Annotated in this window: 82 protein-coding genes; 34 read left to right on the top strand and 48 right to left on the bottom strand. The window is 66.6% G+C overall.

Going from position 1 to position 94,508, the window contains the following annotated elements; all coding sequences use genetic code 11:
• Positions 1 to 73: 73 nt before the first annotated feature.
• Positions 74 to 1,141: a glycoside hydrolase family 5 protein gene (locus tag WFP78_RS19185; RefSeq protein WP_336965880.1), complete on the bottom strand. Its 1,068-nt coding sequence runs from the start codon at positions 1,139 to 1,141 to the stop codon at positions 74 to 76.
• A 165-nt stretch (positions 1,142 to 1,306) separates the two neighbouring features.
• On the bottom strand, positions 1,307 to 2,098 hold the full coding sequence (locus tag WFP78_RS19180) for a transglutaminase-like cysteine peptidase (protein WP_336965878.1): 792 nt from the start codon (positions 2,096 to 2,098) through the stop codon (positions 1,307 to 1,309).
• A gap of 318 nt (positions 2,099 to 2,416) precedes the next feature.
• Between WFP78_RS19180 and WFP78_RS19175 the strand changes: the two genes are divergently transcribed.
• The 10 genes from WFP78_RS19175 (at position 2,417) to WFP78_RS19130 (ending at position 14,094) form a co-directional block, all read left to right on the top strand.
• The gene (locus WFP78_RS19175; protein WP_336965876.1) at positions 2,417 to 3,040 is read left to right on the top strand and encodes an SIS domain-containing protein; all 624 of its coding nucleotides are present in this window, start codon (positions 2,417 to 2,419) and stop codon (positions 3,038 to 3,040) included.
• Positions 3,037 to 4,008, top strand: a complete 972-nt coding sequence (locus WFP78_RS19170; protein WP_336965874.1) for an SDR family NAD(P)-dependent oxidoreductase — start codon at positions 3,037 to 3,039, stop codon at positions 4,006 to 4,008. The genes WFP78_RS19175 and WFP78_RS19170 overlap by 4 nt, the downstream gene beginning before the upstream one ends.
• On the top strand, positions 4,005 to 5,309 hold the full coding sequence (locus WFP78_RS19165) for an HAD-IIIA family hydrolase (RefSeq protein WP_336965873.1): 1,305 nt from the start codon (positions 4,005 to 4,007) through the stop codon (positions 5,307 to 5,309). Before WFP78_RS19170 ends, WFP78_RS19165 begins: the two co-directional genes overlap by 4 nt.
• Positions 5,306 to 6,280 (top strand): GHMP family kinase ATP-binding protein, encoded by a 975-nt coding sequence (locus tag WFP78_RS19160; protein WP_336965871.1) that lies wholly within the window; start codon positions 5,306 to 5,308, stop codon positions 6,278 to 6,280. Before WFP78_RS19165 ends, WFP78_RS19160 begins: the two co-directional genes overlap by 4 nt.
• A gap of 154 nt (positions 6,281 to 6,434) precedes the next feature.
• Positions 6,435 to 7,487, top strand: coding sequence for a glycosyltransferase family 4 protein (locus WFP78_RS19155; RefSeq protein ID WP_336965869.1), 1,053 nt, complete (start codon positions 6,435 to 6,437; stop codon positions 7,485 to 7,487).
• A gap of 6 nt (positions 7,488 to 7,493) precedes the next feature.
• Positions 7,494 to 8,765 carry a hypothetical protein gene (locus WFP78_RS19150; RefSeq protein WP_336965868.1) on the top strand — a complete coding sequence of 424 codons (1,272 nt, stop codon included), beginning with the start codon at positions 7,494 to 7,496 and terminating at the stop codon, positions 8,763 to 8,765.
• Entirely contained in the window at positions 8,762 to 9,775 is a 1,014-nt protein-coding gene (locus WFP78_RS19145) for a glycosyltransferase family 2 protein (protein WP_336965866.1), read from the top strand. Before WFP78_RS19150 ends, WFP78_RS19145 begins: the two co-directional genes overlap by 4 nt.
• The gene (locus WFP78_RS19140; protein WP_336965864.1) at positions 9,762 to 10,805 is read left to right on the top strand and encodes a class I SAM-dependent methyltransferase; all 1,044 of its coding nucleotides are present in this window, start codon (positions 9,762 to 9,764) and stop codon (positions 10,803 to 10,805) included. Before WFP78_RS19145 ends, WFP78_RS19140 begins: the two co-directional genes overlap by 14 nt.
• Positions 10,806 to 10,969: 164 nt before the next feature.
• On the top strand, positions 10,970 to 12,748 hold the full coding sequence (locus WFP78_RS19135; RefSeq protein ID WP_336965862.1) for a type I secretion system permease/ATPase: 1,779 nt from the start codon (positions 10,970 to 10,972) through the stop codon (positions 12,746 to 12,748).
• Positions 12,748 to 14,094: an HlyD family type I secretion periplasmic adaptor subunit gene (locus WFP78_RS19130; protein ID WP_336965861.1), complete on the top strand. Its 1,347-nt coding sequence runs from the start codon at positions 12,748 to 12,750 to the stop codon at positions 14,092 to 14,094. Before WFP78_RS19135 ends, WFP78_RS19130 begins: the two co-directional genes overlap by 1 nt.
• Positions 14,095 to 14,162: 68 nt before the next feature.
• On the opposite strand, the gene WFP78_RS19125 is transcribed toward WFP78_RS19130, so the two are convergent.
• The 9 genes from WFP78_RS19125 to WFP78_RS19085 all read right to left on the bottom strand — a co-directional run bounded on the left by WFP78_RS19125 (position 14,163) and on the right by WFP78_RS19085 (position 22,152).
• Positions 14,163 to 16,190, bottom strand: coding sequence for a TonB-dependent receptor family protein (locus tag WFP78_RS19125; protein ID WP_336965860.1), 2,028 nt, complete (start codon positions 16,188 to 16,190; stop codon positions 14,163 to 14,165).
• 88 nt (positions 16,191 to 16,278) lie between these two features.
• On the bottom strand, positions 16,279 to 16,683 hold the full coding sequence (locus WFP78_RS19120; protein ID WP_336965858.1) for a hypothetical protein: 405 nt from the start codon (positions 16,681 to 16,683) through the stop codon (positions 16,279 to 16,281).
• Between the two features lie 48 nt (positions 16,684 to 16,731).
• The gene (dgcA, locus tag WFP78_RS19115; protein ID WP_336965856.1) at positions 16,732 to 17,715 is read right to left on the bottom strand and encodes an N-acetyl-D-Glu racemase DgcA; all 984 of its coding nucleotides are present in this window, start codon (positions 17,713 to 17,715) and stop codon (positions 16,732 to 16,734) included.
• A 10-nt stretch (positions 17,716 to 17,725) separates the two neighbouring features.
• Positions 17,726 to 19,048 carry an MFS transporter gene (locus tag WFP78_RS19110; protein WP_336965854.1) on the bottom strand — a complete coding sequence of 441 codons (1,323 nt, stop codon included), beginning with the start codon at positions 19,046 to 19,048 and terminating at the stop codon, positions 17,726 to 17,728.
• A 4-nt stretch (positions 19,049 to 19,052) separates the two neighbouring features.
• Positions 19,053 to 19,853, bottom strand: coding sequence for a TrmH family RNA methyltransferase (locus tag WFP78_RS19105; protein ID WP_336965852.1), 801 nt, complete (start codon positions 19,851 to 19,853; stop codon positions 19,053 to 19,055).
• A gap of 224 nt (positions 19,854 to 20,077) precedes the next feature.
• Positions 20,078 to 20,350 (bottom strand): HPr family phosphocarrier protein, encoded by a 273-nt coding sequence (locus tag WFP78_RS19100; protein ID WP_336965851.1) that lies wholly within the window; start codon positions 20,348 to 20,350, stop codon positions 20,078 to 20,080.
• Complete coding sequence (locus tag WFP78_RS19095; protein ID WP_336965850.1) at positions 20,347 to 20,751, bottom strand: PTS sugar transporter subunit IIA; 405 nt, start codon at positions 20,749 to 20,751, stop codon at positions 20,347 to 20,349. The genes WFP78_RS19100 and WFP78_RS19095 overlap by 4 nt, the downstream gene beginning before the upstream one ends.
• A gap of 22 nt (positions 20,752 to 20,773) precedes the next feature.
• Positions 20,774 to 21,718, bottom strand: a complete 945-nt coding sequence (gene rapZ / locus WFP78_RS19090) for an RNase adapter RapZ (RefSeq protein ID WP_336965849.1) — start codon at positions 21,716 to 21,718, stop codon at positions 20,774 to 20,776.
• A complete protein-coding gene (locus WFP78_RS19085; protein WP_336965848.1) occupies positions 21,715 to 22,152 on the bottom strand; it encodes an HPr kinase/phosphorylase in 438 nt (145 codons plus the stop codon). Before WFP78_RS19085 ends, rapZ begins: the two co-directional genes overlap by 4 nt.
• Positions 22,153 to 22,221: 69 nt before the next feature.
• Between WFP78_RS19085 and WFP78_RS19080 the strand changes: the two genes are divergently transcribed.
• Positions 22,222 to 22,701, top strand: coding sequence for an acetyltransferase (locus WFP78_RS19080; RefSeq protein ID WP_336965847.1), 480 nt, complete (start codon positions 22,222 to 22,224; stop codon positions 22,699 to 22,701).
• Positions 22,702 to 22,746: 45 nt separating this feature from the next.
• Here WFP78_RS19080 and WFP78_RS19075 read toward each other — a convergent pair whose 3' ends face one another.
• Both WFP78_RS19075 and WFP78_RS19070 read right to left on the bottom strand, forming a co-directional pair.
• The gene (locus WFP78_RS19075) at positions 22,747 to 24,342 is read right to left on the bottom strand and encodes a sensor histidine kinase (RefSeq protein WP_336965846.1); all 1,596 of its coding nucleotides are present in this window, start codon (positions 24,340 to 24,342) and stop codon (positions 22,747 to 22,749) included.
• Positions 24,311 to 25,015: a response regulator transcription factor gene (locus WFP78_RS19070; RefSeq protein WP_336965845.1), complete on the bottom strand. Its 705-nt coding sequence runs from the start codon at positions 25,013 to 25,015 to the stop codon at positions 24,311 to 24,313. The genes WFP78_RS19075 and WFP78_RS19070 overlap by 32 nt, the downstream gene beginning before the upstream one ends.
• Positions 25,016 to 25,389: 374 nt before the next feature.
• On the opposite strand from WFP78_RS19070, the gene WFP78_RS19065 reads away from it, so the two are divergent.
• From WFP78_RS19065 to WFP78_RS19055, 3 genes are all read left to right on the top strand, one after another.
• A complete protein-coding gene (locus WFP78_RS19065) occupies positions 25,390 to 26,985 on the top strand; it encodes a phosphoenolpyruvate carboxykinase (RefSeq protein WP_336965844.1) in 1,596 nt (531 codons plus the stop codon).
• A 127-nt stretch (positions 26,986 to 27,112) separates the two neighbouring features.
• The gene (locus WFP78_RS19060; RefSeq protein WP_336965843.1) at positions 27,113 to 27,430 is read left to right on the top strand and encodes a hypothetical protein; all 318 of its coding nucleotides are present in this window, start codon (positions 27,113 to 27,115) and stop codon (positions 27,428 to 27,430) included.
• Positions 27,431 to 27,896: 466 nt separating this feature from the next.
• Positions 27,897 to 28,712 carry a ferredoxin--NADP reductase gene (locus WFP78_RS19055; protein WP_336965842.1) on the top strand — a complete coding sequence of 272 codons (816 nt, stop codon included), beginning with the start codon at positions 27,897 to 27,899 and terminating at the stop codon, positions 28,710 to 28,712.
• 303 nt (positions 28,713 to 29,015) lie between these two features.
• On the opposite strand, the gene WFP78_RS19050 is transcribed toward WFP78_RS19055, so the two are convergent.
• Together WFP78_RS19050 and WFP78_RS19045 are read right to left on the bottom strand one after the other, a co-directional pair.
• Positions 29,016 to 29,471: an NfeD family protein gene (locus tag WFP78_RS19050; RefSeq protein ID WP_336965841.1), complete on the bottom strand. Its 456-nt coding sequence runs from the start codon at positions 29,469 to 29,471 to the stop codon at positions 29,016 to 29,018.
• Positions 29,471 to 30,445 (bottom strand): SPFH domain-containing protein, encoded by a 975-nt coding sequence (locus WFP78_RS19045; protein WP_336965839.1) that lies wholly within the window; start codon positions 30,443 to 30,445, stop codon positions 29,471 to 29,473. The genes WFP78_RS19050 and WFP78_RS19045 overlap by 1 nt, the downstream gene beginning before the upstream one ends.
• An 89-nt stretch (positions 30,446 to 30,534) precedes the next feature.
• Between WFP78_RS19045 and WFP78_RS19040 the strand changes: the two genes are divergently transcribed.
• From WFP78_RS19040 to WFP78_RS19025, 4 genes are all read left to right on the top strand, one after another.
• Positions 30,535 to 31,353 (top strand): HpcH/HpaI aldolase/citrate lyase family protein, encoded by an 819-nt coding sequence (locus WFP78_RS19040; protein WP_336965837.1) that lies wholly within the window; start codon positions 30,535 to 30,537, stop codon positions 31,351 to 31,353.
• A gap of 198 nt (positions 31,354 to 31,551) precedes the next feature.
• On the top strand, positions 31,552 to 33,009 hold the full coding sequence (gene guaB, locus WFP78_RS19035) for an IMP dehydrogenase (protein ID WP_336965835.1): 1,458 nt from the start codon (positions 31,552 to 31,554) through the stop codon (positions 33,007 to 33,009).
• A gap of 39 nt (positions 33,010 to 33,048) precedes the next feature.
• Complete coding sequence (locus WFP78_RS19030; protein ID WP_336965834.1) at positions 33,049 to 34,251, top strand: RsmB/NOP family class I SAM-dependent RNA methyltransferase; 1,203 nt, start codon at positions 33,049 to 33,051, stop codon at positions 34,249 to 34,251.
• A gap of 60 nt (positions 34,252 to 34,311) precedes the next feature.
• A complete protein-coding gene (locus tag WFP78_RS19025; protein WP_336965832.1) occupies positions 34,312 to 34,830 on the top strand; it encodes a hypothetical protein in 519 nt (172 codons plus the stop codon).
• Positions 34,831 to 35,046: 216 nt separating this feature from the next.
• Here WFP78_RS19025 and WFP78_RS19020 read toward each other — a convergent pair whose 3' ends face one another.
• From WFP78_RS19020 to WFP78_RS18980, 9 genes are all read right to left on the bottom strand, one after another.
• On the bottom strand, positions 35,047 to 35,487 hold the full coding sequence (locus WFP78_RS19020) for a SufE family protein (RefSeq protein WP_336965830.1): 441 nt from the start codon (positions 35,485 to 35,487) through the stop codon (positions 35,047 to 35,049).
• Between the two features lie 60 nt (positions 35,488 to 35,547).
• A complete protein-coding gene (locus tag WFP78_RS19015; protein ID WP_336965828.1) occupies positions 35,548 to 35,790 on the bottom strand; it encodes a hypothetical protein in 243 nt (80 codons plus the stop codon).
• 38 nt (positions 35,791 to 35,828) lie between these two features.
• Positions 35,829 to 36,080: a hypothetical protein gene (locus WFP78_RS19010; RefSeq protein WP_336965826.1), complete on the bottom strand. Its 252-nt coding sequence runs from the start codon at positions 36,078 to 36,080 to the stop codon at positions 35,829 to 35,831.
• 74 nt (positions 36,081 to 36,154) lie between these two features.
• The gene (locus WFP78_RS19005) at positions 36,155 to 36,412 is read right to left on the bottom strand and encodes a hypothetical protein (RefSeq protein WP_336965824.1); all 258 of its coding nucleotides are present in this window, start codon (positions 36,410 to 36,412) and stop codon (positions 36,155 to 36,157) included.
• A gap of 23 nt (positions 36,413 to 36,435) precedes the next feature.
• The gene (locus WFP78_RS19000) at positions 36,436 to 36,723 is read right to left on the bottom strand and encodes a hypothetical protein (protein ID WP_336965823.1); all 288 of its coding nucleotides are present in this window, start codon (positions 36,721 to 36,723) and stop codon (positions 36,436 to 36,438) included.
• A gap of 29 nt (positions 36,724 to 36,752) precedes the next feature.
• Positions 36,753 to 37,133: an envelope stress response membrane protein PspC gene (gene pspC, locus WFP78_RS18995; protein WP_336965822.1), complete on the bottom strand. Its 381-nt coding sequence runs from the start codon at positions 37,131 to 37,133 to the stop codon at positions 36,753 to 36,755.
• Position 37,134: 1 nt separating this feature from the next.
• Positions 37,135 to 37,404 carry an envelope stress response membrane protein PspB gene (pspB, locus tag WFP78_RS18990; protein WP_336965821.1) on the bottom strand — a complete coding sequence of 90 codons (270 nt, stop codon included), beginning with the start codon at positions 37,402 to 37,404 and terminating at the stop codon, positions 37,135 to 37,137.
• Between the two features lie 4 nt (positions 37,405 to 37,408).
• Entirely contained in the window at positions 37,409 to 38,077 is a 669-nt protein-coding gene (pspA, locus tag WFP78_RS18985; protein ID WP_336965820.1) for a phage shock protein PspA, read from the bottom strand.
• Positions 38,078 to 38,160: 83 nt separating this feature from the next.
• Positions 38,161 to 38,328, bottom strand: a complete 168-nt coding sequence (locus WFP78_RS18980) for a hypothetical protein (RefSeq protein WP_336965818.1) — start codon at positions 38,326 to 38,328, stop codon at positions 38,161 to 38,163.
• Between the two features lie 182 nt (positions 38,329 to 38,510).
• On the opposite strand from WFP78_RS18980, the gene pspF reads away from it, so the two are divergent.
• The 3 genes from pspF to WFP78_RS18965 all read left to right on the top strand — a co-directional run bounded on the left by pspF (position 38,511) and on the right by WFP78_RS18965 (position 43,489).
• Positions 38,511 to 39,566: a phage shock protein operon transcriptional activator gene (gene pspF, locus WFP78_RS18975; protein WP_336965816.1), complete on the top strand. Its 1,056-nt coding sequence runs from the start codon at positions 38,511 to 38,513 to the stop codon at positions 39,564 to 39,566.
• Positions 39,567 to 39,696: 130 nt separating this feature from the next.
• The gene (locus tag WFP78_RS18970) at positions 39,697 to 40,308 is read left to right on the top strand and encodes a superoxide dismutase (protein WP_336965814.1); all 612 of its coding nucleotides are present in this window, start codon (positions 39,697 to 39,699) and stop codon (positions 40,306 to 40,308) included.
• Positions 40,309 to 40,594: 286 nt separating this feature from the next.
• Positions 40,595 to 43,489 carry a TonB-dependent receptor plug domain-containing protein gene (locus WFP78_RS18965; protein ID WP_336965813.1) on the top strand — a complete coding sequence of 965 codons (2,895 nt, stop codon included), beginning with the start codon at positions 40,595 to 40,597 and terminating at the stop codon, positions 43,487 to 43,489.
• Between the two features lie 116 nt (positions 43,490 to 43,605).
• On the opposite strand, the gene WFP78_RS18960 is transcribed toward WFP78_RS18965, so the two are convergent.
• The 8 genes from WFP78_RS18960 to WFP78_RS18925 form a co-directional block, all read right to left on the bottom strand.
• A complete protein-coding gene (locus WFP78_RS18960; RefSeq protein ID WP_336965811.1) occupies positions 43,606 to 44,850 on the bottom strand; it encodes a TolC family protein in 1,245 nt (414 codons plus the stop codon).
• Positions 44,847 to 45,146, bottom strand: a complete 300-nt coding sequence (locus WFP78_RS18955; protein ID WP_336965809.1) for a DUF3240 family protein — start codon at positions 45,144 to 45,146, stop codon at positions 44,847 to 44,849. The genes WFP78_RS18960 and WFP78_RS18955 overlap by 4 nt, the downstream gene beginning before the upstream one ends.
• On the bottom strand, positions 45,139 to 48,234 hold the full coding sequence (locus WFP78_RS18950) for an efflux RND transporter permease subunit (protein WP_336965808.1): 3,096 nt from the start codon (positions 48,232 to 48,234) through the stop codon (positions 45,139 to 45,141). The genes WFP78_RS18955 and WFP78_RS18950 overlap by 8 nt, the downstream gene beginning before the upstream one ends.
• Positions 48,235 to 48,238: 4 nt before the next feature.
• Positions 48,239 to 49,366 carry an efflux RND transporter periplasmic adaptor subunit gene (locus WFP78_RS18945; RefSeq protein ID WP_336965806.1) on the bottom strand — a complete coding sequence of 376 codons (1,128 nt, stop codon included), beginning with the start codon at positions 49,364 to 49,366 and terminating at the stop codon, positions 48,239 to 48,241.
• An 83-nt stretch (positions 49,367 to 49,449) separates the two neighbouring features.
• Positions 49,450 to 50,463 carry a sensor histidine kinase gene (locus WFP78_RS18940; protein WP_336965804.1) on the bottom strand — a complete coding sequence of 338 codons (1,014 nt, stop codon included), beginning with the start codon at positions 50,461 to 50,463 and terminating at the stop codon, positions 49,450 to 49,452.
• The gene (locus WFP78_RS18935) at positions 50,460 to 51,137 is read right to left on the bottom strand and encodes a response regulator transcription factor (RefSeq protein WP_336965803.1); all 678 of its coding nucleotides are present in this window, start codon (positions 51,135 to 51,137) and stop codon (positions 50,460 to 50,462) included. Before WFP78_RS18935 ends, WFP78_RS18940 begins: the two co-directional genes overlap by 4 nt.
• A 254-nt stretch (positions 51,138 to 51,391) precedes the next feature.
• Positions 51,392 to 53,317: a gamma-glutamyltransferase family protein gene (locus WFP78_RS18930; protein WP_336965801.1), complete on the bottom strand. Its 1,926-nt coding sequence runs from the start codon at positions 53,315 to 53,317 to the stop codon at positions 51,392 to 51,394.
• A complete protein-coding gene (locus WFP78_RS18925) occupies positions 53,317 to 56,337 on the bottom strand; it encodes a TonB-dependent receptor domain-containing protein (protein ID WP_336965884.1) in 3,021 nt (1,006 codons plus the stop codon). The genes WFP78_RS18930 and WFP78_RS18925 overlap by 1 nt, the downstream gene beginning before the upstream one ends.
• A gap of 706 nt (positions 56,338 to 57,043) precedes the next feature.
• Here WFP78_RS18925 and WFP78_RS18920 point away from each other — a divergent pair.
• From WFP78_RS18920 to WFP78_RS18905, 4 genes are read left to right on the top strand one after another with little or no spacing between them, the layout of a single operon-like run.
• Positions 57,044 to 57,772: an RNA polymerase sigma factor gene (locus tag WFP78_RS18920; RefSeq protein ID WP_336965799.1), complete on the top strand. Its 729-nt coding sequence runs from the start codon at positions 57,044 to 57,046 to the stop codon at positions 57,770 to 57,772.
• Positions 57,705 to 58,712 carry a FecR family protein gene (locus tag WFP78_RS18915; RefSeq protein ID WP_336965798.1) on the top strand — a complete coding sequence of 336 codons (1,008 nt, stop codon included), beginning with the start codon at positions 57,705 to 57,707 and terminating at the stop codon, positions 58,710 to 58,712. Before WFP78_RS18920 ends, WFP78_RS18915 begins: the two co-directional genes overlap by 68 nt.
• A gap of 44 nt (positions 58,713 to 58,756) precedes the next feature.
• Positions 58,757 to 60,652 (top strand): gamma-glutamyltransferase family protein, encoded by a 1,896-nt coding sequence (locus WFP78_RS18910; protein WP_336965796.1) that lies wholly within the window; start codon positions 58,757 to 58,759, stop codon positions 60,650 to 60,652.
• A 54-nt stretch (positions 60,653 to 60,706) separates the two neighbouring features.
• A complete protein-coding gene (locus WFP78_RS18905; RefSeq protein ID WP_336965794.1) occupies positions 60,707 to 63,706 on the top strand; it encodes an LpqB family beta-propeller domain-containing protein in 3,000 nt (999 codons plus the stop codon).
• Positions 63,707 to 63,754: 48 nt separating this feature from the next.
• On the opposite strand, the gene WFP78_RS18900 is transcribed toward WFP78_RS18905, so the two are convergent.
• Genes WFP78_RS18900 through WFP78_RS18870 form a run of 7 tightly spaced genes read right to left on the bottom strand, consistent with a single transcriptional unit; the run spans position 63,755 to position 69,311 of the window.
• Positions 63,755 to 63,988: a hypothetical protein gene (locus WFP78_RS18900; protein ID WP_336965792.1), complete on the bottom strand. Its 234-nt coding sequence runs from the start codon at positions 63,986 to 63,988 to the stop codon at positions 63,755 to 63,757.
• Positions 63,978 to 65,150, bottom strand: coding sequence for a glycosyltransferase (locus tag WFP78_RS18895; RefSeq protein ID WP_336965790.1), 1,173 nt, complete (start codon positions 65,148 to 65,150; stop codon positions 63,978 to 63,980). Before WFP78_RS18895 ends, WFP78_RS18900 begins: the two co-directional genes overlap by 11 nt.
• A gap of 3 nt (positions 65,151 to 65,153) precedes the next feature.
• Positions 65,154 to 65,672, bottom strand: a complete 519-nt coding sequence (locus tag WFP78_RS18890) for a DUF2141 domain-containing protein (RefSeq protein ID WP_336965788.1) — start codon at positions 65,670 to 65,672, stop codon at positions 65,154 to 65,156.
• A complete protein-coding gene (locus WFP78_RS18885; RefSeq protein ID WP_336965786.1) occupies positions 65,669 to 66,616 on the bottom strand; it encodes a hypothetical protein in 948 nt (315 codons plus the stop codon). The genes WFP78_RS18890 and WFP78_RS18885 overlap by 4 nt, the downstream gene beginning before the upstream one ends.
• 55 nt (positions 66,617 to 66,671) lie before the next feature.
• On the bottom strand, positions 66,672 to 67,829 hold the full coding sequence (locus WFP78_RS18880; RefSeq protein WP_336965784.1) for a glycosyltransferase: 1,158 nt from the start codon (positions 67,827 to 67,829) through the stop codon (positions 66,672 to 66,674).
• 7 nt (positions 67,830 to 67,836) lie between these two features.
• Entirely contained in the window at positions 67,837 to 68,598 is a 762-nt protein-coding gene (locus WFP78_RS18875; RefSeq protein ID WP_336965783.1) for a DUF2334 domain-containing protein, read from the bottom strand.
• A complete protein-coding gene (locus WFP78_RS18870) occupies positions 68,580 to 69,311 on the bottom strand; it encodes a hypothetical protein (RefSeq protein ID WP_336965782.1) in 732 nt (243 codons plus the stop codon). The genes WFP78_RS18875 and WFP78_RS18870 overlap by 19 nt, the downstream gene beginning before the upstream one ends.
• 324 nt (positions 69,312 to 69,635) lie before the next feature.
• On the opposite strand from WFP78_RS18870, the gene WFP78_RS18865 reads away from it, so the two are divergent.
• Positions 69,636 to 70,577 (top strand): endonuclease/exonuclease/phosphatase family protein, encoded by a 942-nt coding sequence (locus WFP78_RS18865; protein WP_336965780.1) that lies wholly within the window; start codon positions 69,636 to 69,638, stop codon positions 70,575 to 70,577.
• Here the strand turns inward: WFP78_RS18865 and WFP78_RS18860 are convergent.
• From WFP78_RS18860 to WFP78_RS18835, 6 genes are all read right to left on the bottom strand, one after another.
• Positions 70,549 to 72,993 (bottom strand): TonB-dependent receptor, encoded by a 2,445-nt coding sequence (locus WFP78_RS18860; protein WP_336965778.1) that lies wholly within the window; start codon positions 72,991 to 72,993, stop codon positions 70,549 to 70,551. The two genes, WFP78_RS18865 and WFP78_RS18860, sit on opposite strands and share 29 nt — an antisense overlap.
• A complete protein-coding gene (locus tag WFP78_RS18855) occupies positions 72,890 to 73,876 on the bottom strand; it encodes a FecR family protein (RefSeq protein WP_336965776.1) in 987 nt (328 codons plus the stop codon). Before WFP78_RS18855 ends, WFP78_RS18860 begins: the two co-directional genes overlap by 104 nt.
• Before the next feature lie 56 nt (positions 73,877 to 73,932).
• Entirely contained in the window at positions 73,933 to 74,466 is a 534-nt protein-coding gene (locus WFP78_RS18850; protein WP_336965774.1) for an RNA polymerase sigma factor, read from the bottom strand.
• Positions 74,467 to 74,575: 109 nt separating this feature from the next.
• Complete coding sequence (locus WFP78_RS18845) at positions 74,576 to 75,763, bottom strand: acetate/propionate family kinase (RefSeq protein ID WP_336965772.1); 1,188 nt, start codon at positions 75,761 to 75,763, stop codon at positions 74,576 to 74,578.
• Entirely contained in the window at positions 75,760 to 77,181 is a 1,422-nt protein-coding gene (locus tag WFP78_RS18840) for a bifunctional enoyl-CoA hydratase/phosphate acetyltransferase (protein ID WP_336965770.1), read from the bottom strand. The genes WFP78_RS18845 and WFP78_RS18840 overlap by 4 nt, the downstream gene beginning before the upstream one ends.
• A 3-nt stretch (positions 77,182 to 77,184) precedes the next feature.
• A complete protein-coding gene (locus WFP78_RS18835; protein ID WP_336965768.1) occupies positions 77,185 to 78,945 on the bottom strand; it encodes a PHA/PHB synthase family protein in 1,761 nt (586 codons plus the stop codon).
• Between the two features lie 294 nt (positions 78,946 to 79,239).
• On the opposite strand from WFP78_RS18835, the gene phbB reads away from it, so the two are divergent.
• The 7 genes from phbB (at position 79,240) to WFP78_RS18800 (ending at position 87,260) form a co-directional block, all read left to right on the top strand.
• The gene (gene phbB / locus WFP78_RS18830; RefSeq protein WP_336965766.1) at positions 79,240 to 79,962 is read left to right on the top strand and encodes an acetoacetyl-CoA reductase; all 723 of its coding nucleotides are present in this window, start codon (positions 79,240 to 79,242) and stop codon (positions 79,960 to 79,962) included.
• Positions 79,963 to 80,119: 157 nt separating this feature from the next.
• Positions 80,120 to 80,530, top strand: coding sequence for a hypothetical protein (locus WFP78_RS18825; RefSeq protein ID WP_336965764.1), 411 nt, complete (start codon positions 80,120 to 80,122; stop codon positions 80,528 to 80,530).
• A 95-nt stretch (positions 80,531 to 80,625) separates the two neighbouring features.
• A complete protein-coding gene (locus WFP78_RS18820) occupies positions 80,626 to 82,092 on the top strand; it encodes an efflux transporter outer membrane subunit (protein ID WP_336965762.1) in 1,467 nt (488 codons plus the stop codon).
• Positions 82,089 to 83,162: an HlyD family secretion protein gene (locus WFP78_RS18815; RefSeq protein ID WP_336965760.1), complete on the top strand. Its 1,074-nt coding sequence runs from the start codon at positions 82,089 to 82,091 to the stop codon at positions 83,160 to 83,162. The genes WFP78_RS18820 and WFP78_RS18815 overlap by 4 nt, the downstream gene beginning before the upstream one ends.
• On the top strand, positions 83,159 to 85,927 hold the full coding sequence (rbbA, locus tag WFP78_RS18810) for a ribosome-associated ATPase/putative transporter RbbA (protein ID WP_336965882.1): 2,769 nt from the start codon (positions 83,159 to 83,161) through the stop codon (positions 85,925 to 85,927). Before WFP78_RS18815 ends, rbbA begins: the two co-directional genes overlap by 4 nt.
• A 3-nt stretch (positions 85,928 to 85,930) precedes the next feature.
• Entirely contained in the window at positions 85,931 to 87,055 is a 1,125-nt protein-coding gene (locus WFP78_RS18805; RefSeq protein ID WP_336965758.1) for an ABC transporter permease, read from the top strand.
• An 82-nt stretch (positions 87,056 to 87,137) separates the two neighbouring features.
• The gene (locus WFP78_RS18800) at positions 87,138 to 87,260 is read left to right on the top strand and encodes a hypothetical protein (protein ID WP_336965756.1); all 123 of its coding nucleotides are present in this window, start codon (positions 87,138 to 87,140) and stop codon (positions 87,258 to 87,260) included.
• A gap of 120 nt (positions 87,261 to 87,380) precedes the next feature.
• On the opposite strand, the gene WFP78_RS18795 is transcribed toward WFP78_RS18800, so the two are convergent.
• The 3 genes from WFP78_RS18795 to WFP78_RS18785 form a co-directional block, all read right to left on the bottom strand.
• Positions 87,381 to 88,421, bottom strand: coding sequence for an alpha/beta fold hydrolase (locus WFP78_RS18795; RefSeq protein WP_419722999.1), 1,041 nt, complete (start codon positions 88,419 to 88,421; stop codon positions 87,381 to 87,383).
• A 250-nt stretch (positions 88,422 to 88,671) separates the two neighbouring features.
• Positions 88,672 to 89,295, bottom strand: coding sequence for a YybH family protein (locus WFP78_RS18790; protein WP_336965752.1), 624 nt, complete (start codon positions 89,293 to 89,295; stop codon positions 88,672 to 88,674).
• Between the two features lie 69 nt (positions 89,296 to 89,364).
• Positions 89,365 to 92,028 (bottom strand): TonB-dependent receptor plug domain-containing protein, encoded by a 2,664-nt coding sequence (locus WFP78_RS18785; RefSeq protein ID WP_336965750.1) that lies wholly within the window; start codon positions 92,026 to 92,028, stop codon positions 89,365 to 89,367.
• Positions 92,029 to 92,420: 392 nt separating this feature from the next.
• Between WFP78_RS18785 and WFP78_RS18780 the strand changes: the two genes are divergently transcribed.
• Positions 92,421 to 94,001, top strand: a complete 1,581-nt coding sequence (locus WFP78_RS18780) for an aldehyde dehydrogenase (NADP(+)) (RefSeq protein ID WP_336965749.1) — start codon at positions 92,421 to 92,423, stop codon at positions 93,999 to 94,001.
• The last annotated feature ends 507 nt before the right edge of the window (positions 94,002 to 94,508 follow it).

Here is a 94,508-nt window from a genome sequence, read left to right as displayed (position 1 = left end):
ACCATGCTCTATTTATCTTTTGTTTTCCGCATTTTCCGAGTCGTCAGATGATCCCATCTGACTAGAAAATGCTCTAGCGCGGCTTCTTCACGTCGTTGCCGCCGCGTGCGGCGATGTAGTCGGTCAGCAGCTTCATCTGTGGCCGGTCTTCCCATTTGCCGTCCGTCCTGGGCTGGACGGTGATGTTCCAGCTGTCGGTCCAGTCGCCGCCCGCCCAATAGGCATAGCCGACCAGCACGTCGCCGCTCGCCGCGACCTCCTTCAGGAACAGGTCCAGCGTCTTGAGCCAGCCGGGATGGTCGCCGGGGACGCCCGATTCGCCGATATGCCCCTTATACCCGTGCAGGCGCAGCCAGTTGACGAAGGGGCGCAGCCGTTCCGGTGCGATCTCCGGATAGGTGCCGTCCTTTTCATAGGGGAGTTTGTAGAGGCCGCTCGTATCCTTGTCGAAATAGACATGGGCCGAATAGACCAGCCGCCTTGCCGGGTCCTTGATGTCGAGCGACCCGTTGGACTGCATCCAGCGCCCCGCGCTCGCCCAGTCGTCGCCCTCGACATAGATGGTGGTTTTCCGGTCGATTTTGCGGATGGCGTCGACGGTCTTCTGCGCGGCTTCGGGCCATGCCTGCGGGCTGGGCATGTCATGCGGCTCGTTCATGATGTCATAGCCGGCGAAGCGGCCCGGATAGGCCCTGATGAAGCGCGTCCAGAAATCGGCGAGCGCATCGGTCGGCAGTTCCTTCGATCCCAGCTTGTGGCCGCCATGCTCGCCAAAGGCATGGACATCGGGAATGATGCGGAAGCCGACCTTCTTCGCGCGATCCAGAAAATCGGTGAGTTCGGTGAGCTTCGCCTTGTTCAGCGGGCCGAAGGGCCTGGGCTGCAGCCGTTCCCAGTTGATCGGCAGGCGGATGGTGCGGAAGCCCTTGCCCCAGAAATAGGACAGCGTGTCGTTGCTCGACAGGATGTAGACGACTCCCGGAGTATCGGGCTTTCCGGGCGGCGTGGGATTGCTGTAGCTGCCAAGGTTGATCTGCAGTTCCGGGCGCGGCCCCCTGCTGATGGCTGGCTCGCCCGCGCAGGCGCAGAGCGCGAGGCTGGCGGGCAGGATACAGGCAAGCGGCCGGAACATCGACGTCATGCGGCTACCTCAATCGTCAGGAACAATGACGATGCGATACACGGGTCGTTACGAAACCGATAGCATGGGAAGACGGATGCGGGCATCGGCGGGACGGCGCGTTTTGGCGCCACCGTCCACCGCATATGCCGACCGGCCGGACCCTTATCGGGATGTTGGCCCCGATCAGGACGAAAGCGGCGGCGTGGCCGGGGCCGCGCTGTTCGCCATGCGGCGGCCGGGGGTGGTTTCCACCCGCATCCAGGTCAGCGGATCGTCCGCCGATTGCTGGCGCAGCCACACATAGCCGGTCTCGTTCCAGCGCACGACATGCGGCGTCATGCTGTCCAGCACATAATCGCCATCGTCCAGCCGGGCGATGAGGATGGTGTGCAGGCCGATGCTCGCGCGGAAGGTGACGGCGTAGAACAGGCGCGAAGGCGGAAAGCCGCGCTCGATGAGGCGCATGCGCTTTTCGATCGCCAGATCCTCGCAATCGCCCACCGGATGGCGGTAATCGGTCGGCCGGCGCCAATATTCGCCGATGCCCATCTGGTCGATGTCGGACCGCTGGATGGCGGTGTGATTGACTTCCTTGTTGATGTTTTTCAGCGTCCTGAGCGTGAGCGGCAGCAGCGCTGCCGGGGCGGCCGCGCCGATAGCGGCGATGCCATCGTTCTGGCGGCTGAAGACGGCAATGGGCGACATAGTGGGCGACAGCGCGATGCCGCCCGTGGCCAGCACGGGCATGCCCGGCGTGGCGTGCAGCGCCATGATCGCGGCTGGATCGACGGACATGCCCGCCGCGCAGAGCGCGCTGTTCCGGGCGCACATGTCGACGAAGCCCGATGGCGCATCGGCCACCGCGCCCCCCGGCATGAACGGCTCCCGGCTTGTCCGGCCCTGGGCCGGAACGGCGGCGGCAAGCATGCCGAGGAATATCATTCGGGCGAAATACGAGACTCCAGGCGCTGTCATGCTGCACTCCCTGTCCCCGGGATGCACAATCGCAGCAAAGCGCTCTCATTCGCCTAATGGCTTTGATTAACAGGAAATTCATGCTGTTATGGCACGGCCGCACCCGCCGTTGGGGGCGGTGTCGCTCCACCCGTGACGGCCGTCACAGCGGCGGTTCGGGCGATATTCTATCGATATCGACATTGCGATTTTGCGCTGCGGCGGTTAGCCCTGACAAGAATGACGCGAGGATGAAACCATTTCTGTTCGCCCGACTGCTCCGTGGAACCCGTCAGCCCGCTTGATCGTTACCGTCGCGAAATCTTACAGGGGGCTGCATTGAGTTCGACCGATCCCCGCCACCGCAACGATTATGGCGGCGCGCAATCCCTTGCCGATTTCGTCCTGTCCTATGCCGACCGGCTGCACGCGGCCCTGCAGGGCGTGGACCAGGCCGCGTTGCAGGCCGCGCTCGCCCTGGTCGAGGATGCGGCGGGCGGCGGGAAGCATGTGTTCTCCATCGGCAATGGCGGGTCGGCGGCGATCGCCGAGCATCTGTGCTGCGACTGGACCAAGGGCACGCATCATCACGACCATCCGGTGATCGACGCCCGATCGCTCTCCAGCAATGTCGCGCTCTATACCGCGGTCGCCAATGATTTCGGCTTCGAAAAGGTGTTCGAAAACCAGATCGCGATGCTGGGCAAGCCGGGAGACCTGCTGATCGCGGTGTCCTCCTCCGGCAACAGCCCCAATATCATCGCGGGTGTCGAGGCGGCACGGGCGAAGGACATGAAGACCATCGGCATGAGCGGCTTTTCCGGCGGCAGGCTGCGCGACGTGGCCGATGTCAGCCTGCACATCGACATCAACAATTACGGGATCGTGGAGGATGCGCATCAGGCGATTGCGCATATCCTGGCGCAATATATCGCCCGCAAGCGGGACGGGGTGCAGGCATGAAGGCGTTTGTCGCCGGGGGCGCGGGCTTCATCGGTTGTCATCTGTGCGAGCGGCTGGTGGCGCGGGGCTGGCATGTCACCGTGGCCGACAATCTCTCGCTGGGCCATCGCGAGTTCATCGCGCCGCTGGAGGCACAGGGCGCGCTCGACTTCATCGCGATGGACGTGACGGACGTGGACGCGCTGTCCGCGTTGTTTGCCGCGCGCGGCTTCGATGTGGTGTTCCACATGGCCGCCAATTCGGACATCGCGCGCAGCTTTGCCGACCCGATGACCGATTTCGGCAGTACCTTGCAGACGACCTATGCGGTGCTGGACGCGATGCGACGCAACGCGGTGAAGCAGATCGTCTTCGCCTCCACATCCGCCATCTATGGCGAGGCGAAGGGCAAGCTGAGCGAAGATCATGGCCCGCTGCTGCCGATCTCCCATTATGGCGCGGCCAAGCTCGCGTCGGAGGCGTTCATTTCCTCCTATGCCGAAAATTACGGCATGCAGGCGTGGATCGCGCGCTTCCCCAATGTGGTCGGCGACCGGCTGACCCATGGCGCGATCTACGATTTCGTGAACAAGCTGCGGCGTGATCCGACCCGCCTTGAAGTGCTGGGCGACGGCAGCCAGACCAAGCCCTATCTCCATGCCGACGATCTGGTCGAGGCGATCCTGCTGGGGTGGGAGAAGCTGGACGGCAAGGTCAATGTCTTCAACATCGGCGGCGAGACCCGCGCCAGCGTGGCGCAGATCGCGCAGATCGTGGTGGAGGAGTTCGGCGGCGGCGCGCGGATCGACTATACCGGCGGCGATCGCGGCTGGGTGGGCGACGTGCCCAGCGTCGATTATGACGTGTCCCGGGTCAGCGCGCTGGGCTGGCGCCCGAAACTCGATTCGCAAGGGGCGATCCGGGCAGCCGCGCGCTGGATGGTGGCCAGTTCGGCAGCAGACAGTTCGGCGGCGGATAACGCCGCGTGAAGATCGTGGTGCTGGCAGGTGGCAAGGGAACGCGCCTTGGCCTGCCCGACTTGCCCAAGCCGATGGCGCCCGTGGCCGGGCGGCCGCTGCTGGAGCGCATTGTCGATGTCGGCAAGGCCAGCGGTTTTGACGATTTCCTGTTCCTCAACGGCCATCTGGGCGAGAAGATCGAGGCGCATTTCGGCGACGGATCGGATTTCGGCGTCCGCATCGCCCATTTCCGCGAGCCCGCGCCGCTGGGCACCGCCGGCGCCGTGCGTGCGGCACGGGCGGCGCTGACCGACCCGTTCATCCTCATCTATGGCGATATCCTGCTGGACGTCGACCTTGCCCATTTCGCCGACTTCCACCGCGAGCACGGCGGCATCGCCAGCCTGTTCGTCCATCCCAACGACCATCCCCATGACAGCGACCTGGTGGAGACGGGCGCGGGCGCGCGCATCACTCGCTTCCTGCCCAAGCCGCATGAGCCCGGCACCTGGCTGCCCAATCTGGTGAGCGCGGCGCTATATGTGATGGAGCCCGGGGCGATCGACCATGTGCCCGATGGCGCATGGGACTGGGGGCGGGACATCTTCCCCGCCATGGTCGATGCCGGGCTGCCGCTCCATGCCTATCGCAGCGTCGAATATGCCAAGGACATGGGCACGCCCGAGCGGCTGGCGAAGGGGACGCGCGACATCCAGTCGGGCAAGGTCGGGCGCCTGAGCCGCCGCACCGCCAAGCCGACGGTGTTCCTCGATCGCGACGGGGTGCTCAATGTCGAGCGCAACGGCGTGCATCGGCCGGAGGACATGCAACTGCTGTCCGGCGTGGCGGACGCCGTGGCGGCGCTCAACAGGGCGGGGGTTCCCGCGATCTGCGTCACCAACCAGCCGGATATCGCCAAGGGCTTTTTCACCGAAGAGGATCTGCGCCGGGTGTTCTGCGCGCTCGACATGGCCTTGGCCGAGGCGGGCGGCGCCTATCTGGACGATGTCTTCTACTGCCCCCATCATCCGGACAAGGGGTGGGAAGGGGAAGTGGCGGCCCTGAAGATCGCCTGCGATTGCCGAAAGCCCGAACCGGGCATGCTCAAGGCCGCTGCCGCGCTGCACAATATCGACCTTGCGCGCAGCTGGATGATCGGGGACCGGGCGACCGATATCGCCGCGGCGCGCGCGGTCGGGGCGGGTGCGGTTCTGCTGTCACATCCCGACAGCCCGATTGATGCAACTGCGAAAGCCGATTGCAATCCCGATCTGACCACTGATAGTCTGGCCCTGGCTATCGCTCATGTTCTGGGAGCCCTGCGGCAGTGATTATTTCCCGCACGCCTTTGCGTGTCAGTTTCTGCGGCGGCGGCAGCGACCTGCCTCAATTCTATCGGCAGCATGGTGGCGCCGTGCTCAGCATGTCGATCAAGCGCTATGTCTATCTGTCGATGCACGATTATTTCGAGAGCGACGGATATATTCTCAAATATTCGAAGCTGGAGACGGCGGGTTCCGCCGACGCGATCCAGCATCGTATCCTCAAGCAGGTGTTCCAGGACTACGGCATCAAGGGCATTGATTTCAATTCCAGCGCGGATGTGCCGGCGGGCACCGGGCTGGGATCGTCCAGCGCCTTCACCGTGGGCCTGCTCAACCTGTGCAACGCCTATCTGGGGCGCTATGAGGGGCGCACGACCCTGGCCGAGCGCGCCTGCGACATCGAGATCGAGAAGCTGGGCGAGCCGATCGGCAAGCAGGACCAATATGGCTGCGCGCTGGGCGGCATGAATTTCCTGACCTTCAACCCGGACGAGAGCGTCGAGGTGGAGGCGGTGCCGATCACCACGGAGATGCGGCAGCGGCTGGAACAGTGCCTGGTGATGTTCTACCTGGGCGGCACCCGCTCCGCGAGCGAGCTGTTGAGGGAACAAGGCAGCAGGCTCCGGAACAATGCCGGCGTCGTCGACGACATGAAGGCAATGGTCCGCAGCGCCTACAGCCTGCGCGCGGAAATCCAGGAGGATGTCGATGTGATCGGCCCCTATCTGCATGAGGCGTGGGAGCGCAAGCGCCGGCAGGCGGCGGGGATCAGCAGCCCGCTGGTGGACGACGCCTATGCCCGCGTGCTGGCCGCCGGCGCCACTGGCGGCAAGCTGCTGGGCGCGGGCGGATCGGGCTTTCTGCTCGCCTATGTGCCGGGCGGGCTGGGCCCCGAGGTGCGGGCGGCGTTAAGCGAATATCCGGCCTATGATGTGCGGCTGGACACGATTGGAACCACGATCATCTATTCGGATTGAGCCTCTGTTCTGTCCCGATGATGCGGAAAGGTTTTGGTTTTCTTCGGCTGATACCTTACCAGTACGGCTGCTGCGTTAAGGATCATCCCATTATGGCGTTCACGGATTTGCCTCGGGTTGGAGCGAAAAGCAGTGACTTGGTGTTAGGGGGGCTATGCATCTTCTCATAATCGGCGGCTCTCCCGATCATCAGGGTGGGGTTGAGGCGTTCTGCGAGCGCTCCGCAATCGCCCTCAACCGCCGGGGCAGCCACGAAATCGAATATTTCGCGACCGGCAATGCATTCATGAAGCTGCGCGGCATCCCCAAGCTGTTGCGCGGGCTGCGGCATATGCTGAGCTATCGCGGCAAGCAGCTGGATTGCGTGTGGGTGCAATATGCCAGCCTGCCCGACCTGATCTATGCCTTCGTGGCGAAGCGCGCCGGCTTCAAGGTGATGATTACGCCGCATCTGGGCTCCAACTGGCGATCGCAGAAGGTGGCGGCGCTGCGGGCGCTGAGCAAATGGCTGCTGCGCTCGGCCGACCGGCTGGCGCTGATCTCCCCGACACAGGAGCTGGAGATCGCGCTGCCCGCAGGCGTTCCCCGCTCGCCGATCCGCAATTTCCTGCCTGCCGGCATCCTGGAAGGCAGCATGGCGGACCTGAGCCAGCGGCCGCCCGACACGCTGCAGATCATCCATTCCGGCCGCCTGTCCGAAGGCAAGGGCACGTTCATGGTGGTAGAGCTGTGCGCCCGGCTGAAACAGGCGGGCAAGCCCTTCGCCACGACCATCACCGGCACCGCCGACGAGGCGACGATGGCGCGGCTGCACGCGATGATCGCGCAGCATGGCCTGCAGGACGACATCACCGTGACCGGCCGGGTGAGCGAGGAGGCGCTGTTCGGCTATCTGCGCGGGTCCGACGTGCTGGTGCATCTGTCCAGCATCGATTCCTATCCGCTGATCGTGCTGGAAGCGACCGCATGCAGCGTGTTCCCGGTGTGCATGGAACTGGCGGGCGCCCGCGACATGGTAGAAACCTATGACGGTGTGATCGTGTCGGTGGACCATGCCGTGGACGAGACGGTGGCCGCGCTGATCGACGCCGATGTCACCGAATTGCGCGCCCGCGCAGCGCAGGTCGCGACCCGCGTCCGCGCCGATTACGCCTGGGACAATTGCGCGCGCGCCCTGGAGCAGGCGCTCAAAGCCTGCGTGGGCTGACCTGTCATGCACAGGCTGACGCGATATGCGCTGGCCTTTATCGGTCCGGCGGGCGGGGCGGTGGCCCAGTTCGCGCTGTCGCTGCTGCTGCTGCGATCCTTGTCGCCCGATGCCTTTGGCGGCTTTTCGGTGCTGCTGGTCGCATCGCAATTCAGTTGGGGCATCTGGAGCGCGCTGTTCGGGGCGCTGTTGCCGGTATTGATGGCGCAGGCGGACGCGAAGCTGCGGGCGGCGCAGGTGGACTGCGTGTTCGCGACCAATCTGCTGGCGGCCGTGCCGGTGTCGCTGCTGTTCTTCGCATTGTCGCTGCGGCTGCACTTCACCATGCTGGAGGCGGGGCTGTTCGCGCTTTATGTCGGCCTTGCGCTGCTGCGCTGGTTCGCGCGCGCCTATGCCTACGCCTGCGGCCGGCAGATCGCGGTGCTGATGTCCGACATGGCCTATAGCCTTGCGATGCTGGGGGCGTGCGCGGCGCTGCTGGTGGCGCCGGTGCAGCCGCTGCCGCTCGCCTGCGCGGCACTGGCGCTGGGATCGGGCATCGGCCTGCTCGCCTTCGGGCCGGCGCATCTGCTGCGCCAGTTCGTCCGCCTGCGCCCAGCTTCGGTCGGCCGATATGGGGCGCTGTGGCGGGAACATACCGGCTGGTCGCTGCTGGGCGTGCTGACCACCGAGATGACGACCAACGCGCACAGCTATATCGTCACGCTGGTCGCCGGGCCGGGCCAGTTCGCGCTGATCGCGGCGAGCGCGCTGGTGACGCGCCCGGCGACCGTCGTGCTCAATGCGCTCAACGAATATGAGCGGGCGCAGATGGCGCGGGAGATCGCGGCGGGCGATGGCGGGGCGCTGCGGCGCGCGATGCGGTTCTTCCGCGCGATGCTGGGTGTCGCCTGGGCCGGGACCGGGATATTGATCGCCGGGCTGCTCGGTTTCGCGCCGCGCCTCGTCTATCCCGCCCATTATGATGTGGGCCTGCTGGCCTGGGGCGCGGCGATGTGGATGGCGGTGATCGCCGTGCGCGTGCTGCGGGCGCCCGAAAGCGCGATGATGCAGGGCGGCGGCGCGTTCCGCACGCTGGCCAATGCCAGTGTGTGGTCGGCGATCATGTCGGTGATCGCGGTGCTGGCCATGCTGGCGCTGGCGGCGCCGATCTGGTCAATCCTGGGCATATTGGCGGGCGAACTGGTGTTCGGGTGGCGGCTGTGGCCGGCGGCGCGGCGGTGGCGGCTGGCGAACATGCCGGAGCGGGGCGCGATGATGGCGGGCGCGGCATCATGACCGTAACCATCGGCATCAAGGCATTGAACGAGGAAGCGCATATCGCCGATGCGCTCGCCAGCGCCGTGGCGGCGGCTGCGCCTTTCGGTGGCGAGGTGGTGTTGGCCGACAGCGGATCGCGCGACCGCACGGTGGCGATCGCCAGGGGCTTTCCCGTCCATATCGTGCAACTCGCCAATCCCGAGGAGCGCTGCTGCGGCGCGGGCGCGCAGTTGGCGTTCCAGCAGGCGCGGGGCAATTATTTCTACCTGCTCGATGGCGACATGACGCTGGACCCGGATTTCCTGCGCGCCGGCATCGCCTTTCTGGAGGCGAACCCCAGGGTCGGCGGCGTGGGCGGCCATGTGGTGGAGCGTAATGCGGCGGGCGAGGATTTCCAGGTCCGCGCCCAGAAGTTCCGCGCCTTTGCCGGGCCGGTCGACCGGCTCGACTGCGGCGGCCTGTATCGCATGGCGGCGCTGCGGGAGGTCGGCTATTTCGCCGACCGCAACCTGCATGCCTTCGAGGAATTCGATCTGGGCGCGCGTCTGGCCGCCGCCGGCTGGACGCTGGCGCGCATCGACCATCCGGCGGTCGCGCATTATGGCCATGTCACCGGCGGCTATCGCCTGCTCTGGCGGCGGCTGGCGACGGGCTATGCCGGCGGGCCGGGCGAGGTGCTGAAGGCGGCGCTGGGCCGGCGGCATCTGCCCGTGGTGCTGCGCCGGCTGCGGCATGTGCATATGACGGCGGCGCTGATGCTGTGGTGGGCGGCGCTGGCCGCCACGGCGATCGGCGGGCATTGGTGGCTGTTGCTGGGGCTGATCCTGCTGCCCATCCTGTTCTTCACCTGGCGGCGGCGCTCGCTGCGGCTGGGGCTTTATATTCTTGCGGCCTGGAATGTGGCGGCGCTGGGGTCCATCGGCGCGCTGTTCCGGCGGCGCGTGCCGCCCGACCGGCCGCTGGCCGCCGTCACCCTGGCACAACCGGGCAAGGCCGCCGATCGGGGAGAGGTGCATGCTGGTGGATGACCATATGCTTGGCGGGATGATGCAATGCCCGGCCTGCGGCGCGGCGCTGACGCTGGGCGCCGGGGGCGCGGGCGAGAGCGGGGGCGGCGACTGGGCTTGCGCGGCGCCGGGCTGTGCCACGGGCGGGGCGCCGTTTCCCAAGGCCAATGGCCGCAGCATCCTGGTCGATTTCAACGCCAGCGTGCTGGATCGCGAGGGGATGATCGCATCGGGCGCGGACAGCGTCGTCCATCGCCGGCGCGGCTTCATGCGCCATGTCTTCCAGATGATCGACGGTCCCAATCCCATCACGCCCCATTTCGCCGGCGAGATGCTGGATCGGTGCCGGGCGCTGGCGGCCGGAGATGCAGCGGCGGGGCAGGGGCGGCGGCCCCGCATCCTGATCGTGGGCGGCGGCACCATCGGCAGCGGTGCGGATGCGCTGTACCGGGCCGACGATATCGACCTCATCAGCTTCGACATCTACTGGTCGGAGCATGTGAGCTTCCTGGCCGACGCCCATGCCATGCCGATCGCGGCGCAGAGCGTGGACGGCGTGTGGATTCAGGCCGTGCTGGAGCATGTGATCGACCCGGTGCAGGTGGTGGCCGAGATCGCGCGGGTGCTGCGCCCCGGCGGGCTGGTGTTCGCCGACACGCCCTTCCTGTGGCCGGTGCATGAAAAGGCCTATGACTTCACCCGCTGGACGCCCAATGGCCATCGCTGGCTGTTCCGCGACTTCGGCGTGATCGCGGCGGGCACATCCTCCGGACCCGGCACGCTCAGCCTGCTCGCCCTGCGGCATCTGGCGGCATCGCTGTTCCGCAGCCCGAAAATGGGGCAGATCCTGACCTTCCCCTTCGTCTGGCTGCGGCTGCTCGATCGCTTCTGCGATGCGCGTAAGGGGCTGGATTCGGCCGCCGGGATTTTCTTTTTCGGAGAGAAGGCGGAAAAACCCATCGGCATGGCCGAATTGATCCGCTTCTACGATGAACAGATCGGCTTCCAGCAGGCCGTGCATCGTTTCGGACGAGTAAAGGCCAAGCTGTAAAGCCGCACCGGGATGGACCGTTTCGTCCCTGTTCCAGTTACCGCAAATGGGTTAGCATTTCTGCAATATTAATCATTCTTGCCTAGTTACGTGCTTGGGTTGGTGCGGGTCGCTACGCCACCTCTCAAAAAAAATAAATCCAAGGTCGGTCAGCAAGGAAGCACATGGTGGCTATTCGAAACGGCATGCCGCAGCCGGCGGAGCTGCGCGGCTTCATCCGGCGCTATCGCAGCGCCTTCATCACCGTCGCGGTGCTCAGCGCCATATTGAACGTGCTGGTGCTTGGCGGCTCCATCTACATGATGATGGTCTATGACTCGGTGCTGCCGAGCCACAGCATCCCGACGCTTGCCGGCCTCTTCCTCATGCTCGTCATGGTCTATGGTTTCCAGGGCGTGTTCGACAATATGCGCACCCGCATCCTGGGCGATGTCGCGGTCGCCTTCGACCGGGCGTTGTCGCGCCGCGTGCAGCGGGCGATCGGCGACGGTTCGCTCCACGGCGCGCGCGGTGCCGGCGACGGGCTGGCGCCGATGCGCGACCTGGAAAGCGTGCGCAGCTTCCTCTCCGGTTCCGGCCCGTCAACCCTGATCGACCTGCCGTGGATGCTCTTCTTCATCGGCGTGCTGTCGCTGCTGCACATCTGGCTGGGGGTAACGGCGCTGGCCGGCGCGGTGGTGCTGGTCGGGCTGACGATCGCGACGGACCGCGCGACCAAGGCACCGATGGGCCGGGTCGCCGCACTCTCCGCCTATCGCAATGCCCAGGCCGAATCGAACCTGCGCCATGTCGAGATGCTGACCGCGCTCGGCATGCGCGGCCGGATGGACGACCGGCTGGAAGAGATGAACGCCTATCACCTCGCATCCCATTCGCGGCTGGCGCAGGTGGCGGGCATGTTCGGCGGCTTTTCCAGGATCGGCCGGATGCTGCTGCAATCCGCGATCCTGACGGTCGGCGCGCTGCTGGTGATCGACGGCAAGGCGTCCGGCGGCGTCATCTTCGCCTCCTCCATCCTCTCGGCACGGGCGCTGGCACCGGTGGATCAGGCCATCGCCAACTGGCGCGCCTTTGCCGCCGCGCGCATCGGCTGGAACCGGCTCTCCATCCTGCTGGCGAATGTGCCCGCTTATGCGCAGCCCAAGGTGCGGTTGCCCAAGCCCGAGACCGAACTGGCGGTGCAGCAGATGATCCTGGCGGCCCCGGGATCGCAGACGATCATATTGCAAGGCGTGGATTTCCGGCTGGAGGCTGGCGACGGCGTTGCCATCATCGGCCCCAGCGGCTGCGGCAAATCCTCCCTGGCGCGGGCGATGGTGGGCGTGTGGCGCCCGCTGCGCGGCGGCGTGCGGCTGGACGGCGCTTCGCTGACCCAGTGGGATAGCGACGCGCTGGGGCAGGCCATCGGCTATCAGCCGCAATTGCCCAGCCTGCTGGATGGCAGCGTGGCCCAGAATATCGCCCGCTTCGAGCCCGATGCCCCTTCGGAGGTGGTGATCGCGGCGGCGAAGGCGGCGGGCGTGCATGACCTGATCGTCGCGATGCCGCAGGGCTATGAAACGCCCGTCGGGCTGGACGGCGCGAACCTGTCGGTCGGGCAGCAGCAGCGGATCGCGCTGGCCCGTGCGCTGTATCGCGATCCCTTCCTGGTGGTGCTGGACGAACCCAATGCCAATCTGGATGCGGAAGGCGACACGGCGCTGGAGGCCGCGATTGCGGGCGTGCGGGCGCGCGGGGGCATCGCGGCGGTCATTTCCCACCGGCCGTCGGCGCTGGCGCATGTGAACAAGGTGCTGTTCCTGCGGGGCGGTGTCATGGAGGCGTTCGGCCTGCGTGACGAAGTGCTGCAGCAGATCACCGGCCGCACCCGCCCGGCGAGCTTTCCGCAACCGCGCCCGACATGGCAGCCACAGCCCGCCAGCAATCCGCCGGAGACACGATAATGGGCACCACCACCCTGCCAATGGCGCTGCAGCCGCATATCGAAGCGGGCGCCTTCCTCGATCCCGACGGTGCCATTTCGGCCAAGCGCCGGCTGACGCTGACGCTTTCGCTCGCGATGTTTGCCGGGCTTACCCTGGCGGCAGCCGTGGTGCCGATCGGCAGCGCGGTCGTGGGCTCCGGCCAGCTGGGCGTCGAATCGCGGGTGAAGCGCGTGGCGCATCCCCTGGGCGGCACCATCGCGCAAATCTTCGTCACCAACGGCCAGCATGTCCGCAAGGGACAGCTGCTGGTCCGGCTGGACGACAAGGTGAGCGGCGCGGATGCGTCGCTGTCGTCGCTGTCGGTCGATCAGTTGCTGGCGCGCAAGGCGCGGCTGGAAGCCGAGCAGATGGGCGCGGCCAGCATCGGCTTCCCGGCGATGCTCACCAGCCGCAAGGATGCCGCCGCGATCAAGGTGATGGCCGGCGAACAGCGCATGTTCGCCATGCGCCGGCAGGAATATGGCGGCATGGTCGCGCAGCTCAACGCCCGGATCACCCAATATGGCCAGCAGATCGCCGGCTATGGCGCGCAGGTGGAATCGCTGCGGCAGCAGAGCCGGCTGATCGCCCCGGAGCGGGAGGGCGTGCGCCAGCTGTATGACAAGCATCTGGTGACGATCAACCGCCTCAATCAGCTGGAGCGGACGGCCGCCGACCTTACCGGCAATATCGGGTCGCTCCACGCCCAGCAGGCGCAGGCGCAGGCGCGCATTTCCGAAACGCGCGAGCAGATCATCCAGCTTGGCCAGACCCGCCGCACGGAAGCGGGCACGGAACTCGCCACGGTGAACGAGCAGTTGAACCAGCAGCAGGTGCGCAGCGTCTCCGCCATGGACGCGCAGCACCGCACGATGATCCGCGCGCCCTATGACGGCGTGGTGGAAAAGATGATGTTCGTTTCCGTCGGCGACGTGATCCGCCCGGCCGAAGCGATCATGGAGATCGTGCCGGACAAGGATCGGCTGATCGTCGAGGGGGCGATCGGCCCGGCCGATGTCGATCAGGTGCATGGCGACCAGCCCGCCCGCGTGCGCCTGTCGGCGCTCAACGTCACGGCCACGCCGGAAATCAGTGGCAAGGTCATCTATATCGCCGCCGAGCGCGTGACCGAGCCCGATACCCAGCGCAGCTATTTCCCGGTGCGGGTCGCCATCGACGCCTCCCAGCTCTCGCGCAAGGATGCGGCGGCATTGAAATCCGGCATGCCGGCGGAGATCTTCATCGAAACGGGATCGCGGACGATGCTGTCCTACATTACCAAGCCGCTGCGCGACCAGTTCGCCCGGGCCTTCCGGGATAATTGACGGCGGTCTGGCGAGGTCCGTCATCCCCACATGGCGGGGATGACGGATCAGATTAAACGCGCGATGCTCTAAAAGCGCGCGCGCAGGCCGCCATAGACCGCGCGGCGCTCGACCGGATAATAGGCGACGGTCGAGCCGTCGGCCGCCGCCTGGATGACCGCCGAGATGTCGCCCACGGCCTTCTTCGCCGTCAGGTTGCGGGCATCCACGAAGAGCGTGATGCCCTCATGTACCTGCGCCTCTGCGCCGATGCCCAGCAGGGTATAGCCCGGCGCGCGCGCGCTGTTGACATAGTCCGTCCATGCGCCCCTGGGCAGCCATTCGATATTCGGTGTCACGCTGATCGCCTCCGTGCCGAGCCGCAGTTCGGCGCGATATTGATGCTTCGGGATCACCGGCAGGTGATTGTCGCCATAGGTCGCGTCGTTCCGGAAGCGGAAGTCGTTGAACATATAGACCTGCCGCAGCCGCGCCCAGGGCGTGAGGGTGAGGGCAAGCCCGGCCTCGATCCCCTGATGCCGGGTCTTGTCGGCGTTGAAGGTGGACGCCGGATAGTCGGCGCTGACCGCGAACTGGAGCATCTCGCCCCTGATGTCGGCGCGGTACAGGCTGATGTCCCAGCTGGCGATGCCGCGTGTCCCGCGGGTGCCGACCTCGAACGTCCATGCCTTTTGCGGGTCGACCGGGGTGAAGCCCGGCACGCCGCCCAGCGGGGTCTGGCTGAGTTCGTTGAACCCCGGCAATTCCACCGACCGGCTGTAATTGGCATAGAACTGGATGCCCTGGGCAGGCTCGTAGAGCAGGCCGAATTTGGGCGCGAAGGCGTCGAAATCCGCTTCGCCGCTGCGTTCGGGGACGAAGCGGTTGGCGATCTTGCGCTCGCCCGCCGTGTAGATGCCGCCGGCGATCAGGGTGAAGCCGCGCGCCGGTTTCAGCCGCAATTCGCCATAGCTGTTGATCGTATGCGCCGTCTGCCGCGCATCTGCCACCTGCGCGCCGCGCTTCCCCGCGACATTCAGATATTGCCGGGCGTTGACGCGGCCGAAGCGCGCCTGGCTGCCCAGCGTCAGCTCCCAGGGCAAGCTGCCCCATGCGCCCGACAGGTCAAGGCTGGCAAAGACGCCCTGGTCCACCGACTTCTGGTCGATCAGCTGATAGATCGGGTGATAGAGCGACTTGCTGTTGAGGAAGGCGCCGAAAGCGATCTGGCCATTGTCCAGTGCGATGGTGGTGCGGTTCTGCAGGCGCAGGGAATCGATATCGCGCTGCTGGTCGCCGCTGATATTGGCGGGCAGCGACTGCGACGGATCGGTCAGCGCCTGCCTTAGCGTCAGGGAGCCGGGCAGCCGCTGGTCGATATGGCTGAGCGTCGCGTAGAAGCGGGTTTCCACGCGATCGGACAGGCGGATGCCGACATTGCCGTTGAAGCGCAGTGCGTGGCGCCGGGCATGGTCGCGGTCGCCATCGCCATTGTCGGTGGTGATGGCGGCATAGGCGTCGGCCCGCTCGTCGGCATAGGCGGCCGCCACTTTGGCGCGGATGGTGTCGAAGCTGCCGCCATCGACGCGCAACTCCACGCGCGGCGCGGTGCGGCCTGTCGGCGTCACGGCATTGATCGCGCCGCCCAGCGTCGATCCGCCCAGGCGCAGGGCGTTGGCGCCGCGATACACCTCGATCCGTTCGAAGACCTGCGGGTCAAGCTCCTGAAAATCGCCATTATCGTCGGCAAGGTTGATGGGAATGCCATCCTGCAACAGGGTGAGCCCGCGCATGTGGAACCCCCGGCTGATGCCGGAACCCCGGATGGACAGGCGCACTTCCTGACCGAAGCGCGGCTGGGTGTAGACGCCGGGGGAGAAAGCGAGCGCATCGCGCAGGGAGACGGCGAGCTTGCCGCGGAAATCCTCCGCATCGACCAGGTCGACGCCGCCGGGGCGTTCGGCGATTTCGGCGCGGGCCTGCGCCATCACGCTTTGCGCGGTAACGATGATCGGCTGGTCGGCGCCTGCTTCCTCGGCATGAGCGGGGAGGGCGGCGGCGGCAGAGAGCAGGGCCAGCGCCGACGCGCTGCCCCGGAGAGCGAAATGAAAAGTCATGAGCATGAACCTCTTGCGGGCGCGCGCATGGCGCAGACCCGTGAACCAGTGATGCCCGCGCGGACAGGTCCGGCGGGGTTGTGCAGGATCAGAGGCTGGCGGGTGGTCCGGTGGGCGGCGGCGGCGGCGCGGCGAGCCCGCGTCCGACGCCGATGGCGGTCGCGCGCAGGGCGGGGAGGATCGCGGCAGGCAGCGGTGCGAGTGCCATGGCCGGTAGCGCGGACGGCAGGTCCGCCGCGATCCCGATGCCCGCAAAGGCGCAGGGATGGTCGGCGGGCGTGCCGGACAGCGGCTTGCCCTTGTGGACGATGCCGCCCTCATCCACCCAGGCGCTGACCGCACCCATGCCGGTGCACAGGGTGATGGCAACGCCCTTGCCGCTGGCGGGCATCCAGCCGGCGGGCACCAGCGCGCGCATCATCAGCGCGAGCGCGACAAGCATCAGGGCTATGTTGCCCCGCATCGTCGCGCGATTATGGAATGCCCCCCGCATGAGCGCGTTCCTAGCGCGGCGGTCGTTCCCGGTCCAGTGGACCTTTTGTCAGCCCCAGAAGCCGGGCGTGGGCGGTGTCAATATGCCGTCGATGCCGCGCACCCCACCCTCGCGGTCCGCCGAGAGCCAGAGCGGCCCGTCCAGATCGACAAAGGCGCAACGCTGCGCGACGATCAGCGCCGGCGCGATGGAGAGGGACGAGCAGATCATGCAGCCGGTCATCAGGGTCAGGCCATGGGCCTGCGCAGCATCGGCCAGCGCCAGCGCGGCGGTGAGGCCGCCGGTCTTGTCCAGCTTGATGTTGATCACCTGATAGCGGTCGGCGAGCGCGGCGACATCGCCCGCGACATGCGCCGATTCGTCCGCCGCGATCGGCACCAGCGGGGTGAAGCCGCGCAGGCCGTCGTCCTCATCGGCGGGCAAGGGCTGTTCCAGCAGGTCGATGTTCAACTCGGCCAGCAGCGATTGCAGGCCGCCGACCTCCGCCATGGTCCAGCTTTCATTGGGGTCCACGATCATCCGGGGCGCGGGCGCGGCGGCGCGCACGGCCCTGATCTGCGCGGCGGGATCGCTGCGGTCGACCTTCACCTTGATGAGCGGCACATGGGCGAGCGCAGCGGCGGCGCGGCCCATGGCATCCGGCGTGTCGAGGCCCACGGTCATCGCGGTGGCGGTGGGCACGAGCGATGGCCGGCCGAGCAGTTCGGTCACGGATCGGCCGGCCAGCTTCGCCTCCAGATCCCAGAGCGCGCAATCGACGGCGTTGCGCGCCGCGCCCGGTTCCATGAGGGTCAGTAGGTCCGTGCGGGAGGCGCCCGCCTCCAGCGCCGCCCGCGCGGCCTCGACCTCATCGATCGCGCCTGTCACCGACTCGCCATAGCGGGGGTAGGGGACGCCTTCGCCCCGCCCGACATACCCGCCTTGCGCGATGCTGACGGTCACGACCTCCGCCACCGTCTTCACCCCGCGCGAGATGCGGAAGGGCGTGGCAAGCGGGAAATCCTCGCCCGTGATCGAGAGGCTGCGGGTCATGCGGCGATCATCACCGGCTCTCGGGGACGAGCGCCGGGGCGGGGGCATGGTCGCGCCGCCACAGGCCGATCAGGCTGATCGCCGCCGCGATGCTCATATAGAGGCCGACCAGCCCGATGCCTCGCCGCTCGACCAGCTGCTGCGCGACGATGGGCGCCATCGCGCCGCCCAATATACCGCCCAGGTTGAAGGCGAAGGACGCGCCCGTATAACGCAGCTGCGTGGGGAACAGCGCGGGCAGGAAGGCGCCGAGCGGACCATAGACGAAGCCCATGATGAGCAGGGCGAGGGCGAGGATGGCGAAGATCGCGGCCAGCGACCCGCTGCCCATCGCCAGCCCGAAGACGGCGCCCATAGGGATGGTGAAGAGGCAGCCGGCGATCAGCACGAAACGCGGGCTCGCCTTGTCCGCCCACCAGCCCGCCAGGACGATGCCTAGCGCCATGAACAGGATCGCGCCCAGCTGGATGCCCAGAAAGCTCTCACGCGGGATCTTGAGCGTCGCAGTGCCATAGCCGAGCGCAAAGGCCGTGGTGATGTAGAAGATCGCAAAGCAGGCGACGACCGCGAAGGTGCCACCGATGGCGGCCGACAGATGATTGCGCAGCAGGTCCGCCAGCGGCAGCCTGGGCGGTGGCGCTTCTTCCATGGCCGCGGCGAATTCCGGCGTTTCGGTGAGCTTCAGCCGTACCCACAGGCCCAGGAACACCAGGATGGAACTGGCGACGAAGGGCAGGCGCCATCCCCATGCCATGAACTGTTCCTCGGTCATCACCGCGCCCAGCAACAGGAACATGCCATTGGCCGCGATGAAGCCCACAGGCGCGCCAAGCTGGGGGAACATGCCGAAGCGTGCGCGCCAGCCCGGCGGGGCATTTTCCACCGCCAGCAACGCCGCGCCACCCCATTCGCCGCCAAGGCCGAAGCCCTGGCCGAAACGCAGCACGCACAGGATCGCGGGCGCCCACCAGCCGATGGTCGCATAAGCGGGCAGGAAGCCGATGGCGACGGTCGATCCGCCCATCATCATCAGCGAGACGACCAGCGTGGATTTGCGGCCGATCCGGTCGCCATAATGGCCGAAGATCATCGCCCCCAGCGGCCGCCCCAGAAAGGCGAGCGCCAGGCTGGCATAGGAAGCGAGAAGCTGGCCCGATGGCGGGATCGGCGCGAAGAAGAGCGGGCCGAAGATCAGGCTGGCGGCGGTGGCGTAGATATAGAAATCGTAGAATTCCACCGCCGTGCCGATCAGGCTGGCGGCCAGCACGCGCTTGTGCCGGCGCATTTCGCCCAATCCCGAGGCATCCGGCCCCGTCACATTCCCCCCGCTCATGTCCTCAGGTCCTCATTCTTTTCTGGTTCAGCAGTTCATAGGCCATGACGGCGGTCGCCACCGCCGCGTTCAGGCTGTCCGCGCGACCCATCATCGGCATCTTCACCAGCAGGTCGCACTGTTTTTCATAGTCGCGCGGCAGGCCCTGCGCCTCGTTGCCGACCAGCAGGAAAGCGGGGCTTTCATAGCGCGGCGCCTGGTAATCGGTGTCGGTATGCAGGCTGGTGCCGATCAGTTGCCCCGACCCCGCGCGCAGCCAGGCGAGAAACTCGTCCCAGCGGGCGGTAGTGATGCTCTGGGTGAACAGCGCGCCCATGCTGGCGCGGACGGATTCGACCGAAAAGGGATCGACGCAATCGTCGACCAATATGAGCCCGCCCGCGCCCACGGCGTCGCCGGTGCGCAGGATGGTGCCCAGATTGCCGGGATCGCGCAGCGATTGCGCGACGATCCAGATGTCGGCCTTGTTGCGATCAAGCGCGTCGAGCGGGGTCAGCCGGTCGCGATAGACGCCGACCACGGCCTGCGGATTATCCTTGCCGGAGATTTTCGAGAGAATGTCCGGGGTGGTGACGATCACCTCGCCGCCCGCTGCCTCCATCTCCGCGATCAGGTCCAGCGCCAGCGGATGGGTGGTGCCGGCATGGAAGAGCATTTCGGGCAGCACGCCCTCGTCGCGCGCCTCGGTGAGGATACGCAGCCCCTCGGCCAGGAACAGCCCCTCCTGCTTGCGATGCTTCTTTTCGCGGAGCGAGCGGACGCGCTTGACCAGCGGATTGGAAAAACCGGTGATTTCGCGTTGCAAGATGGTGGTCCCCGGGGCGTTGTGAAGGGGAATCGCTTACGCGGCGCGGGCTGGCGGGGCAAGCGGCGCTGTGACGCCGAATTACCCACAATTGGTCATCCTGAACGCGTTTCAGGATCTATCCGCCTTCGGCACGGTCGCGGGTGGGGAAGGATGGATGCTGAAACAAGTTCAGCATGACGGTTGGAGAAAGATGGCAGGAGAATGAGCCCTCCGGCCAAACCTCATTCCTCTCCGAACTTGTCTTCGACCAATGTCACCAGCTTGCCCAGCGCGTCCGCGGCATCCGGGCCGGTGGCAGCGATCACGATGCTGTCGCCCATGGCCGCGCCCAGCATCATCAGGCCCATGATGGAGGTGCCGGTGACTTCCGATCCGTCCTTGGCGACGGTGATCTGGGCGGGGAGGCCGCTGGCGAGCGTTACGAATTTTGCACTTGCCCGGGCATGGAGGCCACGGCGGTTGGTAATCAACACTTCCTTGCGCAGTTCCGTCATGAAGCACTACCCAGGAGTTCGGACGCGACACTGATATATTTCTGCCCGGCCTCGCGCGCGGCGGCAACCGCCTTGCGCACGTCCATCGACTTACGCGCGCTTTCCAGGCGGATCAGCATGGGCAGGTTGATGCCCGCGATCACCTCGATCTCGCCCGCCTTCAGCAGGGAAATGGCAAGATTGGAAGGGGTGCCGCCGAACAGGTCGGTCAACAGGATCACGCCCTGGCCGCTGTTCACGCGCTCCACCGCCGCGGCGATATCCGCGCGGCGCAGCTCCATATCGTCATCCGGACCGATACAGATGGTTTCGATGGCCTGTTGAGGGCCAACCACATGTTCCATGGCCGTTACAAACTCCACGGCCAGACGCCCGTGCGTCACCAGTACAAGCCCGATCATCGCAATATATCGCCCATTTCTATCATTGCGTTGCTTTCGGGCCCCCTGAATTCTGTCTTTCCAGCGCTTCGTGCGGCGCCGATTCCATGTTGCGGTGCGAGACCGTGGGCGAAAATCCTTCGCGACGCAAGGTCGCCGCGATGCGCTCTGCCACATGGACGGACCTGTGGCGCCCGCCGGTGCAGCCAAAAGCCACGGTAACATAGGCTTTTCCCTCGCCATGATAACGGGGTAGCAACGTCGTCAGCAATTGTTCGATCTGGCCGACGGCAACCTCATAGGCGGGGTCTGCGGCGATATAGGCGGCAACATCCGGGTCCAGGCCCGTATGCGGTCGCAGCGCCGTTTCCCAATGCGGATTGCGCAGGAAGCGCATGTCGAACACCAGATCGGCATTGCGCGGCAGCCCGCGCGAAAAGCCGAAGGAGAGGATGGTGAGCACCGGCGCCGAAATCCCCTCCAGGCTGAAGCGGGTGCGGATCTCCTGCTGCAGGGCGTTGCTGGTGAAGCTGGTGGTGTCTACGACATGGGTGGACCAGCGGCGCAGCGGCTCGGTCAGCTCGCGCTCGCGGGCGATGCCGTCGCTTGCCGGGCGGTCGGCGGCGAGCGGATGGCGGCGGCGGGTTTCGGAATAGCGGCGCTCCAGTTCCGAGCCGGAGCATTCCAGGAACAGCGTCTCCACGTCATGGCCATGGCGTTCGCGCAGCAGCTTCATCCGCTGCACGATGGCGGCGGCGTCGAACCCGCGCGTACGCGTGTCGATGCCCAACGCGAGCGGCCGGTCCTCCGCATCCTGACCGGCGGGCAGGGGGGTGTCCAGCAGACGGTCGAGCAGCAGCAGCGGCAGGTTGTCGACCACTTCCCAGCCCATGTCCTCCAGCGTCTTGAGCGCGGTCGTCTTGCCCGCGCCCGACAGGCCGGAAACGAGCAGGATTCGCTTGGACGGACGCGGCGACATGGCGGTCATGCCCCTCCGTTCGCCCATTGCCGCAGGGCGATCTCGACTTTTACCGGCGCGGAGGGCTCCTTCGCGAACAGGCGGATGACGGGCACCTTCACGCCGGCAACGTCCCGCGTCACCGCCTCCATGGGGATGCGGTCGACGATGTCGGACAGGTCGACGATCAACGCCACGGGCACGTCCGTCACATGGTCCATGGGCACGATGCCGATGCCGCGTATCTCGATCTTGCCCGCGATGGTGGCCGGCGGCGCGGCAAGCAGCGTGCCTTCCACCCGGCGGGCGACGGTATAATCGTCGCTCACCAGCCTTGCGCCGCGATCGACCAAGCGCAGGGCGAGGTCGGACTTGCCGGCGCCGCTGGGGCCACAGAGCATCACCGCCCGGCCGCCGATGGAGACGGTGGAGGCGTGCAGCGTTTCGGATGAAAGGGCGACCATTGCCCTTGGTGTAGAGGAAGGGGCGAGGTCTTTGAAGGGGAATCGATGCGCTGTTTCGGGCGGGCGGCGATGCCCCGCGTTGACACGGGCATGGCAGCGCGTGAGAAGCCGCCCATGATCCGCATCCGTCCCTCCCGCCCCGATGATTTTCCGCGCACGCTGGACATCTGGCGCGAGGCGGTGCGGGCCACGCATGATTTCCTGGCGCCCGAGGATTTCCACGAGATCGAGGGGATCGTGATCGGATTCCTGCCCGAGGTGCCCGCGCTGATCGCCGTGGACGAGGACGACCGGCCGCTGGGCTTCCTCGTCATGGACGAAAGCCATGTCGATGCGCTGTTCATCGATCCGGCGGTGCGGGGGCGGGGGATCGGCAAGGCGCTGATCGCGCATGTCGCGGCCCTGCACGATTATCTGACCGTGGACGTCAACGAACAGAATGTGCAGGCCGTCGGCTTCTATGAGCGGCTGGGTTTCGTGGGGAATGACTGGTCGGCGACCGACGATTCCGGCCGTCCCTATCCGGTGATCTACATGCGTCGGGATTAAGGCGCTCTCGATTCTCTTCTTTGATGGGCCAGCCGGCCCGGCGCCCTAATCCCCGGCCATGCCCGGATCGCTGGTGACGGCGAGCGGCAGATGGACGATGAACTTGGCGCCGCTCTGCTTGTCGTCGCGGTCGCCGATGGAGACGCGGCCCTGATGCCCTTCCACGATGCTGCGCGCGATGGCGAGGCCAAGGCCGCTATGCTTGCCGAACTGCTCGCCTTCCGGGCGCACGCTGTGGAAGCGGCGGAACACCGTCTCGCGCTCATTTTCGGGAACGCCCGGCCCTTCATCCTCGACGCTGACCAGCACCTCGCCATCCGCCACGGTCGCGTCGATGCGGACAAGGCCGTTGTCGGGGGAGAAGGAGATCGCGTTGTTCAGCAGGTTTTCGATGACGCGCAGCAGGCGCTGTTCCTCGCCCATCACCACGGCCACGTCGCGGCGGGGGCGGGCGAAGGCCAGCCGCACGCCGCGCTCCACCCCGCGCGCTTCCCGCGCGGTGATCAGGCCGTCGATCAGCAGGCCCAGGTCGAGCGGCACGAAGCGGGTGCGGGACAGCTGGGCGTCGATGCGCGAGGCTTCGGCGATATCGGTGACGAGGCGATCCAGCCGCCGCACATCATCCTTGGCGATGGCGAGAAGCTGCGCCTGCAATTCCGGCTGGGTGACGGTGCCCAGGCCATCGAGCGCGGAACGCAGCGAGGCGATGGGGTTCTTCAGCTCGTGGCTGACATCGGCGGCAAAGGCATCGGTCGCGTCGATCCGCTGGCGCAGCGCATGGCTCATGTCGGAGAGCGCGCGGGCGAGCAGGCCGATCTCGTCGCGCCGCTCCGGCAGGCGCGGCACCGTCACCTCACGCGCGCGGCCAAGGCGCACGCGCACCGCCGCCCGCGCCAACCGGCGCAAGGGCTGGACGATGGTGCGCGCCAGGAACAGGGAGAGCAGCACGGATGCCATGATCGCCGCGCCCAGCACGAAGCCCAGGCGCAGCCGCTCCGCGCGGACGATGCGGGTGATGTCGCGGGCATTTTCGGTCGAGAACAGCACGGTGCCGTCCCGCATGGCCGCCGCCGCCGAGATGACCGGCGTGCGATCCGGCGCGAAGCGGTACACGGCCTGATCGCGCCCGGTCTTGTCGGCGGCGACGATTTCCGGCCAGGCTGATGCCAGATCCCTTGGCGGCTCGATGAAATCGGGCGGCCGATCCGCAAAGACGATATGGTCCACGACCTTGTCGAGGAAACGGGCGACATGGCGTTGCCAGGGTTCGTCGGCGGGGTCGCGCAGGTCGTAGCGCGGGCCGCCCAGGGCGAAGCTGTCCACCATCAGCCGTCCATGGGCGTCGTAGCGGCGGATACGACTGTCGGTCTGGCGCGCGAAGCGGAGCAGCAGGGCGTTTTGCTGCTGCGGCCCGGCGCCGTCCAGCGCCACGGCCAGCAGGCGCAGCTCGCTCGTGGCCTGTTCCAGCCGGGAATCGACGATCCGCGTGCGATAGCTGTCCAGATAGAAGAAGCCGCCGGCTAGGAGCGCGAGCGCAAAGATGTTCACCGCGAGGATGCGCGGTGTCAGCGACAGCCTGCCCGACCAGCGGAGCGGCAAGGCGCTGGGATCATTCCTCAGAGAAACGGTATCCGGCGCCATAGAGGGTGTCGATCGCGTTGAAATCTCCATCCACGTCGCGGAACTTGCGGCGCAGGCGCTTGATATGGCTGTCTATCGTGCGGTCATCGACATAGACGTCGTCCTGATAGGCGGCATCCATCAGCTGGTTGCGGTTCTTCACCACGCCGGGGCGCTGCGCCAGGGTTTCCAGGATCAGGAATTCGGTGACGGTCAAGGTCACGTCCTTGCCCTTCCACGTCACCTTGTGGCGCGCCGGGTCCATTTCCAGCCGGCCGCGGACGATGGGCTCGGCGGCCGGCTCGCTGGGCGTGCTGGTGGCGCGGGCGAATTCGGCGCGGCGCAGGATGGCGCGGATGCGCGCGATCAGCAGCCGCTGGGAAAAGGGCTTGGCGATATAATCGTCCGCCCCCATGGCGAGGCCCAGCGCCTCATCCAGCTCATCGTCCTTCGACGTGAGGAAGATGACGGGCATCTGGCTTTTTTCCCGCACGCGTCGCAGCAATTCTATGCCGTCCATCTTCGGCATCTTGATGTCGAGCACGGCCAGATCGGCAGGATTTTCCAGCAGCGCCTTCAGCGCCGCTTCGGGGTCCGAATAGATGCGCGTGACGAAACCCTCCGCCTGCAGCGCGATCGATACGGAGGTCAGGATATTCCTGTCATCGTCCACCAGGGCGATGGTTGCGGTCATGGGATTTCGTTCCGGCTCCTCAAGGATGCGCCTTCGCGCTTCGCTTCCCTGCTGTCCCCCGACTAGACCATGGCGGGGATGGCCGCAAGCCGCATGGGGCAGCGCCCGTTCCGTCTGGCCGATGCGGCGGGCCGGGCGGGCGCGTCCGCGCGCATTGCCGGGCATCATGGCGCGCCGTGGGGGCGCGCAAGGCGTAACGCGTTGTCCCGCCATGGGAAGTCCGCGCCGTATCGGACCGGCTCATTTGACGGCATCCCGCCAACAGGATATGCGAATTTTCGTCAGTAGCGAAAGCGGCGACCCAGAAGCGCGCATCAAAAGCTGCGACATGGGCCGCGCCGGACACTGTTGGTTTTCAACTCAGGGAGATGCGCGTGCAGGCGAAATCCTCTATAACCCTTGCCGATCAGGGTATCAAGACGACGGCGACCCAGCTCTGGAATCTGGGCACCGCGCCCCTGGTCGAGGCGGCGCTCGCCAATGGCGAGGGCATATTGGCCAAGGACGGCCCGCTGGTGGTTGCCACCGGCAAGCACACCGGCCGCTCCGCCAAGGACAAGTTCATCGTCAGGGATGCCGAGACGGAGAATACCGTCTGGTGGGGCACGACCAACGTGCCGATGACGCCCGAGCATTTCGCCGTGCTGAAGGAGGATTTCTTCAAGGCGCTGGGCGAGAAGGATACGCTGTACGTCGCCGATCTTTACGGCGGCTCGCAGGCCGAGCATCGCGTCAATGTGCGCGTGATCAACGAGCTGGCCTGGCACAATCTGTTCGTCCGCACGCTGCTGGTCCGCCCGGAAGAAACGGCGCTGGCCGATTTTGCGCCGGAATATACGATCATCGACCTGCCGACCTTCCAGGCCGATCCGGCCCGCCACGGTTGCCGCACGGAGACCGTCATCGCCGTCAACTTCACCGAGAAGCTGATCCTGATCGGCGGCACCCGCTATGCCGGCGAGATGAAGAAGTCCGTCTTCGGCATCCTCAACTATCTGCTGCCGGTGAAGGGCGTGATGCCCATGCACTGTTCGGCCAATATCGGCCCCAATGGCGATACGGCGGTGTTCTTCGGCCTGTCCGGCACGGGCAAGACGACGCTGTCGGCCGATGCCAGCCGCACGCTGATCGGCGACGACGAGCATGGCTGGTCGGACACCGCCGTCTTCAACTTCGAGGGCGGCTGCTACGCCAAGATGATCAACCTCTCGCCCGAGGCCGAGCCGGAGATCTTCGCGACCTCCAAGCGCTTCGGCACGGTGCTGGAAAATGTGGTCATCGACCCCGAGACGCGCGAACTGGATTTCAACGACAGCAGCCTGGCGGAGAACAGCCGCGGCTCCTATCCGATCGACTTCATCCCCAATGCGTCGAAGGACAATCTCGGGCCGGTGCCGCAGAACATCATCTTCCTCACCGCCGACGCCTATGGCGTGCTGCCGCCGATTTCGCGGCTGACGCCCGAGCAGGCGATGTATCACTTCCTGTCCGGCTATACCGCGCGCGTCGCGGGCACCGAGATCGGCGTGACGGAGCCGACGGCGACCTTCTCCACCTGCTTCGGCGCGCCGTTCATGCCGCGTCACCCTTCGGTCTACGGCAATCTGCTCAAGGAGCGGATCGCCAAGGGCGGCGTCACCTGCTGGCTGGTCAACACCGGCTGGACCGGCGGCAAATACGGCATCGGCAGCCGCATGCCGATCAAGGTCACGCGTGCATTGCTGAACGCGGCGCTCGACGGCAGCCTGAACAGCGCCGAATTCCGCACCGATCCCAATTTCGGGTTCGAAGTGCCGGTGGCGGTGCCGGGCGTCGACTCGAAGATCCTCGATCCGCGCCAGACCTGGGCCAGCGGCGAGGATTATGACGAAACGGCGATCAGGCTGGTCAAGCAGTTCGTCGAGAATTTCGCCCAGTTCGAGGATCATGTGGACGCATCGGTTCGCGAGGCGGCGCTGACGGCTGCCTGATCCGGGCGGCCGATCCGGCCTTCGATGACATGAAAAAAGGGCCGGGCAGGGGACTGTCCGGCCCCTTTTCATTTCATCTGCGGCGCGATGGATGATATCTGGGGTTCGATTGGCGGGAGAAGACGCGATGAGCATGTTTGATGGAATATTGGGTAATCTTGGCGGTCTTCAGGCCGTGGCCGACAAGGTCGGCCTGCAGCCCGAGCAGATGCAGGCGCTGATGGCCGAGATCGGCGCGAAGATTTCCGGCGGCAATACCGATATTTCCGCGCTGGCATCCACCGCGGCCGAACATGGCGTGTCGGCGGACAAGCTGCAGGAACTGATGGGCCAGTTCGGCGGGCTGGATACGATCATGGCGTCGCTCGGCGGCTTCATGGACAAGGATGGCGACGGCAATCCGCTCAATGAACTGGGCAGCATCGCCAAGGGCCTGTTCGGCTGACCCCGAACGGCTGATGGCGATCGGCCCCCAGGGGCCTTGCGAAGGGCGATGTCCTGTGTTCCGGCGCAGGAATCGCCCTTTTGTCATGAGCGGACGGCGCGCGTCTCCGGCCCCGGCCCGGACGGATTGGCGGTCGGCCCCGGCGGGCGCATTGCCTTCCAAACATCCGCTGAAATCTCTTGTTGCGATGGGTTCGCAACATGGCTATCGGGGCCCGGTCAAGTTTTCCTTGGCCCTGGGCAAGGCTTCTTGTCCTGTGGGCAGGGCGCCCGGCATTGAAATCCGGGCAGCTTGGCGATATGCGGCAAACCGCCGACGATGGTGCTGCGCCCTATGGCGGGTCTGTCGGGTGAAGGCGTTTTGGACAATCGGGTCGGGCATCGCACATCGTCGCTCCGGCCATGGACTGCACAAGATCGGCATGATGCCGAAATGTGCGGTTCGTAATTCCGGTGGATGACAGTGAATGAGTGACCGTATACAGGAAGCCGGCATGCTTGCCCCCTCTGCCTCGCTAACCGTTGAGACGGTCAATTCGGTCCATCATTGGAGCGAACATCTGTTCAGCTTCAAGATCACGCGCCCGGCCAGCTTCCGCTTCCGCTCCGGCGAGTTCGTGATGATCGGCCTGCCGGGCGATGGCCGCCCGCTGCTGCGCGCCTATTCCATCGCCAGCCCATCCTATGAGGAGGAGCTGGAATTCCTGTCGATCAAGGTGCCCGACGGCCCGCTGACCTCGCGCCTGCAGAAGATCCAGCCGGGCGACCAGCTGTTCCTGGGCCGCAAGCCCACCGGCACGCTGGTGTCCGACGCGCTGCTGCCCGGCAGCCGGCTGTTCCTGCTGTCGACCGGCACCGGCCTTGCGCCCTTCCTCAGCATCGTGCGCGATCCCGACACCTATGAGCGCTTCAAGCAGATCGTACTCGTGCATTCGGTGCGCACCGTGAGCGAGCTGGCCTTCCGTGAACTGCTGGAAAGCCAGCTGGCCGGCGATCCGCTGGTGCAGGACGAAGCGCTGCTGCAGTTCGACTATCTGCCGACCGTGACGCGCGAACCCTTCCGCACCACCGGCCGCATCGACAAGCTGATCGAGACCGGCGAGCTGTTCGGCGGCCGCCTGATCGGCCCCAAGCATTTCGACCCCGAGACCGACCGCATCATGATGTGCGGCAGCATGGCGATGATCAAGGACCTGAGCGAGCGCTTCGACGGCCTGGGCTTCACCGAAGGCTCCAACGCGGCGCCGGGCGACTATGTGATCGAGCGCGCCTTCGTCGGTTGATTGGCGTCGGCTGATTGGAGGGGGGCGTTTCGAAGAGGCGCCTTCGTTATCTTCCTCCCATATCGTCATGCCGGACTTGATCCGGCATCCATGGGCACGAACGCAGCATGAGTGCACGACTGATGCGACAAATGGATGCCGGATCAAGTCCGGCATGACGGATGGGGAGATGGCCGTTTTACCGGAGCGGGCCCTCTGTCCTGGAGTGTTTTTTAAGCGGATGGAATCATCTGCTGCCTTAGGAAAACGCGGAAAAATAAAAGCCTGAAGCAGCCGAGCCGATGCAATCGGCTCTGGTGCGCCTCAGCCCTGCACATGCTCCACATTCAGCACCGCGCCCTGTACGCCGATGATCCGCACGCGCTTGCCGGCCTTGGTGTCCGGCCCGCGCGCGGTCCATACGCTGTCGCCCACCTTCACCCGGCCTTCGCCGCCCTCTATGGCTTCGACGACCAGCACCGTGTCGCCGATGAGGCGGGCGGCGCGGTCATTGAGCAGGGGATCGGCGGAGGCGACCGGATTGGCGGTGTACCAGCGCCGGCCCGCCCATGCCGCGACAAGGCACAGCGCTGCGAACAGGATGAACTGCGCGAAGAGCGGCAGGCCGGTCAGCAGGGTGGCGACACCGGTGATCGCGGCGGCGATGGCGATCCAGATGAGGAACACGCCCGGTATCACGATCTCGCCAATGCCCAGCAGCACCGCGAAGATCAGCCACCACCAATGATCCTCCAGATGGAGCGCGTCGATCCAGTCCATCACACCGCCCTTGGGCCGAAGGGGCCGGCGCGCGGCGGCGCGGGAGGCGTGGCCGGCGGCGTGCCGCCATCGCCCAGCGCTTCCTTCGCCAGCGCGCCGATGCCGCCCAGCGTGCCGATCAGCTGCGTTGCCTCGACCGGGAACAGGATGGTCTTGGCATTGGGCGAGGTCGCGAACTGGCCCACCGCCTCCACATATTTCTGTGCGATGAAATAATTGAGCGCCTGCGGGTTGCCGGCGGAGATCGCGTCGGAGACCATCTGGGTGGCCTTGGCTTCGGCCTCCGCTTCGCGCTCACGCGCTTCGGCGTCGCGGAAGGCGGCCTCGCGGCGGCCCTCGGCCTGCAGGATCTGCGCGGCCTTTTCGCCTTCCGCCCGCAGGATTTCCGATGCGCGCAGCCCTTCGGATTCAAGGATGTTGGCGCGCTTCTCCCGCTCGGCCTTCATCTGCCGGCCCATGGCGTTGACGATGTCGGCGGGCGGGCGGATGTCCTTCAGCTCGACGCGGGTGATCTTGATGCCCCAGGCGTTCGTGGCGTGATCGACCACGGAGAGCAGCCGGGCGTTGATCTCGTCGCGCTTGGAAAGCGTCTCGTCCAGGTCCATCGATCCCATGACGGTGCGCAGATTGGTGGTCGCCAGCTGCATGATCGCCACATAGAGTTCCGACACCTCATAGGCGGCCTTGGCGGCGTCCAGCACCTGGAAGAAGACGACGCCGTCCACGGAGACCATGGCGTTGTCCTTGGTGATGATTTCCTGCCCCGGAATATCAACGACCTGTTCCATCATGTTGATCTTGCGGCCGACGGCGTAGAAGAAGGCGGGGTAGAAATTGAGGCCCGGTCGCGCCACCTCGGTGAACCGGCCGAAGCGCTCGATCGTATATTGATAGCCCTGGCGGACGACCTTGATGCTGGCGGCCAGATAGATGAACACCAGCAATGCGATAAGAAATGCGGCTGTAACGCCCATGATGATCGTCCCTCCCCGATAGGTGCTTGACTATGACGGCAAATAGGGGAGGGGGGAAGTCTGTTCGCATTAGCCATGAAGGATGCCCGATGCTGCTGCGCCATGCCCGTTCGCTGCTGTTCCTGCCCGCCTCCAATGCCCGCGCGATCGAGAAGGTGCGGGGGTTGCCCTGCGACATGGTGATCCTGGACCTTGAGGATGCCGTGCCGGACGAGCGCAAGGAAGAGGCGCGGGCGGCTGCCGTGGCGGCGAGCGCGCAGGGTTTCGGCGATCGGCTGGTCGGCATCCGCATCAATGTGGCGGGCACGCCCTGGCATGGGGCGGAGATGGTGGCGGTAAAGCACAGCGCGGCCGATTTCGTCGTGCTGCCGAAGGTGGAGACGGTGCGGCAGGTGCATGATGTCTACAGCGTCTGCCAGAAGCCGGTGATCGCGATGATCGAAAGCGCCATGGGCGTCTTCGCGGCGCAGGCCATTGCGGCGGAGACCGCGACGGCGGCGCTGTTCATGGGCAATAACGACCTGCGGCGCGATCTGCGCATTCCATCGAGCGCCGACCGCAGCGGGCTGACGGTCGCGCTCCAGTCCGTGGTGCTGGCGGCCCGCGCATCGGGCAAGGCGGTGTTCGACGGCGTCTATAACCGGCTGGAGGATGCCGGGGGGCTGGAGGCGGAGTGCCGTGCGGGCCATGCGCTGGGCTTTGACGGCAAGACGCTGATCCACCCCAATCAGGTGGAGATTGCCAACGGCATTTTCGGCCCGGACACGCAGGCGATAGAGGATGCGCGGCGGCTGGTCGCGGCGGCGACCAGCGGGGCGGAGCGCTTCGGCGGCACGATGATCGAGGCGATGCACGTGGCCGAGGCACGCGAACTGCTCGCGCGGGCCGAGGCGAATGTCGCGGGGTGAGATGGTTTGGAATATAATTTATCTATTTCAATATGATGATGTGATATCTTTAGGCCGAGTGTCAGCGTATGAATGGCGCGGACATGGGGCGATCGTCCCGGAAGTGCTGCAATCGCACAACCCGGCCTAGCCCTTTGGCCGTATAATGGTTACATGGGCCGCCACGATTCGACTGCACACCAGAAAGTGGCTTATTCCATGGACATCCGCCTCGGGCTCACATTTGACGACGTTCTGCTCCAGCCGGCAGAGTCCGATGTGTTGCCAAGTCAGGCCGATACCTCCACATTCCTGACCCGCAGCATCAAGCTCAACATCCCCGTCCTCTCCTCCGCCATGGATACGGTGACGGAGGCCGACATGGCCATCGTGATGGCGCAGCTGGGCGGCATCGGCGTGCTGCATCGGAACCTGTCGATCAAGGAACAGGCCGCCGCCGTCCGTGCCGTCAAGCGCTTCGAAAGCGGCATGGTGGTGAACCCCATCACCATCAGCCCGCGCGCCAGCCTGGCCGACGCGCAGACGCTGATGGCACGCCACCGGATCAGCGGCATTCCCGTGGTGGAGGAGAGCGGCAAGCTGGTCGGCATCCTCACCAATCGCGACACGCGCTTTGCCGAAAACCCGGCCCAGCCGGTCAGCGAGCTGATGACGAAGGACAATCTCGCCACGGTGAAGGCCGGTGTCGGCCAGGAAGAGGCGATGCGCCTGCTCCACCAGCGCCGGATCGAGAAGCTGCTGGTGGTGGATGACGGCTATCGCTGCGTCGGCCTGATCACCGTGAAGGACATGGAAAAGGCCGTCACCTATCCGCGCGCGACCAAGGACGAGACCGGCCGCCTGCGCGTCGCCGCCGCGACTACCGTGGGCGAGAAGGGGCTGGAGCGCACCCAGGCGCTGATCGACGCCGAATGCGACCTGATCGTCATCGACACCGCGCATGGCCATTCGAAGATGGTCTCCGCAGCCGTGGAAGCGGTGAAGAAGCTGTCGAACAAGGTTCAGGTGGTCGCCGGCAATGTCGCGACCGCCGAGGCGACCCGCGCGCTGATCGACGCGGGCGCGGATTGCGTGAAGGTGGGCATCGGCCCTGGCTCCATCTGCACCACGCGCGTCGTCGCGGGCGTGGGCGTGCCGCAGCTGACCGCGGTGATGGATGCGGCGGAGGAAGCGTTCAAGTCCGGCGTGCCGGTGATCGCCGATGGCGGCCTGCGCACCAGCGGCGACGTGGCGAAGGCGCTGGCTGCCGGCGCGAGCTGCGTCATGGTGGGATCGCTGCTGGCGGGCACCGAAGAGGCGCCGGGCGAGACCTTCCTGTATCAGGGCCGCGCCTATAAGAGCTATCGCGGCATGGGCAGCGTGGGCGCCATGGCGCGCGGCTCTGCCGACCGCTATTTCCAGCAGGACATCAAGGACCAGATGAAGCTGGTGCCCGAGGGCATCGAAGGCCAGGTGCCGTTCAAGGGCCCGGCCAAGGATGTGATCCACCAGCTGGTCGGCGGTGTGAAGGCGGCGATGGGCTATACCGGCAGCAGCACGCTGGAGGAACTGCGCAAGCGCGCCCGCTTCGTCCAGATCACCAATGCGGGCCTGTCGGAAAGCCATGTGCATGACGTCACGATCACGCGGGAAGCCCCCAATTATCCGACGCGGTGATGTCTCCATCCTCTCTCCGTTGAGCGAGGGCCCCGGCCGATGACGCCCGCTGCGCGCGTGCAGGCGGCGATCGACCTGCTGGACGCGATCGTCATCGCCGCGCGTGACGGCGGTGCCGCCGCCGATGTGCAGATCGCCCGCTATTTCAAGGCGCGCCGCTATGCCGGGTCGAAGGACCGGCGGGCGGTGCGCGACCTTGTCTATGATGCGATCCGGCGGGCGGGCGAGCGCCCCGAAAGCGGCCGCGCGGCGATGCTTGGCCTTGCGCGCGAACGGGTGGAGATCGCCGAGCTGTTCGATGGATCGGCGCATGGGCCGGTGCCGATGGCCTCAACCGAGGTTGGCGCGGGCGCGTCCGCAGTGCCCGGCTGGATCGCGCCGCTGCTGGCCGCGCTGGTGGAGCAGGATGCGCTGCTGGGCCGCGCGCCGCTCGACCTGCGGGTCAACCGCTTGCGCGCTGGCATGGCGGCGGTGCGCGCATCCCTGCCCGAGGCGGAACCCATTGCCGGCCTGCCCGATGCGCTGCGCCTGCCCGAAGGCACGCCCATCGAACAATCGGCGGCATGGACCGACGGGCTGGTGGAGGTGCAGGACGCCGGCAGCCAGATCATTTCCAACGCCTGCGCGGTCGCGCCGGGGATGACGGTGATCGACATGTGCGCGGGCGCCGGCGGCAAGACGCTGGCGCTGGCGGCGGCCATGGGCGGGCAGGGGCGGCTGATCGCGGCCGATGCCGTGCGGGACCGGATCGCGCGGCTCGCGCCACGGGCCGAGCGCTCCGGCGCGAAGGGCATCGAAACGCTGCTGTTGGATCAGGGGCGCGAGGCGACGGCGCTGGCGCCGCTGCATGGCGTGGCCGATGTGGCGCTGGTCGATGCGCCCTGTTCGGGCACCGGCACATGGCGGCGCAACCCGGAGGGGCGCTGGCGCCTCACCCCCGCGCGGCTGGACCGGCTGGTCGCGGAACAGGCGCGAATCCTGGATTTCGCCGCGCCGCTGGTGGCGCCGGGCGGCCGGCTCGTCTATGCCGTATGTGCGTTGACCGACCGCGAAGGGCGCGATCAGGTCGCGGCATTTCTGGCTCGGCATCGGGGGTGGAGCGCGATGGCATCAGGCGGCGGAGAGGGCGGACATGCTGCTTTCGGCAGGCCATGGGGCCATGGCACGCTGTTGACCCCGTCCCATGACGGAACGGACGGCTTCTTCTTCGCTGTGCTTTCAGCGCCGGTTCAGGCAAACTGACCGATGGACAAAGCGCCGATAAACAGCGAAAATCCTCGATATTCGGTTCTGGAGACGATCATGCGTTTTACCCCTGCGTCCATCGCCCTGGCTGTCGCGCTGGCCATCTCGTCAAGCGCGGGCGTGACGCAAAAGCCGGATTCGCAGATCGATCCGCGCTCGATGGAATGGGTCGCCCATGGCGAAGAGGCGCAGCGCGCCGGCAACCTGACCGCGGCGACCGACGCCTTCGAAACCGCGCTCGCCATCGATCCGCGCAATCGCACCGCCTATATCGCCGCCGCGCAGGTGGCGCGGGCGGAGGGACTGCAGGGCAAGGCCATCGGCCTCTACCGCGAGGCGCTGCTGCTCGATCCGCAGGATCTGGCCGCCATCACCGGCCAGGGGCAGGCGATGGTGGAAAAGGGCGCGATCGCCAAGGCCAAGGAAAATCTGGCCCGCGCCAGGGATGTGTGCAAGGGCGAATGCCCGCAGGTCGCCAAGCTGGACGCCGCCATCGCCAAAGGCGCTCCGCCGACCGTGCTCTCCGCCAAGGAAGTGACGCCGACGCCCAATGTGGCGCCGACCGAGAAGCCCTGATCGCAGGACGCCCGGCCGGAAGGCGGGGGCGAACGCCAATCGGCGCGCGCAGGCCCGTGACGCGCGATTTCCGGCGCCTGGATGTCGCTCAGCTGCTCACCTGATGCGTGCTTTCCCCTGCACTGTGGGGCGATCCGCACCCATGGTTCGGGCGCGGCTTTGGCCCGGACCGGATCATCGCCGGGGCGTTGTGATGGGCGGTCGGCCGCGCCTCGCTCACCCGTAACGCGCGGCGGTGTCCCGGATCAAGGCGATCATGTTGGGGATGCCCTGGGTGCGGTTGGAACTGAGCTGGTTCCTGAGGTCGAAGGGGGCCAGCGCCGCGGCGATGTCGGTCGCGGCGATCTGTGCCGGTGCCTTGTCCTGCACCGTCAGCAGCACCAGCGCGATGATGCCCTTGGTGATGGCGGCGTTGCTGTCCGCCAGGAAATGCAGGCGGCCGTCGGGCAGGGTGGTGGGGTAGACCCAGACGGCGGCCGAACAGCCCCGTACCAGCGTCGCGTCCGTCTTCAGCGGATCGGGCATGGGCTCCAGCGCCCGGCCGAGATCGATGAGGAGGCGGTAGCGGTCGTCGGCATCCAGAAATTCATATTCCTCGCCGATGTCGGCAAGGCTGGGTCCGGCGGGGGTGGCGGGCTGATCGGTCATGCCCGCCATATAGGGCCTGTTGCGCGGCGGAAAAGGCGCTTTATCGCACCTCGCCCGCCGCGCCGGATATCAGAGGTCCACGCCCGCGGCGATGGCTTCCAGCTTGCGGATGCGTTCCTTGAGGTCGGCCACCTCGATCCGGGCGGCGGCCGACGGCGTGCCGCCCTGGTCGCTGTGGTTGCCATAACGCAGCATCTCCGCGTGCTTCAGGTCCAGCCAGCCGTTCCAGCCGCGCAATGTGGCAAAGGCCAATATGGCGATGCCCGCCAGCGCGGTGGCCGCCATGGTGATGTAGAGTGTCGGGTCCTGCATATGCCTGTCCCTTCCTTGTCCAATTTCGGGAGCGCCTGTCAGTCGGCGCTCTTGAGTTTCTCGAATTCGCGCTCCAGCGCGGTCGAACTGTCGGTCGCCAGGCGTTCCAGCACCGCCACGCGGTCTTTCAGCGCCCTCACGTCCTCGCGCAGGCGGACCGCCTCCGGATCGGGCGCGCGATTGACCAGCGTCTCGCCCTTGCCGTGGCGCACGACGCCATATTTGGCGCGGATGACGCTGGCGATGGCGGTGATGGCGACGATCGCAACGACCATTTCAAACGGGTTCATCGGCATTCACTCCCTGTCTCTTTGCCTTCGGCGTGTTTCCGCGTTCGGCGTATCTCTTCTTCGGCGCGGGCGGCTCAGTTGAGCGGCGTGTCGCGCAGCTTCTCGATCTCGTCGGACAGGTCCATGCCCTTGTCCGTCACGATCCGTTCCAGCACCCGCATCCGCTGTTCCAGCCGCTCGGTATGGGCCGCATATTGGGCGGTCTTCTCGGCGGTCTCGCGCGATTGCATTTCAAGCTGGCGTTCCTTCAGGCTGAGCCAGCTTCTGAAACCCTTCACGCCGATGGCGGCGAGGGGGATGAGTATCCAGATCCAGCTTGCGATATGGCCCATGACGTTATCTCCCTTGCGTCGGTTCAGCGCAGCGCGTCGATGGCGCGGGCGGTGCTGGTGGCGGGATCGGTGGCGATCCGTTCCAGCACGGCGATGCGTTCTTCCAGCCTGCCGATCCGACCCGTCAGCTTCTCGTTTTCATTGGTCAGCAGAGCGATTTTTCGATCAGCGTCGGGATCGCTTCGACCAACGGTGCCTTTCCATTCATTTTCCACGGGATAGCCGTGGCGCGCACGGACCCAGGTGGTGAACATCCAGCCCGCGGTCGAGATCGCGATGATGGCGATGACGAAGCCTGGTCCCTGAAACATGCTGCTGTTTCCCTGTTGCTCGGCCGCGCTCAGCGCAGGCTGTCGATCTCGTCGGCCAGGCGCGTGTTGCGGCTGGTGTAGAAGGTCTCGATATCGGCGAGGCGACGGTCGATGTCGCGGAACTTGGAGCGGACATCGCGGGTGGAGCGCGCCGGGTTGGAGCGCACGCCCTGCCAGAATTTCTGGTCGTCCCGGTCGGCGTAGAGTCCATAAGGCTTGTTGTCGGCCATCCAGGCGGCGATGAAATAGGCGATCAGCGTCCAGGGGAAGGCCCCCATCAGCGTGACCAGCACGGCGCCGACGCGAACCCAGATCACGTCGATCCCGGTATAGTCGGCGATGCCGGAGCACACGCCCAACCACTTGGCATTCTGCTTGTCGAGGTAGAATTTGGTGCGGCGGGCGCTCATCTCAGTTCCTCCGGTCGAAGTTGTAGTCGTCGTCGCTGGGCGTGGGCCGCGACGGACGGAAATCGGGGTTGTCGGCGGCGACGATCCGCTCGACGGTCATCAGCCTTTCCTCAAGGCGGCGGGCGAGCAGGTGGAGTTCGTCCAGCAACCGCTCATCCTCGTCCGTGATCTTGGGGGACTGCTTCCATTTGGTGATATAGTGGAAGATCAGCCAGGGCATGCCGATGAAGAGCATGCCGACCACGGCAATGGGGACGAAGATGTCTTCCATGGCATCAGGCTCCCTTGTTCTGCGCGGCCTTCAGTGCGGCAAGCTCCGCCTCGACCTTGTCGTTGGACTTCAACTCGGCAATCTCTTCCTCAAGCGTCTTGGGCTGTCCGCCCAGGTTCATCGCATCGGCGCGGCCCTCGGCCATGTCCACGCGGCGCTCCAGCATGTCGAAGCGGGCGAAGGCGTCGTTCACCTTCTCGCCGGCATAGGCTTCGCGCACCCGCAGGCGATTCTGCGCGCTTTCCATGCGCGTGACCAGAGAGTTCTGGCGGGCACGGGCTTCGCGCAGCTTGGCCTGCAGCTTGGCGATATCCTCCTCGGAGGCGTGCAGCGCATCGTCCAGCACGGCGATCTCGTGATTGAGCTGTTCGGCCATGTCGGTGGCCTTCTGCTTTTCGACCAGCGCGGCCTTGGCCAGGTCCTCGCGGTCCTTGCTCAGCGCCAGCTGCGCCTTTTCGGTCCAGCTGACCTGCAGCGATTCCAGCTTGGCGATATGGCGGCGCATTTCCTTCTGGTCGGCGATGGTGCGGGCGGCGGACGCGCGGACCTCCACCAGCGTCTCTTCCATTTCGTTGATGATCATGCGGATCATCTTGGCGGGGTCTTCGGCCCGGTCGAGCAGGTCGGTGACGTTGGCGGCGATGATGTCGCGCGTGCGGGAGAAAATGCCCATGTGAAACTCACTCCTGGTCTTGTCTTGGGGTGCCGGGGCGGGCGAGAGGGGGGCTTGTGCCCGCCCCGGCGGGTATCGACCGTTTACGCCAGATAGCGGACGGTCGCGGGGGCGTGTTGCAGGCAGGCGGCCGCTGCGATCGTCTCGCTGGCCCGGGCGGGGCCGACGGCGGCAAGGATCATCGTCGATCCGAACAGCGCCGCGATGATGGCGATCGAGAGGCTTTTGCCGATCTCTTTGGTGTCGAACATTTTCCTGAACTCCCTGAACCTTGGCCTTCATGTCGTCCGCCCTTTCGGCGGTTGCCCAGAGAATTGCATGGGCCGTGCCAATTTTGAAAAATGGCGGATTTCAGGGATTTTTGCCGGCTTTGGTACGCGGGTTGGCATATTTTACTTGCCAAGTATTGGGGAAATTTCCCATGATTTGGCGTATGGAGAAAAATACGCAGTTCGTCGGCCAGTCCTTCGCCTTTCTCGACGCGGTCGAGCAGGCCGGGCGTGCGGCTGAACTTAACCGCCCCATCCTGGTCATCGGCGAGCGTGGGACGGGCAAGGAACTGATTGCCGAGCGCCTGCATCACCTGAGCCCGCGCTGGAGCGAGCCGCTGATCGTGATGAACTGCGCCGCGCTCCCCGAAACGCTGATCGAGGCGGAACTGTTCGGGCATGAGGCGGGCGCGTTCACCGGCGCCACCCGGGCGCGCGCCGGCCGGTTCGAGGATGCCGATGGCGGCACGCTGTTTCTGGACGAGCTGGGCACGCTCTCCATGGCGGCGCAGGAGCGGTTGCTGCGCGTGATCGAATATGGCGAGGTGACGCGCATCGGCGCCTCCCGCCCGGTGACGGTGGACGTGCGCATCGTCGCGGCGACCAATGACGATCTGCCCGCCGCGGCGGACGCCGGGCGTTTCCGCCCCGACCTGCTCGACCGGCTGAGTTTCGAGGTCATCACCCTGCCGCCCTTGCGCGCGCGGGAAGGGGATGTGCGGGTGCTGGCCGACCATTTCGGGCGGCGGATGGCGGCGGAGCTGCACTGGGTGCAATGGCCGGGCTTTGCCGCGCCCGCCATGGCGGAGATGGAGGGCTATCGCTGGCCGGGCAATGTGCGCGAATTGCGCAATGTCGTGGAGCGCGCCGTCTATCGCTGGGATGAGCCGACGCGGCCGATCGACCGGGTGGCCTTCGACCCCTTCGATTCGCCCTGGCGGCCGCAGCCGCTCATGGGCCGCGCGCCTGCCGCGCCACCGCCTGCGGGGTCAAGGGATGCGGCCCCTGTGCCCACGCCTGCGCCCGCCTTCGCCTATCATGATGTCGCCGATCTGCGCGCCGCGATGGACCTGCATGAAAGCAGCATCCTGAAGGCGGCGCTCGCCCGCTATCGCCATAATCAGCGGGCGACGGCGAAGGGGCTGGGGCTCAGCTACGACCAGCTTCGCCATTGCCTCAAGAAACATGGCCTGCTCGCGCCCGCGCAAATAGATGGATGAGCTTTTCTGCCTGCAACCAGAATTGGCTTGAAAAAGTCAGCGGGCGTAACGATTACCCGTCGCGGTGAACCATGTCCGTCCCGCTGCGTTGGCGGGGTGGACATTCGTTTCCAGTCCCGAGGAGATTCCCATGGCTTTTGTTCTTCCCCCCTTGCCCTATCCCAAGGACGCGTTCGGCGAGATCCTGTCTGCCGAAACCTTCGACTTCCATCATGGCAAGCATCACAATGCCTATGTCGTGAAGGCCAATGAGCTGGTCGCCGCCGACCCCGCCCTGCAGGGCAAGTCGCTGGTCGAGCTGATCAAGACCGCGAAGGGCGGCCTGTTCAACCAGGTCGGCCAGATCTGGAACCACAGCTTCTACTGGCTGGGCCTCTCGCCGGAGAAAAAAGAACCGACCGGCACGCTGCTTGAGCTGATCAACGAGGGTTTCGGTTCGGTCGACGGCCTGATCGAGAAGCTGAAGGCGGAGGCCGTCGGCCATTTCGCCAGCGGCTGGGCCGCGCTGAACCTGAAGGACGGCAAGCTGGAAGTGACGTCCTATCATGACGCCGACACCCCCGTCGCCCATGGCGCGACGCCGCTGCTGATCCTCGATGTGTGGGAGCATGCCTATTATATCGACTATCGCAACCTGCGCCCCAGCTATGCCGACGCGGTTCTGAAGAACGCCATCGACTGGGACTTCGTCGCGAAGAACCTGGACGGCGAAGGCGTGAGCCGCGCCGACCAGCCGGCCTGATCTGAGCTGACCTTACCGACCGCCGAAACCGGTCGGCGAATGATGGAAGGGCCGTCCCGTTGGGGCGGCCCTTTTCCTTTGGGTGGCCTGTTTCCGGGCAATCGATCGCGCGGCAATGATTGGCATCACGGACCCGCCCGACACCGATATGCGCCGCCATGCTGTTGCGTTGCAGCAACATGGCTCGGCAATTGCGACCGGCAGGCCGGGCCGTCACCGGAATGACGATTGTCAGGATTGAAACAGAAGTGCAACATTTTGCCACAATATTACATAGGGGTTCATCATGACTGTAAAGTCGTTGCTGCGCTGCGGCGCGGTTCTTCCCACATTGCTCATTACATCCATGGGTATCGCCCATGCGCAGCAGGATGCCGCCGGCACTCCCCAGGTGGCGGACACGGAAGGCAGTGAAGCGATTATCGTCACGGGATCGCGCATCCGGCAGGACCCGCTGAACCAGAGTTCGCCCGTCGTGACGGTGGATCAGACAGCGCTTGCACGCACCGGCCTTTCATCGGTCGCCGACGTGCTGCAGCGGCTGCCCAGCGCCAGCGGCGGCCTCAACAGCAAGGTCAACAACAGCGGCAACATCGGCAATCCCCCCGATGGCGGCGGCGTTGGCGCGGGTTCGGCTGAAATCGACCTGCGCTATCTCGGCGCCAAGCGGACGCTCGTGCTCGTCGATGGCGTGCGTTATGTGAATGGCACGTCGGGCAGCGGCATTCCCTCGACCGTCGACATCAACACGATCCCCGCGAACATGATCGAGCGGATCGAAGTGCTGCAGTCCGGGCAATCGCCGCTTTATGGTTCGGACGCGCTGGCAGGCGTCGTCAACATCATCACCAAGGAGACGCAGAAGGGCCTGCAGGCATCGGCGCAGTTCGGCACCTTCCGGGCGGGCGACGGCCATACGCAGGACTATAGTCTGAGCTATGGCTTCAAGGGACCGACCACAAGCGTCGTCATCGGCGGCAGCTATGTGAAGCAGAACGCCGTGCGGACGAGCGATCGCGCCATTTCGCAGTTCCCGAATCCCGGCCAGACGAGCTGCACCGATCCTGTGGGCGGTTGCAGCAGCGCCACGCTGAATGGTTTTATCGATCTTGGCACCGGCCCGGTGCTGACCGTGAAATCGCCGGTCCTGACGGGCCGTCCCCGCTATGATCCGCTGAATCCGACCGGCCCCAACAGCGACTTCAAGGAGTTGACGACGGCGGACCGCTTCAACTTCTCGCCGTACAACTATTTCCTGACGCCGTCCGAGCGTTACGGTGCCTTCATCAGCGCGAAGCAGGAATTGTCGGACAACGTCAACCTGCGCGTCAAGGCCGTGTACAACCGCCGCAATTCGCAGAATCAGGCCGCGTTTCTGCCGCTGTTCGTTGGCCCGGATGCCGGCAACGGCAACCTGCTCGACACGATTTCGATCGATGCGACCAACCCCTATAACCCCTTTGGCTATACGTTGTCGGCAGGAGGCGCGGGCAACCTGCCCGCCAATTATTCGACCGTCCGTCGCCGTTTGATCGAGGCCGGCCAGCGCACCTATACCCAGCATGTCGACACCATGTCGTTCACGGCCGGGCTTGACGGTTCGTTCGATGTCGGCAGCCACAAATGGTATTGGGATGCAACGGCTGTACTGGGCTTCAACGACGCGCATCAGACGTTCACCGGCAATATCAACGCCGCCAAGCTCGCCCAGGCGCTGGGCCCGATTTCGGGCTGCACCGGCGATTGCGTACCCTTCAACATCTTTGGTGGCGTGGGTTCCGTCACTCCGGCGATGCTGGCCTTTGTCGGCTTTGACGAGAAGGACAAGAGTTCCCAGCAACTGCAGGATTATACCGCGAACCTGAGCGGCGACCTGTTTGACCTGCCGGCCGGCCCTGTCGGCCTCGCCATCGGTTACGAGCATCGCTACCAGCGCGGCACCTTCGATCCCGATCCGATCATCGTCGCGGGCCTGGGCGCCGACATTCCGGCCCAGCCGGCGCGTGGTTCGTACAATTCCGATGAGGTCTATGCCGAAGTCCGCGTGCCGCTGCTCAAGGACACGATGTTCTTCCACTCGCTCGATCTGGATGGCGCGGTGCGTCATTCCAACTATTCGACCTCGGGCAGCAATACGTCCCTCACCGGCAGCATATTGTGGAAGCCGTTTGCGGATCTGCTGCTGCGCGGTTCCTATGCGGAGGGCTTCCGTGCGCCCAGCATCGGCGAGCTGTTCGGTGCCGCCTCGCGCAGCGACGCGCCGATCAACGATCCATGCACCAGCGCTGCGGGCGGCCAGTTCCAGACCAATGCGACGGTTCGGACCAACTGTATCGCCAACGGCGTTCCCGCAAATGGAAGCTATGACGAGCCGACGGGTGGACAGCTTGGCGTCCTGACGGGTGGCAACTCCGCGCTCAAGCCGGAAACGTCGCGCACATGGTTGTTCGGCGGCGTCTATAGCCCGCGCTGGGCACGTGAGAGCGGCTTTGCCAGCCAGTTCAGCGTCGAGGCGAACTTCTACGATATCGTCGTGAGCAACGCGATCGCCAACATCTCCCCGCAGACCACGCTCTCGCGTTGCGCGCTGAGCGGCGATGCCTTGAGCTGTTCGTCGGTCATCCGCGTTGCGAGCGGCAATATCTCGCGCATCAACGGCGTGCTGCAGAATATCGGCAGCATCAAGACGCGCGGCATCGACATGGCGATCAACTATCGCACGCCTGAAACCTCGGTCGGCATTTTCGGCCTGTCGGTCAACGGCAACTTCCTGCTGAAATATACGGAGACCTTCCCCAGTGCGACGGGCTTCGACACGACCAGCTATCGTGGCACGACGCGCGGCTTCCCCGACCAGTCCTATCCCAAGTTCAAGGGCAATGCGGTGGTCGACTGGTCGCTGGGCGACATCACTGCATCGTTCACCGGCCGTTACATCCAGGGCGTGGTGGAGACGGGTGACTTTGCCGGTTTCGAGCTGAAGAACCGCTTCTATGGCGATGTGCAGCTGATCCTGAACCCGGCCTGGCTGGACCACAAGACGACGCTGACGGTTGGCGTGAACAACGTCTTCAATCAGGACCCGCCGGCATGTTTCTCCTGCACCGGCCCGAATTTCGATCCGACCACATATGATGTGCCGGGCCAGTTCGGTTATGTCCGCCTGTCCTACAAGATGTAGGACGGCGGCCATCGAGCACCATGAAAAGGGCGCTGCGACGAGTGTCGCGGCGCCCTTTGTGTTTGAGGCGGAGGACAGGGCGGAGATCGGCCCCCTGTGCTCTTGCCTGCTCGGCTTTAGTGATCGTCCGCTGCCTTCCAGATGCTGTGGGAATCGATCTGTAGCTTGGTGAAGGCGCGAATGGCTTCGGCGCGGGCCTCGATCTCGGCGCGACGGGCGTCGTGCGACTGGCGGCGGGCATAGAGCGCGTCCGACAGGTCGATGGCGCCCAGGACATGGCCGCGCTCGGTGCGGGTGGCGGCGGCGTCGGCGCTGGCGGCGGCGGCCTCCATGCTGCGCCATACGTCCACGCGGGTCTTCGCGTTGGAAAGGTCGGCGTCGGCCATCGCTTCCACCGACCGCTGGACATTGGCAAGCTCGTAGCGCGCCGCACTGGCCTCCGCGCTCGCCTGATCGGCGGCGGCGCGGCGATAGCCGCCGCCGATGGGGATGGAGGCGACGACCCCGGCGCCGCGCTCCATGCCGCTGCGCTCGCTGAACAGGCGGACGCCCACGGTCGGGTCGGCGATGCGATCGGCGCGCACCCGGCGCGAGACGATGGCGAGCCGCTGCGCCTCCCGGTCGGCGGCGGCGATCTCATGGCTCCGTTCGATCACGAGCGCGCGCATCGCATCGCGCTGCTGCGGGGGCAGGTCCGGCGTTCCGAACGCGGGCGGCTCGACCGGCATCGGCAGGTCGGGGAAATTCGCCGCGAACGTGGCGCGGGCCTGCTCGCGGGCCGCGAGCGATCCGGCGGCCTGCGCGCGGGCCTGCGACAGGGCGGCCTGCGCCTGGTCCATGTCGAGGTCGGACGCATCGCGCAGGTCCCGGCGGCGGCGCACGGCCTGCGTCGCCGTTTCCAGCAGTGCCACCGTCTCCTGATCGTTGCGGTGGAGCGCGCCGGCCGTCAGCCAGTCGAACCAGAGCGCCGAGAGGGTGAGCGCGGTCTGGTGGCGCACATCCTCCATGCGGTTTTCGGCCACTTCGACGCCAAGGCTGCCGGCCTCGCGATCCAGCGAGGCTTTGCCGGGCAGGCGAACGGCGCGGTTGATGGTGCTGTCGAACTCGTCATAGCCGCCCTCGCGATCGACGCTGCGGCGGATGTAGCTGCCCGATACCGTCACTTCATGCGTGCCGCGGCGGAGCATGTCGCCTTGCGCCCTGGCGGACGCCACCCGCTGGACCGCCGCGACGACGGCGGGGTGATTGTCCAGCGCCGCGATCACGCGCGGCTCGGGCGGCAGGTCGGCGCGCTGGGCGATCGCTGGGGCGGCGACGCCACAGAGCAGCAGCGCCGCCAGAGAGAGGGAGCGGAATGTCATGCAAGTCTTCCTCGCCCCGATATCGGGGTCAGATGCCAGCGGACGGCGGAGCGGCGCCTGGTGGCGGCGATCGCCTCCAGGATCGCGTCCACCGCCGCTTCGTCCTCGATCAGCTCGATGGCCGATCGCTTGAGCGTGCCCATCACCTTTTCCGCCGTGCGCGCGTCGCCGAAGTCATGGCCGCGCACATCCTCGGCCCGCAGATGCACGGGCGCGCGGGAGAGGGCGCGGATCGCGTCGATGATCGGCTCGGCGTCCACCGTCGCGCAATGGAGGGTCAGCAGGACTTCAGCCATTGAGGGCCTCCTCTGTGCCTACCTCTGGGCCTTCCTCTGGGCCTTCGCCGAAGCGCTCGAACAGGATGGGCAGCAGGATCAGGGTGAGTAGGGTCGACGTCACCAGCCCGCCGATCACCACGATGGCCAACGGCTTCTGGATCTCCGATCCCGGCCCGCTGGCGAATAGCAGGGGGACAAGGCCGAAGGCGGTGATGCTGGCTGTCATCAGCACGGGGCGCAGGCGGCGTTCCGCGCCCTGCCGCACGGCGTCCGCCATGCTGTATCCCTCGCTGCGCAGCTGCCGGAAATAGGCGACCAGCACCAGCCCGTTCAGCACCGCGATGCCCAGCAGCGCGATGAAGCCGACCGAGGCGGGGACGGAGAGATATTGCCCCGACACCCAGAGCGAGATCACGCCGCCGACCATCGCGAAGGGGATGTTGAGCAGGATGACGACGGAGGCGCGCAGCGACCGCAGCGTGCCCAGCAGCACGAAGAAGATGAGCAGCAGGGCGACCGGGATCACCAGCATCAGCCGGGCCGATGCGCGCTGCTGGTTTTCGAACTGGCCGCCCCAGACGATGCGATAGCCGGCGGGCAGCTTCACCTTGGACGCCACCGCCGCCTTGGCCTCATCGACATAGCCCACCAGGTCGCGGCCGGAAACGAACGCCTGCACCAGCGCGAAGCGGGAGCCGTTTTCATGGTCGAGCTTCACCGGCCCCTGCGTCTGTTCCACTTGCGCCAGGTCGCTGACGCGGGCGAGCATGCCCGCGGGCGTGCGCAGCTGCAGGTCGGCGAAACGGGCGGGATCGTTGCGCAGGCTGTCGTCGCCGCGAATGACGATGGGCACGCGCTTCTGCCCTTCGGCGACGATGCCGGCATGCATGCCCTCCACCTGGGCGCGCAGTGCGTCCTGCATCTGGTCGATGGGCATGCCGGCGCGGCCGGCGGCGGCGCGGTCGATCTTCAGCTGCAGATAATCGACGCTGTCATTGGCGACGGTCAGCACTTCCGACGCGCCGTCAATGCCCGACAGGGTGTGCTGGATCTGGCCCGCCAGATCGGACAGCGTGGCAAGGTCGGGGCCGAAGATCTTGACGGCCAGGTCGCCGCGCGCGCCGGTGAGCATTTCGGATACGCGCATCTCGATCGGCTGGGTGAAGCTGGGCTGGATGCCGGGCAGGCCGGCGATCGCCTTGCGCAGTTCCCCGACCACGAAATCCTTGTCGCCGCGCCATTGCTTCTGGGGTTTGAGGATCACGAAGCTGTCGGTCTCGTTCGGACCCATCGGATCGAGGCCGAGTTCGTCAGAGCCGACGCGGGCGATCACGTCCTGCACTTCCGGCACGCTTAGCAATGCGCGCTGCGCTGCCTTGTCGCCCTCCACGGACTGGTCGAGGCTGATCGAGGGCAGCTTGGTCAGCTGCACGATCACGGAGCCTTCGTCCATCGTCGGCATGAAGGTCTTGCCCACCGCGCCATAGGCGATGCCGGCGATGACGAGACCAGCCGCCGACAGCCCGTAGACCAGCCGCTTGCGGGCGAAGGCGCCCTCCAGCAGCGCATGGTAGCGCGGCGAGAGCTTGCGCATGACCCATGGCTCGCCATGATGCCCGCTCCTGAGGCCGAAGGAGGAGAGCACCGGCACCAGGGTGAGCGCCAGCAGCAGCGACCCGGCCAGCGCGAAGACGATGGTGAGCGCGACGGGCGCGAACAGCTTGCCTTCCAGCCCCTGCAGCGAGAGCAGCGGCAGGAAGACGAGCATGATGATGATGATGCCCGCCGACACCGGCACGATGACTTCGCTGGTGGCGCGGAAGATGAGGTTGAGGCGCGGATGCCCTTCCTCCTGCGCGCGGCCCAGCCGCTCGACGATATTCTCTACCACCACGACGGCGCCGTCCACCAGCATGCCGATGGCGATGGCAAGGCCGCCCAGGCTCATCAGGTTCGCCGAAAGCCCCATGCCCTGCATGAAGAGGAAGGTGATGAGCGCCGCCATCGGCAGGGTGGCGGCGACGATGGCCGCCGCGCGCCAGTCCCCCAGGAACAGGATCAGCAGCACGATGACGAGGACGGTCGCCTCCATCAGCGCCTTTTCCACCGTGCCCACGGCATGGCCGATCAGGTCGGACCGGTCGTAGAAGACGTCGATGCTCGTGCCGGCGGGCAGGTCGCGCTCGACCTCTTTCAGCCGCTCGCGCACGCCGTCGACCACCTTGCGCGCATCGGCGCCGCGCAGGCCGATGACGAGGCCCTCGACCGTCTCCTCGCGGCCATTCTTGCTGACCGCGCCATAGCGGGTCAGGCTGCCGGTGCCGACGGTGGCGACATCGCCCAGCCGGACGATCCGTCCGTCGCGGCTGGCGATGACCAGCGCCTGCAGGTCCTCCACCGTCTGGATCGCGCCGACGGCGCGGACGATGAGCGATTCCTCGCCGCGTGTCAGCCGGCCAGCGCCGTCATTGCGGTTGCCGCTTTCGATCGCGGTGCTCAGGTCGGCGATGGAAAGATTGGCGCTGGCGAGCGCAATCGGATCGGGCCGCACCTCGAACGTCCGCACGAAGCCGCCGAGCGCGTTGACGTCCGCCACGCCGGGCACGGTGCGCAGGGCCGGGCGGATGGTCCAGTCGAGCAGCTCGCGCTTCTGCTGCAGGCTGAGCGGGCCTTCGATGGTGAACATATAGACTTCCGACAGCGGCGTCGAAATCGGCGCGAGGCCGCCGCTGACGGAGGCGGGCATGTCGCCCAGCACGCCCGAAAGCCGCTCGGCCACCTGCTGGCGCGCCCAATAGATGTCGGTGCCGTCGGTGAAGTCGATGGTGATGTCGGCAATCGCATATTTGGCGGTGGATCGCAGCACGGCCTGCCGGGGGATGCCCAGCATCTCCATCTCGATCGGCGAGATGACGCGGCTTTCCACTTCCTCCGGCGTCATGCCCGGCGCCTTCAGGATGACCTTCACCTGCGTCTGGGCGATGTCGGGATAGGCGTCGACCGGCAGGTTGACGAAGGTCCAGGCGCCAAGGCCGGCGACGACGAGGGTGAGCGCCAGCACCAGCAGGCGATAGGACAGCGCCTGCGCGACAAGGGAACGCAGCATCGGCTTACCGTGAGAGCGAGAGCGCTTTCAGCGCGCTCGTGCCGGAAGTGACGACCTGTTCGCCGGGGCGGATGCCCGAGAGCAGCAGGGTCATGCCGCCGCTGGACCCGCCAGTCGTGACCTTGCGGATCGCAAAGCCGCCCTTTGCGACGACGAACACCGCGTCGCCGCCATCCAGGCTGGTGACGGCGGAGGCGGGAACGCTGGCGGCGCCGGCGGGTGCGGGGCCGAAGATGGCGACGCTGGTGGCGCGGCCCGCGACGATGCCGGGGCCGGCGGGCAGGGTCGCCTTGAGCGTGGCGGAGCGGGTGGCCGGGTCGATGGTCGATCCCACCGCGCGCACCGTGCCGCGCAGGGCGCCGAGCCGCACGGACATGCCGGGGCGGATGATGCCGATCAGCCGCTCGGGCAACTGCGCCTCCACCTCATAGCGGTCGACGGCGTCGATCACATAGGGGGCGGTGGTGCCGTCCAGCGGGCTGCCGGTCTGGATGCCGGCATGGGTGACGCGCCCGGCGATCGGCGCGGTCAGCGTATAGGTGCCGCTGCCGCCATGGCCGTTCACCAGCCGCAGGATGCGCGATTTTTCGGAAACGTCGGCGCTGGCCTCCGCCGCCAGGGCGCCGGCTTCGTCGGCGCGGGCGCCCGCGATGATGCCTTCGCGGCTGAGCTGCCTCAGCCTGCCGGCGCTGGACCGGGCAACGCCCAGCCGGGCGCTGGCGCGGGCGAGATCGCCGCTGAGGATCAATATGTCGCGGCTGGCGACCGTGGCGAGCGGCTGCCCCTGGCGCACGCTGTCGCCCTCCACGACCATGGTGCGCATCACGACGCCGGGCAGGGCGGCGGCGACCGCGATGCGGGCATTGGGGGGCGGGGCGATGGTCGCCGGCAGGTCGGCGAGCGGGGCTTCGTCCGCCTGTACGGCGGCGCTGAGGCGCAGGCCGAGCTGGCGGGCCTGCGCGGGCGAGACGGCGAGGATGCCGCCGCTCATGGTGCCCGCACCCGGCGATGCGCCCGCTGCCTGCGTTTCGGGCGGAGCCGGGGTGTCGCCACCCAGGGTCCACCATGCCGCCGCCCCGGCGACGAGGATCGCGGCTGCCCCCGCGAACATATAGTGTTGACGCATATCCATGCCGCGCCGCTATCGGCCGAAACTGACGGCTGTCTGACGGGATCGAAACTTTTATGCCCGGGCCGGGCGCTGGGCCCGTAAACTCAGGCCGGAAAATGCAGGATGATTTCCCGCCGGTCGACATCGGTCGTCACCTTGCCGCCATGCGCCGTCATGATCCGGTCGGCGATGGCAAGGCCCAGCCCCGCGCCATGGGCGCTGGCATGATCGGCGCGGCTGTGGCGGCGGATGAGGACGCGCAGCCGCTCCGGCGTCAATCCCGGCCCTTCGTCGCGCACGCGGATGCACGGGCTAGGGCCGACGATGACGGTGATGCTGCCGCCGGCCGGCGTCGCCCGGATCGCATTTTCAACGAGGTTGCGCAGCGCGGCGGCAATGGCTTCACGATGCCCGCTGACGGCGACCTGCGGATCGATCACGTCCAGCGCGATGGTGCGGCCCTCGTTGATCGCGCCGGGGGCGAGCAGCGCGACGACCTCCGCGCCGATATCGCCCAGTATGATGCTGACCGGCGGCGTGGCGGCGGCGACGCCGGAATCCACCTGCGCCAGCAGCATCAACTGGTCGAGCAGGCGGCGCATGGCGGAGACATCCTCCTTCAGCCGGGCGGCATGGGGATGATCCAGATTGTCGAGTTCCAGCGACAGCACGGCCAGCGGCGTGCGCAATTCATGAGCGACATCGGCGGCAAAGGCCTTGTGCAGGTCCGCCGCCTCGTCGAGCCGGCCGAGCAGGTTGTTGATGGCGTTGGCGAAGGGGGCGGCCTCGGTCGGCAGCAGGCTGGCGTCGATGCGCACGCCACGCTCCCGCCCGCGTGAGGCGTCGAGCCGTTCGGCCGCCTCCGTGAGGGGCGCGAAGGCGCGGCGGATGACCAGCAGGCTGGCGATCGCGGTGGGCACGATCAGCACCAGCACGGGCAGGGCGACATGCTCGAACATCTCGCGCATGGCGCGGCGCATCGCCAGATCGGCCTTCAGATCGGCGAAGGAAAGGCGATATTCCAGCACGACGACGATCAGCAGCAGGATCGTGCCGACAATGCCGACCAGCGACAGCCCGATGCCGAGCCGCCGCGCGACGGAGCGCTGCCCCCTCAAGCGCCCGCTTCCTTCAGCATATAGCCCAGGCCCCGGATGGTGTGCAGCATGTCCCGCGCGCCGGCCTCGTCCAGCCGGCGGCGCAGGCGGGAGACGATGGCTTCGACGGCGTTGGGCGTCACCGGCTCGTTGAAATTATACAGCGCCTCCTCGATCATGCCGCGCCTGACGACGGTGCCCGCCTGCCGCATCAGCAGTTCCAGCAGGTCGGTTTCCCGCCGGGCAAGGTCCAGCGGCCGGTCGGCAAAATGCGCCTGCCGCGTGGCGGTGTCGAAGCACAGTGCGCCATTTTCCAGCACCGTGTTCGCACGCGGGCCGGGGCGGCGCAGCAGCGCCCGGATGCGCGCGGCGAGTTCGGCGATTTCCGCCGGCTTCACCACATAATCGTCGGCGCCGGCATCCAGGCCCGTCACCCGGTCTTCCAGCGCGCCGCGGGCGGTGAGGATGAGGGCGGGCACGGTATCGCCCCGGCGCCGGCGCGCGGCGAGCCAGCCCACCCCGTCGCCATCGGGCAGGCCAAGGTCGAGGATGAGGGCGTCATGGCGCGCCGCATCCATCGCCGCGTCGGCATCGGCCAGGGACATTGCCTGATCGCAAACGAACCCGCGCCGCTCCAGCCCCTCCGCCATCAGGCCCGCAAGGCGCGCACTATCCTCGATAATCAGCAGGCGCACATCGGGGCTCCGCATCTCCGTCCACCGGAACCCATGTCATCCTTCTCCCGGCCTGTCATCGGTCCTCTTGCCTTGCACGCCGGACGCATGGGGCCGGGCACATATTTTCGCCGGGACTAGGAGATCAGCCTGACCGCAGCCTGACGGGACCGCAAAGGCTGGTCGCGCCCGGCAGGATGGAAATGAGGTTCATGGCATCGAAAGGCGCGTCACCCTGAAACAGGTCCGGCATGACGATCATCATGGGGCGAATTTCAGTAGCCGATGGCATAGCCCATGCGGCGCGGATCGGCGCCGCCCATGCGCGTGCCCGAAGGATCGACCAGCACGCCCTGGATGCTGCCGATGGCATAGGGGCCGACCGCCTCCGTCCTGTGGCCCAGCGCAGCCAGCGCCTGCACGGTCGCCGGGGAGACGCGGGATTCCATCTGCACGGTGATCGCCGCGCCGGGCCTGTAGAAATTGGGCGCGGCGTTGAGGGCGAAGCGGGGCGCTTCGATCGCCGCCTGGATCGGCATGCCATGGTCGATCACGTTCACGAGGAACTGGAACTGCGTCTGGCCGATGGTCTCCCCGCCCGGAGAGCCGCAGACGAGGCGCAGGCGGCCCTTGTCGAGGAGGATGGTCGGGCCATTGCCGAGCAGGGCGACCTGCCCCGGCGCGACCTTGTTCGGATGCCCGTCATAGGGCGATGTCGATCCCAGGCGCAGACCGTTGTTGAACAGCAGGCCGGTGTCGCCCATCACCATCGACGTGCCGAAGCCGCCGCCCACGGTCGTCGTCACGGCGATGGCGTTGCCGTCGGCATCGACCACCGACAGGCTGGTGGTGTCGCCGCCCCGGCTCCGCTCGTCGCGGGTGGCAAGCCGGATCGGGCGTCCGCCCTCGCGCATCGCCTGTGGGAAGCTGTCGGCATCGCCGCCCTGCGGATAGGCCATGGCGCGCGCCGGATCGATCAGCCTGCGCCTTTGCGCGGCATAGCGCTTGGACAGCAATGCGGCGACGGGCGTGCGGGCATGGGCGGGATCGGCGGCGTAACGATAGACATCGGCCTTTGCGACCTTGATCGCCTCGATCACCAGATGCGACACTTCCGGTCCGCCGGCCGCCAGCTGCGCGATGTCGAAGCCCTCCACCAGGTTGAGCTGTTCACACAGTTCCAGCCCCGTGCGGGAGGTGAGCGGGCTGCAATAGATATCGAGGCCGCGATAGCTGGTCGTCACCGGATCGTCCCAGCGGGGGCGATAGGCCGTGAGGTCGTCCAGCCGCAGCCAGCCGCCGGTTTCCCGGGAGAAGCGGGCGAATTCCTGGGCGATGGGGCCGGAATAGAAATAATCATAAGCGGCCTGGAGCGCATGGTCGCGATCCGCGCCGCCCTTGCGGGCGCGGGTCTCGGCGTCGGCCAGCGCCTGCAGCGTGCGGGCGAGCGGCGTATTCCTGAAAATGGCGCGCGGGGCGGGGGGCTGGCCGCCGGGCAGGAAGATGGCGGCGCTGGTGGGATAGCGTGCAAGCCCCGCCTGCTGACGGCGAATGAACAGTGCGATGGAGGGATCGAGCGGGTGCCCGTCCCGCGCATAGCCGATGGCCGGTTCCAGCAGGGTGGCGAGCGGCAGGCGGCCGAAGCGCCGGGCAAGCGCGATCCAGCCGCCAAAGGCGCCGGGCACGGTCACGGCCTTCGGCCCGCTGTCCAGTTCCTCAGGGTCGACGTTGGGGTCGAGCAGGCGGGGCGCGCCGCCGGTGAAGGCCAGCGACACGACCTTGCCGGCCTTGCGATCCAGGCAGGTGGCAAAGCCGTTGCCGGCGGCGCTGGAGGCCCAGGGTTCCACGACGTTGAGCACCGCCATCGCCGCGACGGCGGCGTCGGCGGCGCTGCCGCCCTGCAGCAGCATCCGCATGCCCGCCATGGCGGCCAGCGGATGCCCCGCCGTAACGCCGCCATGGGGCATCGGCACTTCGGGCCGGTGCTGGGCGACCGTGGCCGTGCCGGTGCGCGGTGCGTCCGGCGCGCGGTCGCCGGACTGGGCGATGGCGCGCGTGCCCGTCGCCACGAACGCCGCGCCGGCAAGCCCCGCCGCCAGCAGCTCGCGCCGATCGAAACGGGTCCGATCGGCGCTGGCTGTGGATGTGGCTGCGGCTATGGCTGCGGTGCCGGGCGAGGGTGCGCTCCCTGCTTCGGGCATCAGAAGGACTTCTTGATGCTCGTGTACCAGTAGCGCGCCTGCGGCTGGTACAGGTTGGAGAGATAGCCGCCCGACGCCAGCGGCGGGTCCTTGTCGAAGATATTGCGCGCGCCGACGGTGATGCTCGTGCCCTTCATCATGCCCTGCGAGAAGTTGTATTGAACATACAGGTTGACCGTGGTCTGCCCCTTGACGATGAACTTGTTGTTGTTCGCGTCGAACACGTCGTTCTGGTAGACATCGTCGATGAACTGGGTGAAGGCGCCGACCGTGACCGGGCCGAGCGACCAGTTGAGATTGGCCGAGAAGCGCCAGCGCGGCTGCCCGTCGCGGCCCACCACGTCGCCACCGCCCTGAATGGGCACCGCCGCGTTGATCAGCCCTGCCGATTGGCCGGCGATCACGGCCTGCACCGCCGCCGGTGCATCCACATCATATTTGATGAGCCGCGCGGCGTTGACGTTCAGGCCGAAGCTGCCGATCGCGGTATCGCGCAGATGATAGTCGAGATTGAAGTCGATGCCGTCGACCTGAATGGGCAGCAGGTTCTCGAACGGCGCGGTCACGTAGAGTAGCTCGCCCACGGGCGCCAGCCCGGTGCCGGAGACAAGTGCGATATCGTCGACCGTCGGCGCGCGGCGGATGACATTGGGGTTGCTACTGCCCTGCACCCGCAACAGATAGTCGAGGTTGAGCTGGTTCTGATAGTCGAGCAGGCCGATCACGCCCTTCTGCTTGATCCGCCAGCGGTCGATCGTCAGCGTCATCGTCCCCAGGCCGGAGGGCAGGGGCGGCGTGAGCACCGTGCCGACGCTCCAGCTTTCGGATTTTTCGGGCTTCAGATCGGGGTTGCCGCCGCTGCGCCGCAGGACCGATATGTTGCGGCTGCATTGCGAGAAGCTGGCGATGCGCCCCGCCCGCAGATCCGCTTCGCACAGCGTATATTCGACGCCGGTGTTCACGCGGTCGAGCGTGGCGGTGTTGATGACTTCAAGATTGGGCGCGCGGAAGCCCTGCGACCAGGAACCGCGCAGGCGCACGCCCTGGAACAGGTCCCATGAGGCCGCGATCTTGGGCTTCGCCACATCGCCCACGTCGCTATACCGTTCGTAGCGGCCCGCCAGCTGCAGATCGAGCGCGCGCACCAGGGGAATGCCCATGTCCGGGCTGACCAGGGGCACGGCCAGCTCCGCATAGGCGGACCATACGTTGCGCTTGCCGCGCACGTCCGGGCTCGGGCTCGCGCCCATCAGGTCGCTGCCGTAGAAAATGCCGGTGACGGCATCGGTATAGGTCGTGTCCACGCCCGCGACGCCGCCCTGCCGGGTGTCGCGATTGTCGTGATAGGTTTCGCGGCGGAACTCCACGCCGGATGCCAGGCCGATGCTGTTGCCGGCCCACAGGCCCAGTAAATCGGCGTTGGAGACCTTGAAATCCCATAGCGCCAGCGAGGTGCGCGCCTTGCGCGTCGAGGTGATGCGGAAACTGTCGATCGTCGCTTGCGGGTTGGGGGAGGAATCGCCGATGGCGGGGTTGGCCGGATCGCCGCCGTTGAAGGGGTTGTAGGCGTCGGCGGTCGTGCGGTTGACGGCCTGCTGGAACAGCGTGTTCGAAATGCCGTCCGCCGTGTCCTTGGCCGTGGCCCAGGTGTAGAGGCCCGCCGATTCCCAGTTCCAGTTGCCCAGATTGCCCTTCAGGCCCGCCAGGAAGCGATATTGGTAATTCGTCACCTGCACCTGGCGCGGGCCGGCATCGACCACATTATATCCACGGATGGTGACAGGCAGCCCCGACGCCGGAATGTTGAGGCCCGGCAGCCGGTTGGGCGACCCGACGGGACCGAACGGATTCCAATAGGCATTGGCGGCGATGGTGATCGGGATGTTGGCAAGCGACCCGCCCGAGCCGACCAGCGCATCGGTCTTGCCGCGATAGAAGCCCAGTTCGGCAAAGGCGCTGATCGCGTCGGTCAGCTCATAGTTGAGGAAACTGAACAGGTTGATGCGCTTGACGGCGGGCTGGGTGGTAAGGTCGCCGAATGTCTCGGGCGCATTGAAACGCAGATTGGCGTCGACATTGGCCATTTCCGTGGTGCCGCTGCCGGCGTCGTAGCAGACGCCGGGCGTGCCGCTGGCGGCCCGGCAATCCGCGTTGGTGGACGGCTGGACATGGAACTGGCGGGATGCGTTGGTGATCTGCGCGCCATTGCTGGTGATGATGCCCGATCCCGTGGCCTGGAACGTGCCCCAGGGCGTACTCGTGCTTGTGCTGTTGAAGGCCGAGACATTGGCGAAGGGCGTGTCCTGCACGAAGACGCGCCGGTCTGCCGTTGCGGTATAATCCTGGTCGCGCAGATAGAGTTTCGATTTCTGCGCATAGCCCGCAAAAATCGAGATATTGCCGCGCCCTTCGGCGAAGTTCGTGCCGACAAGGCCGTTGATCTGGAATTCGCGCAGGTTGGTGCCTTCCGCCCCGCCATATTGCGCGTCGACATTGGCGCCGGTGAAATTGGACTTGAGCACATTGTTGACGACGCCGGCGACCGCATCAGAGCCATAGAGCGCGGCGGCACCGTCCCTCAGCACCTCGACGCGTTCGATGGCGCCCACGGGGATCGTGTTCGCGTTGAAGCCGAAGGTCGGCACGCCGGAATCGATGACGCCCGTGATTGCCTGCGACGTCGGGTGCAGCACCGAGCGGCGCCCGTTGATCAGCAGCAGCGTGTTGCCTTGACCCAGTCCGCGCAGGCTGACTGTCGATACGTCGCCGCGTGCGGCGTTGGCGTTGCCGCCGCCCAGCACCTGCTCGTTGAAGGTGACGCCGCCCAGCTGTGGAATGGAGCGGAACAGGTCGGCGCCCGAAATGGCGGCCACCGCCTCGATCTGTTCTTCGCCCACGACGCTGACGGGCAGCGCGCCGGTCGTCTTCGCGCCCTTGATCTGGCTGCCGACGACCAGGATCTCGTCCGCCGCCGAATTCCCTTCGGCCAGCGGGATCGCGGCGCTGGATGCGTCGGACATGACGCCCATCGTCTGGGCCATGCTGTAGGCGATGGGGAGGTAGCTGGGCTTTGTGCCGGCCCTCGCCTGGAAATCCTTGTCGCGCAGCGTGATGATGTCGTTGCGGTCGGAAACCACCGTCAGGTTGGTGCCCCGGATCATGCGCTTGAGCGCCTGGCGCGCATCATAGGCGCCGTAGAGGCGCGGTGTCCTGCTGGCGCGCAGCCGTTCGGACGGCGCGACGATCTGCAGGCCGCTCTGCAGCGCGAAGGAGGGGAGCGTTTCGACGGCGCGGCCCTCCGGCAGGTCGAAGATCTTCTGTTGCGCCTGTGCGGTGCCGATGGCCAGAGCCAGTCCACTTGCACCCACAAGTGCTGCAGTGACAGTCCTTATCCCGATCATGTTTCCAACGTCCCCCTTTTTGACGACCCTGCGCATCGAACGGCGCAGCCCATTTTCCACCCACGCCCCATGTCCGCCCGGGCCCCATTTTCGCCCACGCCAAAGCGGTGCCGGGCAAGCGGCGCACGCCGATCACCTCCCTTGCGGGATCTTCCTGCTTTGCTGGTGGCCGAACCCCGGCCTTGGCATGCACATACGGACCCCGCGAACTGGAGTTCCGGCATTCTCCCCTGTGGGTCGCGCGCTTGGCTGGGCCTGATCCTGGGACAGGCCGGCTGCACGTCTCGACCAGAAGACTAAGCGCCGGGACATTTCCGCTATCCCGGTGCCGAATTTTTTTCATTTCCATTCCAGAATTCATCGAATGTTTGAAATTTTTGCACTTGCTTTGCTGTGCGGTTGCGTTTCCCCTAGGGGCGTGGTTGCGATTCACGACACCAGAGCCCATTGGCTTGCGCGGAACATCTGTCCGCATGAACCTGCGTTGCGGCGCTGGCTGGCGGGGCGTATCCAGCATGGTTTCCAGATCGACGATGTCGTGCAGGAGGCTTATGCGAAGATCGCGGTGCTGCCCTCGGTCGAGCATATCACGAACCCGCGGGCCTATTTCTTCCGGACGGCGGTTTCCGTGATCATCACCGAAATCCGGCGGGCGCAGGTCGTCTCGATGGAATCGCTGGGCGAAATCGAGCGGCTGAACATCGAATCCCATGATCTGCCGCCCGATGTGCAGGTGGAAGACCGGCAGGAGCTGCGACTGGTGGCAGAGGCGATTGCGCAGCTACCGCTCAAATGCAGGGATGCGTTCGTCCTGCGCAAGGTGCATGGCCTGTCCCAGCGGGAAACGGCGCAACAGCTGGGTATTTCCGAAAGCACGGTGGAAAAGCATGTCGGCCGCGGTGTGCGCCACCTGATAAATATTTTTGGCCGTGGCGGAAAATCCTCTCGTTCCGCGTCTAGTGCTCGAATGTCGGATGCGGAAGGGTATGACGAAGCGGGAAACGAGCGCGGAGATCGAACGACAGGCGGCCCAATGGGCGGCAAGGGTCGATAGCGCACCCCTTTCAGAGATGGAGGACGCGGCACTTCGGGCCTGGCTCGAAGGGGATACGCGCCGGGTCGGAGCCTATGCGATGGCGCGCGCCACGCTCGCACGGGTCGAGGTCGCGCGGGCGCTGGGGGCCGGCTATGCCCCCGACGCATTTCTGGGGGACGATGCGGGCGTCGTGCCGGAGGCGGAGGATGCGGTGGCTCCCATGTCCCGCCGCAGGATGCTGTGGTTGTCCGGGTCGGCGGTGGCGGCCGCTGCGGTCGGCGCCGTGGGCATCGGCCTGTGGGGGCGGGGCGAGCGCTATGCGACGCGCCGGGGAGAAATGCTGCGGATCGCGCTGCCGGATGGCAGCATCGTCAACCTGAACACCGCCAGCAGCATCGACGTCCGCTTCAGCGAGGCGCAGCGCACTATCGTGCTGGAAGGCGGAGAGGTGCTGTTCGACGTGGCGAAGGACGCCAAGCGGCCCTTCGTCGTGCTCGCGGGCCGGACCCGGGTGCAGGCCATCGGCACGGAATTCACCGTCAGGCATGAGCGCCGGGCGCCGGTGAACATCATTGTCAGCGAAGGGGTGGTCGAAGTGACGCAGGCCGATGCCGCGGTGCAGCCCGTGCGCCTGAGCCAGAACATGCAGGCAAAGGCGGACCCGGATGCCGTGAGCCCCATCGAGGCGGTGGATGTGACGCCGGATGCCGTGGCCCGCCAGCTGTTCTGGCGGGAAGGCAAGATCGGCTTCAGCGATGCAACGCTGGCCGCCGCGGCGGCCGAATTCGCGCGATATAATGACGGGGAGATCGTCATCCCCGACCCGGAGGTGGCCCAGCAACGGGTGACGGGCCTTTTCGTGGCGACCGATCCAAAGGGCTTTGCCGAAGCGGTCGCCACCAGCTTCGGGCTGCAGGCGCGGGTGGATGGCGATCGCATCATCCTCACGCCGTCCTGACGGGCAGCGAAGCGGATATTCAGCGTAACAGGGAGATTGCAGGCGTGAGTGGAAGCAACAGGGACAAGACTTCCAGCGGGGCGCTGAGCCGTCGCGAATTTGCGGTGCTGGCCGCAGCGGGTGGGGCGTCGCTGATCGCCGGGGGCGCAGCCGGGGCGCAAACGGCTGGCGTGCCAGCCGCCGCGCCGCTCGAACCGACCCGGCTGGTCAGCGCCGGCGAAACCCTGAGGCCCGAAATCGTCGGGAATTTCGGCATCGTCGCGGCTGGTCGGCATTATGCGGTGGCGGCGGGCACGCGGATGCTGATGGCGGGCGGCAACGCCACCGATGCGGGCGTCGCGGCGGTCTTCGCGGCGGCGGTTACGGAAATCTCGCATTTCGGCTTTGGCGGCGAATCGCCGACGATCATCTATGATGCGAAGAGCAAAAAGGTGTCGGTGGTGAACGGGCAGGGGACGGCGCCCGCCCTGGCCACGCCGGAACGCTTTGCCGATGCGGGCATCATTCCGGGCAACGGCCCCAATGGCGGCACGGTGCCGGCGATGGTCGACGCCATGGCACTGGCGTTGCAGCTCAACGGCACGATGACGCTCGACCAGGTGCTGCAGCCGGCGATCGAGCTGGCCGACGGCTTCGTCATGTATAATTTCCTCGCCGAGGTGTTCGCCAGCCAGAAAAAGGCGACGGCCAAATGGCAGACCGCCTATGATACCTATTATCCCGGCGGCCAGTCGCCCAGGGTCGGCGAGATCTTCCGCCAGCCCAATCTCGCCCGCACCATCCGGACGATCGCGGCGGCGGATCGTGCGGCATTCGCCAGCACGAAGGACCGCAAAAGCGCGATCCAGGCGGGGCGCGACGCCTTCTACAAGGGCAACATCGCCCGCCGGATCGGCGCCGCGGTCGAGAAGGATGGCGGCCTCATGCGCTATGAGGATATCGCCAATTACAAGGGCAGGGTGGAAGCGCCGGCGACGGTCAATGTCTTCGGTTACGACATCTGCAAGGGCGGTTTCTGGAGCCAGGGGCCGGCGCTGCTGATCGCGCTCAACATCGCCGAGGCGGCGGGCATCGGCCGGATGACGCCGGGATCGGACCTCTATCTCCACACGCTGGCGGAAGCGATCAAGCTGGCCTTCGACGACCGCAACGCCTTTTTCGGCGACCCGGATTTCGCCAAGGTGCCGACGAAGGGTTTGCTCTCAAAGGCTTATGCCGCCGCCCGCGCGAAAGAGATTTCGGACAAGGCATCGCTGGCGCATCGCTATGGCGACCCCTGGGCGTTCGAGGGGGTGAAGCGGCCGACCCCGGCCTTCACGCCCCATATGCTGAAGCCCAAGGGCGGCCCCACCGCCGATACGACCGCCATCGAGGTGGTCGATAAGGACGGCAATCTGTTCAGCGTCACGCCCAGTTCCGGCTGGATGCTGGGCGGCGCCTATATCGCCGGGGACACCGGCGTGCCGCTGAGCAATCGCATGACGGTGTTCGATCTCGACCCGGAAAGCCCCAATGTGCTGGCGCCGGGCAAGCGCCCGCGCACGACGCTGTCGCCCTCCATCGTGATGAAGGACGGTGCGCCGTTCCTCGCCATCGGCACACCGGGCGGCGACAATCAGGACCAGCAGATCATGAACGTGCTGCTGCGCGTCCTCGTCTTCGGCGAGCCGTTGCAGGCGGCGATCGAGGCGCCCCGGATCAATTCCAACCATTTCCATGCGTCCTTCGCGGCGAAGAAGGACGAGCCGGGCGTGCTGGAAATCGAGGATCGTGTGCCGGCCGATGTGCGCGCGGCGCTGACGGTGCGGGGCCACAGGCTGGAGGTGCTCGGTCCCTTCGGCGTGTCGACGGGCATCGTTGCCGCGGGGGTCGTGCCGGGGCCGGGCACGCTGCGCGGCGGCGCCGATGTGCGGCGGGAGCGCTATGTCTTCGGCTGGTGATGCCGGCGGCGCATCGGACATGGGACTGAAGATCGGGAAAATGGGGGCTTGCTGGTGAAATCATCTCTTCTCTTCGCGGCGACGGCGCTGGTCGGCGGCCTGGTATCCCCCGCTCTGGCGCAGGTGCAGCAATTGCCGCCGCCGGGCCAAGGGCAAGGGCAGGGCCAAGGGCAAGGGACGAGGGTCGCCTTCGATGTCCATGAAGGCACCTCCATGGCGGTGTCCGTGTCCCCGGACGGCAAATATCTGGCCGTCGATTTGCAGGGCAGCCTGTGGATCATCCCGGCCAAGGGCGGGCGGGCGACGCTCATTACCGATTATTTCAACGATGCGCGCCAGCCGGTCTGGTCGCCAGACGGCAAGCGGCTGGCCTATTTCGCCTATCGCGACGGCGGTTATGACCTGTGGACCGTCGCGCCGGACGGATCGGGCGCGACCCGGCTGACCACCGGCGCCTATGACGATCGCGAGCCGGCATGGTCGCCCGATGGCAAGATGATCGCCTTCTCGTCCGATCGGCTGGGGCCGGGCGGGCCGAGCTATAATATCTGGACGATGGAGGTCGCGACCGGTACGCTGCGGCAGGTCACGACCAGTCCGGGCGAGGACCGGATGCCGACATGGTCGCCCGATGGCCGCGAGATCGCCTATACCAGCACGCGGGGCGCGCAATCGGCGCTGTGGGCGACATCGCTGGCCGATGGCAGGGAACGGCTGCTCAGGGAAGCGAAGGGCAAGATCGATGCGCCGTCCTGGGGACCCCAGGGCCAGCTTGCCTATACCATCTTCGACAATGACGGCAGCCGGTTGGAGATCGACGGCAAGCCGGTGTCAGGCGACGAGAATGTGTTTCCGTTCCGCATATCGTGGCGGCCGGGGGCTTCGGATTTCTACTATGTGTCGGATGGGCTGATCCGGCATCGGGTCGGCGGGCGGCTGACGACGGTGCCCTTCGCCGCGAAGCTGGAAGTGACGCGCCCCGACTATGTCCGGGCGAAGCGGGATTTCGAGTCCACCGCGCCGCGCCGCGCGCTCGGCATCGTGCGGCCGGCGATCTCGCCCGATGGGACGCGGATCGCCTTTGTCGCGCTGGGGGACGTGTATCTGATGTCGTCCAGGGGCGGCGTGCCGGAGAATCTGACCCGCGATGGTGCGATGGACGCCGATGTCGCCTGGTCGCCCGATGGCGCTAGCCTGGTCTACACGTCGGACAAGGGCGGCGGCCTGCCGCAACTGTGGGTTCGCGATCTTAACAGCGGCAAGGACCGGCAACTGACCGACATGACCACCCAGCCTCTGGGCGCGGCATGGTCGCCCGATGGCACGCGGATCGCCTTTATCGATGTCGACGGGCGATGGGGCGTGGCGGGCGTGTGCGTGGTCGATGTCGCGACCGGCGCCGTCACGCGGCTGCAAAAGACGCTGGAGCAGCCGGGCAAGCCGAGCTGGTCGGGGGACGGCCGATATGTCGCCATCACATTGTCCTACAAATTCTCGCAAAGTTTCCGCGAGGGCACCAATCAGGTCTATGTGATCCCGGCGGATGGGAAGGGCGAACCCTTCTGGCGCCTGCCCGAGGCCAATGCCTCGATCGACACGCGCGGCGGCGGCGGCCCCGCCTGGTCGCCCGACGGCACGAAGATGGCGGCGATCTATGAAGGCTTGCTGAAGGTCTGGCCGGTGCTGGCCGATGGCACGCCCGCCGGCCCGCCGCGTGCCTATACGTCCGAAATCTCGCATTTCCCGACATGGACGGCGGATTCTAAGACCATCCTGTTCCAGGCGGCGGACAAGCTGAAGACCGTCAACATCGAAACCGGCGCCATTGTCGAAGTGCCGCTGGACCTGACCTATCGGTTCGCCAAGCCCGAAGGGCGCATGGTCCTGCATGTCAGCAATCTGGTGGATTCCGTGCGGGACGAGACCCAGCATGACAAGGACATCCTGATCGAGGGCAACCGCATCATGGCGGTGCGCGATCATGATCCGGCGCTGCACGCTTCGGGTGCGCGCGTGATCGACGGCACGGGGCTGACCGCCATTCCGGGCCTCATCGAACATCATGCCCATGTGCAGAAGGATTTCGGCGCCAACGCGCATCGCGCCTGGCTGGCCTATGGCGTCACCACCGTGCGCGATCCGGGCAGTACGGTCTATGACGGGATGGAGGAACGGGAGGCCAGCGAGGCGGGCGTCCGCATCGGCCCGCGCATCTATGCCACCGGCCCGCTGCTGGAATGGCAGCGCGTCTATTACAAGATGGGCGTCGCGGTCTCCGGCCCGGCGCATCTGGAGCGGGAGCTGGAGCGGGCGCGGCTGCTGAAATATGACATGCTCAAAAGCTATGTGCGCATGCCCGATCTGGCCCAGCGGCGGATCGTGGAGGCGGCGCATGCGATGGGCGTGCCGGTGTCCGGCCATGAAATCTATCCCGCCGCCTATAATGGCGTCGATGAAACCGAGCATATGGGGGCGACCAGTCGGCGCGGTTATTCGCCCAAGCAGGGGCCGCAGGGCCGCAGCTATGAGGATGTGATCCAGCTGTTCGGCCAGAGCCGGCGGGTGGTGACGCCGACCAATTTCGGCGCACTGATCGGCTATATGCAGCAGCATCCGGCGTTCCGGAACGACCCCCGGCTCAACCTCTATCCGCAATGGGCGCGCGCATCGGTGCTGGAACAGGACGGGATGGCCGCCAATCTCCGGCTCTTCGGCCTTGCCGGCGGGTTGAAGGGATTGAAGGCCATGTTCGATGCGGGGGCGAAGGTGACGGCCGGCACGGACACGCCGATCGCCATCAACCTGCATGCCGAAATCGCCTCCTATGTCGACGCCGGGCTCACCCCGTTCCAGGCGTTGCAATCGGCGACATCGACGCCCGCGCAGGCGCTCAATCTGGACGCGGGAACGATCGAGGCCGGCAAGCTGGCGGACATCGCCCTGATCGAGGGCGATCCGCGACAGGATATCGCCAACACGTTCAACGTCAGGAAGGTGATCGCCAACGGCCGGCTGTTCGAAATGCAGGAACTGCTGGCGACCGCGAGGCCCTGAGTGCGAAGCTCCTGAACATGGCGAGTGTCCTCGGGAAAGGCCGCGCCCTTATGTGTCGCGGTGGCGCAGCAGCCACCAGATCAGCCGGACCAGCAACGGCCAGGAGCGACAGGCGAACTGGTGGTTCAGCCCGCAACTGTCGCGCGGGTCCGGCCGGCCCGTCTGCATGAGGGCGCGCTTGCGCAGCGCCTGGATCGACGGGGGCGTGTGACGGACAACAGGCTCGCTGCGTGGCAGGGGGCGCGTGACCTGTTCGACGATGAGGGCCGTTTCAGGCGGCATGACGGCGGCGATCGATCCGGGCTTCATACAGGCTGAAAAGCCGGGCGAAATGATCGTCCATGGTCATCACGTCCGGCGCGCCTGCAAGCGCGCGGCGGCGGAAACCCGCGGGGTCGTCCAGCACCGTGCCAATCGCGTCGGCAAGGCTGGCCGAACTGCCGGAGACATAATGCAGCCCGCATCCGGGCGCGACATGATCGGCGGCCCCGCCCTGGTCCGGCGCGATCACCGGCAGGCCGCTGGCTCGTGCCTCGGCTGCCGCCATGCAAAAGGTCTCCGCCTCGCAGCCATGGACGAGCGCGTCGGTGCTGGCGAGGATGGTGGCCAGCCGTTCGCGATCCCGCGTCGGCGCGAGCAGGTGGATGTGCGGATTGTGATCGACGGCGCGCATCACCTTGGCGCGATCCCGGCCATTGCCGATCAGCAGCAGGCCGACCGGGCGGCCATAGCCGGCGGCCGTCACCGCCTTGATCACCAGCGGCCAGCGTTTCTCGGGCGCCAGCCGCCCCATGGCGAGCAGCAGCGTCGCGTCCGGCCCCAGGCCGCAGCGCGCGAGCAGGCGGGCGCGCAGCCCTTCGTCGCGGCGATCCGGGCCGAACAGGCCGGGCTCGACACCCATGGGCAGCGTCTCGACCCGGGAAAGGCCGCCGGCGCGCAGCCGGTCGGACAGGCTGTTGCTGGCGCTCACGATCATGTCGAAGCCGCGATCCATGCGGCGCAGGTGACGCCAGAACCAGTCGAACCCGCGATCGATCGCCTCGCGGCTCGCGACCGATCCGAACCAGCGATAGGCATAGGCGGAGAGCGGGTCCGCATGCATCACCAGCGCGCGCGGCGCGGCGCCCGGCCAGCGCGCGACCATGGATGCGCTGGACCAGGGCGAGGACGCTTCCACCATGTCGGGCGCCAGCCGGGTGAGCATGGCGTGGAGCGAACGCTCGTCGCTGAAATAGCGATAGCGGCGGTCGAGCGGGAAGCGGGGCGAGGGCAGCGTCACCAGCTTGCCGCTGGGGCCCTGCTCGATCACCGCCTCGTCATGGCCGGGGGCGAGGATGATGACCTCATGCCCGGCCTGCGCGCCCGCTTTCAGCTTGCGCTCCACATAGGTTTTCACGCCGCCGCCATCGGGGGCGTAGAAGGCGCAGACGTCGACGATGCGCATGGTCTATTTCCTCAATGGCCCGAACGCGAACAGGCCGCGCCGATAATTCATGACGATGGCGATGCGCGTCGGCCCGGCATCGCCGCGCGCGCTGGCATCGGCGGCATGCGGTTTCGAGAGGCCAAGGCGCGGATTGCCGGCAAAGCCGATGCCGTCGACCGACAGGCCGAATTTGCGGTTGGCATCCCGGTCATGCAGCAGGCTGAGCGCATAGGTGCCCGGCCCCGGCGTGCGGATGCACAGCTGCACCGGGCCGCTTTGCGGCACCGGCACCTCGACCCTGCGGAAGACCTTGCCCGCGCCGATCAGGATATTGTCGTCGGCCAGGAAATCCGTGTCGTTGGCCGGATAGAGTTCCAGCTTCAGCCGGCCCTTGCGGTCCTTCAGCCCCCCGACATCGACAAGGAAGGCGGGGCCACGCTCCTCCAGGCGGCACCGGCCCTCGGCCATGCCCAGTTCGGGCGTGGAAGGCAGCGTCGTAGTCGCGGTTGCGGCGAGGAGGGTGAGCGCATGGGCGATCATGCCCGGCTCTCCCGCACCAGATCGCTTGCGCCGAGCACGGCCCCGACCATGAGGTGCCCGGCGAGGATCAGCGTTGCCATCAGCGCCATCGCCGCCGCAATATCCGTGTCGCGCCCGACGAAGAAGGCGGCAAGGCCGGCGAACACCACATCCTTGTTGGGCAGGAAGGGCAGGCGCGAGAGCAGCTGGCGCATGGTGGCGAGCATCATCCACCAGCTGAGGCCGACGGCGGGCAGCAGTTCATGCCACATCAGCGCCGCGAGGAAGGTGGTGGCGCCGATCCGCACGAGGTGGACGATGCCGATGAACCACAGTTCGGCGCGCGGCAGGGTGAAGAGCCGCCGGCGGAAGAACATGACCGCGATCGACGTGACCAGCACGAACAGGATGGAGAGCAGCACCGCCTTGCTGTCCGTGCCGAAATGCATGGCGAGGAACAGCGGCGCCGTGACCGCCACCATCAGCAGCGTCATCAGGTTGCCGGTGAGCGCGGACAGGATGGTCACATCCTTGATCGCGCCGAAGGGCGATGTGGTGATGTCCGCATTCCGGCGCGCCCAGGCGTAGAAATAAACCTCGCCCAGATAGCCGAGCAGGATTTCATTGCTGACGAGCTTGCGCAGCAGCGCGCCGATGCCGGAGGCGGGAATGGCCCAGAGCCGGCGGAAGATCACCCATTCGGAGAGCGGCCCGGCGGCATAATAGAGGATGAAGGCGATCCAGAAGGTCGCGCCCATGGGCAGCAGCCGCCACAGCTCCGCCAGATCCATCGCCCGGAACTGCCACACCACCGCGCCCAGGATGAGCAGGGAGAGCAGCGGGCCGATCCATTGCGTCCAGTTGCGCCCGGTCTGGACAAGGGGTTCGGGATCGATGGAAAGGCCCAGATCGGCAACGCTTTCCATGGGCACGGCTGCCCTGTGCGCGATTGTTCCGCCCCGCATGTCCATGTCCATATTTGCCCGCGCCAATGTTAGCCTGCCGCCTGAGACGTTATCATTACGTGCCCGCCTCAGTCGGTTTGAAAAATAATCCCGTCGCTGCTGTTTCATTCGCAAGATGCTCTAAACATTGGATATAATCATGGGCGGCCTGCTCCACGGCGAAACGCCGGGCCTGCGCCAGGCTGGCGACCATGTCCTGGCTGTCGGGGCGCGCGCCGGCGATAGCCTGGGCGAAGGCGGCGCCATTGCCCATCGGCAGCAGCTGGCCCAGCGCGCCCTCCAGCAGCAGCGCGCCCATGCTGCGGCTGCAGCGGGTCGCGATGATCGTCAGCCCCGCGGCCAGCGCCTCCAGCACGACGGCGGGCACGCCTTCATAGTCGGAGGACAGCAGGAAGATGTCGTAGCCGGGGAGCGCGTCGGCGGGTTCGGCCACATGGCCGGGCAGGAAGATGCGGCCCTCCATGCCGACCGACCGGACGAGCTTTTCCAGCGCCGGTCTTTTCGGGCCTTCGCCAAAGATCGTCAGCGTATCGTCGGCCTGTGCGCCATAGGCGAAGGCGTGCAGCATCAGCGGAAAATTCTTTTGCGGCGCGAGGCGGCCGATGGCGACGAAGCGGCGGCCGGCGGCAGCTTTCCGGGGCGGCCGCGCGGTGGCGCGCAGCCGGTCGATCTGGGCCAGCGACAGCGCGGGATCGGGGATGATCGCGGCGGGCCTGCGCGGGCGGACGGTCTGCGCGATCTCGCCCGCCATCGGCGCTTCCATGCCCACGAAATGGTCGATCGTCCGGCCCTGCACGCGCAGCCACAGGCGATAGCATTGCCGGGCGGGCCAGGGCATGTCGCGCCGGTCCAGGTCGTTGCTGATCTTCGCCAATATGGGCGGGCAGCGGCGGCCCAGGATCAGCTTCATCGCCACGGCGACCACGGCATAGCTGTTGCCGGCGCAGAACAGCACATCGGGTTTCAGCCGCCGGATCGCGCGGGGCAGGGTGGCGATCATCCACAGCGTTTCCATCCAGCCGATGGCGAAGGGCGGCCGGCGGGGTTCGACATAGGCGAGGTCGCGGCCGACATCCCGCGCCATCGCGCCCGAGGCGCGGCCCATGAACAGCGGCGCATCCACGCCCTCGGCGCGCCACTGGCGGATCAGCCGCAACGCGATCCGCTCGACGCCGCCGGGCTCGAAACTGTGCAGGAAGGTGAGGATGCGCACGGGCAGGCTATTCCTTCAGCAGGTCGGCATAGCGGGAGGGCGTGCGGGTGCGGGCAAGGCTGGCCACCGTCCGGTCGATGCTGCGGAGCAGGGCGGGCACGGTCACGTCGCCGGGATGGACGGCAAGGCGCGCCACCGGCACCGGCCGAAGGATCGTGGGCAGCACCGCCGCCGCGGCGAGCGACGAGGCGATCCGCGGGCGGCTGCGGCTGGCCCAGGTGATGACCGGACCGCGCGCGAGCACATGGCCGCCACGGGGCCGCCACACCTTCATATGATCTTCCGCCAGCGCGAAACCGCAGGTGGAAAGCGCCTCCAGCGCCGGCGCGCCATAGAGCCAGGCCGGCGCGATGAAGCCCGCCGCCGGGCGGCCGGTGATATCCTCGATCAGCGCGCGGCCATCGCGCATCCGCTGCACGGCCACATCCAGCGACAGGCCCAGAAACTCGCCCTCGCCGGCGGTCATGTGCCGTGCGCGGAAGCGGTCTCGCGCGGAACCATGCGCTCCGGCATCGTCGCGATGATACCAGCCATGGACGAACATCTCCGTGCCGGCGTCGGCCCATCGGCGCAGCCGCGTGGCAAAGGCGCTGCCCCGGATCAGCGGGTGCGCGCCCCAATGATCGGGGACGACCAGCATCGCGATGCGGTCCACCGGCGCATGGGCCAGGAGCCGCGCCTGGAGCTGGTCGACCGCGCTTTCGCTGCGCGGGCCGACATCGTGGATGGAAAGGAGCAGGCGCCGCATCGTCAGAAGCGCAGCCCCCATGACATCGTCGCCCGCCGATCCTGCAGTTGCGCGCCGGCCTCGGCCGGACCCATGTCTTCGGCGGGGCGGCGCATGGAGGCGACGGACAGGCGCCAAGACATCGCCCCCGGCGCGTCGCCCGGCATCAGCAGCACGGCAAGCTGATTGCCCTGGCCCGTGAGCGGCGCGCCGCCCAGCGTTTCGGCAAAGCGCGCGACGGGCCGTCTGCGGTTGCTGCGGCTGATGCCGATATGGTCGAGCGTGATCCGGCATGCGTCGCCCAGGCCGACAGCCACGCCCAGATCGGTGATCGCCGTGCCGAGGCGATAGGAGGTGACGGGCACCACGCCCAGGCGCCGGGTCATCTTGGTGTAGGCGGCCTGCGGCGCGATCCACAGATGCGTGCCCAGCGACAGCGTGGCGCGCATGTCCAGCTTCCTGCCGGTCCAGCGATCGTCGGCGGTCATGCCGATGGGCATCGGGCTTGGCCCGCTGCTCATCCGGCTGGCCCGCAGGCTGACGTCCAGATTGCCCAGGGATGCCGACATCATGCGCGATCGGCCGACGACGCCGCGCAGGCGATCCTGGGGCGAAAGGCTGACGACCGGCAGCGGATAGGCGTGCATGACGCGATTTTCGCCAACGGCATAGGGGCCGTGCAGATGCAGGCGCTGATCCCGCTCCCGCGCTTCGGCAACACCATGATGCCAGGCCGCGAACACAAGCAGCAGCAATGAGGCAGCCGGTGGCTGCCATCCCGTCTTCCGTTGCATAGAATGTCGATTCCCCATCGCCAGCATGACGCCGCAGGAACCCATTATCGCAGTAATGCTGCAGAAATATTTTTCGCCTAGTCGACTGTGGTGACCGCAGTCGTGGGGCGTCTGTCGGCCGTAATCTACAGAGCGAGAACGATGTTCAGGAAAAGCCATCTGTCGCTTCTGGCGGCCGCTGTCCTTATGCTTGTTCCGGCCGCGCCGGGCAATATGTCGAACAGCACCGCCAGTTCCATGCAACACCCTGCGCGGGTTGTGCCTTTTGACGGTACGCTGTCTGTCATGACCTATAATATCCGCGGATTGCCCTGGCCCGTGGCCATGGGGCGCAGCGCGGATCTGGACGATATCGCCGCGCGGCTGCGGGCCATGCGGTCGCAGGCCGCACATCCGCATATCGTCGTCATGCAGGAAGCGTTCACGCAGGATGCGCAGGCGATCGGCCATGAGGCGGGCTATGCCCATGTGGTCGGCGGCCCCGGCCCCGACATGGTGAACATGGCGTCGATGTCGAGCGAGGATCGCGGCTTCCTGTCGAACGCCAGCCTGTTCAAGGGCGAGGGGGCGGGGAAATATGTCGGCAGCGGGCTGCAACTGCTGACCGACTATCCGGTGCTGTCCGTGCGCAGGATGGTGTTTCCGGCCTTTGCCTGCGCGGGCTATGATTGCCTGGCGAACAAGGGGGCGTTGCTGGTCAGCCTGGCCGTGCCGGGGATGAGCGTGCCGGTGGATGTCGTCACCACCCATCTCAACAGCCGCCGGGCATCGGGCGTGGACAATGCGCGGTCCATGCGGGCCTATCGCCGGCAGATCGACCTGCTGTCGGGCTTCATCGCGCGCGCCCACGATCCCCGGCGGCCGCTGATCGTCGCCGGCGACTTCAACGTCACCGACGATCTGCGGCGGGCGGCGCTGATGCGGGGGGTCGACGGACCATGGGCCGGAGCGCCCATGCAGGATGCGCTCAATCAGGCGGAAAGGCAGGGAATCCGCTTGTCCAGCGATGCACGGGCGGCGCTGGACCATGCCCGCGACTGGCAGTTCTTTTCCGGCGGCGCCATGTCATCGCTCGCCGTGACGGGGGTGCAGGTGCCCTTCGGCCATGATGCGCAGGGGGCCATGCTGTCCGACCATATCGGCTATACCGCGCTCTACCGGCTGACGCCCGAGCGCCGTGCCGGCCGGGAGGTCGCCGCTACCAGCGACGGCCGACCGAAAGCGTGAGCGTGCGCGGCCGCAGCGGCGTATATTGCGGGCCGGCGCGGATGGAAAAGGGATTGCCGAAGGCGAAGCTGTCCGCCTCGATATCGAAAAGATTGTCGATCCGCATGCCGAGCGTGAGCGCGCCGCGCACCAGCGAAAGCGCCGTCGACGCGATGGCATAATCGCCCATCTTCCGGTCCAGATCGTCGTCCAGCGCAAGGCGGGAGGAGCCGATATAATTGGCCTGTCCCGAAAGCGTGCCCTGCCATGGGCCAAGCGTGAAGCTGCGGTTCATCTGCAAGCGCGCGGTGATGTCCGGCGCGATGGGAAGCCGCCGGTCGCTCAGCTTCAGCCCGTCGGCCGCGCGCGTCAGCCGCGCATTCTGCAGCGTGAAACCGCCCGAGAGGGAGGTGCGCGCCCCGATGGTCCAGCGCGTCTCCGCTTCGATGCCGGAGATGCTGCCCTTGCCGGCATTGCGGGTGGAAACAAGGCCGTTCGACAGCAGGAAGTCGGACTGAATCTTGTCCCATGCGGTATGATACAGGCTGACCGAGGTGGACAGCCTGCCGCCCGCATCGGACCGGCGGATGCCAAGGTCGATCGTGCCCAGTTCGTCGGCATCGAACCGCCGGCTTGCGCTGGCACCCGCGCCGACCTCCTCTATGGAGGTGAGGCCGCCCGGCCGCATCGCGCGGGCATAGCGCAGATAGAGAAGGCCGCCGCCCGGAAGCCGGTGGGACAGGGCGATGCTGGGCGACAGGATCGTCTTGGTCACATGCTCGGCGCGCGATCCGGCCCGTTCCATCGTCTCGTCCTCGGCGATGGTCTGGAAGAGGCGGGCGCCGACCGTCGCATCCAGATGCGGCAGCAGGGGCATGGAGACCTCGCCAAAGGCGGCATATTCGGTGATCTTGCGGTTCAGCGTCACCACCGGCAGCGGCGTATCGCCGCCATTATCCATCGTCGCTTCGTCATGGCTGGTGACGAGCAGATAGGACAGGCCGGCCAGCCAGCGCCCCGCGCCGGGATCGGAAAGCCGCAATTCCTGGTTGAGGAGGGTGTAATGGCGATTGTCGTCGAAGGCGATGGGGGCGACCAGCCCGAAATCGGCCGCCGCCGCGCTCGCGTCCAGCCGATAATCGACGCTATGGTCGACATAGCTGGTCGATGACAGGAGCCTGAGCGCGCCGATCCTGCCCTCCACAGTGGCGGCGGCAATGCGGAAATCATTGTCATTGGGTTCCGCGATCGGGGCGATGCGCGCCAGCGAATCGTCCGACGCCAGCACATATTGGCTATCCCGAACATTGATGTTCTGGAAGGTGCCGCCAAGGTCCACGGTCCAGTCCGGGTCCGGCCGCCAGCGGATCGCCAGCCGCCCGCCATAGATGCGGGATTCGTTCGCGTCGTCCCTGCGTCCGATATTGTCGATCCAGCCGGGGCTGGACTGGGCATAGCCGACCGCGCGCACGGCCAGCCTGTCCTGCTGCACCGGCCAGTTCAGGACCGCTTCGCCGCCACCACCGACGCCGCCATGCTGCACGACTTCGGACGACAGCCGCATGCTGGCAGAGGGGTCGGCCAGGTCGGGCTTGCGGGTGACGATATGATAGATGCCGCCCAGCGCGCCCGATCCGTAGAGCGGCCCCTGCGGCCCCTTCAGGATCTCGACCCGGTCGACGTCGATCAGGCGCAGGTCCGGGTCCGGCGCGTCGAAGGTCACGCGCGCTTCGTCCAGCTGCACGGAGACGGTCGTCTGGCTGGGGCCGTTGAACGGGCTATCGGCGATGCCGCGGATGAACTGGCGGTTGCGCCCCGGCCCCAGGTTGGTCATCGACAGCCCCTCGGTCGCAAGGGCGATATCCTGGCTGCCGGGCGCGGCGATCCCTGCCCGGTCGAGGCCGCCGGGCACCACCGTAACCGCGATGGCGACCAGATCGAGCGCCTGCGGCCGCTTCTGCGCCGTCACGATCAGGTCGGGCTGGGGATATTCGGGAAGCGGAAGCGGGACGAAGGGGCGCGCCGGCGCGGGGCGCACGGGGGCAGGGGCAATGCGTGCGGCCGGCTGCGGCACATGCTCGATCCGGTAGGCGCCGGCGCCTATCGGCACGGCGCGCAGGCCCGTGCCGCGCAGCAGCCGCCGCAGGATGTCGGGGGCGGACATCATGCCCTTCACGGCGCGCGCGCGCGCCGTGGGGAGCGCGCCGGAAAGGCCGATCGACAATCCCGTCGCGCTGGAAAAGCGGGAGAGGCTGTCGCTCAGCGGACCTGCGGGGATGTCGACGCGATATTGGGCTTCACGCGCATGGGCCGTGGCGGGCGCCAGCAGCCCTTCAGCGAGGGTCGCCAGCGCTAATGCGCATATGGCCGCCCTCGTCGCGGACCCTGATCGCCATGAGCCCGGCAAGATCGGCCAGCAGCTTCGATCCGTCGCCAATGACCAGAACCCCCGAAAAATGGCTATGCCCCAAAGCAGGGTCGATCATGATCTTCTTGCCCGAATAGCGCGCAATGTCGGCGACCACCAGTGCCAGCGGCGTATCGGAATAGACAAGCTTGCCCGATCGCCAGCTGCCCACCTGATCGGGGGTGACGGGCGACAGCCGCGCCGCGCCGCCGGTGGCGACCAGCTGGTGCCCGGCGCTGACCTGCAGCGTCTTCCGATCGTCGTCGGCGGGCCGGCTGACCGCGACATGCCCCTCCGCCACGCCGACGCGGAAGGACGCGTCGGAAAGGTTCACGGCAAAACGGGTGCCGATGTCGCTGATCCGGTAATCCCCGGCGGTGACGGTGAGCGTGCGCGCGGGATCGTGGCGGACATCGAAATAGGCTTCGCCCTGCGCCACGTCCATGTCCGCGGCGCCCTTGCCCGATACGCTGAGGCGGCTGCCGGGGGCGAGCGTCACCGAAATGCCGTCGGCGAAGGCGAGCGTGCGGCTGGCGTTCCTGCCGGTTTCATAGATGGTGGCGGGCGTTGGCCGCAAAGAGTAGGGCACGCCGATCAGCAGCGCGAGCGAGGCCGCGATGGAGCCCACCAGCCAGCCCCGGCGGGATCGCGCGCCGGTGACGACAGCCTGTGTGCCGACAGCCTGTGCAGGGGCCGGGGATTCCGCGACCGCAAGGACGCTCGCCAGCGTGTCGCGGTGGCGCGCGACCGCATCGTCGAGCAGCGCGACCTCGTCGAAAACCTCGCGATGGCGCGGGTCGGCCTCCAGCCACAGGGCATAGCCATCCCAATCGGCATCGTCGCTTTCCAGCGCCCGATGCCAGGCTATTGCCTCTTCCAGAAGCCGATCATCCCTGTCCGACCGCCCCGTCATGACGCATGGGTTCCTTTACATTCCGATGACAAAGACGCCGTGATCCCCATCGCGCCTCAGTCCTTCAACGCGCGGCGCAGATATTTCATCGCCACCGCCATATGCTTTTCCACGCCGCTCCTGCTGATCCCCAGGCGTTCGGCCACTTCGGCGTGGCTCAGCCCGTCGATCTTGTGAAGCTGGAAGGCGCGCCGCGCCCCTTCCGGCAGGTTGCCGATGGCGGACGCCAGCCGCGCGGCCTCCTCCCGTTGCTCCATCTGTTCCAGCGCGTTCAGCCGGTGATCGGGCGTCTCGCCCTCCGGCGATGCAGGGCCGATCTCCGCATCCGTCCATTGCCGGTCCCGCGCTTCCCGGCGCCTGCGCTCGCGAAGCCTGTCGAGCACCAGATTCTGGGCGGTGCGATACAGATAGGCGCGGCCATTGGCGATCGGCCCGGCATCGGTTGCCAGCGCCTTGATCCACAATTCCTGCACCACATCTTCCGCTTCGGCGGCGCTGCCTGTGCGCGCCGTGAGGAAACGCAGCAATTCTGCCCGATGGAGCCTGTAGATTTCTGTCAGACCGCCTTCGGGCGACATATCGGCCATCATGCAATTCCGCTTTGCTGGCCTCCTCCTTCCAACCTCTGGCGGCAGATTGCAACTCGTGGCGTGCAGGATGGAGGATTATGCGTCCCTTGGTCGCGCGACCTTCGGGGCCTTATTGCCGGGGGGCGACAATCGAAAGGCTGTGCAGCGCGATCATGCGTTCCTCGTCGGTCGGGATCACGCGGACGGTGATCGCGCTGTCGGGGGTGCTGATGCAGGCCGCGTTGGCGGCATTGGCGGCTTCATCGACCGCGATGCCCAGCCATGCCAGCCTGCGGCAGATGCGGCTGCGGATGCCGGCGTGATTTTCGCCGATCCCGGCGGTGAAGACCAGGCCGTCGAGACCGCCGAGCGACGCGACCAGCCCGCCAGCCTCGCGCGCGGCCCGCCAGGTGAACAGGTCGATCGCCTCTTCCGCTTCGGGCGCCTCGCTCGCCGAAAGCGCGCGCATGTCGCTGGAGATGCCCGAGACGCCGAGCAGGCCCGATTGCTTGTAGAGGAGATTTTCGACCTCGGCGGCGCTCATGTGCATCTGCGTCAGCAGGTGCAGCACGACGCCGGGGTCGATGCTGCCGCAGCGCGTGCCCATCATCAGGCCGTCGAGCGCGGTGAAGCCCATGGTCGTGTCGACGCTCCTGCCCTGGTTCATCGCGCACAGGCTGGCCCCGTTGCCCAGATGCGCGACGATCACCCGCCCGCCGGCACGCGCCGGGTCGATCTCACCCAGCCGCCGCGCGATATATTCATAGGACAGGCCATGGAAGCCATAGCGGCGGATGCCCTGATCGTGGAGCGCGCGCGGGATGGCAAGGCGCGTGGCGATCGCCGGTTTATCATGATGGAAGGCGGTATCGAAACAGGCGACCTGCGGCAGGTCGGGCGCAAGCCGGGCGATGGCCCTTATCGCCGCCAGGTTATGCGGCTGGTGCAGTGGCGCGAGCGGGCACAGCGCTTCGAGCTTGTCCAGCAGCGCATCGTTCACCCGGATCGGGGCGGCGAACGCGGCCCCGCCATGCACGACGCGATGACCAACCGCGACAATCTGATGCTGGTCCAGATGATCGACGGACCAGGCGAAGAGGAATTCGAGCAGATCGGCATGGGTGAGGGCGCTGCCCCCCGGCCAGTCATGCGCCAGGATGACCTCACCCTCGACCGTGCGCGCCACCAGATGCGGGGCAATGCCGATCCCCTCGATCTTGCCGCCTGCCGACAGGACCGGGCCAGCGTCGCCATCGCATGTGAAGAGCGCGAACTTGATGCTGGATGAGCCGGAATTGAGGCTGACGACCGCCTTCATGCGATGGCCGCCCGTGGCACGCCCGGCGCGGCCTTGGTCGCGGCGCGCGCCATCAGCACGGCGACGGCGCAGGAGGCGAGCCGGGTGCGCAGGCTGTCGGCGCGGCTCGTCAGGATGATCGGCACGCGGGCGCCCAGGACCACGCCGGCCGCATCGGCGCCGCCCAGGAAGGTCAGCTGCTTGGCGAGCATGTTGCCCGCCTCCAGATTGGGCACGACAAGGATTTCGGCCTTCCCGGCGACCGGGGACATGATTCCCTTCTCCTTCGCCGCCGCCTCGCTGATCGCATTGTCGAAGGCGAGGGGGCCATCGAGGATACCCCCCGTGATCTGGCCGCGATCGGCCATCTTGCACAGCGCGGCGGCGTCCAGCGTCGATTGCATGCCGGGATTGACCGTCTCGACCGCCGCGAGGATCGCGACCCTGGGCGTCTCGATGCCGATGACATGGGCAAGGTCGATGGCGTTGCGGATGATGTCGGCCTTTTCATCCAGCGTCGGCGCGATGTTGATCGCCGCGTCGGTGATGATCAGCGGCGTGGGATGGTCCGGCACGTCCATGATATAGGCATGGCTGATCCGCCGCTCGGTGCGCAGCCCGGTGGCGGAGGGCACCACGGCGCCCATCAGTTCGTCGGTATGGAGCGAGCCCTTCATCAGGATCTGGGCCTCGCCCGAATGGATGAGCGCGACCGCCTTGGCCGCGGCCTCATGGCTGTGCGCCGCATCCACCAGCCGGAATGTGGAGATGTCCTGGCCCGCATCCTGCGCCGCCTTGCGGATCTTCTGCTCCGGCCCGACCAGGATGGGGTCGATCAACCCCGCCTCGGCCGCTTCCACCACGGCGGTGATCGCGGCCGGGCTGCAGGGATGCGCGATCGCGGTCGCGACCGGGTCTCCGGCCGCCGTCTCTTCCATGACACGCCGATAGCCGTCATGATCGCAGATATACACGTCCGGCAGCGCCATCCGCGGACGGCACATCTTGACGGTCGGCGCCTGGACTTCGGCCTGGCCTGTGATGACGTCCTCGCCATGCTGGTTGACGCAGCGGCAGTCGAACAGGATGGTCGCATGGTCCGCCCATTTCTCCCGGACAGTGACCGATGCGGTGATCGTGTCGCCCAGGCCCACCGGGCGGGTGAAGCGCAGGGACTGGCTGAGGTAGATCGCGCCCGGCCCCGGCAACTCGGTGCCCAGCACGGCGGAGATCAGCCCGCCGCCCCACATGCCATGGGCGATGACCCGATGGAACATGTCGGTGGCCGCATCGCCCGCATCGAGACGGTCGGGGCTGATATCGCCCGAGACGAGCGCGAACAGCTGGATGTCCGCCTCGGCAAGGGTGCGCGTCACGCAGGCGGTGTCGCCGATCGCGATCTCGTCGAAGGTCCGGTTCTCGATCATCGCATCGGTCATGCCTCAATGCTCCAGCACATAGCGGCCGGGCGCATCGGCGATGACGGCATAGCCCTTGTCGGGCGCGCCCATGGGCGGCGGCGCGACCGGATCGCCGGATCGCTGCCCCAGCCATGCGCCCCATGCGGTCCACCAAGAACCCTCTTCGGGCGTCGCGCGGGCCAGCCAGTCCTCGGCATCATAGGTGGCGCCGTCATGTTCGCGGGTCAGGATATGGTAGCGGCGTCCCTTGTGGCCGGGCTCGGAAACGATGCCGGCATTATGGCCGCCGCTGGTCAGGACGAAGGTGACTTCGGCGCCGGTCAGCAGGTGGATCTTGTACACAGAATGCCATGGTGCGACATGATCGCGCTCGGTGCCGACGACGAACAGCGGCGCGCGGATCGCCGACAGCGCGATTGTCCTGCCATCGGCCTTGTATTTCCCCTCGGCCAGATCGTCGTCTAGGAACAGGCGCCGCAGATACTGGCTGTGCATCGCATAGGGCATGCGCGTGCCATCGGCATTCCACGCCATCAGATCGTTCATCGGCTCGCGCTCGCCCATCAGATAGGTGCCCAGCACGCGCGACCAGACGAGGTCGTTGGACTTGAGGATCTGGAAGGCGCCGCCCATCTGGCTGCTGTCGAGATAGCCGCGGCTCCACATCATATTCTCCAGCATGTTGAGCTGCGCTTCATCGATGAACAGGCCAAGCTCGCCCGGCTCGCTGAACTCGGTCTGCGCGGCGAGCAGGGTGATGCTGGCAAGCCGCTCGTCCCCGTCGCGCGCCATTGCCGCGGCGGCGATCGACAACAGGGTGCCGCCCAGGCAATAGCCGACCGCATGGACGGACGGGGCGCCGGTGATCGCCGTGACCGCATCCAGCGCCGCCATCGGCCCCAGGCGGCGATAGGCTTCCATATCCAGGTCGCGGTCCGCGCTGCCGGGATTGTGCCATGAGATCATGAAGACGGTGTAGCCCTGGTCGGTCAGCCATCTGACCAGCGAATTTCCGGGCGACAGGTCGAGGATGTAATATTTCATGATCCACGCCGGCACGATCAGGATCGGTTCCGGGCGCACCGTCTGCGTCGTGGGTTCATACTGGATCAGTTCGATCAGCTGGTTGCGGTAGACGACCTTGCCCCTGGCGGCCGCGACATTGTCGCCGACGCGGAAATCCTCGGTGCCCACGGCGGGCTCGCCGCGGACCATGTGCTGCATGTCCTCCACCAGATGCCTGAACCCTTCGACAAGGCACTGGCCGCCGGTCTCCACGATCTTTCTCTGCAGCACAGGATTGGTGGCGAGGAAGTTGGTGGGCGCCAGCGTATCGAGCATCTGCCGCGCCGCGAACGTCACCATGTCTTCATGATGCCTGGTGACGCCGCCGATACCGGTGGTGGCCGCGTGCCACCATTGCTGATTGAGCAGGAACCCCTGCGCGAACAGGTTGAAAGGCGGCTGCTGCCAGGCGGGATCGGAAAATCTGTGATCCTGCGGCAGGGGCCTGATCGCGGGCTCCGCCTCCGGATCGCCAAGGCTGCGCAGCATGTAATCGAACAGCCGGGCATATTTGCGGGCCACCTTCGCGCCGAGCTGGAGCCGCTTGCCCGGCGAGATGGCCAGATGCAGCCCCCAGTCGGAAAATGCCTGGGCGATGGTGGCGGGGGAAAGGCCCGATGTCATCTGCGCGACGGCGGCAACAGCGGCGCGATCGAACGTCTCGGCCATGCCATCCAGCGGATCGGGTGACGAGGGCACGGCGATTCCTGTGGTCATGCATCTGGCTCCTGCTGGGTGATGCGCCCTCTATCGCTTTACCCACCGGCCTATACATTACGTAATAACACGACGGGTTCCTTTTCCCGCCCTTGCAATAACGCGCAATAAGCGGAGGGGCCTAAGTATAGCTCCTGATGGCGCGCGCCATGCGGCCCCGGCAGAAACATGCCCGTTCCCCGGCCAAGATCGGGAACACAGGCGAGGCGCCGAACGGCCTTTGGCGACGCGTCCGCGTGACGCGGTGGCGACGATTTTTCAGTCCTTCATCCGTAACGGCAACAAGGAAAATCCATGTCTCGTACAGCGCTCATCACTGGCGGCGTCAGCGGCATCGGCGCCGCGACTGCAAGGCTTCTCAAGCAACGCGGCTTCACGGTCGTCGCCAATTATTTCGGCAATGACGCCGATGCCGACGCCTTCGCCCGGGAAACCGGAATCCCCGTCCACAGCTGGAACGTGGCCGATTTCGCGGCGAGCCAGGCCGGTGTGGCCGAGGTTGTCGCGCAGGTCGGGCCCATCGACATCCTCGTCAACAATGCCGGGATCACGCGCGACGGCACGCTCCACAAGATGACCGAGGAGCAGTGGCGCAGCGTGATCGACGTCGACCTTGGCGGTTGCTTCAACATGTGCCGCGCGGTGATCGAGAGCATGCGCGAGCGGCGTTTCGGCCGGATCGTCAACATCAGTTCGGTCAACGCGCTTTCCGGCCAGTTCGGCCAGACCAACTATGCTGCCGCGAAGGCGGGCATGATCGGCTTCACCAAGGCGCTCGCGCTGGAAGGCGCGGCGCGCAACATCACGGTGAACGCGATCGCGCCGGGCTATACCGACACCGGCATGGTCGCGGCGGTGCCGCAAGAGGCGATGAAGAGCATTCTCGCCGCCGTCCCCGTCGGCCGCCTGGGCACGCCGCAGGAGATCGCGCGCGGCGTCCTCTTCCTGGTCGAGGACGAGGCCGCCTTCATCACCGGCATCACGCTTTCGATCAACGGCGGCAAATATATGCCCTGAAGCGGATCGCGCTGCGCAAGGCGGGGGCAGGCCCGGCGCGTCGGCCTCCGCCGGCGTCGTCAAAAGGGCGCCCGATGTAGGGGTAATCCCGAATATCGCAGTGCAGCATGACGAAGCAGATTGTCCTGACCGACCCCCATTTGAAAGGATTGGACCCATGGGTTCCCCCATCGAACAGATTGTCGCCATGACCAAGGCCAATGGACGGCTTGCGGCCAAGCTTGCCGAGATCGCCCGCAGCGGCGGCCAGGATTGCGCGCAGATCGGCAGCAAGGCGGCGGCGACCTTCGTGGACCAGTGGAAGGCGATCAAGCCGGGCACCGTTGCCAGCTTCAGGAGCGACGATGTGATGCGCCTGTTCGGCGAAATCGAACAGAGCCGCGAAGTCTCGCTCGACAGGGTCAAGGCCGCCTTCGATGAATGGCAGGGCAGCTGGAAGGACCTGCTCTCGCAGGTGGGCGATCAGCAGCCATGGTTCCTGTCCCAGGACAAGGCCCCGGCCGCCGCCGCGCCCGAAAAGGCGAAGGCGCCGCCGCGCGCGGCCTCCAAAAAGACCGAGACGGCCTGACGAATCGCACCGCGCGGCGACACCCGGCTTCCGCCCGCCCGATCGCGGACGGGAGCCGCCATCTTGAAGATCGAACCGGGGACCATGCAGCACAGATGGCCGATCCAGCGTTCATGAAGCGCGCGCGCCGAAGGCGGGCGATGGCCGGCGCCTGTGCCGTCCTGCCGCTCCTGGCCGGCTGTTCGTTCGCGCCCGCCCATGTCCGCCCGGCGCTGCCGGTGCCGCAAAGCTATGCCGCGTCGTCGTCCGGCGCGCCTTCCATCGCGACGATGGGCTGGCGCGACTTCTTCGTAGAGGCGCAGTTGCAGGCGCTGATCGCGGCGGCGCTGGAGAACAGCCGCGATATCCGGATCGCATCGGGCCGCGTTGCAGAGGCGCGCGCGGCCTGGCGGATAGAGGGATCGGCGCTCTATCCCCAGATCGACGCCGTTGCGACCGGCGCGCGCGGCCGCACGCCCGCCGACCTGTCCGTCACCGGGCGCGCGATGACCGGCAACCAGTTCTACGCCCAGCTGAGCGCGGGCTGGGAGCTGGATTTCTGGGGCCGGCTGCGCAACCTGAACGATGCGGCGCGCGCGCAATATCTCGCCACGCAAGAGGCGCGCCGGGCCGTCGCCACCGACCTGATCGCGCAGGTCGCCAACGGCTATCTGCTGGAACGCGAATATGAGGAGCGCGCCGCGCTCGCCCGCCGGACGATCGCCACGCGCGAGGAATCGCTGCGGATCATGCGGCGGCGCTATGAGGTGGGCTCGGGCTCGAAACTGGAGATGGCGCAGGCCCAGACATTGCTGGCGCAGGCGCAGACGGCGCTGCAGGCGCTCGATCAGGACCGCGACGTGAACCGCAACGCACTGGCGCTGCTGGTCGGCCGGCCGGTCGAGATCGTAGCGAGCGCGCAGGGCCTTGCCGACGTCACGCCGCAGATCGCGCTGCCCGCCGGCCTGCCGTCGGAACTGCTCACGAACCGGCCGGATATCGTCGCGGCGGAATATGCCCTGCGCGCCGCCGACGCGAATATCGGCGCCGCGCGCGCGGCCTTTTTCCCCAGCATCAGCCTGACCGGCGCGTTCGGGACCGCGAGCAGCGCGCTGGACGGCCTGTTCAGGGATGGCAGCCTGTCCTGGACCTTCAAGCCCGCCATCGGCTTGCCGTTGTTCAATGCCGGCCGGCTCGCGGCCAATCTCGACGTGGCGAAGGCCCGTCAGGTCATTGCCGTGGCGGATTATGAGCGGACGGTCCAGGCCGCGTTCCGCGATGTTTCGGATGCGCTGGTCCGGCGGCGGCAGCTGGGTCTCCAGATCGGGACCATGCGCGAGATGCTGGCCGCGCTGCGCGAACGGTCACGGCTGGCGCAGCTGCGTTTCGATAACGGGCGCTCGGCCTATCTGGAAGTGCTCGATGCCCAGCGCGACCTGTTCGATACCGAGCAGACGCTGGTCCAGTTGCGGCGCGCCCATCTCGCCAGCGGGGTGGCGCTCTATGCGGCGCTTGGCGGCGGATTCATCCCCGCCGCGCCCGACGACAATTCCACGCAACAGAGCCAGGGGGAGGCACGATGACGGCGGCCCAGAAGACATGGATCATCCGGGGCGGCATCGTCGTGATTGCCGCGGCCCTTGCCCTTATCCTGTGGCAGTTGCTCAAGCCAGCGGGCCTGCCGGACGGGATCGTCAGCGGCAATGGCCGGATCGAGGCGATCGAGATCGACATTTCCGCCAAGGCGCCGGGGCGCATCCGCGATATCGTCGCCGATGAGGGCGATTATGTGAAGGCGGGGCAGGTCGTCGCGCATATGGACACCGATGTCCTGCGCGCGCAGCGGTCCGAGGCGCAGGCCCAGCTTGCCCAGGCCCTCAATGCGATCCAGATCGCCGAAAGCCAGGTGGCGCAGCGCCAGAGCGAGCGCGCGGCGGCGTTGGCCGGGGTCCGTCAACGCGAGGCGGAACTGAATGCCGCCCGCAAACGGCTCGGCCGGTCGGAAACGCTCGCGCGGGAGGGCGCGACGGCGGTGCAGGAGCGTGACGATGATGAGGCGCAGGTCGAAGGGGCCACTGCGGCGGTCGAAGCGGCGCGCGCGCAACTGGCTGCGGTCGACGCGGCCATCGGCACGGCGCGCAGCCAGGTCATCGGCGCGCATTCCACCGTCGATGCGGCCCGCGCGACGATCGAGCGGATCGAGGCCGACATCCACGACAGCGACCTGCGCGCGCCCGCCACGGGCCGGGTCCAGTATCGCGTCGCCCAGCCCGGCGAGGTCGTCGCCGGCGGCGGACGGATATTGAACCTCGTCAATCTGGGCGATGTCTACATGACCTTCTTCCTGCCCGAGACGGTGGCGGGGCGCGTGGCCCTGGGCAGCGAGGTGCGCATCGTGCTGGATGCCGCGCCGGACTTCGTGATCCCGGCCAGGGTGTCGTTCGTCGCGGATGTCGCCCAGTTCACGCCCAAGACGGTGGAGACGGCCAGCGAGCGGCAGAAGCTGATGTTCCGGGTGAAGGCGCGGATCGATCCCGCTTTGCTTCAGCGCTACATCACGCACGTCAAGACCGGCCTGCCGGGGATGGCCTATGTCCGCATCGACCCGAAGTCCCAATGGCCGGCGAACCTGACGGTCAACGTGCCGCGATGACCGCGCCCGGCATGGTGGAGGCGCCGTTGCCGCCGCCGGCGGCGCGACTGTCGGGCGTCAGCCTGCATTATGGCAAGGCGATGGCGCTGGACGGCGTCGACCTGGACATCCCGGCCGGAAAGATGGTCGCGCTGGTGGGGCCGGACGGGGTCGGCAAGTCGAGCCTGTTTTCGCTGATCGCGGGTGCGCGGGTCATCCAGCAGGGCCATGTCGAGGTTCTGGGCGGCGACATGGCCGACCGGGCGCATCGCGAGGCCGTGTGCCCGCGCATCGCCTATATGCCGCAGGGCCTTGGCAAGAATCTCTATCCCACCTTGTCCATCGACGAGAATCTGGAATTTTTCGGCCGGCTGTTCGGGCAGGACGCAACCGAGCGCGAGGCCCGGATCGCCCGGCTGACCCAGAGCACCGGGCTGGCGCCGTTCCGCCAGCGCCCCGCCGGCAAGCTTTCGGGCGGCATGAAACAGAAGCTCGGCCTATGCTGCGCGCTCATCCACGATCCCGACTTCCTGCTGCTCGATGAGCCCACCACCGGCGTCGACCCGCTGTCGCGCGCGCAATTCTGGGATCTGATCGACCAGATCCGCGCCGACCGGCCGCAGATGAGCGTGCTGGTCGCCACCGCCTATATGGAGGAGGCCGAGCGGTTCGACTGGCTGGTGGCGATGGACGCCGGCAAGGTGCTCGCCACCGGCACCCCCGCCGAATTTTACGAGCGGACCGGGACGAGCGCGCTGGAGCACGCCTTCATCGCGCTGCTCCCCGAAGAGCGGCGGCGCGGCCACAAGCCCGTCGAGATTCCGCCGCGCGACACGGCCGCCGACGACATCGCGATCGAGGCCCGGAACCTCACCATGCGCTTTGGCGACTTCACCGCCGTCGATCATGTCGATTTCCGGATCGGGCGGGGCGAGATCTTCGGCTTCCTCGGTTCGAACGGCTGCGGCAAGTCGACCACGATGAAGATGCTGACCGGCCTGCTCAAGGCGAGCGAAGGGCAGGCCTGGCTGTTCGGGCGGCCGGTCGAGAATGGCGACATGGCGACGCGCCGGCGGGTCGGCTATATGAGCCAGGCCTTCTCGCTCTATTCCGAGCTGACCGTGCGGCAGAATCTCGATCTGCACGCCGAATTGTTCCATGTCGCGCGCGCGCTGCGCCCGACGCGGGTCCGCGACATGGCGGAGCGCTTCGGTCTGGTCGACATCATGGATGCGCTGCCCGATTCCCTGCCGCTGGGGCAGCGCCAGCGGCTGTCGCTGGCGGTCGCGATGATCCACCAGCCGGAGATATTGATCCTCGACGAGCCGACTTCGGGTGTCGATCCCATCGCCCGCGACCAGTTCTGGCAGATGATGATCGACCTTTCGCGCAAGGACAGGGTGACGATCTTCATATCCACCCATTTCATGAACGAGGCGGAGCGGTGCGACCGCATCTCGCTGATGCATGCCGGGCGGGTGCTCGTCAGCGACACGCCGGCGGCGATCGTCGCGAAGCGCGGCAGCGCCACGCTGGAGGATGCGTTCATCAGCTATCTGGAAGATGCGGCGGGGAGCCAGGAGGGACAGCAGGCGGCCGACATCCCGGCCGCGCGCCTGACCGGACCGGGCGCCAACCCCGCTTCGTCCTTTTCGCCGATGTTCAGCCGCCGGCGGATGATGAGCTACAGCCGGCGCGAGGCGCTGGAGCTGCGCCGCGACCCGATCCGGGCGACGCTGGCCCTGCTGGGCAGTGTGCTGCTGCTGTTCATCATGGGCTATGGCATCAGCATGGACGTGGAAAACCTGCCCTTTGCCGTGCTGGACCGCGACGCCACGACGACAAGCGAGAATTATGCCCTGAATCTGGCCGGTTCCCGTTACTTCATAGAGCGTCCGCAGATCACCGATTATGCCCAGCTCGATCGGCGCATGCGATCGGGGGAACTGAGCGTCGCCATCGAGATCCCGCCGAATTTCGCCCGCGACCTGCGGCGCGGCGTGCCCGTGCAGATCGGCGTGTGGATCGACGGCGCGATGCCGCAGCGTGCCGAAACCGTGCAGGGCTATGTCCAGGCGATGCATGCGCAATGGCTCAGCGACATGGCCGTGCAGGAATTGGGCGTGCGGCCGACGATGGGGCTTGTCGATATCGTGCTGCGCTATCGCTATAATCCCGATGTCAAAAGCATCATGGCGATCGTGCCGGCGGTCATTCCCGTGCTGCTGCTGCTTTTCCCCGCGATGCTGACCGCGCTCAGCGTGGTGCGGGAGAAGGAGCTGGGGTCGATCATCAATTTCTACGTGACGCCGATCAGCCGCCTGGAATTCCTGCTCGGCAAGCAGCTGCCCTATGTAGGGCTCGCCATGTCGAACTATGTGCTGCTGCTGGTCATGGCGCTGATGGTGTTCCGCGTGCCGATCACCGGCAATGTCCTGGTCATGACGCTGGGGGCGTTCCTCTACACCCTGTCGTCCACGGCGATCGGGCTGCTGTTCTCCATCTTCATGCGCAGCCAGATCGCGGCCCTGTTCGCGACCGCGATCGGCACGATGCTGCCGGCGGTCCAGTTCTCCGGCCTCATCAATCCGGTGTCCTCGCTGGAAGGGGCCGGGGCGGTCATCGGCGCCATTTTCCCGACGACCTATTTCATCATGATCTGCCGCGGCGTCTTTTCCAAGGGGCTGGGGTTCGCGGACCTGTCGCAGCCGCTGCTCGCGCTGGCGCTCGCCTTCCCGGCGATCCTCGCGATCTGCGCCATGCTGCTCAGGAAGCAGGAGGACTGAGCGATGCGAAGCGCCGCAAACATCTTCCGCCTCGGGATCAAGGAACTGCGCAGCGTGTGGCGCGATCCGATGATGCTGGCGCTGATCCTCTACGCCTTCTCGCTCGGCATCTATGTCGCCGCGACCGGCATGCCAGAAACCCTGAACAAGGCGCCGATCGCCATTGTCGACGAAGACCGCTCGCCGCTGTCCAGCCGGATCACCGGCGCCTTCTACCCACCGCATTTCTCCGGCCCCTGGCTCATCCCCCTGGATCAGGTGGACGCCGGCTTGGATGCAGGGCGCTATACCTTCTCGCTCGACATCCCGCCCGATTTCCAGCGCGACGTGCTGGCCGGCCGTCACCCCGCCATCCAGCTCAATGTCGACGCCACGCGCATGAGCCAGGCCTTCACCGGCGGCGGCTATATCCAGCAGATCGTCCAGGGCGAGGTGTCGGAATTCGTGCAGGGGACGCGCGCGGCCGCGCCGTCGCCCGTGGACCTTGCCCTGCGTGCGCGGTTCAACCCGACGCTGGCGCAAAGCTGGTTCGGATCGGTCATGGAGATCATCAACAATGTGACGATGCTCTCGATCGTGCTGACCGGCGCGGCGCTCATCCGCGAGCGCGAGCATGGCACGATCGAGCATCTGCTGGTGATGCCGGTGACACCGTTCGAGATCATGGCGAGCAAGGTGTGGGCGATGGGGCTGGTGGTGCTGCTCGCATGCGCCTTTGCGCTCAAGCTGGTGATCCAGGCGATATTGCAGGTGCCGATCGAGGGCTCCATCGGCCTGTTCCTGCTCGGCGCCGGGCTGCACCTGTTCGCGACCACGTCGATGGGAATCTTCATGGGCACGGTCGCCCGCTCGATGCCGCAGTTCGGCCTGCTGCTGATGCTCGTCCTGCTGCCGCTGCAGATGCTGTCCGGCGGCACGACCCCGCGCGAGAGCATGCCGGAGATCGTCCAGACGCTGATGCTGGCGGCGCCGACCACCCATTTCGTCAAGATGGCGCAGGCGATCCTCTATCGCGGCGCGGGGCTCGATGTCGTCTGGCCGCAATTCCTGGCGATTGCGGCGATCGGCGCGGTGTTCTTCCTGATCGCGCTGACCCGGTTCCGCCGGACCATCGGCACCATGGCCTGAACGGCGTCCTCCGGGACTCTACCGATAGGCCCGTCAGCGGCGGCGCGCCACAGTCTGCCGGTCATCGAAAGGGAGACTCGCCATGCATGCGGTAGACAGAATTCGCGCGTCGATGGATGCGATCTTCCTGACGGGGCTGGCCGCCGGCCTGATGGCGGCCTTCCTGTCGATCATCATGCCGCAGCTTGCATCCATGGGCCTGTAGGGCTTGCGGGGCTGGCGCTTATAATCGTTCTTGGGCGCGCGCCTCCCTTCGTGGCGACGCCATCGGATCGCTGGTCGATCCGATGGCGCGCGGTGGAAGAAGGAGACAATCGCAGCGTCGTTAATTGCCCGAGCGCTGCAGCAATTCGATCAGGTCCTGCTTCCAGAAGCTGGCCGAGGTGTGTGTGCCATGGCCGCGCGTGATCGCGCTTTCCTCGATCAGGCGGAATTTCGCGTTGGGCATGCGCGCGATCGCCTGCTGCGGATAGGGGAAGTTGCGCGGGTTGATGAAGTCGTCGGCTGAATTGAGCCACATCATCGGCGCAGTGATCTTCTCCAGATTGGGCCAGGGATTATAGTTCCGCGAGCTTTCGAAATGATAGATCATGTCGTTGGCATCGCGGCTGGCGATATCCCGCTCGACGCTGCGGCGAGCCGCGGCGATCGCTTCGTCGCGCGTGGGATAGGCCGACTGCGCGGCGAGCGGCGCGGAGCCCGCGACGATCGACAGCGACGAGGCCGTGCGCAGGCCGAGCAGCGGCTGGGTCTTGTACTCGCCGCCCATCCATGCCGGATCGTTGCGGATGCCGTCGAGCATCAGCTGCCGCCACATGCGGTTCAGGCCGGCGAGCTGGACCGGCTCGCACGCCAGCGGCATCAGCGCCTTCGCGAAATCGGGATAGGCCTCGCCCCAGACGAAGGCGTGCATGCACCCCATCGACGTGCCCATGATCAGGCGGAGATGCTTCAGGCCCAACCCCTTGGTGAGCAGGATGTGCTGCAACTCCACCATGTCGTCATAATCATATTTGGGGAAGCGCATATGCATCCCGTCGGACGGCTTGGACGAACCGCCATGGCCGACATTGTCGGGCAGGATGATCCAGTATTTGGTGATGTCGAGGGGCTGGCCGGGATTGTAGAGCTCGCCGGCGAAGCTGGGCGCCAGGAACTGCTTGCCGGTGCCGCCGGTGCCGTGGAGCACCATCACCGCATTGTCGATCTCTCCCTTGGCGTTGCGATGCGGCTGGCCCAGCGTGGTATAGTGCAGCCGCACTTCGGCCAGGCTCTCGCCCGAGCGGAACTGGAAATTCTTGACGATATAGTCGGCTTCCTTGGTCGCCCATTCCTGCCGGGGCAGGGGCGCTGTGGGGCGCGGCATCAGCGGCGGCGGCATGTCGTTCGCGCCGGGCGCGGCGGAGACTTGCCCGGCGGCGGGAGCGGGGGTTGCGGCCGGGCTCGCCGGGGCGGTCGCCGCAGTGGTCTGGAGCAGGGCTGCAAGCAGGATCGAAAACATCGGAAGACCTCGATTTCAGGGGATGAGGAAGGGAAGGCGGCGAGCGCCGGAATGATGGGCGGCGGGCGCCTTGTCCATCGCGCGGGGGCGGGGGGAGGGCGCTGCCGGCATGGTCCTATTGTTTCGCCGTCGGGGATGCGGGGGCGGATGCGGGCCCGGCTGCGGGTGTAGCTGTGGACGTAGTTGTTCTGGGCAGTCTCGGCACGCCCTCGGTCCCGGGCTCGCCGGCATGCGCCTCGAACGAGGAGACATGGTTCATGTTGATGACCCAGCGGCCGTCGACCTTGCGGAAGAGGCGGGTGTTGATGCCTTCCAGCGGATGCTCGGGCCGTTCATTGTGGAAATGGCCGATCAGCAGCGCGGCATCGGGCGAATAGACCTCGATCTTCATGTCGTAGAAGTGGAGCTGCCCGCGCCGCTCGGGCGGGCCGCCATAGCCGCGGATATAATTGTCGAGCGATTCCTGCCAGCCGCTGGAGACGCGTCCGTTGGAGACGAAACGGACGCCGGGATTTTCGAAGCCCGCCATGTAACCGCGAAAATCGCCCCGGTTCCAGGCCTGCTCCATCGCCGCCACCACGGCAAGGATGTCGGCGCGCGCCTTGTCCGCCTCCGCCTGCGATACGGATGCCTTCGATGCGGATGCCTTCGATGCGTCCGGCCGGGCCGCTGCGGCCGGTGTCCCGGCCGAAGCCAGCATGAGCGCGGCCGCCGCCGTCGCCATCCAGATCTGCTTCATTCGTCCCTCCTTACATTCTTCGGGGCAGGCTGTCGGCCCGGCGCACGTCATGCGCGCCGGGCCGTCGCATCAGAACTTCTTCGACACGCTGGTGTAGAAGAAGCGTCCGGCCGAATTGAAGCTCGACGCGTCGAACGCGGCATCGAAATTGCCTTCCAGGAAGGGCGGCATCTTGTCGAGCACGTTGCGCACGCCGAACGTCAGGGACATGTCGGACTGATCGATGTCGAAGCGGAGCTGGAGATCGTGCTGGATATAGTGATCCGCACGCAGGTTCTCGCCGTTCACCAGCAGCGACCCGGTGTTGGTCACCGCACCCACGAAGCGCCCGTTGTAGGAGACGCTGAGATTGTCCAGCGACCAGGTCAGCAGCGCATTGCCGCGGAAGCGGGACAGCGTGCCGTAGGACGAGTTGTAGTTGCCGACGACTTCGACCATCGGCACGCCTGCGGCGGGCGACTGCTTGAAGCTGTCGATATAGGTGACATTGCCCTGGAAGTTCAGCTTGCCCCAGGAATGCCTGGACGTGGCGTAGACGAGCTGCGCGTCGATGCCCTTGATCTGCTGGTCGAGCAGATTGTCGCGCACGGCGATGACCTGCGTGATGCCGCCCTGGGCGTCACGCGTGATGCGGTCGGCATAGCTGCCGTTGAGGGCGTTCTGCAGGATCAGGTAGTTCACATTCGGCGAACCGATGATGTTCTCCTTCTTGATCTTGAAGAGGTCGACCGTCAGCGCCAGTCCGGGCACGAAGCTGGGCGAGTAGACCGCGCCGACCGTGAAGTTCTTCGCGGTTTCCGGCCGGAGATCGGGGTTGCCGCCGCTCAGGATGAAGGCGCCGTTGGAGGTCGTGACCGCCCGCCGGCCGCCGCATCCGGGATATTGCGCCCAGGTGGAGCTGAGGCAGGGATCGGTGATCGCCGAGAAGCCGTTGGTCTGGCCGCCGAACGCCTCGGTGAAGGTGGGTGCGCGGAAGCCCGTGCCATAGGTGCCGCGTATCAGCAGGTCGGAAACCGGCCGCCACTTGATGCCGATCTTCGGATTGGTCGTGCTGCCGAACATATTATAGTCCGAATAGCGGACCGCCGCCTCAAGATCGAGGCTGTGGATCAGCGGCAGGTCCCTGACGAGCGGCACGCCCAGCTCGGCATAGACTTCCTTGATCTTGCGCGTCGGCGGGAAGGCGTCGGGCGACAGCGTGCGCGACACGAACAGGTTCTTCTCCGACAGCGGATCATAGTCGATCGTGTAGGTTTCCTCGCGATATTCGGCGCCCACCGCAAGGTTCACGGTGCCCGCCCACATATCGAACAGCGGGCCGCTGAGGTTCGCCACGGCCGATCGGAGGCTGGACGTGCCGTAACTGTTGGAATCGGCGGTGATGAAGTTCAGCATGTCCGGCGTGACCGAGCCGGTGGCGCCGAACAGGTTGATCGGCACGCAGCCGTCGACCGCGAAGTTGCAGGTGGCGGGGCCGCCCGCCGCCTGGCGGATCTTCGACAGGATCACGCCCCGGCCGAGGAAGTTATACTGGTCCAGATGCTGGTAGTTGAAGGACGTATCCCACTTCCACGACGAGAACAGCTTTCCTTCCAGGCCGGCGATGATGCGGAAGGTATTCGCGCGGATGTTGTTCTGCCGCAGGTTGCGCGAGGTTTCCTCGATCAGCGTGCGGTTGGCGCTCACCGCGACGCCGAAGGGATTGTAGATGTTGTCGGCGGCCACGATGACCGGCGAGTTGTAGACCGGGCCGATCGAATCCGCCGTCAGGAAGCCGAAGGACTTGCGGCGGTTGTAGGACGCCTCGACAAAGGCCGTGATGTTGTCGGTGACTTCGTAATGCGCATTCAGGAAGGCGTTGATGGTCGAGATGTCGGACGCGGCGCTGGTATATTTGAAGAAGTTGATGCCGTCATTGCCCGAGGTCAGCGGATCGTTGGTGCCGGGGAAGACATAGGGACGGAAATCGGCCAGCGAGGTCGCCTGCTGCACGCCTTCCTTGATGATGTACATCGCGCTCGGATTGGCGGGGTTGATGCCTGTGAAGGCGGTCGTGGTGGGCAGCGGATTGCGCTGGTTGCGGCCGCCGCGATCGCGCCAGTCGACGTCCCGGCTGATCGGGCGATCCGCCATCAGGTTGCCGTCGCTCTTGCGCCAGGAGCCGCTGAACATGAAGCCGCCGCGATCCCACTCGTGGCCCATGGTCAGGTCGATCTGGCGGGTGGGGAGGTCGCCGCGGCTGGAGATGCCGTAATAGCCGGTCAGCATCAGCCCGTCATAGGACTTGCGCATGATGAGGTTGACCACGCCCGCGATCGCATCCGAACCATAGATGGCCGATGCGCCGTCCTGCAGCACCTCGACGCGCTCGATGGCGGCAAAGGGGATGCTGTTGAGATCGACCGTGCCGGCGCCCGAGCTGGCGAGAACGCGGCGGCCGTTGATGAGGACCAGCGTGTTGATCGCGCCAAGGCCGCGCAGGCCGACGGTCGCCGTGCCGCTGTTGCCGCGGCCCGCGCCTTCGCCGGACGTGCTGGTGGCGGCGGGAAGCGTGCGCAGCAGTTCGCCGACATTGGTGGCGCCGGTTGCCTTGATCTGTGCCGCGTTGAGGATGTTGACCGGTGCCGAACTCGTCAGGCCGGTGTTGGGCAGGCGCGATCCGGTGATGACGATCGCTTCTCCTTCGTCCGCACCATTTGCCTGAAGCGCGGCCGTGTCCGAATTGGCCGGCACGGCCGTTTGCTGTGCGAGCGCAGCGCCCGCCCACGTCCAGCATACGCTGCCTATGAGTACGAGTCGGATAAGCTTCGTTTTCGTCATCATGTCCCCCTTGTTCCTTAGAATGTCATGAATTGGTAGTTGTTATACCGTATACGTTTTTAGGATGGGCCACAATAGGGTCCGTCGCACAGCCTGTCGGGTGGGGTTTTCGGGGTATCCCCGGTCGGTGCGGGATAATGGTTCGGGACCACTTTTCCGCTGGAGATTCCACGCCTATAGGCATGGCTGCTACCATCGTGTAAAATATACGATATAGACGGCCGCAAGGCGGGTGCTGCACCCTTCGCAGCGGGCGGATGGCGGCGGTCGAGCAATTCCTTCTCACTATGATCTGGAGCTGATTCATGATTACGGGCGCGATTCTTGTCGGGGCGGCGGAAGAGACATCGGGCGAAGCCTATCGGGCGGTCGATCCCGCCACGGGGTTGGCGATCGATCCTGAATTCCAGGCGGCGGGGCCGGAGCATGTGGCGCGTGCCTGCGCGCTGGCGGATGCCGCCTTCCCGATCTTCTCCGAAACCGGGCTGGAGGCGCGGGCGGCGTTCCTGGAAGCGATTGCCGACGCCATCCTGGCGATCGGCGACGCCCTGATCGTGCGCGCCATGGCCGAGAGCGGCCTGCCGCGCGCGCGGCTGGAGGGAGAGCGCGGCCGCACGGTCGGGCAATTGCGGATGTTCGCGGCGCATGTGCGCAAGGGCGAATGGATCGATGCCACGATCGACACGGCCCTGCCGGATCGCGCGCCGCTTCCCCGGCCCGATCTTCGCCGCCGCCATGTCGCGCTGGGGCCGGTGGCGGTGTTCGGCGCGAGCAACTTCCCGCTGGCTTTCTCGGTCGCGGGCGGCGACACGGCCTCCGCGCTGGCGGCGGGCTGCCCGGTCGTCCTCAAGGGGCATCCCGCGCATCCGGGCACCGGCGAGCTGGTCGCGCGCGCGATTCGCGCGGCGGTCGCGGCATGCGGATTGCCGGAAGGCGTGTTCTCCTATCTTCCCGGTCCCGCCAATGCGCTGGGCGGCGCGCTGGTCGCCGATCCCCGGATCAAGGCGGTGGGCTTCACCGGCTCGCGCGGCGGCGGGCTGGCGCTCATGCAGATCGCGGCGACCCGGCCCGAGCCCATCCCGGTCTATGCCGAGATGAGCAGCATCAATCCCGTGCTGCTCTTTCCCGCCGCGCTCGCGGCCCGTGGCGAGGCGCTCGCGACGGCCTTCGTCCAGTCGCTGACGCAGGGGGCGGGGCAGTTCTGCACCAATCCCGGCCTGGTCATCGCCCTGGCGGGAGGGGATCTGGACCGCTTCATCCAGGCGGCGGGGGCGGCGATGAGCATATGCGCGCCGGTGCAGATGCTCACGCCTGGCATCCATGCCAGCTATGAAAAGGGCGTCGCCGCCCTGGACGGACATGGCGCCACCCGGAGCGTCGCGCGCGGGCCGATGGGCGAGGGGGTGAACCAGTGCAGCGGCGCGATCTTCACCACCGATGCGGAGCGCTTCCTTGCCGATCCGGTTCTGGGGCATGAGGTGTTCGGCGCCTCATCGGTCATCGTCCAGTGCGGGGACATGGCCGAGATGGCGCAGGTCATCGCCGGGCTGGAAGGCCAGTTGACCGCGACCCTGCAACTGGATGCCGGGGATGAGCCACTCGCCGCCGGGTTGCTGCCGCTGCTTGAGCGCAAGGTCGGGCGCATCCTCGCCAATGGCTGGCCGACGGGTGTGGAAGTGTGCGACGCCATGGTGCATGGCGGGCCCTATCCATCGACTTCGGATGGCCGCAGCACTTCTGTCGGCACGCTGGCGATCGCGCGGTTCCTGCGGCCGGTCTGCTATCAGGCATTGCCTGCATGGCTGCTGCCGGATGCTCTCAAGCCCGAAAACCCCTGGCGGATCGCGCGTCGCATCGATGGCGAATGGAGCGCCGCAACGGCGTGATAGGCCGTGGGACGGGCCTGGTCCTGCGCGCCATCGCGTGACGGGCGGGCCTCAAGCCGGGCGCTGGAAAGGGATGTGGCGACACGCGCGCGCCCTTTTCCGCCCGGCGGACCGGCATGGAGTGCTGGCAGGTGGCCCATTCTTGCCCCTTGCGGCAGGCGTCGCGCCCGGCGTGCAGGTGGAACGGTGCGGCGCCCGTCTGCCGATCCTCTCCCTCGCGGAAATCCCCTATTCCATTGCTTAAGCACCGACCTGTACGTATATGATATATGAAAATTCGACTGGCCATTAAGAAGCGCTAGAGGGAGAGGAGAGTAATTCACGCCTGGGGCGTTGTGAAGGAGATAAGATCTGTGAAAATTGGGCCCTTCCAGGCGATGGTCGCGGCTCAAGGGTGGATTTTATGCTGCACAGGTCGAAGGAAACCGTTGAAATGAAGACCGTATGAGCCTGATAATCCGAACCCTGTCCGAACAGTTGGTGAGCCTGGTGCGGGACCGTATTTTG

The organism is Sphingobium aquiterrae (genome assembly GCF_037154135.1).
GTDB classification, from domain to species: Bacteria; Pseudomonadota; Alphaproteobacteria; order Sphingomonadales; family Sphingomonadaceae; genus Sphingobium; species Sphingobium aquiterrae.
This window is presented reverse-complemented; position numbering and strand designations above follow the sequence as displayed.

Excerpts from the sequence above, each read along its gene's own strand:
- WFP78_RS19085 (WP_336965848.1), bottom strand. The coding sequence starts at position 22,152 with ATGGTCGCCCTTTCATCCGAAACGCTGCACGCCTCCACCGTCTCCATC.
- WFP78_RS18805 (WP_336965758.1), top strand. The coding sequence starts at position 85,931 with ATGCGAAGCGCCGCAAACATCTTCCGCCTCGGGATCAAGGAACTGCGC.
- WFP78_RS19005 (WP_336965824.1), bottom strand. The coding sequence starts at position 36,412 with ATGGGCCATATCGCAAGCTGGATCTGGATACTCATCCCCCTCGCCGCC.
- WFP78_RS18885 (WP_336965786.1), bottom strand. The coding sequence starts at position 66,616 with ATGCGGGGCGGAACAATCGCGCACAGGGCAGCCGTGCCCATGGAAAGC.
- WFP78_RS18925 (WP_336965884.1), bottom strand. The coding sequence starts at position 56,337 with ATGTCCGACGCATCCAGCGCCGCGATCCCGCTGGCCGAAGGGAATTCG.
- WFP78_RS19185 (WP_336965880.1), bottom strand. The coding sequence starts at position 1,141 with ATGACGTCGATGTTCCGGCCGCTTGCCTGTATCCTGCCCGCCAGCCTC.
- WFP78_RS18915 (WP_336965798.1), top strand. The coding sequence starts at position 57,705 with ATGACGAAGCGGGAAACGAGCGCGGAGATCGAACGACAGGCGGCCCAA.
- WFP78_RS19010 (WP_336965826.1), bottom strand. The coding sequence starts at position 36,080 with ATGAACCCGTTTGAAATGGTCGTTGCGATCGTCGCCATCACCGCCATC.
- guaB (WP_336965835.1), top strand. The coding sequence starts at position 31,552 with ATGGACATCCGCCTCGGGCTCACATTTGACGACGTTCTGCTCCAGCCG.
- WFP78_RS18845 (WP_336965772.1), bottom strand. The coding sequence starts at position 75,763 with ATGAAGGCGGTCGTCAGCCTCAATTCCGGCTCATCCAGCATCAAGTTC.
- WFP78_RS19135 (WP_336965862.1), top strand. The coding sequence starts at position 10,970 with ATGGTGGCTATTCGAAACGGCATGCCGCAGCCGGCGGAGCTGCGCGGC.
- pspC (WP_336965822.1), bottom strand. The coding sequence starts at position 37,133 with ATGAGCGCCCGCCGCACCAAATTCTACCTCGACAAGCAGAATGCCAAG.
- WFP78_RS18930 (WP_336965801.1), bottom strand. The coding sequence starts at position 53,317 with ATGCCCGAAGCAGGGAGCGCACCCTCGCCCGGCACCGCAGCCATAGCC.
- WFP78_RS19000 (WP_336965823.1), bottom strand. The coding sequence starts at position 36,723 with ATGTTTCAGGGACCAGGCTTCGTCATCGCCATCATCGCGATCTCGACC.
- WFP78_RS19020 (WP_336965830.1), bottom strand. The coding sequence starts at position 35,487 with ATGGCGGGCATGACCGATCAGCCCGCCACCCCCGCCGGACCCAGCCTT.
- WFP78_RS18835 (WP_336965768.1), bottom strand. The coding sequence starts at position 78,945 with ATGACCACAGGAATCGCCGTGCCCTCGTCACCCGATCCGCTGGATGGC.
- dgcA (WP_336965856.1), bottom strand. The coding sequence starts at position 17,715 with ATGACCCGCAGCCTCTCGATCACGGGCGAGGATTTCCCGCTTGCCACG.
- WFP78_RS19040 (WP_336965837.1), top strand. The coding sequence starts at position 30,535 with ATGCTGCTGCGCCATGCCCGTTCGCTGCTGTTCCTGCCCGCCTCCAAT.
- WFP78_RS19050 (WP_336965841.1), bottom strand. The coding sequence starts at position 29,471 with ATGGACTGGATCGACGCGCTCCATCTGGAGGATCATTGGTGGTGGCTG.
- WFP78_RS19110 (WP_336965854.1), bottom strand. The coding sequence starts at position 19,048 with ATGAGCGGGGGGAATGTGACGGGGCCGGATGCCTCGGGATTGGGCGAA.
- WFP78_RS18850 (WP_336965774.1), bottom strand. The coding sequence starts at position 74,466 with ATGATGGCCGATATGTCGCCCGAAGGCGGTCTGACAGAAATCTACAGG.
- WFP78_RS19025 (WP_336965832.1), top strand. The coding sequence starts at position 34,312 with ATGCGTTTTACCCCTGCGTCCATCGCCCTGGCTGTCGCGCTGGCCATC.
- WFP78_RS19095 (WP_336965850.1), bottom strand. The coding sequence starts at position 20,751 with ATGATCGGGCTTGTACTGGTGACGCACGGGCGTCTGGCCGTGGAGTTT.
- rapZ (WP_336965849.1), bottom strand. The coding sequence starts at position 21,718 with ATGACCGCCATGTCGCCGCGTCCGTCCAAGCGAATCCTGCTCGTTTCC.
- WFP78_RS18970 (WP_336965814.1), top strand. The coding sequence starts at position 39,697 with ATGGCTTTTGTTCTTCCCCCCTTGCCCTATCCCAAGGACGCGTTCGGC.
- WFP78_RS19045 (WP_336965839.1), bottom strand. The coding sequence starts at position 30,445 with ATGGGCGTTACAGCCGCATTTCTTATCGCATTGCTGGTGTTCATCTAT.
- WFP78_RS18900 (WP_336965792.1), bottom strand. The coding sequence starts at position 63,988 with ATGCCGCCTGAAACGGCCCTCATCGTCGAACAGGTCACGCGCCCCCTG.
- WFP78_RS19130 (WP_336965861.1), top strand. The coding sequence starts at position 12,748 with ATGGGCACCACCACCCTGCCAATGGCGCTGCAGCCGCATATCGAAGCG.
- pspB (WP_336965821.1), bottom strand. The coding sequence starts at position 37,404 with ATGGAAGACATCTTCGTCCCCATTGCCGTGGTCGGCATGCTCTTCATC.
- WFP78_RS19145 (WP_336965866.1), top strand. The coding sequence starts at position 8,762 with ATGACCGTAACCATCGGCATCAAGGCATTGAACGAGGAAGCGCATATC.
- WFP78_RS19150 (WP_336965868.1), top strand. The coding sequence starts at position 7,494 with ATGCACAGGCTGACGCGATATGCGCTGGCCTTTATCGGTCCGGCGGGC.
- WFP78_RS19155 (WP_336965869.1), top strand. The coding sequence starts at position 6,435 with ATGCATCTTCTCATAATCGGCGGCTCTCCCGATCATCAGGGTGGGGTT.
- WFP78_RS18980 (WP_336965818.1), bottom strand. The coding sequence starts at position 38,328 with ATGTTCGACACCAAAGAGATCGGCAAAAGCCTCTCGATCGCCATCATC.
- WFP78_RS19125 (WP_336965860.1), bottom strand. The coding sequence starts at position 16,190 with ATGACTTTTCATTTCGCTCTCCGGGGCAGCGCGTCGGCGCTGGCCCTG.
- WFP78_RS18965 (WP_336965813.1), top strand. The coding sequence starts at position 40,595 with ATGACTGTAAAGTCGTTGCTGCGCTGCGGCGCGGTTCTTCCCACATTG.
- WFP78_RS19015 (WP_336965828.1), bottom strand. The coding sequence starts at position 35,790 with ATGCAGGACCCGACACTCTACATCACCATGGCGGCCACCGCGCTGGCG.
- WFP78_RS19075 (WP_336965846.1), bottom strand. The coding sequence starts at position 24,342 with ATGGCGCCGGATACCGTTTCTCTGAGGAATGATCCCAGCGCCTTGCCG.
- WFP78_RS19170 (WP_336965874.1), top strand. The coding sequence starts at position 3,037 with ATGAAGGCGTTTGTCGCCGGGGGCGCGGGCTTCATCGGTTGTCATCTG.
- WFP78_RS18840 (WP_336965770.1), bottom strand. The coding sequence starts at position 77,181 with ATGACCGATGCGATGATCGAGAACCGGACCTTCGACGAGATCGCGATC.
- WFP78_RS18800 (WP_336965756.1), top strand. The coding sequence starts at position 87,138 with ATGCATGCGGTAGACAGAATTCGCGCGTCGATGGATGCGATCTTCCTG.
- WFP78_RS18855 (WP_336965776.1), bottom strand. The coding sequence starts at position 73,876 with ATGACGGGGCGGTCGGACAGGGATGATCGGCTTCTGGAAGAGGCAATA.
- WFP78_RS18950 (WP_336965808.1), bottom strand. The coding sequence starts at position 48,234 with ATGCTGCGTTCCCTTGTCGCGCAGGCGCTGTCCTATCGCCTGCTGGTG.
- WFP78_RS18865 (WP_336965780.1), top strand. The coding sequence starts at position 69,636 with ATGACCTATAATATCCGCGGATTGCCCTGGCCCGTGGCCATGGGGCGC.
- WFP78_RS19180 (WP_336965878.1), bottom strand. The coding sequence starts at position 2,098 with ATGACAGCGCCTGGAGTCTCGTATTTCGCCCGAATGATATTCCTCGGC.
- pspF (WP_336965816.1), top strand. The coding sequence starts at position 38,511 with ATGGAGAAAAATACGCAGTTCGTCGGCCAGTCCTTCGCCTTTCTCGAC.
- WFP78_RS19120 (WP_336965858.1), bottom strand. The coding sequence starts at position 16,683 with ATGCGGGGGGCATTCCATAATCGCGCGACGATGCGGGGCAACATAGCC.
- WFP78_RS19140 (WP_336965864.1), top strand. The coding sequence starts at position 9,762 with ATGCTGGTGGATGACCATATGCTTGGCGGGATGATGCAATGCCCGGCC.
- WFP78_RS19070 (WP_336965845.1), bottom strand. The coding sequence starts at position 25,015 with ATGACCGCAACCATCGCCCTGGTGGACGATGACAGGAATATCCTGACC.
- WFP78_RS18790 (WP_336965752.1), bottom strand. The coding sequence starts at position 89,295 with ATGAAGCAGATCTGGATGGCGACGGCGGCGGCCGCGCTCATGCTGGCT.
- WFP78_RS18780 (WP_336965749.1), top strand. The coding sequence starts at position 92,421 with ATGATTACGGGCGCGATTCTTGTCGGGGCGGCGGAAGAGACATCGGGC.
- WFP78_RS18890 (WP_336965788.1), bottom strand. The coding sequence starts at position 65,672 with ATGATCGCCCATGCGCTCACCCTCCTCGCCGCAACCGCGACTACGACG.
- WFP78_RS18815 (WP_336965760.1), top strand. The coding sequence starts at position 82,089 with ATGACGGCGGCCCAGAAGACATGGATCATCCGGGGCGGCATCGTCGTG.
- WFP78_RS18945 (WP_336965806.1), bottom strand. The coding sequence starts at position 49,366 with ATGGATATGCGTCAACACTATATGTTCGCGGGGGCAGCCGCGATCCTC.
- WFP78_RS18795 (WP_419722999.1), bottom strand. The coding sequence starts at position 88,421 with ATGCCGCGCCCCACAGCGCCCCTGCCCCGGCAGGAATGGGCGACCAAG.
- WFP78_RS18820 (WP_336965762.1), top strand. The coding sequence starts at position 80,626 with ATGGCCGATCCAGCGTTCATGAAGCGCGCGCGCCGAAGGCGGGCGATG.
- WFP78_RS18875 (WP_336965783.1), bottom strand. The coding sequence starts at position 68,598 with ATGGGGGCTGCGCTTCTGACGATGCGGCGCCTGCTCCTTTCCATCCAC.
- WFP78_RS19100 (WP_336965851.1), bottom strand. The coding sequence starts at position 20,350 with ATGACGGAACTGCGCAAGGAAGTGTTGATTACCAACCGCCGTGGCCTC.
- WFP78_RS18955 (WP_336965809.1), bottom strand. The coding sequence starts at position 45,146 with ATGGCTGAAGTCCTGCTGACCCTCCATTGCGCGACGGTGGACGCCGAG.
- WFP78_RS18895 (WP_336965790.1), bottom strand. The coding sequence starts at position 65,150 with ATGCGCATCGTCGACGTCTGCGCCTTCTACGCCCCCGATGGCGGCGGC.
- pspA (WP_336965820.1), bottom strand. The coding sequence starts at position 38,077 with ATGGGCATTTTCTCCCGCACGCGCGACATCATCGCCGCCAACGTCACC.
- phbB (WP_336965766.1), top strand. The coding sequence starts at position 79,240 with ATGTCTCGTACAGCGCTCATCACTGGCGGCGTCAGCGGCATCGGCGCC.
- WFP78_RS19080 (WP_336965847.1), top strand. The coding sequence starts at position 22,222 with ATGCCCCGCGTTGACACGGGCATGGCAGCGCGTGAGAAGCCGCCCATG.
- WFP78_RS19030 (WP_336965834.1), top strand. The coding sequence starts at position 33,049 with ATGACGCCCGCTGCGCGCGTGCAGGCGGCGATCGACCTGCTGGACGCG.
- WFP78_RS18960 (WP_336965811.1), bottom strand. The coding sequence starts at position 44,850 with ATGACATTCCGCTCCCTCTCTCTGGCGGCGCTGCTGCTCTGTGGCGTC.
- WFP78_RS19060 (WP_336965843.1), top strand. The coding sequence starts at position 27,113 with ATGAGCATGTTTGATGGAATATTGGGTAATCTTGGCGGTCTTCAGGCC.
- WFP78_RS19055 (WP_336965842.1), top strand. The coding sequence starts at position 27,897 with ATGAGTGACCGTATACAGGAAGCCGGCATGCTTGCCCCCTCTGCCTCG.
- rbbA (WP_336965882.1), top strand. The coding sequence starts at position 83,159 with ATGACCGCGCCCGGCATGGTGGAGGCGCCGTTGCCGCCGCCGGCGGCG.
- WFP78_RS18825 (WP_336965764.1), top strand. The coding sequence starts at position 80,120 with ATGGGTTCCCCCATCGAACAGATTGTCGCCATGACCAAGGCCAATGGA.